Annotated in this window: 97 protein-coding genes, 2 tRNA genes and 9 pseudogenes (1 of these 108 running past the window's edge); 56 read left to right on the top strand and 52 right to left on the bottom strand. The window is 53.1% G+C overall.

The features are described 5' to 3' along the window. The 6 genes from KTT_RS25310 to KTT_RS25285 form a co-directional block, all read left to right on the top strand. Nucleotides 1–2,472, top strand: partial view of a WD40 repeat domain-containing protein gene (locus KTT_RS25310; protein WP_160146129.1) — the 3' portion only. Its footprint begins 774 nt before the window's first position; 2,472 of the gene's 3,246 nt are visible here — the last part of the coding sequence; the start codon falls outside the window, past its left edge; the stop codon is at nucleotides 2,470–2,472. Between the two features lie 76 nt (nucleotides 2,473–2,548). Further along, nucleotides 2,549–2,992: a WD40 repeat domain-containing protein gene (locus tag KTT_RS25305; protein ID WP_126600028.1), complete on the top strand. Its 444-nt coding sequence runs from the start codon at nucleotides 2,549–2,551 to the stop codon at nucleotides 2,990–2,992. After that, nucleotides 2,989–3,246 carry a WD40 repeat domain-containing protein gene (locus tag KTT_RS37780; protein WP_126600026.1) on the top strand — a complete coding sequence of 86 codons (258 nt, stop codon included), beginning with the start codon at nucleotides 2,989–2,991 and terminating at the stop codon, nucleotides 3,244–3,246. Before KTT_RS25305 ends, KTT_RS37780 begins: the two co-directional genes overlap by 4 nt. Nucleotides 3,247–5,193: 1,947 nt before the next feature. Further along, nucleotides 5,194–6,945 (top strand): haloalkane dehalogenase, encoded by a 1,752-nt coding sequence (locus KTT_RS25295; protein ID WP_218031009.1) that lies wholly within the window; start codon nucleotides 5,194–5,196, stop codon nucleotides 6,943–6,945. 75 nt (nucleotides 6,946–7,020) lie between these two features. Beyond that, complete coding sequence (locus tag KTT_RS25290; RefSeq protein ID WP_126600024.1) at nucleotides 7,021–7,521, top strand: hypothetical protein; 501 nt, start codon at nucleotides 7,021–7,023, stop codon at nucleotides 7,519–7,521. 241 nt (nucleotides 7,522–7,762) lie between these two features. Beyond that, complete coding sequence (locus tag KTT_RS25285; protein ID WP_126600022.1) at nucleotides 7,763–8,047, top strand: hypothetical protein; 285 nt, start codon at nucleotides 7,763–7,765, stop codon at nucleotides 8,045–8,047. 98 nt (nucleotides 8,048–8,145) lie between these two features. On the opposite strand, the gene KTT_RS25280 is transcribed toward KTT_RS25285, so the two are convergent. From KTT_RS25280 to KTT_RS25255, 6 genes are all read right to left on the bottom strand, one after another. After that, nucleotides 8,146–9,276: a vWA domain-containing protein gene (locus KTT_RS25280; RefSeq protein WP_126600020.1), complete on the bottom strand. Its 1,131-nt coding sequence runs from the start codon at nucleotides 9,274–9,276 to the stop codon at nucleotides 8,146–8,148. Beyond that, entirely contained in the window at nucleotides 9,269–10,285 is a 1,017-nt protein-coding gene (locus KTT_RS25275; RefSeq protein WP_126600018.1) for an ATP-binding protein, read from the bottom strand. The genes KTT_RS25280 and KTT_RS25275 overlap by 8 nt, the downstream gene beginning before the upstream one ends. Before the next feature lie 195 nt (nucleotides 10,286–10,480). Next, nucleotides 10,481–10,553, bottom strand: a tRNA-Met gene (locus KTT_RS25270). A gap of 51 nt (nucleotides 10,554–10,604) precedes the next feature. Further along, nucleotides 10,605–12,566: a hypothetical protein gene (locus KTT_RS25265; protein ID WP_126600016.1), complete on the bottom strand. Its 1,962-nt coding sequence runs from the start codon at nucleotides 12,564–12,566 to the stop codon at nucleotides 10,605–10,607. Between the two features lie 132 nt (nucleotides 12,567–12,698). Continuing rightward, nucleotides 12,699–12,772: transfer RNA gene (locus KTT_RS25260), tRNA-Glu, on the bottom strand. 72 nt (nucleotides 12,773–12,844) lie between these two features. After that, a complete protein-coding gene (locus KTT_RS25255) occupies nucleotides 12,845–14,695 on the bottom strand; it encodes an SDR family NAD(P)-dependent oxidoreductase (protein ID WP_126600014.1) in 1,851 nt (616 codons plus the stop codon). A gap of 181 nt (nucleotides 14,696–14,876) precedes the next feature. On the opposite strand from KTT_RS25255, the gene KTT_RS25250 reads away from it, so the two are divergent. The 8 genes from KTT_RS25250 (at nucleotide 14,877) to KTT_RS25215 (ending at nucleotide 25,293) form a co-directional block, all read left to right on the top strand. Next, entirely contained in the window at nucleotides 14,877–15,860 is a 984-nt protein-coding gene (locus KTT_RS25250; protein WP_126600011.1) for a 2-hydroxyacid dehydrogenase, read from the top strand. Between the two features lie 340 nt (nucleotides 15,861–16,200). Further along, nucleotides 16,201–17,337, top strand: a complete 1,137-nt coding sequence (locus tag KTT_RS25245) for a thaumatin family protein (RefSeq protein ID WP_126600009.1) — start codon at nucleotides 16,201–16,203, stop codon at nucleotides 17,335–17,337. A 499-nt stretch (nucleotides 17,338–17,836) separates the two neighbouring features. Next, on the top strand, nucleotides 17,837–18,196 hold the full coding sequence (locus tag KTT_RS25240; protein WP_235845869.1) for a cupin domain-containing protein: 360 nt from the start codon (nucleotides 17,837–17,839) through the stop codon (nucleotides 18,194–18,196). Nucleotides 18,197–18,684: 488 nt separating this feature from the next. Then, nucleotides 18,685–19,785, top strand: coding sequence for a LacI family DNA-binding transcriptional regulator (locus KTT_RS25235; RefSeq protein ID WP_126600007.1), 1,101 nt, complete (start codon nucleotides 18,685–18,687; stop codon nucleotides 19,783–19,785). A 145-nt stretch (nucleotides 19,786–19,930) separates the two neighbouring features. Next, a complete protein-coding gene (locus tag KTT_RS25230) occupies nucleotides 19,931–21,214 on the top strand; it encodes an ABC transporter substrate-binding protein (protein WP_126600005.1) in 1,284 nt (427 codons plus the stop codon). Between the two features lie 356 nt (nucleotides 21,215–21,570). After that, nucleotides 21,571–22,344 (top strand): carbohydrate ABC transporter permease, encoded by a 774-nt coding sequence (locus tag KTT_RS25225; protein WP_235845868.1) that lies wholly within the window; start codon nucleotides 21,571–21,573, stop codon nucleotides 22,342–22,344. 32 nt (nucleotides 22,345–22,376) lie between these two features. Next, nucleotides 22,377–23,261 (top strand): carbohydrate ABC transporter permease, encoded by an 885-nt coding sequence (locus KTT_RS25220; RefSeq protein ID WP_126600001.1) that lies wholly within the window; start codon nucleotides 22,377–22,379, stop codon nucleotides 23,259–23,261. Between the two features lie 118 nt (nucleotides 23,262–23,379). Beyond that, entirely contained in the window at nucleotides 23,380–25,293 is a 1,914-nt protein-coding gene (locus tag KTT_RS25215) for a glycoside hydrolase family 127 protein (RefSeq protein WP_162854202.1), read from the top strand. Nucleotides 25,294–25,505: 212 nt separating this feature from the next. On the opposite strand, the gene KTT_RS25210 is transcribed toward KTT_RS25215, so the two are convergent. The 6 genes from KTT_RS25210 to KTT_RS25185 form a co-directional block, all read right to left on the bottom strand. Further along, entirely contained in the window at nucleotides 25,506–28,853 is a 3,348-nt protein-coding gene (locus KTT_RS25210; RefSeq protein WP_126599996.1) for a DUF5107 domain-containing protein, read from the bottom strand. A 28-nt stretch (nucleotides 28,854–28,881) separates the two neighbouring features. Beyond that, nucleotides 28,882–30,192, bottom strand: coding sequence for a cellulase-like family protein (locus KTT_RS25205; RefSeq protein ID WP_126599994.1), 1,311 nt, complete (start codon nucleotides 30,190–30,192; stop codon nucleotides 28,882–28,884). 17 nt (nucleotides 30,193–30,209) lie between these two features. Continuing rightward, on the bottom strand, nucleotides 30,210–31,046 hold the full coding sequence (locus KTT_RS25200) for a carbohydrate ABC transporter permease (protein ID WP_160146128.1): 837 nt from the start codon (nucleotides 31,044–31,046) through the stop codon (nucleotides 30,210–30,212). A gap of 29 nt (nucleotides 31,047–31,075) precedes the next feature. Continuing rightward, the gene (locus KTT_RS25195) at nucleotides 31,076–32,029 is read right to left on the bottom strand and encodes a carbohydrate ABC transporter permease (protein ID WP_126599990.1); all 954 of its coding nucleotides are present in this window, start codon (nucleotides 32,027–32,029) and stop codon (nucleotides 31,076–31,078) included. A 65-nt stretch (nucleotides 32,030–32,094) separates the two neighbouring features. Beyond that, nucleotides 32,095–33,465 carry an ABC transporter substrate-binding protein gene (locus KTT_RS25190; RefSeq protein ID WP_126599988.1) on the bottom strand — a complete coding sequence of 457 codons (1,371 nt, stop codon included), beginning with the start codon at nucleotides 33,463–33,465 and terminating at the stop codon, nucleotides 32,095–32,097. 151 nt (nucleotides 33,466–33,616) lie between these two features. Further along, nucleotides 33,617–34,465 carry a FadR/GntR family transcriptional regulator gene (locus KTT_RS25185; protein WP_126599986.1) on the bottom strand — a complete coding sequence of 283 codons (849 nt, stop codon included), beginning with the start codon at nucleotides 34,463–34,465 and terminating at the stop codon, nucleotides 33,617–33,619. Between the two features lie 501 nt (nucleotides 34,466–34,966). On the opposite strand from KTT_RS25185, the gene KTT_RS25180 reads away from it, so the two are divergent. The 4 genes and pseudogenes from KTT_RS25180 (at nucleotide 34,967) to KTT_RS25165 (ending at nucleotide 42,622) form a co-directional block, all read left to right on the top strand. Further along, nucleotides 34,967–35,554 (top strand): IS607 family transposase, encoded by a 588-nt coding sequence (locus tag KTT_RS25180; protein ID WP_126599984.1) that lies wholly within the window; start codon nucleotides 34,967–34,969, stop codon nucleotides 35,552–35,554. Further along, a complete protein-coding gene (locus KTT_RS25175) occupies nucleotides 35,541–36,797 on the top strand; it encodes an RNA-guided endonuclease InsQ/TnpB family protein (protein ID WP_126599982.1) in 1,257 nt (418 codons plus the stop codon). The genes KTT_RS25180 and KTT_RS25175 overlap by 14 nt, the downstream gene beginning before the upstream one ends. Nucleotides 36,798–37,807: 1,010 nt before the next feature. After that, the gene (locus tag KTT_RS25170) at nucleotides 37,808–41,695 is read left to right on the top strand and encodes a S8 family serine peptidase (protein ID WP_235845867.1); all 3,888 of its coding nucleotides are present in this window, start codon (nucleotides 37,808–37,810) and stop codon (nucleotides 41,693–41,695) included. Between the two features lie 216 nt (nucleotides 41,696–41,911). Further along, nucleotides 41,912–42,622, top strand: a pseudogene (locus tag KTT_RS25165) (IS6 family transposase). A gap of 70 nt (nucleotides 42,623–42,692) precedes the next feature. Here the strand turns inward: KTT_RS25165 and KTT_RS25160 are convergent. The 6 genes from KTT_RS25160 to wrbA all read right to left on the bottom strand — a co-directional run bounded on the left by KTT_RS25160 (nucleotide 42,693) and on the right by wrbA (nucleotide 47,186). Continuing rightward, nucleotides 42,693–43,178, bottom strand: a complete 486-nt coding sequence (locus KTT_RS25160) for a DUF3592 domain-containing protein (RefSeq protein ID WP_126599978.1) — start codon at nucleotides 43,176–43,178, stop codon at nucleotides 42,693–42,695. A 323-nt stretch (nucleotides 43,179–43,501) separates the two neighbouring features. Next, the gene (locus KTT_RS25155; protein ID WP_218031008.1) at nucleotides 43,502–44,218 is read right to left on the bottom strand and encodes an alpha/beta fold hydrolase; all 717 of its coding nucleotides are present in this window, start codon (nucleotides 44,216–44,218) and stop codon (nucleotides 43,502–43,504) included. 241 nt (nucleotides 44,219–44,459) lie between these two features. Beyond that, complete coding sequence (locus KTT_RS25150; RefSeq protein WP_126599974.1) at nucleotides 44,460–44,681, bottom strand: hypothetical protein; 222 nt, start codon at nucleotides 44,679–44,681, stop codon at nucleotides 44,460–44,462. Between the two features lie 162 nt (nucleotides 44,682–44,843). Then, on the bottom strand, nucleotides 44,844–45,788 hold the full coding sequence (locus KTT_RS25145) for a ring-cleaving dioxygenase (protein WP_126599972.1): 945 nt from the start codon (nucleotides 45,786–45,788) through the stop codon (nucleotides 44,844–44,846). Then, entirely contained in the window at nucleotides 45,739–46,368 is a 630-nt protein-coding gene (locus KTT_RS25140) for an RNA polymerase sigma factor (protein ID WP_126599970.1), read from the bottom strand. Before KTT_RS25140 ends, KTT_RS25145 begins: the two co-directional genes overlap by 50 nt. Before the next feature lie 191 nt (nucleotides 46,369–46,559). Next, nucleotides 46,560–47,186: an NAD(P)H:quinone oxidoreductase gene (gene wrbA / locus KTT_RS25135; protein WP_126599968.1), complete on the bottom strand. Its 627-nt coding sequence runs from the start codon at nucleotides 47,184–47,186 to the stop codon at nucleotides 46,560–46,562. A 755-nt stretch (nucleotides 47,187–47,941) separates the two neighbouring features. Here wrbA and KTT_RS25130 point away from each other — a divergent pair. Further along, nucleotides 47,942–48,166, top strand: coding sequence for a hypothetical protein (locus KTT_RS25130; RefSeq protein ID WP_126599966.1), 225 nt, complete (start codon nucleotides 47,942–47,944; stop codon nucleotides 48,164–48,166). A gap of 392 nt (nucleotides 48,167–48,558) precedes the next feature. Further along, complete coding sequence (locus tag KTT_RS25125) at nucleotides 48,559–49,302, top strand: SDR family oxidoreductase (protein WP_126599964.1); 744 nt, start codon at nucleotides 48,559–48,561, stop codon at nucleotides 49,300–49,302. Nucleotides 49,303–50,165: 863 nt separating this feature from the next. Here the strand turns inward: KTT_RS25125 and KTT_RS25120 are convergent. From KTT_RS25120 to KTT_RS25100, 5 genes are all read right to left on the bottom strand, one after another. Continuing rightward, nucleotides 50,166–50,312: a twin-arginine translocation signal domain-containing protein gene (locus KTT_RS25120; protein WP_126599962.1), complete on the bottom strand. Its 147-nt coding sequence runs from the start codon at nucleotides 50,310–50,312 to the stop codon at nucleotides 50,166–50,168. Nucleotides 50,313–50,513: 201 nt separating this feature from the next. Then, the gene (locus tag KTT_RS25115) at nucleotides 50,514–51,170 is read right to left on the bottom strand and encodes an RNA polymerase sigma factor (protein ID WP_126599960.1); all 657 of its coding nucleotides are present in this window, start codon (nucleotides 51,168–51,170) and stop codon (nucleotides 50,514–50,516) included. A gap of 47 nt (nucleotides 51,171–51,217) precedes the next feature. After that, nucleotides 51,218–51,883 carry an HD-GYP domain-containing protein gene (locus tag KTT_RS25110; protein WP_126599958.1) on the bottom strand — a complete coding sequence of 222 codons (666 nt, stop codon included), beginning with the start codon at nucleotides 51,881–51,883 and terminating at the stop codon, nucleotides 51,218–51,220. 196 nt (nucleotides 51,884–52,079) lie between these two features. Then, nucleotides 52,080–54,752, bottom strand: a complete 2,673-nt coding sequence (locus tag KTT_RS25105) for a tetratricopeptide repeat protein (protein ID WP_126599955.1) — start codon at nucleotides 54,750–54,752, stop codon at nucleotides 52,080–52,082. 500 nt (nucleotides 54,753–55,252) lie between these two features. Next, the gene (locus KTT_RS25100) at nucleotides 55,253–56,683 is read right to left on the bottom strand and encodes a helix-turn-helix domain-containing protein (protein WP_126599953.1); all 1,431 of its coding nucleotides are present in this window, start codon (nucleotides 56,681–56,683) and stop codon (nucleotides 55,253–55,255) included. 630 nt (nucleotides 56,684–57,313) lie between these two features. On the opposite strand from KTT_RS25100, the gene KTT_RS37235 reads away from it, so the two are divergent. Further along, nucleotides 57,314–57,652 carry a TetR/AcrR family transcriptional regulator gene (locus KTT_RS37235; RefSeq protein WP_235845866.1) on the top strand — a complete coding sequence of 113 codons (339 nt, stop codon included), beginning with the start codon at nucleotides 57,314–57,316 and terminating at the stop codon, nucleotides 57,650–57,652. A gap of 201 nt (nucleotides 57,653–57,853) precedes the next feature. Here KTT_RS37235 and KTT_RS25090 read toward each other — a convergent pair whose 3' ends face one another. Further along, nucleotides 57,854–58,762, bottom strand: coding sequence for an SDR family oxidoreductase (locus KTT_RS25090; protein ID WP_126599951.1), 909 nt, complete (start codon nucleotides 58,760–58,762; stop codon nucleotides 57,854–57,856). A 117-nt stretch (nucleotides 58,763–58,879) separates the two neighbouring features. After that, on the bottom strand, nucleotides 58,880–59,623 hold the full coding sequence (locus tag KTT_RS25085; protein ID WP_126599949.1) for an SDR family oxidoreductase: 744 nt from the start codon (nucleotides 59,621–59,623) through the stop codon (nucleotides 58,880–58,882). Between the two features lie 284 nt (nucleotides 59,624–59,907). On the opposite strand from KTT_RS25085, the gene KTT_RS25080 reads away from it, so the two are divergent. Next, nucleotides 59,908–60,117 (top strand): transposase, encoded by a 210-nt coding sequence (locus tag KTT_RS25080; RefSeq protein WP_160146127.1) that lies wholly within the window; start codon nucleotides 59,908–59,910, stop codon nucleotides 60,115–60,117. Here the strand turns inward: KTT_RS25080 and KTT_RS25075 are convergent. After that, nucleotides 60,114–60,986, bottom strand: a complete 873-nt coding sequence (locus tag KTT_RS25075) for an AraC family transcriptional regulator (protein ID WP_126599945.1) — start codon at nucleotides 60,984–60,986, stop codon at nucleotides 60,114–60,116. The genes KTT_RS25080 and KTT_RS25075 overlap by 4 nt on opposite strands. Nucleotides 60,987–61,471: 485 nt before the next feature. On the opposite strand from KTT_RS25075, the gene KTT_RS25070 reads away from it, so the two are divergent. Further along, nucleotides 61,472–61,771 (top strand): IclR family transcriptional regulator domain-containing protein, encoded by a 300-nt coding sequence (locus KTT_RS25070; protein WP_218031007.1) that lies wholly within the window; start codon nucleotides 61,472–61,474, stop codon nucleotides 61,769–61,771. A gap of 262 nt (nucleotides 61,772–62,033) precedes the next feature. On the opposite strand, the pseudogene KTT_RS25065 reads toward KTT_RS25070, so the two are convergent. The 4 genes and pseudogenes from KTT_RS25065 to KTT_RS25050 all read right to left on the bottom strand — a co-directional run. Beyond that, a pseudogene (locus KTT_RS25065) lies at nucleotides 62,034–62,732 on the bottom strand (HNH endonuclease); the annotation flags it as partial. 29 nt (nucleotides 62,733–62,761) lie between these two features. Next, nucleotides 62,762–64,651, bottom strand: a complete 1,890-nt coding sequence (locus tag KTT_RS25060) for a reverse transcriptase/maturase family protein (RefSeq protein WP_160146126.1) — start codon at nucleotides 64,649–64,651, stop codon at nucleotides 62,762–62,764. Nucleotides 64,652–65,229: 578 nt separating this feature from the next. Beyond that, nucleotides 65,230–65,832, bottom strand: a pseudogene (gene iscB / locus KTT_RS25055) (RNA-guided endonuclease IscB); the annotation flags it as partial. Nucleotides 65,833–66,140: 308 nt separating this feature from the next. After that, nucleotides 66,141–66,464 carry a nuclear transport factor 2 family protein gene (locus KTT_RS25050; protein WP_126599935.1) on the bottom strand — a complete coding sequence of 108 codons (324 nt, stop codon included), beginning with the start codon at nucleotides 66,462–66,464 and terminating at the stop codon, nucleotides 66,141–66,143. Nucleotides 66,465–66,981: 517 nt separating this feature from the next. Between KTT_RS25050 and KTT_RS25045 the strand changes: the two genes are divergently transcribed. From KTT_RS25045 to KTT_RS25015, 7 genes and pseudogenes are all read left to right on the top strand, one after another. Next, nucleotides 66,982–67,515, top strand: a complete 534-nt coding sequence (locus KTT_RS25045; RefSeq protein ID WP_126603123.1) for a (2Fe-2S)-binding protein — start codon at nucleotides 66,982–66,984, stop codon at nucleotides 67,513–67,515. Next, entirely contained in the window at nucleotides 67,502–68,497 is a 996-nt protein-coding gene (locus KTT_RS25040; protein ID WP_126599933.1) for an FAD binding domain-containing protein, read from the top strand. The genes KTT_RS25045 and KTT_RS25040 overlap by 14 nt, the downstream gene beginning before the upstream one ends. After that, complete coding sequence (locus tag KTT_RS25035; protein ID WP_126599931.1) at nucleotides 68,494–70,728, top strand: xanthine dehydrogenase family protein molybdopterin-binding subunit; 2,235 nt, start codon at nucleotides 68,494–68,496, stop codon at nucleotides 70,726–70,728. Before KTT_RS25040 ends, KTT_RS25035 begins: the two co-directional genes overlap by 4 nt. An 80-nt stretch (nucleotides 70,729–70,808) precedes the next feature. Continuing rightward, complete coding sequence (locus KTT_RS25030; protein ID WP_126599929.1) at nucleotides 70,809–71,378, top strand: putative antibiotic biosynthesis monooxygenase; 570 nt, start codon at nucleotides 70,809–70,811, stop codon at nucleotides 71,376–71,378. Between the two features lie 105 nt (nucleotides 71,379–71,483). After that, a pseudogene (locus KTT_RS37935) lies at nucleotides 71,484–71,570 on the top strand (IS6 family transposase); the annotation flags it as partial. A 107-nt stretch (nucleotides 71,571–71,677) separates the two neighbouring features. Next, nucleotides 71,678–72,058: a transposase gene (locus KTT_RS25020; RefSeq protein WP_235845865.1), complete on the top strand. Its 381-nt coding sequence runs from the start codon at nucleotides 71,678–71,680 to the stop codon at nucleotides 72,056–72,058. Nucleotides 72,059–72,239: 181 nt separating this feature from the next. Beyond that, the gene (locus tag KTT_RS25015; protein ID WP_160146125.1) at nucleotides 72,240–72,647 is read left to right on the top strand and encodes a nuclear transport factor 2 family protein; all 408 of its coding nucleotides are present in this window, start codon (nucleotides 72,240–72,242) and stop codon (nucleotides 72,645–72,647) included. 89 nt (nucleotides 72,648–72,736) lie between these two features. Here the strand turns inward: KTT_RS25015 and KTT_RS25010 are convergent, their stop codons facing one another. The 3 genes from KTT_RS25010 to KTT_RS25000 form a co-directional block, all read right to left on the bottom strand. Then, on the bottom strand, nucleotides 72,737–73,018 hold the full coding sequence (locus KTT_RS25010; RefSeq protein ID WP_126599925.1) for a helix-turn-helix domain-containing protein: 282 nt from the start codon (nucleotides 73,016–73,018) through the stop codon (nucleotides 72,737–72,739). A gap of 703 nt (nucleotides 73,019–73,721) precedes the next feature. Continuing rightward, a complete protein-coding gene (locus KTT_RS25005; RefSeq protein WP_126599923.1) occupies nucleotides 73,722–73,991 on the bottom strand; it encodes a hypothetical protein in 270 nt (89 codons plus the stop codon). 256 nt (nucleotides 73,992–74,247) lie between these two features. Continuing rightward, nucleotides 74,248–74,490 (bottom strand): hypothetical protein, encoded by a 243-nt coding sequence (locus tag KTT_RS25000; protein ID WP_126599921.1) that lies wholly within the window; start codon nucleotides 74,488–74,490, stop codon nucleotides 74,248–74,250. Between the two features lie 300 nt (nucleotides 74,491–74,790). Here KTT_RS25000 and KTT_RS37570 point away from each other — a divergent pair. Beyond that, nucleotides 74,791–75,078 (top strand): annotated as a pseudogene (locus tag KTT_RS37570) (helix-turn-helix domain-containing protein); the annotation flags it as partial. A 142-nt stretch (nucleotides 75,079–75,220) separates the two neighbouring features. Continuing rightward, on the top strand, nucleotides 75,221–75,553 hold the full coding sequence (locus tag KTT_RS37225; RefSeq protein ID WP_235845864.1) for a transposase: 333 nt from the start codon (nucleotides 75,221–75,223) through the stop codon (nucleotides 75,551–75,553). A gap of 360 nt (nucleotides 75,554–75,913) precedes the next feature. On the opposite strand, the gene KTT_RS24990 is transcribed toward KTT_RS37225, so the two are convergent. Then, nucleotides 75,914–76,387: a MarR family winged helix-turn-helix transcriptional regulator gene (locus tag KTT_RS24990; RefSeq protein WP_126599917.1), complete on the bottom strand. Its 474-nt coding sequence runs from the start codon at nucleotides 76,385–76,387 to the stop codon at nucleotides 75,914–75,916. A gap of 316 nt (nucleotides 76,388–76,703) precedes the next feature. Here KTT_RS24990 and KTT_RS24985 point away from each other — a divergent pair, with 316 nt between their 5' ends. Then, nucleotides 76,704–77,594, top strand: coding sequence for an alpha/beta fold hydrolase (locus tag KTT_RS24985; RefSeq protein WP_126599915.1), 891 nt, complete (start codon nucleotides 76,704–76,706; stop codon nucleotides 77,592–77,594). A 162-nt stretch (nucleotides 77,595–77,756) separates the two neighbouring features. On the opposite strand, the gene folE is transcribed toward KTT_RS24985, so the two are convergent. From folE to KTT_RS24970, 3 genes are all read right to left on the bottom strand, one after another. Beyond that, on the bottom strand, nucleotides 77,757–78,578 hold the full coding sequence (folE, locus tag KTT_RS37995) for a GTP cyclohydrolase I (protein ID WP_126599913.1): 822 nt from the start codon (nucleotides 78,576–78,578) through the stop codon (nucleotides 77,757–77,759). A 132-nt stretch (nucleotides 78,579–78,710) separates the two neighbouring features. After that, a complete protein-coding gene (locus KTT_RS24975; protein WP_126599911.1) occupies nucleotides 78,711–79,472 on the bottom strand; it encodes a kanamycin nucleotidyltransferase C-terminal domain-containing protein in 762 nt (253 codons plus the stop codon). Nucleotides 79,473–79,810: 338 nt separating this feature from the next. Beyond that, entirely contained in the window at nucleotides 79,811–80,725 is a 915-nt protein-coding gene (locus KTT_RS24970) for a LysR family transcriptional regulator (protein WP_126599909.1), read from the bottom strand. Between the two features lie 124 nt (nucleotides 80,726–80,849). Between KTT_RS24970 and KTT_RS24965 the strand changes: the two are divergent. From KTT_RS24965 to KTT_RS24955, 3 genes and pseudogenes are all read left to right on the top strand, one after another. After that, nucleotides 80,850–81,638 (top strand): annotated as a pseudogene (locus KTT_RS24965) (SDR family NAD(P)-dependent oxidoreductase). A gap of 70 nt (nucleotides 81,639–81,708) precedes the next feature. Continuing rightward, nucleotides 81,709–82,119 carry a hypothetical protein gene (locus KTT_RS24960; RefSeq protein ID WP_126599907.1) on the top strand — a complete coding sequence of 137 codons (411 nt, stop codon included), beginning with the start codon at nucleotides 81,709–81,711 and terminating at the stop codon, nucleotides 82,117–82,119. A gap of 12 nt (nucleotides 82,120–82,131) precedes the next feature. Further along, on the top strand, nucleotides 82,132–82,353 hold the full coding sequence (locus KTT_RS24955; RefSeq protein WP_126599905.1) for a hypothetical protein: 222 nt from the start codon (nucleotides 82,132–82,134) through the stop codon (nucleotides 82,351–82,353). A 161-nt stretch (nucleotides 82,354–82,514) separates the two neighbouring features. Here the strand turns inward: KTT_RS24955 and KTT_RS37770 are convergent, their stop codons facing one another. Next, a complete protein-coding gene (locus tag KTT_RS37770) occupies nucleotides 82,515–82,799 on the bottom strand; it encodes a DUF5372 family protein (protein ID WP_160146124.1) in 285 nt (94 codons plus the stop codon). A 26-nt stretch (nucleotides 82,800–82,825) separates the two neighbouring features. On the opposite strand from KTT_RS37770, the pseudogene KTT_RS37765 reads away from it, so the two are divergent. Both KTT_RS37765 and KTT_RS24940 read left to right on the top strand, forming a co-directional pair. After that, nucleotides 82,826–82,948 (top strand): annotated as a pseudogene (locus KTT_RS37765) (transposase); the annotation flags it as partial. Between the two features lie 418 nt (nucleotides 82,949–83,366). Continuing rightward, on the top strand, nucleotides 83,367–84,236 hold the full coding sequence (locus KTT_RS24940) for an ISNCY family transposase (RefSeq protein ID WP_160146122.1): 870 nt from the start codon (nucleotides 83,367–83,369) through the stop codon (nucleotides 84,234–84,236). Nucleotides 84,237–84,497: 261 nt separating this feature from the next. Here the strand turns inward: KTT_RS24940 and KTT_RS24935 are convergent, their stop codons facing one another. Beyond that, nucleotides 84,498–85,154 carry a CGNR zinc finger domain-containing protein gene (locus tag KTT_RS24935; RefSeq protein ID WP_126599897.1) on the bottom strand — a complete coding sequence of 219 codons (657 nt, stop codon included), beginning with the start codon at nucleotides 85,152–85,154 and terminating at the stop codon, nucleotides 84,498–84,500. Nucleotides 85,155–85,283: 129 nt separating this feature from the next. Between KTT_RS24935 and KTT_RS24930 the strand changes: the two genes are divergently transcribed. Next, a complete protein-coding gene (locus KTT_RS24930) occupies nucleotides 85,284–86,480 on the top strand; it encodes an epoxide hydrolase family protein (RefSeq protein WP_371864939.1) in 1,197 nt (398 codons plus the stop codon). A 417-nt stretch (nucleotides 86,481–86,897) separates the two neighbouring features. On the opposite strand, the gene KTT_RS24925 is transcribed toward KTT_RS24930, so the two are convergent. The 3 genes from KTT_RS24925 to KTT_RS24910 all read right to left on the bottom strand — a co-directional run bounded on the left by KTT_RS24925 (nucleotide 86,898) and on the right by KTT_RS24910 (nucleotide 90,350). After that, nucleotides 86,898–87,689 carry an IS6 family transposase gene (locus KTT_RS24925; RefSeq protein WP_126599892.1) on the bottom strand — a complete coding sequence of 264 codons (792 nt, stop codon included), beginning with the start codon at nucleotides 87,687–87,689 and terminating at the stop codon, nucleotides 86,898–86,900. A 324-nt stretch (nucleotides 87,690–88,013) separates the two neighbouring features. Further along, on the bottom strand, nucleotides 88,014–88,487 hold the full coding sequence (locus KTT_RS24915; RefSeq protein WP_126599890.1) for a DinB family protein: 474 nt from the start codon (nucleotides 88,485–88,487) through the stop codon (nucleotides 88,014–88,016). A gap of 357 nt (nucleotides 88,488–88,844) precedes the next feature. Further along, nucleotides 88,845–90,350, bottom strand: a complete 1,506-nt coding sequence (locus KTT_RS24910) for a hypothetical protein (protein WP_235845862.1) — start codon at nucleotides 90,348–90,350, stop codon at nucleotides 88,845–88,847. A 28-nt stretch (nucleotides 90,351–90,378) separates the two neighbouring features. Between KTT_RS24910 and KTT_RS37215 the strand changes: the two genes are divergently transcribed. Next, nucleotides 90,379–90,660 (top strand): hypothetical protein, encoded by a 282-nt coding sequence (locus tag KTT_RS37215; protein WP_235845861.1) that lies wholly within the window; start codon nucleotides 90,379–90,381, stop codon nucleotides 90,658–90,660. A gap of 42 nt (nucleotides 90,661–90,702) precedes the next feature. Here the strand turns inward: KTT_RS37215 and KTT_RS24905 are convergent, their stop codons facing one another. The 4 genes from KTT_RS24905 to KTT_RS24890 all read right to left on the bottom strand — a co-directional run bounded on the left by KTT_RS24905 (nucleotide 90,703) and on the right by KTT_RS24890 (nucleotide 93,652). After that, nucleotides 90,703–90,948, bottom strand: coding sequence for a hypothetical protein (locus KTT_RS24905; protein ID WP_126599888.1), 246 nt, complete (start codon nucleotides 90,946–90,948; stop codon nucleotides 90,703–90,705). Between the two features lie 17 nt (nucleotides 90,949–90,965). Further along, the gene (locus KTT_RS24900) at nucleotides 90,966–92,021 is read right to left on the bottom strand and encodes a D-cysteine desulfhydrase family protein (RefSeq protein WP_126599886.1); all 1,056 of its coding nucleotides are present in this window, start codon (nucleotides 92,019–92,021) and stop codon (nucleotides 90,966–90,968) included. 77 nt (nucleotides 92,022–92,098) lie between these two features. After that, nucleotides 92,099–93,187, bottom strand: a complete 1,089-nt coding sequence (locus KTT_RS24895) for an enolase C-terminal domain-like protein (RefSeq protein WP_126599883.1) — start codon at nucleotides 93,185–93,187, stop codon at nucleotides 92,099–92,101. A gap of 117 nt (nucleotides 93,188–93,304) precedes the next feature. Next, nucleotides 93,305–93,652, bottom strand: coding sequence for a winged helix-turn-helix transcriptional regulator (locus KTT_RS24890; RefSeq protein WP_126599881.1), 348 nt, complete (start codon nucleotides 93,650–93,652; stop codon nucleotides 93,305–93,307). A gap of 143 nt (nucleotides 93,653–93,795) precedes the next feature. On the opposite strand from KTT_RS24890, the gene KTT_RS24885 reads away from it, so the two are divergent. Continuing rightward, nucleotides 93,796–93,978 carry a hypothetical protein gene (locus KTT_RS24885; RefSeq protein ID WP_126599879.1) on the top strand — a complete coding sequence of 61 codons (183 nt, stop codon included), beginning with the start codon at nucleotides 93,796–93,798 and terminating at the stop codon, nucleotides 93,976–93,978. Here the strand turns inward: KTT_RS24885 and KTT_RS37210 are convergent, their stop codons facing one another. Both KTT_RS37210 and KTT_RS37205 read right to left on the bottom strand, forming a co-directional pair. Then, nucleotides 93,979–94,584 (bottom strand): IS630 family transposase, encoded by a 606-nt coding sequence (locus KTT_RS37210; RefSeq protein ID WP_235845860.1) that lies wholly within the window; start codon nucleotides 94,582–94,584, stop codon nucleotides 93,979–93,981. Next, nucleotides 94,581–94,898 carry a hypothetical protein gene (locus KTT_RS37205; RefSeq protein ID WP_235845859.1) on the bottom strand — a complete coding sequence of 106 codons (318 nt, stop codon included), beginning with the start codon at nucleotides 94,896–94,898 and terminating at the stop codon, nucleotides 94,581–94,583. The genes KTT_RS37210 and KTT_RS37205 overlap by 4 nt, the downstream gene beginning before the upstream one ends. 361 nt (nucleotides 94,899–95,259) lie before the next feature. On the opposite strand from KTT_RS37205, the gene KTT_RS24875 reads away from it, so the two are divergent. The 6 genes from KTT_RS24875 to KTT_RS24850 all read left to right on the top strand — a co-directional run bounded on the left by KTT_RS24875 (nucleotide 95,260) and on the right by KTT_RS24850 (nucleotide 100,529). Further along, the gene (locus tag KTT_RS24875; protein ID WP_126599877.1) at nucleotides 95,260–96,504 is read left to right on the top strand and encodes a DUF7482 domain-containing protein; all 1,245 of its coding nucleotides are present in this window, start codon (nucleotides 95,260–95,262) and stop codon (nucleotides 96,502–96,504) included. Nucleotides 96,505–96,909: 405 nt separating this feature from the next. Next, the gene (locus KTT_RS24870; protein ID WP_218031004.1) at nucleotides 96,910–97,539 is read left to right on the top strand and encodes an RNA polymerase sigma factor; all 630 of its coding nucleotides are present in this window, start codon (nucleotides 96,910–96,912) and stop codon (nucleotides 97,537–97,539) included. A 1-nt stretch (nucleotide 97,540) separates the two neighbouring features. Further along, a complete protein-coding gene (locus KTT_RS24865) occupies nucleotides 97,541–97,855 on the top strand; it encodes an anti-sigma factor family protein (protein ID WP_218031003.1) in 315 nt (104 codons plus the stop codon). A 248-nt stretch (nucleotides 97,856–98,103) separates the two neighbouring features. Then, a complete protein-coding gene (locus KTT_RS24860; RefSeq protein WP_126599873.1) occupies nucleotides 98,104–98,775 on the top strand; it encodes a peroxiredoxin-like family protein in 672 nt (223 codons plus the stop codon). A gap of 329 nt (nucleotides 98,776–99,104) precedes the next feature. Further along, nucleotides 99,105–99,575, top strand: a complete 471-nt coding sequence (locus KTT_RS24855) for a peroxiredoxin family protein (protein ID WP_235845858.1) — start codon at nucleotides 99,105–99,107, stop codon at nucleotides 99,573–99,575. A gap of 174 nt (nucleotides 99,576–99,749) precedes the next feature. Beyond that, nucleotides 99,750–100,529, top strand: coding sequence for an SDR family NAD(P)-dependent oxidoreductase (locus KTT_RS24850; protein ID WP_126599871.1), 780 nt, complete (start codon nucleotides 99,750–99,752; stop codon nucleotides 100,527–100,529). Nucleotides 100,530–100,860: 331 nt separating this feature from the next. On the opposite strand, the gene KTT_RS24845 is transcribed toward KTT_RS24850, so the two are convergent. After that, nucleotides 100,861–102,072, bottom strand: coding sequence for an IS256 family transposase (locus KTT_RS24845; protein ID WP_126599298.1), 1,212 nt, complete (start codon nucleotides 102,070–102,072; stop codon nucleotides 100,861–100,863). Nucleotides 102,073–102,248: 176 nt separating this feature from the next. Between KTT_RS24845 and KTT_RS24840 the strand changes: the two genes are divergently transcribed. Continuing rightward, complete coding sequence (locus tag KTT_RS24840; protein ID WP_126594041.1) at nucleotides 102,249–103,844, top strand: ISL3 family transposase; 1,596 nt, start codon at nucleotides 102,249–102,251, stop codon at nucleotides 103,842–103,844. Nucleotides 103,845–103,959: 115 nt separating this feature from the next. After that, entirely contained in the window at nucleotides 103,960–104,421 is a 462-nt protein-coding gene (locus KTT_RS24835) for a hypothetical protein (RefSeq protein ID WP_126594040.1), read from the top strand. An 82-nt stretch (nucleotides 104,422–104,503) separates the two neighbouring features. Here KTT_RS24835 and KTT_RS24830 read toward each other — a convergent pair whose 3' ends face one another. Then, nucleotides 104,504–105,787, bottom strand: a complete 1,284-nt coding sequence (locus KTT_RS24830) for a hypothetical protein (protein WP_126594039.1) — start codon at nucleotides 105,785–105,787, stop codon at nucleotides 104,504–104,506. 140 nt (nucleotides 105,788–105,927) lie between these two features. On the opposite strand from KTT_RS24830, the gene KTT_RS24825 reads away from it, so the two are divergent. Then, nucleotides 105,928–106,755: an AAA family ATPase gene (locus KTT_RS24825; RefSeq protein ID WP_160145540.1), complete on the top strand. Its 828-nt coding sequence runs from the start codon at nucleotides 105,928–105,930 to the stop codon at nucleotides 106,753–106,755. A gap of 33 nt (nucleotides 106,756–106,788) precedes the next feature. Further along, nucleotides 106,789–107,625 (top strand): annotated as a pseudogene (locus KTT_RS37760) (protelomerase family protein); the annotation flags it as partial. A gap of 577 nt (nucleotides 107,626–108,202) precedes the next feature. Here the strand turns inward: KTT_RS37760 and KTT_RS37755 are convergent. Further along, nucleotides 108,203–108,517 (bottom strand): integrase core domain-containing protein, encoded by a 315-nt coding sequence (locus KTT_RS37755; RefSeq protein WP_371864888.1) that lies wholly within the window; start codon nucleotides 108,515–108,517, stop codon nucleotides 108,203–108,205. 95 nt (nucleotides 108,518–108,612) lie between these two features. Between KTT_RS37755 and KTT_RS37200 the strand changes: the two genes are divergently transcribed. After that, a complete protein-coding gene (locus KTT_RS37200) occupies nucleotides 108,613–108,780 on the top strand; it encodes a hypothetical protein (RefSeq protein ID WP_235845536.1) in 168 nt (55 codons plus the stop codon). Between the two features lie 95 nt (nucleotides 108,781–108,875). On the opposite strand, the pseudogene KTT_RS37750 reads toward KTT_RS37200, so the two are convergent. After that, nucleotides 108,876–108,989, bottom strand: a pseudogene (locus KTT_RS37750) (IS3 family transposase); the annotation flags it as partial. Between the two features lie 848 nt (nucleotides 108,990–109,837). On the opposite strand from KTT_RS37750, the gene KTT_RS24805 reads away from it, so the two are divergent. The 4 genes from KTT_RS24805 to KTT_RS24790 all read left to right on the top strand — a co-directional run bounded on the left by KTT_RS24805 (nucleotide 109,838) and on the right by KTT_RS24790 (nucleotide 114,085). Next, nucleotides 109,838–110,074 carry a hypothetical protein gene (locus KTT_RS24805; RefSeq protein WP_126594035.1) on the top strand — a complete coding sequence of 79 codons (237 nt, stop codon included), beginning with the start codon at nucleotides 109,838–109,840 and terminating at the stop codon, nucleotides 110,072–110,074. A 226-nt stretch (nucleotides 110,075–110,300) separates the two neighbouring features. After that, the gene (locus tag KTT_RS24800; protein WP_126594034.1) at nucleotides 110,301–112,388 is read left to right on the top strand and encodes a hypothetical protein; all 2,088 of its coding nucleotides are present in this window, start codon (nucleotides 110,301–110,303) and stop codon (nucleotides 112,386–112,388) included. 16 nt (nucleotides 112,389–112,404) lie between these two features. Beyond that, nucleotides 112,405–113,034: a hypothetical protein gene (locus KTT_RS24795; RefSeq protein WP_126594033.1), complete on the top strand. Its 630-nt coding sequence runs from the start codon at nucleotides 112,405–112,407 to the stop codon at nucleotides 113,032–113,034. Nucleotides 113,035–113,116: 82 nt separating this feature from the next. Continuing rightward, nucleotides 113,117–114,085: an SUMF1/EgtB/PvdO family nonheme iron enzyme gene (locus KTT_RS24790; protein WP_126594032.1), complete on the top strand. Its 969-nt coding sequence runs from the start codon at nucleotides 113,117–113,119 to the stop codon at nucleotides 114,083–114,085. Nucleotides 114,086–115,343: the final 1,258 nt, after the last annotated feature.

Raw genomic sequence — 115,343 nt, 5'->3', positions numbered from 1 at the left:
GCACGTTTATCACCATTAGAACAACAGGTCTTCTATTGGCTGGCTATCGAGCGTGAAGCCATATCATTACAAGATCTACGTGGAGATGTCGTTCAATCTGTCTCCAAAGTAGAAATGTTAACCACGATTGAAGCATTGCAACGTCGTTCATTGATTGAGCAGAGCGGGTCTGGAAATTTTACGCTGCAGCCAGCTATCATGGAAGCCATCACCGACCGTTTCAATGAGCGCATTGTCCAGGAAATTATCACAGATGAACCAGCATTTTTTGCTAGCCATGCCCTGATGAAAGCACAAACAAAAGATTATATCCGTCAGAGCCAATTTCAACTGATCCTGAATGTCATTGCGCAAAAGCTCTTCGCTATGCTTGGTCGAAGAAAACTGGAAGAGAAGTTTCAGCAAAGACTCGTTGCGCTGCGCAATTTACCAGAGCAGCAGAACAACTACGAAGTTGGAAATATCCTCAATCTGCTCGTTCAAACTGGCTCTGATCTGTATGGCTTTGATTTCTCGCATCTGGTGGTGCGGCAAGCATACCTGCAAGAGGTGGAGATGCCTGAGGTCAATTTTGCCTATGCCAATTTAGCTACATCAGTGTTTACCGATACGTTCGGAAGTATTCTTTCTGTGGCGTTTAGTCCAGACGGAGACTTGTTGGCGGCAGGAACGGCGTCTGGTGAGATCCGGATCTGGCATGCTGCAAGTGGTCTCCCATTGCAGACTATTCGAGGACATATTAACTGGGTTTCTTCTGTAGCTTTTAGTTCTGATGGTAGGGCGCTTGCCAGTGGGAGCGATGATCAGACGGTGCGCCTGTGGGAGGTAAACAGCGGCCAATGTCTTACCATCCTGCACGGCCACACCAGCGAGGTCAAATCGGTAGCCTTCAGTCCTGATGGTAGGGCGCTTGCCAGTGGGAGCGATGACCAAACAGTGCACCTGTGGGAGGTGAGCAGCGGCAAGTGTTTAGCCGTCCTGCATGGTCACACCAGCACGGTCAGATCGGCGGCCTTCAGTCCTGATGGCAGGACGCTTGCCAGTGGGAGCGGTGATCAGACGGTGCGCTTGTGGGAGATGAGCAGCGGTCAATGTCTCACCATTTTGCATGGTCACACCAGCGAGGTTTGGTCGGTGGCTTTCAGTCCTGATGGCAGGATGCTTGCCAGTGGCAGTTATGATCAGACGGTGCGCCTGTGGGAGGTGAGCAGCGGCCAATGCCTCACTACCCTGCAAGGTCACAGCCATTGGGTGAGATTGGTAGCCTTCAGTCCTGATGGCAGGACGCTTGCTAGTGGCAGTTATGATCAGACGGTGCGCCTGTGGGAGGTGAGCAGCAGCAAGTGTCTCGCCATTTTGCATGGTCACACCAGCGAGGTTTGGTCAGTGGCTTTCAGTCCTGATGGCAGGACGCTTGTCAGTGGCAGTTATGATCAGACGGTGCGCCTGTGGGAGGTGAACAGCGGCAAGTGTCTCGCTATCCTGCAAGGTCATAGCCACAGGGTCTCTTCGGTGGATTTTAGCTCTGATGGCAAAGCCCTTGCCAGTGGGAGCGATGACCAGACGGTGCGCCTGTGGGAGGTAAGCAGCGGCAAGTGCCTCACTACCCTGCAAGGTCACAGCCATTGGGTGAGATCGGTGGCCTTCAGTCCTGATGGCAGGACGCTTGCCAGTGGCAGTTATGATCAGACGGTGCGCTTGTGGGAGGTGAGTAACGGTCAATGTCTCACCATTTTGCATGGTCACACTGGCGAGGTCAGATCGGTGGCTTTCAGTCCTGATGGCAGGACGCTTGTCAGTGGCAGTTATGATCAGACGGTGCGCTTGTGGGAGGTGAGCAGCGGCAAGTGCCTCACTACCCTGCAAGGTCACAGCCATTGGGTGAGATCGGTGGCCTTCAGTCCTGATGGCAGGACGCTTGCCAGTGGGAGCGATGACCAAACAGTGCGCCTGTGGGAGGTGAGCAGCGGCAAGTGTTTAGCCGTCCTGCAAGGTCACACTAGTGTGGTCTGGTCGGTAGCCTTCGGTTCTGATGGCAGGACGCTTGCTAGTGGCAGCGGTGATCAGACGGTGCGCTGGTGGGAGGTGAGCAGCGGCAAGTGTCTCGCTATCCTGCACGGTCACACCAGCGTAGTCAGATCAGTGGTTTTTAGCCCTGATGGCAAAGCCCTTGCCAGTGGGAGCGATGACCAGACGGTGCGCTTGTGGGAGGTGAGTAGCGGTCAGTGTCTCGCTATCCTACACGGTCATAACTACGACAGGGTCTCTTCGGTGATTTTCAGTCCTGATAGTAGGACGCTTGCTAGCTGCAGTTTTGATGGAGTAATTAGTCTCTGGGATATGCTGACTGGTACATGTCTGCGTACATTGAGGATCGATAGACCATATGAACGTATGAATATTACGCAAGTGCAAGGATTAACAGAGGTGCAAAAGGCTACGCTCAAGTTGCTAGGAGCAATTGAAGAATAATCGTCCCAAAATGTATATTTATTAGGTGTGTGATAGGTTGAATGTGCATACACGTTCACAGAAGGCATTTCTCACAGTGGAAAACGAAAAATTCATCAAAAACAACGGAGAACAAACTATCCGGGCTGGTGAAGATGCAAAATTAGCGATTTCACGGCGTGAATTTTCCCTTGGGCTGTCCGGCATTATGTTTGCCAGGACCGTTCTAGAGATGTCGGGCCATCATGAAGCTAACACTCCGACCACTAAAACCACCAGTCCACAAAAATTGGAACCACAGGCTCTCGATCAAGCTCAATATGTGCTATCTGGCACGGCTGGTAGCCTCTGGTCGCCAGATAGTCGGCATATCGCAGCGTTCCAGGAAAATACAGTCACGCTCTATAATGCCAGCGCGGGCACACCTGAATTAATCTATAACCAGCATACAGATGAGATATTGACCGTCAAATGGTCTGCAGACAGTAAGTATCTGGCTCAAGCGGGTTTGATCATGTCGTCCATGTATGGAATGCAATGACGGGGCAGACAATGACGATGTATGAGGGGCATAGCGATATTGTGAGAGATGTAGCCTGGGCTCCCAATCAGCACTATCTTGGGTCTGCTGGATATGGTAAGACAGTTCATGTGTGGGAGGCATTTACTAGTAAGAGAGTGATAACCTGTTATGGACACACCGCCGAAATACAAACGCTGACCTGGTCGCCGGATAGCAAACGCATTGCATCAACGGATCTCCAGAATAAAACGATGATTTGGCGTTTATGGTAGGTCTTTGTTCCCATTTGTCTTTCACCTCTAGTAATCATACATATTGTTTAATATCTACTACCCAATTGCCGCCTGCTTGTACGGTTAATAAGTATGTGCCGAGATGCTTAAATTCCTAAAGCATATGCTCCATCGAAATTGCCAATTTTAGGAACCAGGGACGGAACATTTGCCCCTTTGCTATCTAAAAGCGTAACAATGAAAATGCGTTTCCTATTATGTTTCATACGGAAAATAGGTTGGGCTATTTCGCCAATTTTCAGAAGAGTTAGCTTTTGCTTTTCGTCGCATCTAAAAAGGAAGCATAGTTTTGCAGGGAAAAAGGAAGCATAGTTTTGCAAATTCTGCAAAACCTATGGGTTAAGGTACACAATCAAACGCGTATGCTCCAGGCGCGGCAACTGGCAAAGGACCGTTCGGAGATTCTTTGAACCACACAATTTGTTTAAGAGGTTGGTCATCTCTGTGTAAATGGGTTGCACGCAAGAGGTCTTCACACCACTCGCGTGGCAGTTCTGCTTCACTATACCCAATTCGCACCAATACCTCGACGGTTTCTGTCTTGGGGAGTAAACGTCCCTGCTGCCAGCGATAAACCATATCACTGCTTCGCCGTGTTTGCTGTCCGATATAGCTTATTGTGGCCTCATATTAGGGTGCTATTGTATTATATGGGTAGCGATCATAAATACCTACCTTAACTGGTAAGAATCGCAGGGGAATGTTGATCAAGAATAATGAGAGATAATATGCCTCATTGTTGAGTTCTGCGTCATCATTCGTGCAACATACTCATCAACCAGATGTCTTGGAAACCTTTATCCGCCTCGAAAGAGGATAGCGAAAAGGAGAAAGGCCTTGACGAACTCATTCTGCACAGAAGATGACGCAGATCCACATTGACTGATGGGAGACAATTCCATACGCAATCATCTATTGAAAGAAGCTGTATCATTAATAGCTACCATTTCTTGTCTACATAAGGTGGTGTGAAGTTATTATGAATGCAGATGCGTTGATATTCTTGCTCGTCAATGATTGATCAGACCCACTAATGAGGCATTACGGGCTTATTCATTCTCTCTTTCCACATTTTGATACTATATAGCAGAACGGGGGTTGGAGGGGCAACTGCGTCGAGGAAGAAAACACTTAAAGGATTATTTGTAAGGAGAAACATGATCCCTGGCAGCGCCATCGCGGCGATAAACCAAAGAACAGCAAGGATCAAGCAAATCCGTTGCCTATGCTGGAGAAATTCCAGTATAGGCAACGGATGTATGATTGTGACGAACCTCTCTCCCAGAGCGATAAGTATGTAACTACCAAGCGCTGCTGTTATATAACTGCCGAGGACAATGATCTGTGCATTCATCTTTGCATCTCTCTTCTTTCATAAGCTATTGCTTTGTCAACCTTGAATTTGCGGATAAAGATGCTTGAGCTTGATAATCATGCCAGTGTTCTCCATGCTCAATACTTCATTTTTGATAGATCGCAAAGATCCGGTCACGTGTCTTCTGCCGCCTCTCTCCAGTGCCACGCTGTGTCTGGTTCCCTGCTGTTTCTCGCGTAGCCATTTCTTTCTTTCCTCACCAATCTCGATAACAATTCGCCCACATAACCTTGATATTTTAGGGCTATTACCCTAAAATTAAATATAAATATTAGGGTAATAAACCTAAATTTGTAGCGCATTGTGGAACAGTGTATGTACCACCTATCAAATCTAGAAAAGAACACGCGTATACATGTTTCTCTTCTAGCGAGTCAACCAAAGGATTACGATTGTGGGACAACATGCACAGACACAGATACCAGGATCAGGATTGCTTGAGAAGGCCGGGCTGCCTATGAGTGGTTAGCGCGGACAAGAAAAAGCAGAAAGGTAAAGCATCTCTGGATACCCATGTTTGTACGAATGTACATAAAAGAAAGGAATTCCCTATGAGCACCATGAATCTGAGTACTCCTGCTGGTGATCCAAACTGGAAACTGACCGATTCGCCCACACGACCCGATTGTGTCCCAGATGACAGTTCAGTTCCAGTCTACGAAACAGAGGCTGGCATCCGTTTTGTACGCACTCCTGAGGAGCGCTTCGCCAATCTCGCCGGGTACCCCTTCGCGCCTCACTATGCGATGGTCGAGGGGCTACGCATGCACTATGTCGACGAGGGTCCGGCAAACGGAGAGGTCGTCTTGCTCTTGCATGGTCAGCCCAGCTGGTCCTACCTCTATCGGAAAATGATTCCAACCATTGCAGCCGCCGGCTATCGCGTGATTGCGGTCGATCACATCGGCATGGGCCGCTCGGATAAGCCAGTTGATCTCAGCTTCCACACCTTTGAGAAGCACGTCCAGCGCCTCAAAGACTTTATCAACACGCTTGGCCTGAATAATATCACTCTATTCTGCCAGGACTGGGGCAGCCTGATGGGTCTGCGTGTGGCGGGCGATCTGCCCGAACGCTTCGCCCGCATCGTCGTGGCAAATGGAACCCTCCCCATGATCCTCAAAGGCATGAATCCCTTCCGCGTCCCCAATCCCGTGCAGATCGATTGCTCGATAGGTGACTTTTCCATACCGGAGGTTTTTGGCGCTGAAAGCTGGGCCGCCTCCTTCCAACGCTGGATTCTCTTCGCACTGACCTCGCCCAATTTCACGCCCAGCCAGGTCCTCGCGGCAATGGCTACGCATCCACTAGCGCCAGAAGAGAAGGCGGCCTACGACGCCCCCTATCCGAGCCTGATCTACAAGGCAGCCGTGCGCACCTTCCCCTCGATGGTCGCCGCGATAGAAGAGCAGAATGTCCCCGCCTGGAACGCGCTTGGTGAGTATCAGAAACCATTTCTGTTTCTTGCGGGTGAGCATGACCACAACATGGGGTCTACGGAAAACCAGCAGCGTATCACCAGTCATGTTCCTGGCGCACAAGGGCAACCGCACGAACGCTATGCGGATGCTGGCCACTTCATTCAGGAGGATATTGGCGAGATCCTGGCGGCGAAGGTGGTCAGTTTTATACAGGCGAACCCATTGCCACAGACAACCGCGGCGAAAGACGAGCTGCATCTACAAATGCACGGGCAGATGCACAATGCACGCTACGGCGAGGTCTTGCTTGTCACCGGCCATCTGAGCCATATCGAGGCAAGTGTCTACAATACGCTGGGTCTCAACGATTGTCCCGATGACCTGTGGAGGACACTGGACGCTGAAGAGATTAAGAAAGCCTATAAGGCGCGCGCGGTCATACTCAATGGACCACGCTACTTTCTGATGGATCAGATAGGAAGCGCGAATGCCGAACGGGAAGTGTTCTCCTTGGGCGCGTTGCAAATGCGGCGCATGGCAACATTGCGGATACCACTGACCAGTATGCTTGGCGGTCTCAAACATAAGCCCTATACAGAGAACGTCATCCAGCGTACGACAACGTATGTCTATAACAGTGGTCGCGATGTTTATGAACTGGTTGCTTCTGATGGCACGACCTATATCATGCAGAGCTACTCGCTCATCATGGACCCCACACTGAACGAAGAGAAGCTGAAAACGCTGGGGACACGTCTGCATCTGCCATCTGGCTGGCAGTACCGCGTTCGTCGGCTTACAGAGGACTGCATCCTTAACGTGAGAGGAGAGGCCCATCTCATTCAGGATGATTTTGAAAACTCCTACCAGCGCGTCGACTAGATCATCTGAGGGCGTACCTCTCCCAGCAACTCACCGGCTGTGGAGGGGTACGCCCCTCTTTTCAGGAGGTCGTTCATGCCATCACTCACCAACCTGGCGTTTCCGCTCATATTACTATTGCTCCTTGCCATCCTTATGTGGCTACAATCGAAAGAAAAGCGCACAAGCATACGCGCATTATGGGTGAGGATGTTGATCATTACTGCCCTGTGTATGCTCAGTTTTTCGCATACGGCCATCAGTAACGTGACGCATATTGCCCTGCTCATTGCCTGCGGGTTCGTTGGTCTGATCATCGGTATCATGAGTGGGCGCATGGCAAAATTTCAGGCCGACATAGCAAACCATGCCATCATCGTCCAGGGAACAACCTGGAGCCTCGGCATCTGGGCCGCAATCTTTCTTATCAATCAGGGATCGCACTTGCTGAGCACGAACGGGACACAGGGCGTGCTGGTCGACCTCATCGGAGCGAACGTCCTTTTCCTCACCACCTGCTTTGTCCTGGGCATGCACATCTGCTGGTACTGGCGCTATTCGCTGCAACGACGCCGCACATCTATCAGTACACCATAGACAATATCTCATGCACTCCCCGCTGAACCACTAACACAGGAGAGGGGCAGGGGAGACACGAGATACAGACAGAGGTGAACCAACGGTGTCATCAGATTTATCCCTGTGGGGCAGAAGGTCCATCGAAACGCAGCAGCACTGGTGATAAGCACCGGGAGTTTTTTCACACTGGGTCCTTGACTTTCTTGTTCACCGTCCCGATCTCGGATTACCGGGTGATAGCGAGAAAGTCGGTTCTGGTTTGTACAATTATCCTGTACTGGCGTTCAGTCTGGAAGCCATTGTGCTGTTGGGTGGACTCTGGCTGTATCTGCGTGTAACGCGTGCAACAACATTCTGGGGCAAATACGGCATGACCTTTTTTGCCGCCTTTCTCTTGCTCATGAACGCCTTTACCTACGGGGGGCCCAATCCTCCCAATGTGCATGCTGATCCTTCCGCATTGCTAGCAATAGGCTTTCACTTTCTCTATCCCTCGTGCCGGGAAGGGATACCAATCACGGTCAGTGCGCTGGCTGAGCCGTAGCTACGCCGGTGATCCGTGTCTTTGCCTCGCTAGCGATTGGCGAGGCAGCCTCCAATGTACACAGCCCCCGAGACCGGTCAAAGAAAAACTAAGGAGCATTAAGCTTCGGGCAGTAGACGAACCGCTTCGCCAAATGGTACGTGTTCTGTGCCGATGCCTCCAGGTGAGAGCACCCAGAGCGTCTGCAGAGCAGGCGGTTGAGCGGGAAAGCTTCCATAGCCATCGGTCAGGTAGATGCACACGCCGTTATGGGGATCATCGAGCACACCCTCAAGCGTATGAAAGAAGGGGCGGAAATCAGTACCACCTCCGCCTTGAGGCCGGGGCAGCGGAATCTCGGCACTGAGCTCATAGGGACCATAGCAGGCGGCATCGGTATAGTAGAGCGTGGCCTCCAGGTGAGGATACGCCCCCAGGATGGCCTGCACCTCGCTTAAAAAAAGCGCCATCACCTTTATATTGATCGAACCACTGGTATCGAGGGCGATAAAGACGCGCAGCTTTTCTCCAGCCAGCGTATCCAGGTAGAGCTCCTGACCAACGAACCGGCGATCAAAGCCTTGGAAATCGGTAGGCGTCTGCACCAGGAAGCGCCAGAGATATGTGCGCCAGTCTAGCTGGGAGGGACTGAGATGGGCCATCTCGCGCAGCAATCCCGCCGGAAGCGTCCCCTGCCCCTGCGCCTCAAGCAACGCCCGGGCTTGTTGTAAAGCCTGCAGCCAATACTGCTCCAGTTCCGCGTAGACATTCGCCTCAAACTCCCCATCTGGTTCCAGCAGGTCGGCAAACAGCAGGCGTAGCAACTTTTGCAGATTTGGCTGTGCATGAAGTTTGTAGTACACCTCTTCGACGCTCAGATGCTCAAGCTGCTGGCTGCGCAGATGTCCTTTGGGCAGAACAAAGCCAGGCTCGGCGAGGATCGTGCCATTGACCACGATATCAGCAGCCACATTCCAGAGCAGCGGGTCGCGCTGACCTCGGCGCGGCACATGGAGTAAGGCGGCATGCAATACCTCATGAGCCAGCAGTCCCAGACGCTCCGCAGAGGTCAGGGCGCGCCAGAAGTTTGGATTGATATAGATGTTACGTCCATCGGTTGCCGCCGTGTGAAACTTCCGCGAAGGAATGACCCTGGAGAAGAGCGCCAGCGTCGAGAAAAAAGGCGAGCGCAGGCGCAACTGGAGAATCGCGGCAGATATCTGGCGTTGAAAGACTTCATCCTTATCCATCCTGTTCCTCCAGCATAGCCATATACTCCGTGAACATCTGCTGCAAACGCTGATTGCGCTGCACCAGAGTTGCCAGGCGCCCCAGGTCGTTGCGTGCCTGCGCCAGGCGGAACAGGTCGGTGGCAAAGAGTTGTATCCATTCCTGTCCGGCGTTGCTGCTCATCCATTCAAACGCCTGGTAGCCCTCCTGCAAAGAGGTCGCACGCATCGTCAGAGCCATGGTAAGCGCATAACGCTGAGACGGCTCCTGAGGGAACTTGATCCGCTTGCCATTGCCTTGCAGAATCTCTTCAACGTTGGGTAACTGATGATAGAGCTTGAGGAAGGCGGCAAATTCCGCGGCGGTTCCAGCGCCGACAACATGTGAGATATCCAGGCCAACCTTATACAGGCGGTTCGCAATCATCCACGAACGCGGTGATGGCCAGGCTGGCTGCTGTGGATCAAGTTTATGCAACAGAGCCGGGCGAAAAGAGAGAAAAGCCAGAAGGTGCTCATGGATCTGATGCCCCAGCGCATACGTTTTAAAGCTCTCAAAGTCCGGTTCGACCGTCAGATGAATAAAACGGTTGGCGAGCGGAGCGGGCATGTCAAACACTGCCGCGCGATCCTCCTTGCGATTGCCCGCAGCCCAGACAAACCACTGCTCGGGAACAGTGTACGAGCCAACACGTCGGTCTAAGATCAGCTGTTGCGCCATCCCTTGCATGGCTGGCGGCGCAAGATTGAGTTCATCAAGAAAAAGAATACCGCGTCCTTTGCGCGGCAAAAACTCCGGTGGATACCAGCGCGACACCATGGACTCTCGGTCAGCCACAGGCAGGCCGCGTAGATCGGTCGGGGCCAGTTGCGAGAGCCGCAGGTCGATCATCTCCATGTTGTGCGCCTGCGCCGTCTGGGCCACGATACTCGATTTCCCAATGCCTGGTGCTCCCCAGATCATTGTGCTGAACATCAGGCGGTGTTGAACGAGTTTGTGTAAAAAGGCCGCGAGTGCATCTGGCGTCATCGTCGATGGCTCCGTTTCTCTGCTCGAGATGTCTCTCTGAACATGTTTATGCCCTCTCATTGATTTTCGAGAAAGAGGGAAGAGTGTGCAGCGTACCCCTACCTGAGCAAAGGTGGAGGTGGCCAGGAGTTCAACCTGGCGTTTTGTATCTGTGGTGATACTGTGCTGACGCTGCACCACGCCCCCACCAACGACGCAGGGTGACTGGATTCGAACCAGTGTCACGAGGCTTATGTGTCCCCAGCTCTTACCACTGAGCTACACCCAGGTCGATCGGAAAGATCCGATAGAGCCACTATAGTTGAGATAGGCAGCACTGTCAATGGGAAGACGTGCGTGAGTGCTGTCGCCGGCCTGTGAGCGCATCCCGCGCGGCTGCGCGTACATAGCAGATACCATCGTGGGCAAGCTTGTGGAGGAGCACTTCTGAGGTGTGGGAATGGCGCGCGACCAGATAGCGCTCTTCCCAGTAGGGTGAACTGGCTAATGGCTCTAGAAGGATCGCAGGCAGTGCTGTGTAATATTGGAATACCACGCGCCGTAGCCAGTCCGGCAGATTATTCGTAACAATGAGTTGCTGGAGCTTTCCGGCCAGCAGTGTGAAAAACGGGCGGCGCTGGTTGCGCACCATGGTTGGATGGGTGAAGAGGCGCAACCGGAGTTCTAGATCGGATGTGAAGAGGGCATGTTCCAGCACATCGAGCGGCGTGTGCGGATTGGCCGCCAATGCGTACCAGATGTTACGCCGGTCAGCAAGCGCCAGCTCGCGTAACACTTCTGGCGGCGTTCGTTTGTGCGCGGCCACCGCGGTGCGTACACGCAGATCACCCTGTGCCGCCAGTTGCGTCAGCTGATCAGGAGAGAGTCGGGGATTCCGCGCCAGGCCAAGCCAGACGGCCATCTCACCTGATTGCCAGAGCTGATCAAGCAGCGGTATGGGTGTACGTGGATTGGCTGCGAGCGATGCGCGCACAGCTAGCGAGGTGTCCCGTGCCAGTTGGACCGCGTCTTGCTCAGACAGGCAGGCATTGCTACCCAAACGAGCGCGCACGGCTTCCTCGGGATCGTTGAGCAGTATGGTATGCTGTTTTACAGGCAGGCAAGGATTGCCAGCAGCAGCAGCGCGCACCGCTGGCCTGTCATCGCCGGCCAGGGTTGCCAGGATCTCCTGGGGCGCGTGGAGATTGCGCGCTACGGCAGCGCGCACCGTGGCGGCTGGATCATCGGCTAGCTGTGTCAGGAGTGTGTTATCCAGTTGGTGGAGAGCAGCGAGCGCGGCCCGCACGGTGCTCTCCTCGTCTCGCGCCATCATTTTATGGTCCTCGGCTGTCACGGTTGCGTGCGAGACAGCCGCGCGCCGCACCACACTTTGCGAGTCGGCAAGCAGTGTGGAAATTATCTCGGCCGGTGTGTGCGGATTGCTGGCCACCGCACTCCGGACCTCTGGATGATGAGAGGTCACCAGCTGGCCCAGGATTTTCGCAGAAGCATGGGGGTGGCGCGCTACCTGGCAACGTACAAAGAGACTCTCCTCTTGCGCCAACCGCGCGAGCATTTTTCCACCAACCGCCATGGTGGAAGCGAGCATTCTTCCTGTCTGGCGCCCCGCGGTACGCGCGGCCCACACCCATTGTTCTTTCAACATCGGTACTGCGTACGGAACAAGCAATCCAAAGAGCAGAAGCGTTTCTACCTCATCTTCTGGAGCCAGGGTTGCGGGCCCGGTTGCCGCATGAAGATCGAGCTTTAGCTCATCCTGAATCACGGCTTTCCACGGTCGAGGGGCTTTGCTGGTTGCGGGAAGCACCAACAGTTCGTGCGCCTCGCCGGCCTGACTGACGTGCAACTGTATCAACTTCCAGATTGCGGCTTGATTACGCTGATATCTGCTAGCGGTTTTGATCTGCTGGAACCAGGAGGATGGAAGATGTTCAAATCTGAGCAGGCCGGCCCAGGCCAGGAAAGGCAGCTCTTTGATAAAGCCCGGCTTGACCATGTTCAGCATGGGCAACACAGGATTGCGCAAAAACTCTTCCGGAAACTCTCCCGCGAGCTGGCTCAGAACCTGCAAAGGCGCGTTTGGATTCATGGCCACTGCACGCCGGACCTCCATCTTGCTCACCTTAGCGAGTTGTGCTAAGACAGCGGCGGGCGTGGCCGGATTGGCGGCGATCAGAAGCTGGAGAGCAGGAAAACGCGCCAGTTCCTCCAGGCGCTTCGCGAGCGTATTTATATCTGCTGCCTCGGTGAAAGCAGAGGGTGGCAGGAGTTCATCATCCATGATTGCAAGCTTTCCAAGTACAAGTTTTGAGATAGGCAACAGAAAAATATGTGGAGACGGCCAGGAGTTCAACCTAGCGTTTTGTATCTGTGGTGATACTGTGCTGACGCTGCACCACGTCCCCACCAACGACGCAGGGCGAATGGATTTGAACCAACAGCCTTTGCCCTGAGAAGGCAATGCTCTACCAGTTGAGCTACACCCACGTCGATCGGATTGTCCCGATAGCAGTACTATAGAAGAGATAGAATACGCTGTCAATATGTGGCGCTGCTGTATTACCAGGCAACAGGGTGATAATCCTTGTACAGGTGACCAGAGGGTGTATCATCCGTGGTGATGCCGAGGAAGATAGGGTCACAGACGCGGGCCGCGGCATCAACGAGGTCAAGTGGCAAGAGTTGTTGTATTTTCTCCTGGTTCTGGACGTTAGTAAACGGCGATTGCTGCGAGATCCAGCCAGGATCGACGCTATTGAGAAAAATCTGATCGCGCGCGAGCTGGGTAGCAATGGTGTGCGTCAGCATATTGAGTGAAGCCTTGGCCATGTTTGTATGAACATGGCTGCCAAGTTTGGTAGTCGCGAATTGCCCCTCGCTTGCAGAAACATTGACGATAAAGCGCCGCGCGAAAAGACTACGCTTCAAAAGTGGATGCAGGCGACTGATCAACAGGAACGGTGCGGTCACATTGATGATCTGGACCTCCAGAAATTCAGTCAGGTCGATCTCATTGAAAGGCATGACCCAGCTATTGCGCGTCGGCAGCTCAATCTGCTGCTGGTGTTCATCATACTGGCCAGCAGGAAAGGCATTTGTTCTCTCTGGCGTGGTGAGGAAACGTGCGGACGGATCAGGCTCACGCAGCAGTTCAACCGAGGGAAGCGGCATGCGAGAAGGATCCGCCAGTGCCGGGAGCGAGGCTTCACCGGAGGCCGCAAAGGCTGGAAGTGGTAGGGATGCATGTGAGCGTGCCACCAGAGCCTGCTGAGCAGGCGGGAGCATCATCAGCGGAGTCTGCTCAAGCGGCAGCAGATGAGCATAGTCCTCGAACGGGCGGCGCACGGTCTGGGCGGCATTGTTGATTACGATGTCCAGCGCGGGATAGGTCGCGTTCAAGTGTTCCACAAAATGTTCCAGGATGGGGAGAGCGCGAAAATCGAGTCCATAGATATGAAGGCGCTCCTGCCAGTCAGTAAAGTCTGGTTCACTGCTATAGCGCACAGCGGCATCGTGCGGGAAGCGTGTCGTCACGATGACCTGGGCTCCGGCGCGCAGCAAACGAAGAGCCACCGCATAGCCAATTTTCACACGCGCGCCTGTGACCAGGGCGACGCGCCCGGTGAGCTCACCAGGAATGCGGCGTTTCTGGTAATTGAGATCGCCGCAGGGTAAACAGAGGGAGCGATAAAAAAAGTGCGCCTGGCTAAATGACTGTTTGCACACATAACAGGTGCGCGGTTTCGGCAGCCTTGGCTCGCGGGCAATATTTGTGGTGCTCGATATAAACGCGTTGCCGGTGAGCAAGGGATTCTGATAGATCAGCTCTTGCGTGAGCAGATAATCTGGTCGCAGATGCATCTGCTGCTCTTTGAGCAGCGCGTCCAGGAATAGCGCCAACGCCTCTGGCTGATCGCTCGGCATGTTATGCAAACGTTTGCAGACAACAACCCCTAGCGGCAGCAACTTTTTGAGCGCGGGTTTGCGCGTCCCCTGCCTGGATGCTTGATCGGCTATGACACGTGTATGTGTTCCCGGCGCCTGTTGCTGATGCGGTTGGGGGAGCAACAGTTTCGCGCTGGCGACCGCGCCCAAAAGATCCCTGAGTGTATGCGAATCGGGTTCCTGGGCACAGACGATTATCGCCAACGCCTGGCGCACATTGTATGTGCCCGATGTGCTCGCTACGGGAAGAGGCTGACCAGCATTGATCGTCTTATCGGAAAGGATCACATCAAACGGCCTCGATAGCTGTCCCTGCGCGTTCACAAGCTGCCCAGATCCAACGTGATAGCTGGCAGGCAAAAGCTCGCGCAGAGCTGCTCGCAGTGCATCTGGAGCATCCCCTCTGGCCAGATGCTGGCGCAAGGCCGTCAGAATTGTTGGAAGATGTTGGCGAATATCAGTCATGATGAGCCGAATAATAACAAAAACTGCACAGCTTCGTCAAGGTTTCTAGTGGTGATCCCTTCGTCTCGTGGCAGTGAAGGGAGCATGAGAACGAGTCAGCTTGCACCTCCAGCGACTCGTTTGTTAGAATGAAGGACGGCTTCTGCTTTTTCCCATTCATATTTTTCCTGGAGGTCTTTGCATGTCTAAGCGACCGAAGATTCTTGTGACGCAGAGAATTCCCGCCGATGCCTATTCCCTCCTGCACTCCATTGGCGAGGTTGAGGCCAATATGGATGAGGGCATTATCTGGTCCCCGGAAGAATTACTGCGCCGCGCCCCCGGCCATGACTATCTGCTCTGTCTGCTTACCGATACCATTGACGCACGCGTACTGGAGACCTGCGCCAGCGCCTCACCGCGCCTCAAACTGGTGGCGAACATGGCGGTCGGCTATAACAATATCGATGTCAAGGCCGCGACCCGCCAGCAGATCACGGTCAGCAATACTCCGGGCGTTCTCTCGGATACGACCGCCGACCTGGCCTTCGCCCTGCTCCTGGCAACCGCCCGGCGCGTACCCGAGGCTGAGCGTTTCCTGCGTGCAGGCAAGTTCACCGGCTGGGGCCCTCTTCTCTTCTGCGGGGCCGAGGTCCACGGCTCGACGCTGGGGATTATCGGAGCTGGCCGTATCGGCCGGCTTATGGCAAAGCGTGCCGGAGGCTTTGATATGCACGTGTGTTACTACAATACGCGTCGCCTTCCGGCAGATATTGAGGCTTCCTACCGGCTTACCTATGTTGAACTGGAGGAACTCTTGCGCCAGTCTGACTTTGTGAGTCTGCACGTTCCCTACGCGCCCACGACCCATCATCTCATCGGTGAGCGCGAGTTGGCGTTGATGAAATCGTCGGCGATCCTCATCAATACCGCGCGCGGACCTGTGGTGGACGAGAAGGCTCTTGTACACGCCCTGCAATCAGGGCGGATCGCCGGGGCTGGCCTCGATGTCTTCGAACACGAACCCGCCGTTGAACCTGAGCTTCTGAGTATGGAGAATGTGGTTCTCGTACCTCATATTGCCAGCGCCTCGTTCAAAACGCGCACGCGCATGGCAATGATGGCTGCTGAGAACATCGTGGCCCACGCCCAGGGCCAGCGCCCACCCAATCAGGTCAATGGATAATCTGTTCTGGTCCCGTACCGGTTGGGGGTAGTGTGCAAGATTGCACCGGCACGTGGGAACAACGCTACCTATACATAATTACGGCTATGATTATACAAAAGGGGGGACAGAGGTTGCTCGATACGCCTGTTTGCAGTAACCCCACCATTATACATGCTATAATTCTTTCTCCTACTGCATCTAACGATCGTAGAACTTGACAGAAACCGGTTTCCGAGTTATATGTTTACTGTCATATGGTTTATATGAGTAATTACTGTATAAACGGTTTCGTTGTAGTATTTATTTCTTCCGTTCATTGCAAGGAAGTAGAAGCATATGAAGAGATGCAGGGAGATTCATGATGAAACGTTTGTCTCTCTTGTGTTTGATGCTGGTGATGGGGATAACCATTGCCACCATAATGATCGTAGCCCCTGCACAGAAGGCGGGAGCCGCATCGACACGTACATTCACATTTACCAATAACACACAGCAGATGATCTGGGTTGGAGCGTTGGGAAATTCGATTCCTGCCAATGGTGGATGGGCGATGGCTCCCGGATCGACATCGTCGGTAACTGTGGCGGACAACTGGCAGGGGAGGTTCTGGGGACGTACCTATTGCAACTTCGATAGTGCAGGGGTAGGAAACTGCGAGACCGGTGACTGTGGTGGTGTTTTGCAATGCAACGGTGCAGGAGGTGTTCCGCCAGCGAGTCTGGCCGAGTTCAATCTCGGCGGAGCGGGTGGAACGGACTATTATGACGTAAGCTTTGTCGATGGCTTTAATGTGCCAATCACGATTACGCCGGTTGGGGGCGCACAACCTACTCCCGGTAATCACTACTGGTGTGGTGTTGCGGGATGTGGGGTCGACTTGAATACAAACTGTCCGAGTGCCTTACAACAAAATGATGGTAGCGGACGTATTGTTGCCTGTAAGAGCGCCTGCGAAGCATTTAATACCGATCAATATTGTTGTCGAGGGGCTTATGCCACACCTGCAACCTGTGATCCTACAACCTGGCCGGTCAATTATGCGTCCTACTTCAAGAGCAACTGTCCAGATGCGTATAGTTATGCGTACGATGACCCAACCAGCACATTTACCGATTCAAACGCGAACTACTCGATAACCTTCGGACCTCCCGGCGGCTCTTCGGGTCCTACTCCTACGCCCACCCCAGGCGGTGGTGTTACGCCCACTCCTACCCCGATTGGCAATGGTATTACAGAAGGTGTAGCCAGTACGAGTTCAACGCAAGCGCAGTTCTGGTTTCAAACTTCCGGTTGGACAGCTGGCTATGTCATTCTGCACTATACCATCACCGGTCAGGTGCAACAGAATGTGTCTATGTCCTACGACAGCGGCTCGTCGCGCTGGCTCTACACTGCCGGAGGCTTCAGTTCAGGTAGTGTTGTTACGTACTCCTTTACGTATCAGCAGAATGGATTACAGTACGATACCAGTTCTTATACCTGGACACATCCCTGAGTTATCAATAAACATACTTCCCCTTTGGGGCGAGCCAGCGCCAGAGGGGAAGAAATCTTTGCAGCGAACGTCATAGAGGCAAATATGTAATCCTCTAGCTCCAGATACGCCTGGGAAAGAGACAAAGCAGTGCCGGACCGGGGGATCAAGGCGTAAGCGCCGCTGGGCTGTGCTTGCCCCCGGAAAAAGAACAGCAAAGAGAGCAGCAGCACTGCTATGTGGAGGATGAGTATCAACCGCAGGAGTGTGATGAAGGGGCGTTTGATGGCTTTCTGTCTGATGGAGGCCGTGCAGCAAAGGCGGCAGGGGTCCCACCGGCGTCACCAGCGCAGTGGCAATCAATAAAAACATAGACAAGCGCAAGAAGCGCTGTTTCATGTCATCCTTTCGTCAGAGAGGCCTCATTTTTAATGGTGCCATCATCCTATAAAAAAATGGCTCTTTTAGCCAGTCCATTCCCACGCTATACTTTTTTGAGAAAAGGCAAGACATTTGTTCCATGAAAGAAAAGGGCAATTCCATGCACTACATCATTCCAAAAGAAGAGTTGCGGTTCAGCGAAACGACATTTAGATTTCAGGGAGGGGAGTATGGCGGTGTCGCGGGGTCATTTATCTGGGTATGTATGCCTCCTGGTCAGGGTTCCAAACTGCATAGGCATCCATATCAAGAGGTTTTTGTTTTGCAGGAGGGTCAGGTGACTTTCACAATTGGAGATACCAGGCGAGAAATTTCTGCTGGTAATGTTGTGGTCGCGCCAGCTAATACACCCCATAAGTTTACAAATACGGGGACAGAGCCACTTCAGATGATCTCGTTTCATCCGAGTTCGCATTTTATTCAGGAGTATTTGGAATAAAAAGAAGCATAGTAGATATTATTAGATAGAACTGGTGATTATCCGCAATTTATGCCTCGGCGGGAGCGCTGTCTAAAAGATGTGGGGAATCTCGTTGGCATTGAAGCGAACCCCCGCCCTTTCCATTGAAGAAAGGGCGGCTTGCTTTCTGCTGTTCGGGGAACGATCCTTGCGGCGGTGTTGTCATCCGCCCTCGTATTTTTGCTCCCCGTTCTTTCCAGGCGGCTATGTGGGCGAGGAGATCTTTCGCTGACCACTGCAGTATTAAAAATTGCGGCGGTTTTGTCAATATGGATGTTGACAGTGAAGTTTTTTTTATAGGGGTTGACAGCGGAAAAATCAGCGTGTAGGATTGTAATAAGCATTCAAGGAAAAGCTTTTCCTTCGTTAGAACGTTTGTAACCAGTGTTTTTATTTCAGCTCAGTCCATAGTGTAAATGCTGGAAGTATTTGTTTGTCGTTCGTAAAGTCATACGGAGAATTTTGACATGGGCAGTCAGCCTGATGAGCCAATAATAGCAACGAAACGGCAGCAGGTTGTCACTATCCATGATGTTGCCCGAGCGGCCGGGGTAACGATTGGGACGGTTTCAAAAGCGCTTAACGGCCAGGGAAATCTGCGCGAGGAGACACGAGAGCGGATCAGAGCCACAGCTGACCGTCTTGGATTTCGTCCAAATGATCTGGCGCAAAGTCTCCTACGTGGGCGCAGCTTTACAGTTGGGTTACTCACAACCGACAGTTATGGTCGTTTTAGCATACCCTTGATGACTGGTATTGAGGATACGTTAAGCGACGCGCAAATTTTGGTTTTCTTTTGCGATGCCCATGATGATGTCGCTCGTGAGCGCCGCTACATCGATTCTTTACTGGCAAAGCATGTCGACGGTATCATTGTAACTGCCCGGCGTACTGATGCACGTCCGGCGGTAAACGTTGGCAATACGAATATACCTGTGTTGTATGCCTATACACAAGTTGTAGAGCCAGATGCGCTGAGCATTTTACCTGACGATGCGCAGGGAGCCCGTTTGGCGACCGAGCACTTACTTAGTCACGGAAGGCGACACATTGCCCAGGTGAGTGGTCCCCAGTATTTTGAGTCAGTGCAATTACGCATGGAAGGAATGCGCCACGCATTGAACGAACACGGCCTGGATTTACCAGAGCATCGTATCCTCTTAGGACCATGGCGTGAAGCCTGGGGGTATCAGGCGGCTAGTATATTGCTCGACACAGATTCTCAGCTAGATGCCATCTTTTGTGGAAGCGATCAGATAGCACGAGGGGTTATAGACGCCCTACGTGAACGCGGCGTGCGCATTCCTGATGACATAGCCGTAGTGGGGTTTGACAACTGGGGAGTGATTGCCCAGGCGACACGGCCAGCACTGACCACTGTCGATATGAATCTGCATGAACTGGGACAATATGCCGGTTCGCGGCTCCTTGCGATGATTGCTGGGAAAAAAGAGCCAGGCATTGTCAGATTGCCATGCAGCCTGGTCATTCGTGATTCTTGTGGCGTGCATAGTGTACGCAATACGGAAGAAACTGAAAGGAGGGGTGAAAACAAAGACGAAGAGTAAGAGATCGTGGCCCTAAAATATATATTTTTGCAAGCATACCCGTCAACAGGTTGAACGATAACAGGTCATCAGGTTGACTTGTTATAATATTGGCTTCTGCATTTTCATGATGAAAAATGGAAATGGGAGAAAGGACGACTGATCCATGAAGGTACATGTCTCTTGGAGAGCAATGTTGCTCCTTATTTTAGGATGTCTGCTGTCAACAAATCTCATTGCATGTGGTGGTTCCGGTGCTGGAAGTGACAATGGTCCAACAACCATCTCATTCTGGGTTCGCAATAGTGATGCTGATCTGGTTGCGCCGGTGGTCAAGGCATATAATAAGAGCCATAAGAATCAGATCAAATTGACGCTTATCCCCGCGGCCCAATTCGTCACTAAATTTGGTACTGCTATAGCCGCAGGGACAGCCCCTGACGTAGTAGCTATCGATCTCATTTACATGCCGGCCTTTGACGCAGCCAGTCAAATGACCGATATTACCGATTTTGCCCACAAGCTTCCCTATTTTGATAAGCTCAGCCCCTCGCACATACGCCTGGCAACCTATCAAAACAAGGTGTATGGTGTGCCCTTCAGCGCTGAGGGATCTGTACTGTTGTACAACAAAGACCTGTTTAAGAAGGCGGGGCTTGATCCTGCAAAGCCACCTACAACGTGGGCTGAAATTGAGGCCGATTCTAAGAAAATAACCGCTCTGGGGAACGGTGTGAAAGGGTATTACTTTGCCGGAAGTTGTGCGGGCTGTAATGCGTTCACCTTTTTGCCCTATATCTGGGCCAGCGGTGGAGATGTGGTCAGCGCAGATGGTACGAAAGCCACCATGGACTCGCCAGTTGTAAAAGATGCAATGTCTTTTTATCGCCGGCTCTGGACCGAAAATCAGGTACCTGCCGGAGGGAAAGTTGATGATGGGACGAACTCGCTTAACGTCTTTACTACTGGCAAAATTGGCATGGTTGGCAGTGGGGCATTCTCCATCTCGATTTTGAAGAATCAGCATCCTGATATTGATTTTGGCGTCACGTATCTACCAGGTCAGAATGGTGGCCACTCATCCTTTGCGGGTGGAGATACGATTGGTATTCCTAACGGCTCCAAGCATGTATCGCAGGCACAAGATTTTATCTCCTGGTTGCTGTCGGATGATACACAATTGAATGTGTTTGCAAAGAACAATTCGTTGCCCGTTCGTACCGATCTTACCGACAATAAGTACTTCCAGCAGGACCCGCGCTATCAAATCGTCGCCAATGCGATGGCTCAGGGAAGGACGCCTTACAGTATCAAGTACAATCAGTTATTTAACGATCAAAATGGTCCCTGGATTGGAGCATTCCAGAAATGTATCTTTGATGGCCAGATTGATCAGGGGCTTAATACTGCCCAACAACAATTTACGCAAATTCTCAACAGCCAGAGTTAATGGAAGAGTTAGTAAACGCGGTCAGCGATCACTAAGCTCGTCTGGCTACAAGGTGGCCTGGCAAGGGAAGATGTTTGTTCCCTTGCCCAGGCCACTCCCTGATATTCCAGTAGACGTAAGAACGTGATTTGAGGCGAGAGTGCTGAGGTGTTGCTACCGCCTGATAGCTGGAAAGTGAGAATACAGTGGTGTACGTGCAAGAAAAGGAACTTTCTCACGTAGGTGAGCAAGGAAGAAAGAGGAATGCTCTTGGTGCGTTGGGCCAGCGGCGGCGCAGGGCTGGCATACTTTTGATCCTTCCCAGTGTTCTATTTATAACGCTCTTCTTTTTTGTGCCCCTGATTATGACGGCAGGGATGTCACTAACCAATTGGCCTTTGTTGGGGAGCCCAAGTTTCATTGGACTTCAAAACTATCAGTCAATGCTGAGCGATACGCAGTTCTGGCAGAGTTTGCTCTTTACCACCAAATATACGCTAGTGGTAACTCCGCTCATCATGGTAGTAGCTTTTTGTCTGGCCTTGCTCGTGAAGCAACGTGTGCCAGGTGTTGGCATCTTTCGTACAGCATTCTTTATACCCGTCGTAGTTGGCTTGAGTATATCGAGTATCCTGTGGACCCAAATGTTCAACGACCAGGTCGGAATCTTTGACGCCATCCTCCAGGCGCTACACATCATCCATGATCCGATTATCTGGCTAGCCAATCCCACCAGTGCAATTCTTTCAGTTGGAGTTATGGTCGTTTGGAAGACAGTAGGAGCTTCGATGCTCTTCTTCCTGGTCGGTTTAAATGCCATTTCCAACGACTATTATGACGCCGCGCATACTGATGGAGCGGGCTGGTGGGCCCGCCTGTTCTATATTACCTTTCCGCTGTTACGGCGTACATTTGCCCTGGCCCTGATCCTTTCAGTGATCGGGTCCTACCTGGCGTTTGACCAGTTTTATATCATGACCCATGGCGGTCCGCAAAATCAAACGATCACAACGGTGTACTGGATTTACAACACCTCGTTTACCTACTTTAAAATGGGCTATGGGGCATCGCTCTCGATGGTATTGCTTGCCATCCTGGTCATCCTGAGTGTCCTACAACTCTATCTCCTAAGAGATGACACAAAGTATTAGTATATTTCTGTACATCTTGAAAGGCTATGACAATGAATGTCTCAATAACGAAAGGCGCCACGTCGCATGGTGGAAGAAATAGACGGTACCGCAAGAACCCATTGCCGCGTATCCTCTACTACCTGGTCTGTAGTATCCTGACGATTCTCTTTCTCTTTCCACTGGCCTGGACCCTGCTTATGACCTTCAAGACACCGACTGAAGCATCGGCATCACCGCCAACCTTCTTTCCCAGGCAGTTCACCCTGCAAAGCTACGTACGCATCTTTAGTGCAGGTATTGCAAGCTACCTTGGAAACAGCACACTAGTCGTATTGATAACAGTGGTAGTGGCGGTGGTACTGAGTATGCTGGCAGGCTATGGTTTCTCACGTTTTAGCTTCCCAGGAAAAAACGTTATCTTCGTACTCATTCTGACCACATTGATGATCCCATTTCAATCTATATTAACGCCGCTTTTCCTTCTGCTGCACTTCATAGGCTTGAATAACTCGCTTGTAGGATTGGCCCTGGTATATATCACCTTTCAGCTGCCTTTTTCTATCTTCATGATGCGCAACTCATTCGAGAGCGTACCGCGTGAGCTAGAAGAAGCAGGTCTGATCGACGGTTGCTCAACCTGGAGTTTGCTCACACGGGTGATGATGCCCGTCGTATTTCCAGGCATTATCACCGTTGCTCTCTTCGCCTTCTTCGCTACCTGGAATGAATTTCTGGCGGCGCTGATTTTCATCAATGACACCGATAAGTATACGCTCCCAATCTACCTGCTCAATTTGCAATCAGGACTCTATGGAACGATCGATTTTGGCGCATTGAATGCGGGTCTGATTATAACCATCCTACCAAGCGTTATCATCTTCCTGTTACTGCAACGCTATTACATCAATGGCTTAGTGGCAGGTGCGGTGAAGTAGTGGAGGAAGGAGTATGCCTGTTCCAACACAGATTGGTAGGCATACCTGATGATCGTAGGCATGAGTAGTGAATAGTAAAGAAAGTTTTACAACGGGAAGGAATGGAATGTCAACACCCATGCAAAAACATGAAGTAAAGGCTCAACGAGCAGCTGTCGTCGATACTTCGCATAGTCCCTTTGCCGGACTACGCCCACTGAGCGTGGCGGCTGTACGCATCAATGATGCGTTTTGGAAGCCGCGCCTGGAGACAAATCGCACAGTCACTATCCCATTTCAGTACCAGCAATGCGAAGCCACCGGACGTCTTGACAATTTTCGACGTGCTTCTGGTCACTACGACGGCCCATTTCAAGGTCGCTTCTACAATGATTCAGACGTCTATAAATGGCTGGAAGCTGCTTCCTGGTCGCTGGCAAGCCAGCCCGATCCACACCTCGAGTCACAGGTTGAAGATGTCATTACGATTATCGGGGCAGCGCAGGAAGAAAACGGCTACCTGGATACCTACTTCACATTCGAGCGTGTCCCTGAACGCTGGACGAACTTGCGTGTATTACACGAACTCTATTGTGCAGGCCACTTAATCCAGGCCGCAGTTGCCCATCATCGCGCCACCGGTTCGACCTCTTTTCTGAAGATTGCTGTCCGTCTTGCTGATCATATCGTTGATACTTTCGGTCCTGATGGGATCGCAGGTGCCTGTGGGCATCCTGAGGTCGAGATGGCCCTGGTAGAACTGGCTCGTGATACTGGCGATCAACGCTATGTGCAGGAAGCCCAATTTTTCATCGACCAGCGTGGTCAGCACCTACCACTGATGAGTGGGAGCACATATGACCAGGACCATGCGCCAATACGAGAGCAACGCGAGGTTGTCGGCCATGCAGTGCGTGCACTCTATTTGTACTCGGGTGTAACCGATATCTATGCTGAAACGGGCGAGCAGGCACTGGAAGAAGCTGTGGAGGCATTGTGGCAAAATTTCATGACGCGCAAGGTGTACATCACTGGTGGAGCGGGTGCGCGCTACGAGGGCGAGGCCTTTGGTGAGAACTATGAACTTCCCAACGAACGCGCTTACACTGAGACCTGCGCAGCCATTGCCTCGGTAATGTGGAACTGGCGTCTCCTCCTACTCAAAAAAGAAGCACGCTTCGCCGACGCATTGGAAACCACCCTCTACAATGGTGTCCTGTCTGGTGTATCTCTCAATGGGCAGGAATACTTCTACCAGAATCCGCTCGCCGATAGTGGTCACCATCGACGCCAGCCCTGGTTCAGTACCGCTTGCTGCCCGCCGAATGTTGCCCGTCTGTTCGCCTCATTGCCTGGTTACCTCTATTCCACATCCAACGAGGGGCTATGGGTGCACCTCTATATCGCCAACACAGCGGAAGTCCCCCTCGTAAACGGCCAGACAATCACCGTGCAGCAGCGTACGAACTATCCCTGGGAAGGCGAAGTCGAACTGGAAGTGCAAACTGACAGACCAGCCTTTTTCAGCCTCTTTCTGCGTATTCCCGCCTGGGCCCAGGGCGCGAGCATCACAATAAATGGTCAGGTTTACAGTGGATCGATCGAGCCAGGCAGCTATGTAGAGATACAGCGTGAGTGGAAAGCGGGCGATAGCGTACATTTATCTCTACCATTGGAGGTGCGCATGCTCGAAAGTAACCAGCACGTAAGAAACAACTATCGCCGTGTCGCCATATTGCGTGGACCCCTCGTCTATTGTGTTGAGCAGGTTGACAACCCCGGCGTAGATCTTGATGCTATCGTGTTGCCTGCTCAATCGGAATGGGAGGTAGTCGCCCGACCCGAACTGTTAGGCGGCATACAGACCATCCAGGCGCGCGCCCTGCTTCATGCTAGCAAGAATGCGGTGGACGAAAGCCCTCTCTACCGTCCCTACAAAGTGGAGAAACCTACGTATACATCTGTATTACTGACCGCTATTCCCTACTACATCTGGGCCAATCGTGAAGCCGGGGCAATGCAAGTCTGGTTACCAGTTGATCCATATGTGTAACAGGAACATTGTATTGACATTACATGGGATTATCGGACCATATCTTAAACACAGGTTGAAATGAATTGAAGAAGCGAGTAGAAAGCTCTACCATAGGGAGGGACCTTTCTACTCGCTTCTGGTGTTGTTTTCTATGATTGGCACATTGCCTTTGACCCATGTTCGTGGTTCTCTGTCATCTGCATCCATCGACAATGGCACCCGCAACTCGTCTACGAAGGGAGGGGATCAGGGCACATCGCGAGATGGATCCTGGCCCCCTGATGATTGCCATCGAACGCCAATATCTGCGTGAACTGTGCCCGAGCCTGCTCGAACTCGTTGAGGCCGAGATGGCCCAGACCCAGCATATAACGACAGTGAATGGTATTGAGTTGCTGCAGATCGCTGTTAAAGACCAGGAAGTCCGGCAGTGAGACGGCAAAATAATCGATGCTGACCCGGTCAAAGAGATGCTGTTCGCCGTAATCCTTCAACTTGTTGAAGCGGCTCCTGGCAACGCTTTCGTCGCCAAGTTTGTTCCATGCCAGCCCCTGGTAGAACAGCATGTCCGGCGGCTGATCATTGTAAAACACGGCGCTTGTTGGCTCTTCCAATCCCTGTGATGCCAGATGGAAATGGGTGGTGGCCTGTTCAGTCTGCCCGAGGCCTTCATATGCGAGTCCCAGATAATAGTGCACATGGTTTTCCTGGGCATTTGCTAGCTTCCCTTCACCCAGGTTCTCTGGATAGAATAAGGCCCGCTGCAGCAGCTTCGTCCCGGTTTCATAGTGGTGAGAGGCGAGCTGTGCCTTTGCCTGTTCAACCAGAGCGAGGACGTACTGGCCGGTTACTTTTCCTTCTCCCCCTTCCCATGGATGAAAGATACGTTGTTCCAGGAGCGCCAGGGCCCTGGTGTGCTGCTGAGCTGTGTTGAGCAGGGTGATATATTCTAGATACAGATCGTCACGCGCCTCAACAAGCTGCCAATGCGCATCCAGCGCCGCCAATCTTCTCTCGGCCGTGTATCCTCTCCTCTTATAGAGCTGATCCAGTTCATAGAGGACGCGCGCATCCTCCGGGTTGCACGAAAACGCTTTTTCCAGTGCGGGGACGGCCCGTTCTGGATCGTTCAGGATATTGTAGTAGGCGAGAGCCAGGTTCCGATGGGGAATTGAGAAGGTGTCATCGGCGTCCCGGGCCGCTTCCCAGTGCCGGATCGCGTCGAGATAGCGTTTTTTGTCATAGCAGAGATTGCCGAGGTAATAGTGAGCTCGACCGTCATTCGGGTTGGCCGCAATGGCGCTCTCCAGGACCACCAAATCGTCCAGGCTATTGGGGAAGCAATACGCCGGATTGGCTTTGCTCCCGATGTGCCGTTGCTGATCAGCCTGTTCTCTATCTGCGAGCTGTTCATAGCAGTAACCCAGGTAGTAGTGGACCATGGGATAGGCGGCTGTCTCATTGTCCGTGATCAATTGCCGCAGGACCGCGATGCTTTCTTCATAAAAGCCGCTCTGACAGTAGTCGGTCGCCAGTGAGATGATGTTCTGTGCATCCGCCCTCATAAGCCTGCCCAGTTCGCTCCGTGCCTGCTCGGCATGCTGCTGCTCTCCTTGCTCCTGATACAGCAGAAACATTTCATGGCGTGCCCCGAAGTCGGCGCTATCACGCCTAATGGCCTCTCTGACGACGAGCCGCGCCTCTTCCTGTCGCCCCAGTTTTCGCAGCAGGGCGGCTTTCAGGTGGTAGCCCTTCGCATTGTACGCATTCCAGTGCAGTGCTTTCTCTACCAGCTGCAGTGCTTCCTCATAGGCGTGCTTTTCACTGGTGATCTGAGCCAGCGTGAAGGCGCCCGTCCCCTGCCAGGTGGCCGACCATATGGATTTGTAGAGGGCGGCAACGGCTTCATCGAGACGCCCCTGGCGCTTCAAGGTCATGCCGAGCTGGTAGGAGGCCTCCGTATCGTAGGAATTGGGGTTGTACTGTGTCGCGGTCGCGATGGCGGTGCGGAAATGCTGCTCCGCCTCTCGCCAGAGCCCTCGGCGCAACAGGAGCGTACCGTAGGCCGTGTTGATGCGGATATCGCCGGGGTCGCGTTTGAGCCCTTCCAGGTAGTAAGCTTCGGGCGCGAATGTGGCATGGCGGTACTGCTCCAGATGCAGCCCCGCCAGGTAGAGTACCTCGGTATTCTTCATATCCTCCGGCGCGGGAAGGGCTCTGGCCGCCTCGGGCATCTGGACCAGCGCTGGCTTTTCCGGTCGGTAGCTCACCAGGAGCGCGCCCTGCGCGTTCCTGACGGTTACCAGCAGATCGTGTTCTTCCTCCCCACGTGCCAATGCGACCTCCCGCAGGAACGTCTGCGTGGGAGCGATGGTGGCCTCTTCCTCGATGTAGGGCTGTTGCTGGCCTCTGAGTTCAATCTTTGCCTGTTGAAATACCGCGGTTGCATAGACCTGGAGCGTGGCCGTGTGTGTGGTGGCATCGATCTCCAGGTTCACGGCGGCGTTGATCGAGGCGTTTTTGACAATGCCGATATCCTTGTACGGCATGAAATATTGCGTAAACGTTTTGGTCTCGTATGGCTGCAACCAGGAGAAGTCGGGCTGGTTGTCTGTATAGACGCCCGTCATCAGTTCAACATAGGGCCCGTCCTCATCGGTCAGGTTGCGGTCCCAGGCTTTCCCGAACGCCCCATGTCCCCAGGTCCATTGCTTTTTGCCCGGGGAAATATGGTGGTTGGCGACGTGCAAGATGCCGGCCCGACGAGCGTGGTCATAGCCTCCGACGAAGTCGTACTCGGAGTGGTCCGCCATATACGAGGTGGGGACAGGGATGTTTTTATACCACGAAATGTCGACGCCTCTGGAATAATCGACCTTATAATAGGTGCCGGTCGCGATCGGGAATCGGGAGACATCGCGCTTTCCGTGATCGAAGACGGCATGGACATCGGGGGGGAAGACCGATTGGGTGTGTTCGTTGACCGGGACCGCCGGATTGGCCCACCACAAAAACGTTTGTGGCAGAGCGGTCCGATTGTAGAGCTGCGCCTGGATTTCGAGATAGGCTTTTCCGGGATACAGGGTGAACCCCATTGTCATCTTGGTCCCGTACATACGATCGATCTCACTGACCCAGACCGTTTTTCCGCCCTCGCGATCCTGGCCGATGATATACTCGACTGGCCCGAAGGTATTGGGGCGATGGTGCTGGGGCCAGTTGAACTCGATGCCACCGGAGATCCAGGGGCCCGTCAGCCCGACCAGGGCTGGCTTGATCACGCGGTTATAATAGACGAAATCATACTGGTTGGTCGTATCCAACGCCCGGTAGATGCGACCGCCGAGCTCCGGCATGATCTCGATGTGCAGGTATTCATTCTCAAGCATGATCAGGTGATACGGCTGCGCCTTCTTCTCATGCTCGATCTTGTCGATGACCGGGTAGGGATAGACCCTTCCGGAACTGCCCTGATAGACCCGCTTCTCGAGAAACATGGGATTTTGATCGGGTATGCCAACACCATAGGTCGGGATTTCGACCACCTCTTCCCACACGCGGACGTGCGATGCTGCCATGGGCTCCCCCTCCATTTCTTCTTTGCTGTTATCTCTCATCTACTGCTGGCTCGTTGCGCGCCGCGGCGCCCAGTATCTGCGCGTTGACCCGCTGCTGCCAGGCGACATCGTGCCAGAACGGGTGATGGGGGGCGGCGTTCGAACACAGGATGTAGCCCCAGAAGTTGAGGCGCTGGCAGGCCGCCACCGCGTATTCGGCGATATCCTTGCCGACCGGCCCCTCCTCGAAGTTTGTGAGCAGCGGCGTATAGCCGACATACCCCTCGCCAATCACGGCTGGAATGTTCCGCTGCTCAGCCCAGGCGGCCAGCGCTTGCAGGCGCAGATCGATCACCTGGCGCATGGCCACGCGGTAATCTCCATAGTGGTCGTAGAGCCAGAGGTCCCATTTGTCGGGATCGGCCCAGTCATGGATATAGAAGAGCCGACGGCTGACCCCTGTCGCCTCCGTCTTCCACGCCTCTTCCGACGGGGGCGCCCAGGTCTCAAATGGTGGCGCGTCCTTGCGCAAGATTTCCCGTGCCAACTCGGTTGGAAAGGGTCCCTCGTTGCCTCTCAGGCCTGCTTCTTGAAAGAGCTGTTCCAGCACACCATAGATATAGAGGTGGAAGTGCGCCACCTGCATGTTTTGAGGCAGATCGTGCATATGGGTGAGCGGTACCCCGCCGTAACACACAGTCATAAGAATATCCGGATGCTCATCCCGCAGGAGCGAGACCGCCTGCTCCAGGTAGGGTTTCTCTGCGGCAAAGGTGTCCTCACCTGGTTGGGCTACCTCTCGGAGTTTGGTCAATTCAACCTCATTGTGCAATTCGGCATAGGCAATGCGATCATCCAACTGATGTTCTTTCAGAAAGGTGATCATGCGTCCCATAGCGCGCGCCAGTGCCTTGAAGCGTTCTTGCGGCGCGATTGCCATCAGATCCTGGTACCAATCGGAGGTGGAGAGAAAACTCGGGCTCTGTTGATATTCCCAGGAAGAGAGAATGACAAAGACATTATGCCGTTTGGCTGCTTCAAAGAAACGCAGGAAATGCTCGCGTCCGTTCAGGGTGGCGCCCCCTCTGGTGTTGTACCAGCGCGTTCGCTGTCCGAATGTACCGCCGAGATTGCTGAAGGTGAGTGCGCTTGTATCGCGTCCATGGTCTCCGAAGAGCAGATAGGGCATCGCGCAGATACGGACGGTATTATAGCCACGCTCAACAGCCTCGGCGAATGCCCGGTCCAGGTCGGCGAATGGTTCGCCGGGCATGGTCATGGTATACCAGGAGAAGTCCCAGAGCGAGATGGTGAGCCGTTGGGGTAAGTGTTCTGGTATCTGGTAATGAGAGGTATGCATGTACAGCTCCTTCTTGTTTATTTGACAGCTCCACTGGTCAGACCGGCCAGGAAGTAGCGCGTTCCCAGCAGGAAGGCGACAATAATGGGGAGCACGCTGATGGTGGTGCCCAGCATGACGGCAGGGGTATCGTTCGCGTACAGCCCATACAGGCTGGTCAATGCCAGGGGCATGGTAAACAGGTTTTTATCGTTGAGAATGATGAGCGGGATCAGGAAGTTATTCCACACGGCTAAGAACGTCAGTATGCCGAGGGCGGCAAGGCCGGGGACGATCAATGGCAGCACCACGCGCACATAGGTTCCCCAACTTGAGCAGCCATCCACGCGTGTCGCATCATAGAGCTCATCCGGGATCGTCTGTCCGATATACTGCCGCATCCAGAAGATGCCGAAGGCGCTGGCCATCGATGGGACGATGAGCGGCCAGTAGGTATTGAGCCAGTGAAAGGTTTTGATCTCCACAAACCAGGGGATCAGCCCTACGGTCGGGGGAATCATGATTGTTGCCAGCATCCCGTTGAAGAGCCAGTTGTAGCCGGGCGCCTGGCGAAAGCGCGCAAAGGCGTAGCCGGCCAGGGAGCAGAAGAACAGCGTGAGTAGGGTTGAGGCTCCGGCCACAAAAAAGCTGTTAGCCAGCGCCCGGCCAAGGCTGAACGCGTTGATCAGGCGGGTAAAGTTATCGATCAAGGCCGTCCCGGGCAATGCCGGTGGTGGAAATTGATAGGCCTCTGCCTGGGTGTGCGTGGCGAGTACGATCATCCAATAGAATGGGAAAATGAACACGAGCGCCAGCAGTGCAATGCAGATGGTGATGAACAGGCGTAGTGTGCGATTTGATGAGAGCGTCGGCATCGGCGATGTCCTTTCTTCACAAATGGGCGTTACTCGTTCCGTCCCAGGCGGAAGTTCAAGATGGCGAAGAGCACCACCAGGGCAAAGATGACCCATGCCACAGCGGAAGCCAGGCCAAAATTAAAGTCCTGGAACGCCGTCTGGTACTGGTAGAGTCCCAGGGTGGTTCCCTGCTGCAGCGTTCCGCCGGTCCCACCAGTCAGGACATAGGGCTCATCGAAAATCTGCAAACCGCCGATCGTCGCCGTGACCGTGCTGACCAGGATCACTGGTATCATCAAGGGGAAGGTAACGGAACGCAGCAGGTGGCGTCCGGACGCGCCATCCACGCGGCCCGCTTCGTAAATCTCAAAGGGGATGCTTTGGAGCCCTGCCAGGAACAGCGTGAAATGCCAGCCTGTCCAACGCCAGACCACCATTAAAATGATCAGTGGCTTGAGCCAGAAGCCGGTGGTGAACCAATCGTATTCCACTTTGTGGCCAGCAAAAAAGCCGAGTACCGTATTGATCAGGCCCGCATTCGTCGAAAACAGCACATTCACAATGATGGCTGTCATTGCCGGCGCGACCAGCAGTGGGAACAGGAATACCACGCGAAAAAAAGTGCGAAATTGAGAGACATAGTAATTGACCAGAAAGGCCAGGACGAACGCGATCACCAGTGTTGCCAGTGTTGATCCGATCCAGACAATCAGCGAGTTGCCCACGACCTTCAGGAAGGTAGGGTCGTGAAACAGATTGATATAATTCGTCAACCCTACAAAGACTGGCTGGGAGAGGCCATCCCAGCGCGTCAGGCTATAGTAGAGCGAGGCAAGCAGCGGATAGGCTCCGAAAATGCCAAAGAGGATATAAAACGGAGCAATATAGACATAAAACGTCCAGTGGTCGCGCACTCGTTTGAGGAGTGCGCGATCGCTGCGTGGTTCTTTGTGTGTGACAGGGGTTGAGACAGTGGGTTCATACCCGGTATCGATGTGCATGATTCAGTCCTTCTCTCGCAATCCTGGATTGGGGATAGTAGCCGCGCTTGTTCAGAGCGGGCCGGCTACTGGCCCGTCTTCGCCTGAATCTGTTGCTTGGCCTTGGATATAGCGGCATCGATAGCCATGTTGCCACGTGTGATATCGGTGAGCATCGAGGTCACAACGGTCCCTACAATGGCATCGTTGGGATTGGCGATCGGTGGCGCCATCTTCTGCTGCACCTGCGAGAAGACCTGATTGACCTGCTGGCCTTTGTAAAACGCATCGCTCTCGTTGAGCCATGACTGGCTGAGCGCAGGTGTCCAGGCGGGGTAGAGGTCGTTGGCAAGATACATGGTTTTAAGGCTGTCTGGGTCCTGGGTGACGAACTTGACAAAGTTCCAGGCTGCTTGTTTATTCTGGCTGCTTTCGAGAATGCCGATAAAATCACCGCCGCTATCATAGGCGGTCTTTCCTTGAAAGGCTGGAGCGGTGGTGACGCCCCACTTGCCACTCGTCCCTGGTGCGTAGACGCTCTTCAACAGACCGCCAAACCAGTTCCCGCTGAGGTAGACCGCAACGGTGCCATTCTGCGTGGTCGCGTTCGCCTCGGCGCTGCCCTCTTCAAGCGGTGAGACGATCCCGGCCTGCCAGGCATCTTTCGTGTATTGCATGGCGGTTTTAAAGGTGGGATTGTCGAGTTGGAGATTGCCTTTGGTATCGTAATAGGAGAAGCCCGCCTCAGCGATAATGGTCTGAAAGATCGCGCTTGGACCGACGATCATCCATTGTTTGCCCTTGATCGTCATCTTCTTGCCAACCGAGAGAAAGGCATCCCAGTCCTTCAACAATGTGGAGACCTGATCGGGCTCGCTGGGCAGACCAGCCTTCTGAAACAGGTCGCGACGATAGAACAGACCGCCGGGGCCCGTATTTTTCGGCAGGGCAAAGACCTTTCCCGTCTGCTGGTTGGCTACGTAGTCCCATGAATAGGGGGCGTAACTCCCTTTATATTGCGACGCATTGTACGGTGCCTGTGAGAGATCGACAAAGCCCGGTTTGCCCTTAAACTTGGCGACGACACCAATTTCTACCATAGCCACATCAGGTCCCGTGCCAGAGACAATAGCGGCGAGGAGTTTGGTCGCGTAATCGGTATCAGCATTCGCGAAGGCCTGAACATTCACCTTGATGGTGGGGAACTTTTTTTGAAAAATAGGAACGGTTTTGGCAAAGGTTTTGTCGTTGTCTGGCCAGGTCCAGACGGTGATCTGCCCGGAAGCATTGTTGTTGCTGGCTTTTGTGCTGCTTCCATCATCTCCACAGGCGGCTAAGAGCGAGCCGATAGCCGCGGTAGAGAGGCCGAGTGCGAGAGATCGAGTCGTGAACTCACGGCGAGAGATTTTACGTGCCTGCAGGCTGGAAACAAGATCGTGCATATGGTCGTGACGCATTCTTTTACCTCCATGTAGAAGACAATTTCCTCAAACTATGATGGACACATTACCATGCCTGTTGATTACTACACCGTTGTACACATATGTTGTCCTGTCGGCTTTATGACAAGGCGTACGGATGTCCGATAGAGCCCGCTATGGATGCCTATCAGTTTGTCGTTGAATTCTTCGTCAGTTCGGTTGCCAATACTCCTTTTGCACGCTGAGGCACTCCTGGTTCAGAGGAACCTGTCGAGCCCGCGTCGTCTTGATGTTTTCCCTGATTTTGTGTATCATACAGTTCTAACCACCACACCACATCTTCAAGGTGGGCGCGCATAAAGCTTTCAGCGCGTAAAGCATCATGGGTGAGAATTGATTCGGTAATCTGTGGATGAAAATGGAGCGCGCTATTGACGAGCTGTGGAACAAGCCAGGTAATCTGACGCCCCTCTCGTAGTTGCCCATGCACGTGTTCAAGGGTCTCGAGCAGAAACGGGTTATGCGCGGCGCGTACGATGGTCATATGGAAGAGCACATCTTCCTCCTGCGAAATGCTCTCCTCGGAGGCACTCTGCTCTTGATACACCTTGAGATTTTGCTGATGGATCAACTGTACCTCGTCGCATCGCTGCTGAATTTCCTGGCATTCCTCTTCAGTGGCTCTTATGGCGGCTAAGCGTGCCGCCATTGGTTCGATAGCCAGGCGCAATTCTAAGAGATGAAGCAATGACGTGCGTACGCCTTCAACGAGTACCCCACTGGTCGCAGGTGTTTGCTCCCAGGCTCTACGTTCATTGACAAAGATACCTCCTCCGTGCTTCACATACAGGAGTCCCATGTGACTTAGAACGCGTATCGCCTCGCGCACTGATGATTGGCCAACTCCGAAGTGCACAGCTAGCTCACGCATTGTTGCCAGGCGGTCACCCGCTTTGAGTTTGCCACTTTCAATGTCTTTTTTGAGGCTTTTCATTACTACTTCATACACCTGCTGGCGTTGAATCTTGTCTTGCATACGTCACTCTTCCTCGAGTTGCAATTGATCAGATCATCATCACAAAATAGGCATCGACTTCGAAGGGCCGCGCTACTTCAAGGATGTGATAAAACAAGGTTAACATGCTAAATTTATATCTGTCAATAGTGACAAAGCACAAATATATTCTTATTTGTATCACAAACGCGTTTTGAGGTAGTCTAGTGATGTGATCAGCTCTCTTCAGTATAGTGTATTGATCAGATCACCTGTAATCCACACTATGTGCTGATAGAACAGGAGTAGACGTGGTTGCCAGGACCCCGGGATTTGCGGATGTGGAAGCGGAAGGTGAAAGAGGCGCATGTACATGGGAGCGTGGTTCTGTCGCCGGTGGTGTTGCCCAATGGAGGATGCCAGCGAGCTTGCACATTGAGTTGTCAGCCCTAAACTGCTGGGCGGATGAACAGGTATTGAAACCGATCTTTGGAAGTATAGTGAATCCTTGATAATTCATGAGTATCATGGTATCATAGGCTTATGAAACTCAGCGAGTATGCCAAACAGCAAGGGGTCCGCTATGAGACCGCCTGGCGTTGGTTCCGGGATGGGAAGATCCAGGGGCGGCGCGTCGGGGCTCACACGATTCTCATTGATGAACCAACCACGGTCTCCGCCCCCGTATCGAAGCCTCACACCGTGGTCTACACGCGGGTGTCTTCCGCCGAAAACAAGGCCAATCTGGATCGTCAGGTCGAACGGTTGGTCGCGTACTGCACGGCTCGTGGTTATCAGGTGAGCCGGGTGGTCAAGGAACTTGGCTCTGGTGTCAATGACAACCGCCCCAAGTTTCTGGCGCTTCTGGCTGATCCGAGCGTGGGGCGCATCGTCATTGAGCATAAAGACCGCGGCACCCGCTTCGGGTTCCGTTACATTGAGACCTTGCTTCACACCTATGGACGTGAGATCGAGGTCGTCAATCAGGCTGACACGAGCACCGAGGACCTGCTCGCAGACCTCACCAGCATTGTGTACAGCTTTTGTGCTCGACTCTATGGACAACGGCGTGCCAAACGAACGACAGAGCGTCTGGTGCAGGAGTTGGAGGCCGAGCATGCAGTTGACTGAAAAGCATATCATTGATCGCAGTGATCCCCGGTATGGGGCGCTCGATGCCGCCTGCTTCGCCTCTAAAAACCTCTATAACGCGGCGCTCTACGAAATGCGTCAGGCCTTCATCTTTGAGGGGATCTCCCTCAGCTACCAGCAGATGGATCGGCGCATGCAGTTGCATGAAGCCTACAAAGCCCTGCCGGCCAAAGTGGCCCAACAGGTGCTCCTACTGCTCGAACGCAATTGGACCTCGTTCTTTGCAGCCCTCAAGGCCTACAAGGCCGATCCCTCCACGTTCCGTCGTCGTCCCCAACTGCCCACCTACAAGCACAAAACGACCGGTCGTAATGTGCTGATCTATACGATGCAGGCCGTCAGCCGCAGCAAACGGACCCTTGGTCGGCACCTCATTGTACCTTCAGGATTGGGCATTCAGGTCAAAACGCGGCAAGACCCCAGGACGATCGCGCAGGTCCGTGTGGTTCCCAAACACGGCTTTGTCGTCGTAGAGATCGTGTATGAACAGGAGCCAGCCGAATCTGCCGTCGATGCTTCCCTCATCGCGGGCATCGATGCTGGTGTCGATAATGTGATCGCGTTAACTGCAAACAAGCCAGGCTTTGTCCCGGTCGTCGTTAACGGACGCGGTCTCAAAAGTACGAACCAGTTCTATAACAAGACGATGGCCGATCTGCAACAGGCTCTCGGCCGCCCTGGCGTGACCCGACGCATGCAGCGCCTGACGATCTGGCGCCATCGACGCATCGAGCATGATCTGCATACCATCTCTCGCTTTGTGGTGGATCTGCTGGTCTCCGAGGGCATTGGCACGCTGGTGATCGGGCGCAACGCAGGCTGGAAGCAGGAGAGCAACCTGGGCGCACGCAACAACCAGCACTTTGTTCAGCTTCCCCATGCGCGCTTGATCCAGATGCTTACCTACAAAGCGGAGCATAAAGGCATCCGGGTGTTGCTCACGGAAGAGGCCTACACCAGTAAGGCCAGTTTCCTGGATCGTGATCCACTACCTCCCTATCAGTCTGGGCAGGAGAAGCCGCCTGTGTTCAGCGGAAAACGCATCGCACGGGGCCTCTATCGGGCCCAAGATGGCCGACTCATCAACGCTGATTGTAATGGATCGTACAACATTATTCGAAAAGCAGCTCCTGATGCCTTTGAGGTGGAGGGAGTAGCGGATGGGGAGTGCAAGGTTCATCTGCCAGTAGTCCATCCCGTGAGGCTGTCGTTCCCTCACTAAGCTGCTCACGTGAAAATCCTGACACCTGTCAGGATTCGCTAGTCGTGACGGAACTATGAAGGATAATAGAGAACAGTGGTGTTCGCGACAGAGCCTTTTGCCACAATAAAATGGACCTTGTCTTATTTTAATTTCTATATATGGGATTGCGAGCGGAAAGAGAGGAGGGCGGCTGTTATTCTGGTGGAGGATACTGCTTTTACTTCTATGGGAATGCACCTGTCGATAAGTGGGATTGTACCCTGTATGTGCATTTTAGACATTTTTTCGAGAATTCCATCAATCAAAATATTTACGCCATTATTTTTATTGACATGAATTTTTTTGATACTGTATAGTTGTAGTATAAAACTGAACAATGGCGCAATCAGAAAAAAAGATGTTACTGCTACTCGCAACAATTATCGAAGGAAATCTCTATGGAGATACAGTGCAACAATAAATTTAAGTATTTGCTGATATGGAGGTAATCGAAAATACCAGCTGATAATCTTCTTCGTTGTTACATCTTCGTCGATCTCGCAGTTACTTCTGATTCTAGCTATTGTATAAAATGTTTGGTTGTAGGAGAAGCTTTTTTCATGCAGTATACGCAAAGACATTTTTTCTAGCGATGTGACCGATACACTGCCCCTTACAATCATCGGCAAAACATCCTCAAGGACGTACACGATCAGCCGCACAGTACGGTGTTTCATATCCTAAGATCTTGAGCTCACTCGACACACCGTCAAGCATTTAGAAGATGCTCTTTCTTTCTGCATCTTCATCTCTCTCTCAGCTAGCTTCTGATTGAAGCTATTCACATCTTATTTTTGGATTTGGGAGAATTTCTTATTATGTATTTTACACAGGGACGTTTTCTATCTCTGAGGCAGACGCGATGGGGAACCCGCCTCATGTGCCCTCTGCTTGTTCTGGGTATGCTATGCACATTCTTTTCCTCTCCGACTGCCCTGGCTGCCCGAGCCAACAGCGTACCGCCAATGCTAAAGACGCCAGATAACACAATGAATGGCCAGCCTGCGCTGGGTGATGCGTGGCAGCCAGTTAAGCTCGATGGAGTCGCTAGCAAGGCCGGCTCTGTAGTTCCCGGACGGGTACTGTTACAGTTGGCCTCGGGGACTACAATTTTCGCGAACGACAAATCTTCCCATAAAACCTCTTCCCCCACTCTCAATAAGGCGCTGGAAGCCCTCCACACCACAGCGCTGCGCTCATTGGGCAACAATCTGGTACTTGCCGAGATTGGAAAGGCCGACCCCACAGCCGCGGCCACTCAACTTGCAACGATCTCGGGTGTTGTGCTTGCTGAACCAGATCGGTATGTTATGGGTATGAACACTCCTCCTACTACTCTACCCACCTCAATCGTCAATGTTGCAGCCAAACAAGCAACTACGCAGATGGAGCAGCAAGCAACCAGTTCGGCATTGCCATCCAATTACGGACTTACCTCTTCATTGGAGAGCTGGCTTAATGCTGGCGGAGTCAACGCCATGGGTGCCTACCAGGAACTGCAGAGCCGCTACAACCAGCTACCTGGTACAGGTGAGATCATCACAAACGTCTGTATAGGTGACCTGACCGATCAGTCGATGGCGGATGCTGGAGACTCATATGTTCGGTCCAATGGCCCAACCACGATCGTTCGCAACGGTCAACGCTATCTGGACCTGCCATCTATGCCGCTCATCCCTACCTGGACGACTGATGCCTCTGGCAAGCTCGACCCGACAGGCTCCACCGAGGGGCAGGATCCGGCGAACGGCGAAATCCTGCTTGACTTCAGCGTAATGGCCCCACTGCCACACGATCAGCAGCGTCCTGATGCTATTGGCAGTGGAGCTACCGACCTGCTGGGCATCGCACCAGGCGCGTCGTACCGTCTGGTGGTTCCTTCACAGCCAACCTTCGACGAGATCGCAACCGCGCTACTGGCCGCAGCACAACAGAATCCGCGTCCGACCGTTATTAATGCGAGCCTGGGGTTTGGTACCGATGTCAACGGCTTTGCTGGTCGTTATTTGGAAGATGATCTACTGCTCCAATCCACTATCTCTACCATCGTACATCAGTACGGCATCACCGTTACTATCGCGGCAAACGACGGGACTCGCCTCTATACGCCAGCCTCCGTGGGACCTGATGGTGGCAGCACTCCAACCAATGTAACCAGCGATCCGAACCGCGTCACTAATATTGACGATGACGCATTCTCTACTACTCCCAGCCAGGTCATGGATTCCGGTGCAATCGCGGCAGGGGGCACCACCACCGATAATACCCTGACCAATGGTAACATGAGTACCGCGACTGTCGCGGAAACCAGGGTCAGCGGCTCCGGTAACTTCTCCTCTGGCTTCGGCTCTCGCATTAATCTCTCCGCGCCAAGCGACAATATCGTCGCGTTTGAGCACTACCAAACAGGTGGCGCGACCGCACAATCGGTCTTGCCTGTGCTCACGGGTGGCACCTCGGCGGCAGCGCCAGAGATCGCGGCTGCCGCTGCCGTGGTTCACCAGGCTGGATTACTTACAGGGCATCATTTAATGCCCGCTCAGATCCGCACCTTGTTAGAGAGTACTGGTCGCACTGTGGGTACACCCGCACAAATCGATCGTCAGCTTCAGGTAGGCCCTCAACTGGACATTACCGCCGCGGTAGATGCCTTGCTTCCCCATGATCCTGGCAGCCAGGATCCTCAACTGGTTCGGCTTTCTGTCGCACACCACCAGACGCTCGGCGGCCTGGGAGGCAGATTCATAGAGATGACCGATCAGAATACCATCGATCTCGCGGGCCCATCCAATGGTTTGAACCAGCCAAGTGGTGAAGGGCTCTCTGGACCGGTCACGTTCGCTGCCGACCTTACCAACACCCGACATGGAGACAGCTATCAGTTAACCGTTGGTTCGACACGTTTCCTCTCAGCCACGCCATCTATCCGTGTCACACCGATACAGTTGCTAGAGGCAGCTGGACTCCCCGTAGTATCTACTACGGATCGTACCTTGAATGTGGCCTTTGATGTGCTCCGAGAAGGTCGTACGGTAGCCTCGGTAACCCGCACCCTGACCTTGAGTGCCAGCGATGGCACATTCACAGAGGCATTAGCACCGACCGTTAATCCTATCGTGCAGCCAGGACATGATGTCAGCGTACAGTATGATCTCAGTGGTGTGCGCAATGTCGCATCCCCCCAGCTGGTTGTTTCCACCGTTGGACACTGGAATCCTGTGCTCGCGCCACTCTTCAACGTGGCCTGGTCAACGCCGCTAACGCAGACAAGTGGCACCATCACCATCCCGGCCAGTGTCTTCTCTTCTGGCGGTGGCATCTACGGCGTGGGACTGATTCAGAATAGCGCCAGGACGGCCGCACCCATATATGGTGAGTTCGCCCCGGTGCGTTTAGACGGTTTTAGCGCAAACAACCGACCAGATGCTCCGATTGTGTCCTCACCAGGTCAGAAGCCAGGCCACCAGGTGATTATCACGCGTAACGCCCCTGATTTCACCCTGCGCTACTCGGTTGACGAGATAGACGACGCACAGGGTGCGATCCTTGAGATCTCAGCTCCTGGGCCTACGCTTTACAACTCGCTCAATACATTCACCGCACAGAATGGGACTGCTCGCGACAACGATGGCTATGATAGCGGGTCTATCGTTTATCAGCGCCTCCCTGGAACGTCGGGTGTCATATCGCTCAATGCCCCTGGGCTCGATTTGACCGACGCCCTCCAGTACAATCTGCGGATACTGCCAGTAAACAGTCAAGGTGACGTAGTCGGCCAGGCCTCTCCATCTTCGGCCCTGACCTTCAATAACGGTATTATCCCTGACGATGGGATCGCGCTCGATTTTGCCATCGCTGGCCCAGACTCAATTGTCATCAGCAGTGGCATATCCGGGTTATCGGTACTCCACTACAATTCGATCACCGGTGTATATGGCGCAACAATTACTCGCGATGTCACGCCAAATGCCCGGTACAGCGTGATTGGGGTAGACACCCAGCTGCACCGCGTGCTGCTAACACATCAAACGAGCAGTGATACGAAGCTGTTAGAGATCTGGGATATGGTGGCTAACCAGGAGGTTGGTGAGCCCATTACTCTGGCATCCAATCAGTATGTGCTGCAGAGCGGCCGGGTCGATCAGCAGAACCACCGGGCAGCACTGTTGATGTGGGTACAACCCGGCAACGCTGACGAGATCCTGCCACTCGATCTGGCAACGGGCAAACTGGGTACGGCAATCCCTCTGGACTCCGCCGAGAACGTGAGCGCTGGCTACTATAACACCATCGACCTGGATCAGGCCACTGGCCATGTGCACGTTTCTCGACAGGTCTGCCTTGGTATCGGTTCCTCACAAGTGCTGGACGTAAACCTGGATACCATGCAGGTTACGGCATCTACTGCCTTTGTAAGTAACTGTAGCCTTGCCTTCGCTGACGACCAACAGGGAGGTAACGGATGGTCGCTCTCCTACACCTCTTTCAGCGTCAACTTTCCCGGCACAACCCGCCTTCAGTCCTTCGACGAAAAGACGCTTCTTGCTGGCAACAGCTTTGTGCTACGCAGGGAAAAACCGTTGACATTGGCTGTGGATGGCATACATCATCTGGCAGTAGTCGCCTATAAAACACCCGTTGGAAAGCTATTTTTCGGAATGCCACCACAGATGACGGATAGCAATGTGATGAGCCAGCTTGACCTATTGGATCTCAACACCGGTGCCGTCGTGCGCACGCTCTCTGCATTTAACTTTATCAATGGACTCAATCCGCTGGGCCTGCACAGTCAGCGCGGCATTCAGCTTGACCCCTCAACCCGTACCGGGTGGACATTCGGGCCTGATAACGCGCAGATCCAGGCCTTCAAGTACTGATGCGCTTGTGTTTGTAGTATGGCTCATCATTAATACAAGTGGCGCGCGATTTATTCACGCGCCACTTGTATTTTATGGAAGCCCCGGTTGGAGTGCCGTGTAAACGCGAAAATGCCATGATGCTGTGTGAAAGGCCTGCGCAAGATTGGCGGTTGTGTTGCAAGAAGGAAGTTGATCTGGTAAGGTCGGGAAAAAACAGAACCAAGAGGATCTATCATGATCGAACAGAGCCCCTTCAAGTGGCGTCATTTCCAGGCCCACCTCATTCTCTTGCGCGTCAGGTGGTACTTGCGCTACGCGCTCAGCTACCGCGATCTCGAAGAGATCATGCTTGAACGAGGGTTGCAGGTGGACCATACCACGATCTATCGCTGGGTTTAGCACTATGCCCCTGAACTTGATCGGCGTTGCCGCCCTCATGCGAAACTCACGACCGATTCCTGGCGAGTTGATGAAACCTATATCAAGGTCAAAAAGCAGTGGATGTACCTTTATCGAGCAGTTGACTCATCTGGGAACACGCTCGATTTCCTGCTCAGTCCAACCAGAGATGCGCACGCGGCTTCGCGCTTCTTGCTCAAAACGCTCGCCGCCTCTCATACGAGCGCGCCACGAGTGATGAATGCGGACAAAAACGCTGCCTATCCCAAAGCTTTTTCTGAACTGAAAGCTGAAGGTCGTCTGCCCAAAAACTGCGAGTTACGACAAGTGAAGTATCTCAATAATCTGGTGGAACAAGATCATCGGTTTATCAAACGATTGACGAAGCCAGGAATGGGCTTTTTCTCCTTCAAGATGGCATGGCGAACCGTACAAGGCTTCGAGATCATGAACATGCTGCGGAAAGGGCAATTACAAGGGGCGGGAAAAGGAGATATGAGGGACCAGGTTGCTTTGGTTGCCACACTGTTTGGAGTGGCCGTCTAAGAACGATGGAGAGGCACCCTCGCGCTCAATTTCTTTTCTTCATATTTCTTGCAACACAACCCAGCGCACCTTACCGCCAACCTCCCCTGCTTTGCCCGGCCCGTTGTAGTCCTCCTCCCATGAAGATACGGAGCAGTATGGTACGTACGAACTGAAACATGCCGATGAGGACAACAAGGCCTCCCAGCCCGACAAATATCAATGGCGAGGCCCAGATATCTATAAATGAATTCCCGATTCGGCCATCCTGTGGGGTAGCCGGATGATAGCGTACCTGTACCTGCAACCCCTTGTGCCAGGCAGAGTCACTGCTGGTTGAATCAATGGTAATGGTTTGCCCCCTTTGGGTCCGAAAACGGACCGTGGGACTACAGGAGTTGGAAGCATCACCATCACCATACACACAATTGATAATTGTCCCCTGGGCTGTGATCGTCCCTGGCAAAAACGTAATGGTATCTCGAACAAGATAGATACCAACCGCCAGAAAAATGAGTCCGAAAAGCAACACAAAACAGCCTGAATCGCCCTTTTTCCTGGTCCTATAACGTATCATCGAAATGAGAATCCTTCCTTCTGTACGGGAATCTTTCACTGGTCTAGAGACCTGTATATCCGAATCGTTCCGCTTCTCGTGCAAAACTCACCTGAAGTCTGATTTTCGTGATCTTCTCGTTATTGCACTGCCTCAGAACTGTTCCATCCCTATGGATGCGCTTCTACCATAATACATTTGAGACAGACTGTCTAGGAAAATTCTGCGGTTCTGTGGGAGCTTTCTGGTGGGTTTTACAAGGATAGCTTAGACTCTTTCTAGGATCATCAGTGGGATGATCCTAGAAGTTTTTTGTTGATATATGCTAAGACCAGGAAATTCCCTCACAGCCCTGGCGAAGAGACAATCTCCTTTGTGCTTTCCTGGGCAGCAGCGAGAATGAGATCAGCCACTTCGCGTGCATGGGAAATGAGGGACGCGTGACTGGAGACGATGGTGCTGAGTGTCGAGCCAGCACGCTGAGCCATCCAGCGCTCGCAGTCGGGATTGATACAGCGATCCTGTTCTGAAAGAAGATACCATGAGGGAAGCTTTTTCCAGGCAGGTGGACCTGCTTTCTCCATAAAGCAGTTGATGTTGGTAGGTTTCTGAGCAGCTGCCAGAACCCTGGATCGCACAGGGTCAATATCCTCACTGAACGCCCAATGAAACGCATCAGGATTGATACATACGGTATTCTCTACATAGGATGAGATACCCGACTGGGAGGAAGCAGCAGGCTGAAACCTGGCATTGATTTCAATCAGCGTCTCGTTTTCATCGGGAACCGTGCCAGCAATATAGATCAGGCCAACGGCGTTGGGCGCATCGGTTCCCGCTCCAGTAATGACCATCCCACCATAGGAATGTCCGACCAGAAGCGTTGGACCAGAGAGTGAGGCAAGGGCGCTCTTTGTCCGTGCGATATCGTCTGATAAGCTGATCAGCGGTAACTGGACAGCAAGGACATGATGGCCAGCCTCTTGCAGAAAGGGCATTACATCTGACCAGATTGAACCATCACAGAAGGCTCCATGGACCAGGACAATATTGGCATGCATTCGCATTTTTCTCCTTTTCGGGAACGTAGAATAGTTCTTTATCTCTTCATACTGGCATTGACAGCTCTCTGAAGAGAGCGCAAAGCAAGAAGATCTTTTTTTCTGAAGGGATCACCCTTGTTTCTCCCTGTTTTTCCCTTGACTATACAGGCTATACCGGTGGTATGTCCAATACGTATTTCTTCTTACGGTGAGAGCTCTCGTGCATGTAGAAAGATTGCGGGTTGGTTCGATACCATGCTCACAACGTACGGTCATGCTCCCGGGGGCACATCTCCCATCCTGCCACTGACCATACATCGACCAGATGTGTACACTGCACCGGTTCCTCGCCTCCATCATACGGCTCCACCATGCCCTCACAGGCCCATGAGAGCCTGCTCACGCCCTTGTGCTCCCCTGGACCGATCAACGTCACGATACACCCTCTCTCCCACGCTGGCTTCACTGGCTTCATGGACATCCTCTCCCTCCCTCTTATCTCACCAGCGGGAACACCTCGACCAGGCAGGGACGCTTGCTCAACCGAAGGCTTCAATAGGTGTACCTTTGTGCTTACTCAACAATTTTTCTTGTAGTGCGTCAATATTGCCACTTGGGCTTACCGAGGAGAGATATGACATCATCACCGTTTATACTGAAGTGGTGGTAATACTCGCTCGATCTCTGCACGTTGGGCTTCGAGCCAGGACGGAAGTTGGAGTCGTGTTCCTAATAGCTCGACTGGCTCATTGATGGCAAAACCTGGTGGGTCGGTTGCAATCTCAAAGAGGACACCACCGGGCTCGGGAAAGTAGATCGAGTGGAAATACTGGCGATCCAACATTGGTGTGACATTGTAATCGTGATCATCAAGAAGCCCTTGCCACTTTTGTAGCGCTTCATCTGTAGCTGCACGCCATGCGACATGATGCGCGATACCGGCTGCCATCGATCCAGCCCAAAATCCATTGGCATTCCGTACATCTACACGTGTACCCGATTCCCCTGTCCCAAGTTCGTAACGGAGCGTGTTCTGCTCCTCAGAGACCAATCGAAATCCCAGCGTGTTGGTCAGGAGACGAGCTGTCTGCTCAGGCTCGTCTTCCCAAAGCGTCACACTCGCAATCCCACGAATGGTGTGCTCAGATGGGATCGTTCCATTCTCCCAGACAGAATCTGTTTGTTCCCCCAGATGCGCAACCAGTTCGATGATCAGCCCATCAGGATCGCAGAATGTGAGGACTTGTTCACTAAAACGTGTCGTTGGTCCCTCGTACTGAATACCATGTTCGAGCAACCGTTTGATCCAATAGCCAAGTGACGTCTGAGGTACTGAAAAGGCTGTGGCATGAATTTGCCCAACTCCTTGTCGTCCCCGAGGAGCACCTGGCCAGATAAAGAAGGTCATAATCGTACCGGGATGCCCTTCCCTATCACCATAGTACAGATGATAGGAACCAGGGTCATCAAAGTTGACAGTCACTTTGACCAGTCGCAATCCCAGGACGCCCGTATAGAAATCGATATTGCGCTGGGGATCACTTGCGATCGCCGTGACATGATGGATACCAAGAAGACTGTGTTGCATATGCATTTTCCTCCTTATTAGCTGGCATCTGTAACCGCTGCCCAATCTCCTGAAAGGTGAGTTCCTCGGCATAACGCAGCCATACAATCTGGCGAAATCTCGTCGGCAAGGAGCGTATTGCCGCATACAGGTGATCACGTTGGTCGTGTTGTTCGGCCAGTATTTCAGGTTGAGGGGCAGAATCGAGGAGGGCAGCAAACATAGAGCTCTCCTCCTCTTCAGGTGCAGGGAACTCTGTGAATACGACGTCAAAGGATGATTTCTTCCCTTTGCGCAATTCATCGATGCAGCAATTCCGTGCAACTCGAAAGAGCCAGGGTTTGAGAGAACAACACCTTTGGCCCGTCTCATAATTCCTCAGGAGCATGGGCAGCGAGAGATAGCATCGGAGCCACACGTATTGGAGCACATCATAGGTATCATCATCCCCAATATAACTTCTGACAAAGTTATAGAGGATTTTTTGATACCGCTGTACCAGTATTTCAAAGATGGCTTGATTTCCTGTAACTATGAGCTTGATCAACTCATGATCATCAAGTGTCTGTTGTGAATATGGCAAAAGAACGGTAGAAGACATAGCATACGTACCTCATTTCTTTTTCTTTACGATTGCATCTGACTCCCATGTTCTTCATATTGGCACTCCATGCAATTACGCACCTTCGATACTCCATTGAGTGGTATCGTATAATGCAAGAGGTGCGCTTCCCTCTGCCATGGGAATCAGATACTGTCACACAAAGCAATCAACAGATCACGCTGGTCATATCAGTGTGCAATCTGTGCTCTTCCACTTACAAAGTATGCAGCGACCTCAGCTACACGCCGACCCTGAAATCTCGCAGCCTCTAACACAATTTCATTAGGTGGAACAGAACCATTGTCCGACGTATACGAAACTCCATAGGGATTACCAACCTGAAACTGCACCGGATCAAGATAACCAGGCGGTACGATGATCGAACCCCAGTGATAGAAGACATTGTTCAAGGCGGTAATCGTCGTTTCTTGTCCTCCATGTGCTGTTCCGGAGCTACTAAAACTTGAGACGATCTTATTGGCAAGTTTACCCTGTGACCACAGTTTGCCTGTACGATCAATGAATTGTTTCAATTGTGCGGCAAGCAGACCAAACCGGGTTGGCGTACCAAATATGATGGCATCTGCCCATTCGAGATCCGTGAGCGTTGCTGTGGCGATATGCTGTGTCGCTTTCCTGTGCGCGGCCCAACCCTGGTTCGTTGCAATCTCCTCTTTAGGTGCAAGTTCCTCAACCTCTCGTAACCGCGTTTGTGCCCCTGTACCTTTAGCACCTTCTTCTACAGCCAGTGCCAACTGGTAGGTTGACCCCGTCGCACTGTAGTAAATGATCGCTACTTTGACATCTGCTGACATGAATTTTTCCTCCCTGGTATATTAAAATTGGAATGTGCCTATACCATCTACGCTCCATGATACGGAGAAAGACCTCGACAATCGCTGGATCATAGACACGATCAGCAGCATACAGACATATCTCCGCTTGCGCTACGGACGGCGTATAAGCTTACCAATACCGTCGTAAGCATACATTCTGATATCAGAGTTTCAAAGATCGTTACCCGTCGTTTAGCTATCGTCTTCCCTGGTAAAGCATCACAACCATCGGAGTCAACCTGAGGACGAATCAACAAGCGTTTGGTCATATGAGCATCACATCCAATAACAAATAGGATTTCAGGAATTCTCTGGGAAGTCAGTGGACATTACGTTTCTTGTCACACTACATTGCACGTCACGTTACTTCACATTCTGCGTTTAAGATATTCTTGATCGTTGTGGGCTTCTTGGTAAATAAGGCCAAGAGCGGTCAGATTTTGAGGTCATGAGTGATCAATCAGCACGAAGAATGATCACTTGTACATTTGTCCTTGGGAAAAGCGCTCCCCATCTGGTATACTTCCTTCGAGAACTGTCAATTGCGTTCGCGTCTCAGAAAACTGAGAGGAGATACTCCTGTTCGTACAAGAGGAGGGAAAATGGACATACGAGAGGCAGTCAAAGTAATTCGGGAACATCTTCCAGCAGAGCTTGTCGAACAGGTATGAGATGCTCTTGATGTTCCCGTTCCCCAATCAGGGGATGTAACCCATGCATCAACGTTTCATGTAGTGACCCAAATAAAAGTGCTCTTTGATGTCGATGCCTGGGGGGAAGCTGAGGCTGAAGAAATGGTCAAAATGGCAATCAAAGCCAAACCCGTTCTCTATGGTGCTTTTGGCAAAGAAGTCTATGGACGAGTAACGGAAAACATCGAAATGAAAGGCACAGTTGAAAACATGCCGGATATTGGGGATGACCCTCTCATGGACCTTTCCGACTCCTACGGGATGTAGTTGATAAATGGTGCGAATGTTCGACGGTTTTTGAGGTGAAATGTGGGATTTTGGCGTGAAACATGGGAATCGACCATTCATCGTCTGAAAAGCCACTCTACAAGCGGACTGTTGCATACAGTCGTTGTAAATTCGGAAGAGTAGCGCTGTGCACATTTCGAGCAAAAACATCACCAGATCATAAGAGAGAGTAGTCGAGATCGGTTCGACATCAGACATGTGCATTCGACCCTCCGGCTCTCTTTGGTCCGCCTAGTCGAGGGAAGAGTGGGAGTCTCACTCCTAGAATAAACACCCCTCTTGTTCTCAGTTGCTTTTCAATATACTCTTTCACTGTGTAGAACACGCCATTCCCAAAAACGGGTCAAGCTCAAACAGACAAAGGAATTTCTATGGAAACACACACTGCATCTTCTTTGACGCTCTTGGGGAAGAGAATCGTTGTACTTGGAGGAACGTCAGGCATAGGATTCGCAACAGCTGAAATGGCGGCGCGTGAGGGTGCAACCATGGTGGTTGCTTCAAGCAGACGCGAGAACGTTGACCATGCCGTTGCACGTCTTCCCAAAGGGACGGAGGGCTATACAATCGATCTCTCGAACGAGGAGCATGTTCGTGGTTTCTTCGATCAGATTGGGGCCTTTGATCACCTGGTGTTCACAGCAGGCGATATGCTGCGGATGAACGAGGTGAGCGAAACCAATATGGAACAAGCACGGCACGTCTTCGATCTGCGTTTCTGGGGTGCATTCATGGCGGTGAAATATGGGAGGAGTCAGATCAGACCGGGAGGCTCCATCGTGTTGACCTCTGGCATAGTCGGACGGCATCCGCGCAAGGGCCAGACGGTTGGGGCAGCCATTTCAGGTGCCGTCGAGGCACTGACTCGCGCACTGGCCATCGAGCTGGCCCCCATCCGCGTCAATGCGGTTTGTCCTGGACCCGTCATCACCGAGATGTGGGGACATATGTCGGAGGAAGATCGTGCAGCGATGTCTCGGCGTATCGGGCAGACACTGCCGGTTGGACGTGCGGGAGAGCCGCACGATCTGGCGCAAACCTACCTCTATTTGATGCGCGAAGCATTTAGTACCGGTCAGGTGATCATTGTGGATGGTGGGGCTATCTTCGTGTGAAGCATCTGTTTGGCAAAAAAGGAAAAGACTCCATCATGCAAGCAAAGGTAGGCTGTTTTTCGTCTACGAACAGCTTGTCCTTACTTGTAGCAGTTCTGGGTAATCCGACATCACACGAACAGCCCGAATTTACAACGACTGTATGCAACAGTCCGCTTGTGGAGCGGCTTTCTCAGGTATAGATGTTTGATTCCCATGTTTCGCACTGATTTCCCAGGTTTCACCCCAAAAAGTGTCAAACATTTATGCCATTTACCAGTAGTGATGGGGAACGATTGAGGTCAAAATGTTCCCCTCAATTGCTCCCCATTACGTGTGATTTGTGCTCGATAGGAGCGAACATCAGAGACGGAGAAAGAGGCAGCAAGCGAGCGAGCAACACAACAGATTGCATTCCCAAACGAGGAGCAAGAGTTTCCCGGATCGCGTCCCACAGAACAGGTGACAGAGGGACACCTCCAGAAGAAGGAGGGATCGCAACCCACCGCATCGGGCAAATGCCTGTTTTCTGGAGTGGTTCCCATTGCTCTTCAGTGTTTTGAGGAGAGTGGTGTCTCACGTGTGGAGTGCCCAGGCTGTGGGAGAACGTGGACCCTCTCTGCACATGGAGGAGCCTTGCACTTCAAATCTCATGACAAACGCAAAACGAACGCTCCCAATACCGGACAGCGATGGGCCAGGGGAGAAAGAGAAACGGACTGGGATGTGGTCGGAGAGTGAGGAACAATACACCCTCCATTTACACCATGCTGATGGAAGAAGCTAGATAGGAAGCGCTTTTTCAAACGACTCTGCTTGTGTTGATCATTCTTCGCGCTGGTTGATCACTCGTGGCCTCAAAATCTGACTGCTCTTGGCCTTATTTACCACTTCTGACCTGAGCCCATCTTCGTTGCGCTGGCGGCATACGCGGATAACGAGCTCTGCCCTAACAGAGTGGTCGCGGCGGCAACGGCGCCTATGCTCTTCACAAAATCGCGCCGCGTTGAACGTAATTTTTCAAACATCATTTCCTCCTGGATAATCCCACATACAAACGATTTCTGTAGTTACAGATCAGAAAAAAAGTTAGGATGTATAAACATCGCCATGTCCGTCAGTACATCCCGGCGAACATCTATAGCATACATGCTGGCACGCCCCTGGCAGAGAGCGTTGCCTATCGTCTAGCCATCGTTCTGTCTTCACGCGCATAAAGTCCACCCCGACTTCTATCGGGAAGGGTGCAAGGCATCTGAGATGTAGTCAGAAGTGCCGAGCTGCTGGCGCATCAGCCGTGTGGCGCGATAGAAGTAGGTCTTTGCTGTTGACTCTGGCATGTTGAGTGCCTCCCCAATCTCTCCAAAAGATGGCTTGGAGACATAGCGTAGCCAGACCACATCGCGAAACTTGGGGGGGAGAGTGCCGATCGCTTTGCGCATGAAGTCCTGCATTTCTCGCTTCTCCGCGATCGCATCGGGCAGCAGCGCCACGTCTATAACGTCGAGCAGAGCTTCCTGGTCGTCGTTATCCTCGCCATAAGTTTCCACTCGCGAAAAGGGCAGCGCGTTACGCTGTTGGTGCCGAATTTCATCGATACATTTGTTGCGCGCGACGTGGAAGAGCCAGGATTTGAAGGCTCGATCGTTGTCCAGGCGCGGTAGGGATGTAAAGAAACAGATAAAGACATTCTGTAACACATCCCATGCCTGATCGTAGTTGCCAATTTGCTGGTAAATAAAGTTAAAGAGTGCTCTCTGATATCGTTGAACTATCGTCGCAAAAGCCTGCTGATCGCCGTCCAGCACCTGCCGTGCCAGCACCGCATCGGGTACCTCCATGCCTGAGCTTACAAGGCAATCCTTTTCTTCAAGAAAAGCGGAACTCATTTTCTGCCTCCTCGTGTAGTCATGACGCCATGTCGACATTATGCCAGTTAAATATATATATGCTGCTCGTCTGCAGCAAATATAGAGGATAGGTGGACGGATGCACCCTGATCATGGCGCGAGCAAAGAGCTAGAAAGGCTTCAGCTACGCGAGGATCATACGCACGACCGATGCCGCGTCGGATTTCAGTCCGCGCCTCAGCAGGGGAGATTGCTGTGCGATAGGGTCTCAGCTCCGTCATGGCGGCATAGGAATCCGCCACCGCCAGGATGCGTGCGTGTAGGGGGATCTCCTCGCCCGCCAGCCGATAGGGATAGCCATCCCCATCCCAGCGTTCATGATGCGCCAGCACCGCCGGGGCCACAGATGACCATGTTCCACCCGCCTTTTCAAGCAGGCTGGCACCGATAACTGGATGAAGGCGCATCACTATCCATTCCTGCTCCGTGAGTGGACCAGGCTTGTTCAGCAGAGCCGGGGGAATGGCGATCTTGCCAAGATCATGCATCAGAGCGGCTAACCCGAGGAGATAGACCTCTTCTTCCGTTTGCTGTAGCTGGTGCGCCACCGCTTGCGCCAGCAGCTTCACCTGCCTGGCGTGCCCGCTGACGGTCCGCTGATACACATAAAACTCCTTCAGGGAGAGATAAGATAAATGTTGTTGCTGAGAGTGTACTTCATCGGGCAGTACAGGAGCCGCTAATGTAGACATGTTCTGGCCTTTCCTTCTTCGTCATACGTCATTTTGACATCTCTTACATGATAGCTGAAGAAGGGGGTGTTCCCAGAGATCGTTACCCATCGAATAGCCATCGAGTGATCATCGTCATGCGTTGGTTTAGAGTCTGGTGGGCATTTGAGCATGCTAGAAGCATGTTTAAATGCCCACCAGACCTCTTTTTCACAAGTCATGGGTGTTCCGCTGTCTGCGCAAGCTCTTGCATGCTCTGTGCGGTCGCCAGCGTCAAAGGGTTATCGGCTCCCAGCGTCTGTTGCTGTATGCGTAAGGCACGTTGATAGAACGCGGTTGCTTGCTGGATGCGGCCCTGCGCCTGCCGGAAGCGCGCCAGGTGATAGAGCGCCTCCGCCAATCTCTCATCATCCAATCTCAGTACGTTTTCACGCAGATACAAGAGTTGCTGAAAATGACGCTCGGCCTCTTCATCCTTTCGCTGCTCGAAATGCAGAATAGCCAGTTCAAGAATAACATCACTCACCAGGAACTGATCAGGGTTCTGTAATTGCTCACGAATCCTGAGCGCACGCTGGAAACATGCTTCGGCCTGCGCGTATCTTTTTTGCTCGCGGTACAGAGTCCCCAATCGATTAAAAGAATCAGCTACCTGGGGATGGTTAGAACCCAATTGTTGTTCGCAGATCGCTAACGCTCGTCGATAGCAGTGTTCAGCATCTTCATAGCGGCCCTGTTTCTGATAGAGTTTGGCCAATTCATGCCAGACAAAGGCCACACGAAAATGCTCGCTGCCCAGATGCTTTTCACGAATTCTTAGTACCTGCTGAAGGATTTCCTCGGCCTCTACATAGCGTTCCTGCTCCGCATATGGCGCCGCTAATATTATCAACGGATTAGCTATGGCAAGATTGTCAGGATCCAGGTGCTTCTTGAGCAGGTGGACTGACCGTAAACAGAGCGCTTCTACCCGGGCATATTTACGTTGCTTCACATACACGTATGCTAATCCGTTCAACAGGGGAGGTAAATCAAGACACTGAGGGCCAAAGCGTTGTTCATAAAAGTCGATTGCGCGCAGGTAAAGGGCTTCCGCCTGAGCATCCTTTCCCTGATTATTATACAGGGTGGCCAGGCCATACATCGCCATTCCTACCCTGATATTGTCCCGGATCTCCGGTCGTTCATAGAGAGACAACGCTTGCTGATAAAACTGCTCCGACTGTCCATACTTTCCCCAATCATGATAGAGGGCTGCCAGTTGCACCAGTTGCCTGGCGACGGGCAAAGGATTGGTATCCTGAGAGCACTCCCATATGGCCAGTGCTCGTTGATGCAATGCCTCAGCCTGGGGATACACCGCGTGTTCTTTTAGGTACCAGCCTGCCCTACTCAACAGGCCTGCTGCCTCGGACGACAGAATCCGGTAGTCCTGGATCAGGGTGTCACAGGCCTGCACCTGATCAAGATAACGCTGGCAGAGCGACCAGCCCTCAGTTTGAGCAGTGTTCTCAGGAAAAATAGCATTCATGGCCAGCACCAGACGTTGCACCCACTGGCACCGCTCCTCTGGCTGCATGCCTTCCAGGTGCACTACCTGGACCAGACGATGGATGCTCAGAAGGTTATCCTCTGTGAGACGCTTGATCAAGGAAAATGAGAGCAGGATCTCTAGCATCTGATTCAATGTAAAACGGGAACCAACCGCCTGTCGCAGGAGGGGTGGCCAGTAGGGCGCTCCTTGTTCGAGCAATTCTTCTGGAATAGCATCCGGGGCCAGGAAGGCACACAGTTCGAGCAGCATGGCCGCCGCCGGGTTGGTTTGTTTCACCTGCTGCAACGAGAGGGACCAGGTAGTAGCGACTGGTTCGTGATAGCTCGTGGCTTGCCGACCACGACGCGCGAGCAACATATAACGATGCTGCTGATAGAGCAGGCGATAGTCATGAAAGCTACAGCCAGTCTCTTCGATGTACGCGGCCGCCTGGTCGAGCGCGAGTGGAAACTGCCCCAGTTCTATCGCGATGTTGGTTGCCTCATCGGTCTCTTCGGGGGAAACGCTCTCAAGGCGTCGGGCTCGCTGAAGCAAGAAGTGTGTACTTTCGGCCAGACCCATCGTGTCGATGGCAAAAGAGAGAGGAATCGTGCCCACTGCATTCGCGCGCGTTGTCAGCAAAATGTCACCGTTGCCCCATATCGGCAGAAAAGGCTGGATAAGCGCCAGGTCATCCACGTTGTCCACGATCAATAACCAGGGATGCTGGCACTCCTCCAGCCAACGTTTGACGGCGGCGTTCAGCTTGTGCTGATCCGTTTCATCAGTGAGCGGATCGCCGGGGAGCAGGCGGGCCAGCGCTATAAAGCTGGCCTGGATCGACTCTGCGGTGGCGGCCGAGATCCAGAGCGTATGGGTATAGCGTTTCTGCGCCAGTGCGCGATAGGCGTATTCAATGGCGATTTGTGTTTTGCCGATACCTCCCAACCCTTTGATCGCCTGCGCCTGTGTCAAGGCGACCCGGCGGATCGCGGCTGGCTGCGCTGTCTCTGTGGAGGAGAACTGCTGCGCGATCTGATCGAGCAGGTTGTCGCGTCCAGTAAAATGGGGATTACGCGCGTAGGGAATAGTCCAGAGCGATAGCTCTGCAGATGACGGTGCTGTGGTACGCGTGTCATTCTCCGTATGCGCGGGCGTCTCATCCCCCAGGCCCAATTCACTAGCGCTGAGCTCAAATATTTCACAGAGTTTGATACGGTAGTAGGTGTTAGGCTGCTGAGTACCGCGTTCCCAGCGCTGAACCGTAATCATTGTGGTGCCCAACTGGTTGGCCAGGTCCTGTTGGCGCCAGTTACGTAGAATGCGCTGCTGACGCAAAAGCGTATTCTTTGGCATGCACCTTCCTCCTTTTCTTAGCCATATCGCCGCTATCAAGATAATGCCAGATAGGGTCTACAAAGTCTGTTCTTACTGGCACAATTGTACTCAATAAATCTTCTCGTATTACTCGCCTAAAGCGTTATCTCAATTGAATATGCACCACACGGGCAAGTTGTAGTCTTAACGATAGTTAAACGATAGGTGAGGGCACGGTCAAGGGCAGAACGGCCTGGGTAACGATTTGGCAGAGTTTGAGGGCATCACTGCTCAAACAGTGATGCCCTCAAACTCTGCCGTTTTCGCATTGACCTTCGTAAATAATAACGAGAAAACCAGACGTTATTGCGCCGACGCGGCCGGAAGAGTCCTTCTTCCCAGGATGATATATACCGTCTGTACCAACACCGTTCATGACAGGTTCGTCGAAACATCAAAGGCATAAAGCCTTCCGAAATTGTGTATGATGCAGAAAAAGATAGGAGAAAAAATGGTGCATGCTGGTCTCTGCATGTCATCTACATAACCAGACACAACGTATTTGAAGCAGCGTTAGCATACCCGGCATCCAGAAGTCGCTCATCCCATTGGCGCTGTTCCTCTAGCGTAAGACGTTCCATCTGTACCAATTGCACCAGACGATGCACACTCAGCATACGTTTCTCAGGCAAGCGCTTCACGAGAGAAAAGGCCAGCAAGGTTTTACACATCTGATCAAAGCGCAAGCGATCTGACACAGCCGTGCGGAGCGCGTGAGGCCAGTGTGGTGCCCCGTTTATCAGCAGTTCTTCGGAAATACGGTCTGGCTTCAGGAACGCGCACAATCGTAGAAATTCCGCTGCAGCCTGATTCGCGCATTCCACCTGCTCAAACGCGAACGACAAGGTTGTCACCACCGAATCAGGATGACCGACATATTGTCGTCCACGACGAGCAAGCAGCGCATGGTGGTGCTGTTGATAGAGATGGTGGTATTCACGAATACTACAACCAGTCTCCTCAATATAAGCACCCGCTTGATCCAGCGCCAGGGGAAATTGTCCCAACGCGACGGTAAGGTTCGTTGCCTCATCGATCTCATTATCAGATGCATGCGTCCGTTGTGCGCGACGTAGCAATAGTTGTGTCCCTTCTGACACATCCATACTGTCTACCTCTAACACGTTTGCCATGATACAGACTGCGCTGGCGCACGTGGTCAGCAACACATGGCCAGAACCACGTGCTGGGAGGTAACGCTGGATCAGGTCCAGGTTATCGGCGTTGTCCGCAATCAGAAGCCATGGCTGCTCACACTCCTCTAGCCAACGGAGCACCGCCCGTGCTCGTTGATTCTGGTTCATCACCTGGCAGCGATACTGTTCAGGCAGTACATCCACAAGCACACTGTAGCTGTTGAGCATGCTCTCTTCATTGGTCGCATTGATCCATATCGTGTGGGTGTAGCATCCCTGTTCATGGGCGCGGTAGGCATATTCCAGCGCAACCTGCGTTTTGCCAATGCCTCCAAGACCCTTCAGCGCACATATCTGAGGAACTCCTGGCTGGCACATGGACAACATATGCTCCCGCTGATCGAACGAGAACCGAGCAGTCAATCGTTCAAGCAGCTGCTCTCTCCCAGTGAAAATAGCATTGCGGGTATACGGTACTGTCCAGAGCCCCTTCTCCACATAAGAGATGCTGTGCCGGAACTCTGGCCCTGAAAGCTCAGATCTCGCTTGAATCTCGCTCACAGATTGAGCGTTGCCATCTCCCACCAGGCCCAGTTCCTGTACAGTACGTCCAAAGAGGGCACACAGCTTCGCACGATAATAGATACTCGGTTGTTGAGTACCTCGTTCCCAACGTTGGATGGTAAGAACAGTAATCCCTAACTGATCAGCCAGGTCTTGCTGGCGCCAGTTGTGAAGAATACGTTGTCGACGCAAATTTTCATTTCTGGGCATATGCCCTCCTTTCCATAGCGATCACTTCCAATGTATAGGGACAGTGAGCAAATCTCAGACACATGGAGTGTCCATCATGCCATCTACTACAAAGAAGAAATGGCAGCGGCAGGCAGAACTCCTGGCATCATTCACAGTTGCTTGCCACCTGAAAGGACTCCTGGTGTATTAATCTAATACCTTAACAATATCAAAGGCGCTTGAGGATGTCAGTACCCATCAGATCTCACTTTGCTTCCCGTTACATAACATGAAGTTGACCCAAAAAAGGGCATCCGCAGAAATTCGTGGGAACAACACGGCCAGGCCAGAAGCGTTTTTCCCTTCAAGCGTTTTGCTGATACATAGGTATGAACTTCTGGTGAGACCGACGATAAGTACCAACCTGCGTTCTAAGAGGTATGCCTCAACGGCGATCCCTAAGAAAAAATCCTCTTTCTCTTTAAAATGGCATCTGCCATTTTTCGTGGTGGATTACTGTGGACTTCCCCGTTTTTATGTCGTCAAGGAAGCATAGGGTCATATCCCTTCACGAAGGTCCATAAAAACGGGGGCATCCACCTTGAGCTGATGCTCTCAAGGCGGGAACATACGCTTCTGTCGTCACGCGTGTTGAATGGATTGGCATGCGTGTGGCTATATGTTTTTTCGATTGAGAGCATCGCGCACCGGTACGCCATACGTAGATGCATTGAACCAGTTGGGATAGATGGCCCCTGGCTCCGTCAGCCTGTCCAGCGCCGCGAGCTCATCGGTGCTGAGCGTCAGCGCATGCGCGACCATCGGGTTCGGCGCTCAAAGGAGCGGGTCCTGCGGGCGACTGCTGAGCTCTTGACCGAAAACGGGTTGGGTGGCGTCAGCGTGGAGGAAGTGTTTCGCCGATCCGGGGTGGCGAAGACCACTATCTATCGTCACTGGGCAATACGAGCAGATCTGATGATCGATGCCTGCCTCCTTTTATCGGTTTGAGTATGGACGACTTTAGAACTTTATGCTGAGCAGACCTGCTCAGATATGGGTTGCGCATATCATGAGCAATGCTTGCAACAAAAACCAATATGGTAAGCCTATTCGGCAACCCTGTGAGTAGGATTTTCTTGCAAGAGATCCTGTACGTATGTGCCACCTATGTCCTGAGTCGGGTTGATGCTGAGGTCAATAGCTACTGTTTCATCGAATCACTGGATGAAGCAGATTGGCAAATCCCATCCGATCCAGAAAGTCTGCCTGGAGTTTCCAGAGGAGGGCATTGCCTTCTTCTACATGAGCGTTCGAAAAGTCTACTACGGAGCGGAATGGACGTGACCCGGTGGGCAGACCCACAATTCGCACAATCTCGTCGGCGACCGCCTGTGGATTGGCATCCACACCAGGTGTGAAAAGATTACTCGTGGCTTCCTCATTGCGTGCCACCATCCCATCCAGGCGTGCATAGGCTCCCATCGTCGCGGTATCGGCGGGACGCGTGGCATCCGGGAAGTGCTCGGTGCCTTGCGTAAAGGGCCCTGGCATCACAATGCAGGTTTCGATGCCGAACTGGCTGACTTCGTAGGCGGTCGTTTGAGCCAGACCATCCATCGCCATCTTGGAGGCGACATAGGGACCCAGGAAGGGGGGAACGACTACTGATGTGGTGCTGCCCGTGTAGAGGAGGAGGCCGGTGCCCCGCTCGCGCAAGTGCGGCAGAACGGCGCGGTTGACCCGCACCACCCCCAGGGCGTTGGTGTCGAACAGATGCGTGATCTCCTCCGCTGTAAACGCTTCGACATACCCGACCATGAGATGTCCTGCATTGTGTAGAACAGCATCTATGTGGCCCTGCTCCTCCAACACAGTCTGCACCGCCTGGTTAGCCGACTCTTGAGAGGTGACATCCAGCTCGACGACGTGCAGGTCCACCCTGTGGGATTGAGCGTAGTCACGTTCTGCTTGTGCACGTGTCGCGTTGCGAGTAGTGATATTACGCATGCTTGCGTAGACGGTATGTCCCGCCCGGGCCAGGCTATGAGCGGTTAGTTGCCCAATGCCGGTAGCGGCACCAGTAACAAGAATAACAAGTGGGCTGTTTGCTTGAGCCATGGTAGTATCTCCTGATGTTTGTTGATGGTGTTCTCAAATGAATTGGTAGAGGTATAGTATTCTCCGAGTAGGATGAGGGCCTGACAGGTACGGTTGACCTGTACCTGCCAACACGCTCTAAATGAAACCGCCGTTCGCACGCAAGACCTGTCCAGTGATCCATTCAGCTTCCTCGCTTGCCAGAAACAGCACCGCTCTGGCAATATCTTCCGGTTCACCAAGACGACCAAAGGCCATCATCCGCTTGAACGTCTCAATTTGTGCTTCTGATTTATCAGCGGAAAACAGGTCCGTGTTCACCGGTCCAGGGGCGATCGCATTGATCGTAATGTTTTTGGAGCCCAACTCCTTAGCAAGCTGCCGAGTGATTTGTTCAACGGCGCCTTTGGTGCCCGCATAGAGACTGTAGGTAGGAATCATTTGCCCAAGGACAGAGGAGGAGAAGTTAATAATACGGCCACCTGCCTGGAGGTACCTGGCTGCCAATTGGCAGGCAAAATAGGTTCCTTTCACATTGATAGCAAACTCCCGATCGAAATCCTGTTCTGTGATCTGTTCAAGAGGCTTGGTCGTCATAATCCCGGCATTGTTGACGACAATATCAAGGCGTCCAAATTGTTCAATGGTGGCCTGGAACAAAGCTTGCAGGTCTGCAATGTGACTGACATCTGCCTGCACAGCCAGAGCCTGACCGCCGTTTTGCCGAATACGATGCACGATCTCATCAGCAAAACCTTTGTTGTGAGCATAATTGATGACAACGTTCACTCCGTTGGCAGCCAACGCTTCTGCGATGGCCCGACCGATTCCGCGTGATGCTCCAGTGACAAGAGCGACTTTGTTGACCTGAGGTGTACCCATTCTGGTATCTCCTAGAAGAATCTTATCAAGAGGTAATTTCCTTATCGCGAAGCAGGGACCGTATGTCATCGGTTTTCTCTGCTTCCTCAATTACCCCATCCATTACATGTGTAGAGTATAGAGGAGATCGGTGGAGCAAAGCTTGGACATTCTTGTTGTCAGTTTGGATATTTTGACGATCTTTGTGGCAATGTAACCCACACCATAGCGGTCCAGAGTGCTCTGAATACGCACACGACCGCTTCGCTGTACGAAGCCTTCGCTCCTGCCTTGACGCGCCGCTTGTGCGAAAAATTGAAAATCCATTACACCCTAAACAAGGTAAAATTCTCACGTCCATCCCAGGGATTGGCACCATTCAGGCCGCGGCGATCATTGCAGCGATAGGCAATGTGCTCAACTTTGAGCATGCCTCAGGTCTCAAAGCCTACTTTGGCTGGCCGCCGCAAGAGGAACATTCAGGCTTGTCGTTGGATCGCGTGCATTTGATTTAGGATAGGTGTTCTCGGATGTAGGATGGAGTGACTCCTAAAACGTGTCGCATATGACGGGTTAAATGGCTTTGATCGTAAAATCCTACTGTCGTGGCTATCTTAGCGATAGAAAGTCGTGTTGACTTGAGCAGGTGTTGGGCACGTTCTAGACGGCGTTGCACGATATAGGTGTGTGGAGAAAGACCGGTTGTTTGGCGAAATAGGCTTGAGAAGTGGGATGTACTCAGGCCTACTTCAGCTGAAAGTTCGGCGAGTCCCAGATCATCGGAGAGCCGATCCTCAATGATAGACGTAATTTTTCGTAACAAGTGTGGTGGCAAGCCTTTTGTGATCTCTGGTGGATTGGGAGGGGTGCTCGTGTATTTATGAATCAGGTGAGCCGCTAACGCTGTAGTGAGGCTCTCGACGTAGAAACGTCCCGATGGTCCCCCTTCAAGGAGTTCTGCCAGCAAGGCTGAACTGATGTGTTGAATGCGTGTATCCTGCACACTAAAATGGTCCAGTAGCTCAATATGCTGCTGATTGTAATCCTCTGAGACCATTTGAAGCAAAGCGGGGGTGAGTAAAATATGCATATGTTCAGCGCCATCTGTATGGCGCCATATGCTTTCAGTCCCGGCAGGCACGATTTGTAAATTCCCACGAGCTATGATGTGATGAAATATCCGCCCGTTTCGTACTTGCTCAATCTGGATGGGCGACCCCTGGTGCAGGCAAATCCTGTGAGATGATGAACTTGGATAGACATATTCTCCGCCAGCATGATAGCGTTGTTCAATTACAATATTTTTCCATGCCAGAGACTCGCTGGAGTGAAGTAATCCCTGCTGAGAATTGGCTTGAGTAGAACCGGTGATCTTTCTTTCCATCGTCTCTATACTCCTTTCTAAGAATACCTATCATTCTGTAAGTTGTATCACTGCAAGCTTGCCGTAATATACCACCTTACCAACTGCAGTGCAAAGTCACAAGTTACGGCTAGTGCCAGTCCAGATCGAGTATGACAGATGTGGTGCACTTAAGGAAAACCCCTGAAAGAGTTCTATGCTGCATCCCATTCCTGTGACCTTGTCCGAAACTGATCGTGATTCTCTCCAGACGTTCATCCACGCTGGCAAAACCAACGCGTCTTTGCGCGGGCCTATGCACTGCTCAAAGCCGCCGAGAGCTGGACCGATGCGCAGATTTGCGACGCATTCGACGTGAGCCGCAACACGTCCATCAAGGTGTGGCGGAAATATCTGAAGGGGGACTCGATGCCGTGTTACAGGATGGGAGCCGCTTGTACCACAGCAGCACGAACCGGCAATGAGCGTGTCAGCAAGGTATTTTTCCCCCAGTGGTGGTATCAATAGTGGACAGCAAAGTATCAATTGCGCTCGCCGCCCCAACGTTGCAACAAGAGGTCTATCCTTTTCTGGTTGCGCTTGTGCAGAGCACGCAAGAGACGGCGCACTTTGCGGTCATTGATGGCCATTCCGTTGGGTATGTAGCACAGGTGGATTCGCCCCATCCCATTCACATGTATGCTCATATTGGCTGGCGTGGACCACTGCACGCGACTGCAGCAGGAAAAGTGCTGTTGGAATTCTCCGATGAGGCGTTCATTCGTAGTTTCCTGACACTGCCCCTTGTTCCCTATACCGCCTGGTGAGATATGTTCTCGTATGAAGGGAACATATCTTTGTCTTACACAATCGTTGGGGAATTTTCTGGTTTTAGCATATATCAATAAAAAATTTCTAAGATCATCAGTGGGATGATCTTAGAAAGAGTCTAAGCTATCCTTTTAAAACTATGGGATGAGCAACGAGATGCACCTTTAACTGAGGTGGCTTCATTGGCACCGTTAGCGCCGGTGTATACTGAGCCGGTAAAATGGTTTCATGATTTGTTGCGGTAGGATACCCACGACTTCAGGCGTGGGAGGAATACCGCACTCCTTTCTCATACCTATATCCATCACCATGATGAATGATTCGGCAATACTGAACACTGATCCCTTGAATGGTTCCCTGAGCGGTCGTGATATTAAAAAAACCACGTGCCCGCACGGCGACACGCCCGAGATAGGTTCCCCTCTTTTTGCCTTTGGAGACATGCGCTTTGACGATATCTCCTGTTTGAAAGCCTTTGACCTTCTTTGCCCCTTTGGCAGAGGTACGCGGAAATCCATACTTGTCTGGTAAACACATCTGCCGATTGCCATGTCCCGTCGCTGTGATCAGAAGAGGCACGATCCCCTCGGTGATCAGATGCTCTGGCGTGCTTTTCCCAACGCATGCCGCATCGAGCCAATGCGTTTTCGGAAGATTCCTGGTGGTTCGATTGAACTTCGTCAACCCGCCACTTCCTACTTCAACAGGCAACCCCGTTGCCTTCAGACGTTCAAACAGGATCCAACGTGTTGCATTCACGGCTGCTGCGTCCTTCAGGGATCTCTTTGCCTGAGCGAGAATACCGTGCAAACGATCTGGTTTCTTCTTGAGAAACACGGCGATATCCAGGGCTCCTTTGGCACGATTACATTGCTCGCACGCCAACGTTAAATTGCTGACGCGATTGGTGCCCCCATTGGCACGAGCGTGAATATGCTCTACCTGCAAAGGCCGATCACTGGCTCGTAGGGTAGTAACCGTGTGCCTTAACATATTGCTATGTCAGGTTTCACTGAAACCCCCTCCGAACCGGACTTACACGTTTCCGCGTATCCGGCTCTCCGAATTTTCCTGAGTTTTTTCTTTTTCTCACTGAGCGTTCCTGTGTGCAGTTCGTCATGGCATTCAACACAAAGCACCATTGTTTTGCGTCGTCGCTCGATCATTTGCCGTTCCCAAGGGGTTTTCCCTTCCAGGTTTCCCAGTTTACGAACATGATGGACTTCTACCTGGGTGCCTCTGATGCCGCACCACTCGCACTCAGATGCGAGCAGGCGTTTCGATAACTCGTTTCGGCTCTGATACACCCATGTCTTGGGAATGAGGTCCACTGACCCGTATGTCACCTTTCTCTTTTTCAGTTGGCTGGTAGAGGTGATGAGTTCGTACTCTTTGGTCCCTTTGCCTTCCTTTTCGAGGCAGATGACATATCGATTGGGTCCCTTTTTCAGACTTTTAGTTACTTTCTTGATCGAGCACTGCCGCTTTCCTGCCAATGTGCAGAAGAAGCTTGTCATGGTAATCCAGAGGACTCCTCCTGCCGCATCTGCTAGATTGTCTGCCAGTGAGTAATACCCTAAAAATCCTCTCACTTCCGCATTGTAGGTCATGAGAATTTCCAATTCACTAAGGTTGAGCAATTTGTTTCGATGTTTTCCTTGCCAGCTATTCGTGTCTCCGTATTCCTGGGCAAATTTAATGGTTTTGTCCACCGGCATCAGAAGGGTAAGTTGGTAAGCCCCGGTACGTTGCGTTTTAACCCCTTGCTGTGTTTGGAAGCGGAGGATACGTTTTCCTGACCAGCGTTTGATGTCGTATCCAAGGAACCGAACTCGATTTTTGGCGTTGGTTACTACTGTTTTCTCTGCTGAGAGTTCGAGTTGGAGTTCTTCTCTCAGATACTCTCCTAACCAGTTTTTTAGTGCTTCAGCTTCGGCCTTGTTCCCGTTAATTCCTACGAGGAAATCGTCGGCGTACCTTATGTAGTGGAGCCGCCTGTATCCTGGGTCCATCGGGTCCGTTGCATCGGTTTGGAGCATCTGTTGTTGGAGTTGTTTGTATTTTTTCCATGCTCCCGTTGCTCTGGCTTTTTTCTTTGCTCGCCATTTGGCTTTTCTCAGCCGTTTGTACTCATACGTCATCTTCCTTTTTTTACCTTGATCGAACTCAATTATTTTCGTTGCCATTGTTCGATCAAGTTCATCTAGGTAGATATTCGAGAGGACAGGGCTAAGGGTTCCTCCCTGTGGAACTCCTGAATACGTCTGATGATACCTCCAATCTTCGACGTATCCAGCTTTTAGGAATTGTTCGATCAGGTGGAGAAACCGTTTGTCGGTAATTTTTTTGCTCAGTATCCTCAGGAGTGTATCGTGGTTGACATTATCGAAATACCCTTTAATATCTCCTTCTACCCACCACCGTATTCCCCTCATGTCTCGTTTGACCGCTTCAAGGGCCGTATGGCAGCTTCTTTCTGGTCTGAAGCCGTGTGAGTATTCCGAGAACGTTGGTTCATAGATGGCTTCCAGGATAAGCTTGAGCACCGTACCCAGGAGTTTATCCCGAAAACTGGGTATACCAAGCGGGCGCTGTTGACCGTTGGGCTTTGGGATATAGACACGTCGGACGGAGAGAGGTTTGTATCGTGACGCTTTCAAGTCTGCAATTGCGTCTTGAATGAGTCTTAATCCTACCCCGTCAATGGTTTTCCCATCTACCCCAGGTGTCATATTGCCCGGTTTTGGCGCGATACACTGATATGCCAGTAGCCAGAGTTCGACGTTATAGAGCTTTTGGTACAACTTATCGAACGTGACTTCTGGTTTTAGGGTCATTTTGCTCAGTATTGTAAGCACTGCGTTTGGGTGTTGCACTATGTGCTCCTCTTTCATTCTTACAACTGAAAATTCTGCATCCCTTGGCCCTGTATGCGGCTTTCCCGCACTCCATGGGCAGGTCGTTGCTCTCCTGCCGACTACTACGGACGCTCCGTCATCTGGTCTGATTTTCAGGCACGTCTGCCATAGCGTTTTGTCTCCATTGACTCTCCGCGTTCAGACTCGGATGATCCCCGTTTAGGCATCATTCAGATACTCTCGATGTAGGTTTCCCGTTCAAACCTTCTTCCCCTTATTGGGGTCGCGTCTCCTGCATGGGTATAGCTCTCTACTGCGGAAAGAGTGCTATTCAGGAGATAGTGGGTGTCACCAGCTTCCCACCAGGCGTGCCTTCTCCCGCTCGGTTCTAGGATTAAAGCAGTCTAGCCTTCACCATGTCGAGATTGCTCTGAGAGGCTCTCCGGCTTGCTGGAGCCATTGCCCTCCCTGTCTAGGCGTTATACTATGGTCCCTGCTACCCTTTCGGGGGCAGGTAAAACGCTGAGCATACTTTCGTTCCCATAGAAAGTAGGGGATTGCTCCCCGCTGAGATGATGCCCTAGTACGGGCGTAACGCAGTACGCACATTGGCGCCCCCATTTCTCCAGCAAATACTCGCGCACTTCATAGCCTGCCAATGCACTTTGCTGATACTGGGTCCCCGCAATTTCAGGGTTCTCCATCAACTGCGGATCAAATTTCACAAGCTCCTGGCTTATGGTCTGAATGGGAGCGTAGCGAGCAAGACGGCGAACCCAGGTCAATATGTTCGCCATCCTGCTTTCGAGCGATGGTTGGAGCCACCCTGCCTGCCGTTTTCGATTAGCCCAGCGAGCTTTTCGATACCGCGTCTTTCGCTGTCTTCGACTGCGACGAGCAGACCGGCGATCATCCAGGGCTGCTTTCACGCTCTGCCCACGATGAGCAAGCTCCGCCGCAAACACGACGTCTCCACTGTGGTCATTCACCACAACGATCCCCGTAGTTTTTGATCCGGGGTCAAGTTTGACCCGGAGTGGATGAATCGTTGGACACTCGATCGCTCTTTTCAGGATCACCGTAAACGGACACTGCCTCAACACAGCCGCTTTCCCTGTCGTTAAAAGCTTCCTGGCACGGGCCGGATGGACAGGATGTACGGGATGCCTGTTGGCATCGACAACAAAAACGAAACGCACGGAGAGACTCCTTTGCTTTTTCAAGCTCACTGGTTTCCCAGGTAATGTTCGCCTCGACAATGTTATAGAGCGGTTTGATGCCAACGACACTGATTTTTCCCCGACAATCTGTTTAATCGTTGACCGTAGAACTGAGAGCTGGCAACGCACCCACAGGTACCTATCTATTCGCTCCTAACGTAGCTATTGCTAGCTGAGTCTGGTCAATACAGGCTTTTTCAAGCCTCCTCCTTCAGGAGGGGGTTATTGACGACGTCTATCGTCTTGTTTCTCGATCCTCTCCAGGTCAACCTTTTCGCTCGTTGCTATCAGGAGATGTCTAGCGACTGGATAGCGCCTTCACGCAGAGTGAAGACGAAGGTAGCCGGTCCATTGTAGCCCCCAACAGATTGTACATGACCTGCTATAATGGTTCCTTCCGCATTCTTTTCACTCTGTGGCTGGAAGCGCACATGAACACCGAATGTCTCTCGCTGTGCCCAGTCCCGGATCTGATGAAATCCTGTGTACGTCGAAACATCAACCAGTGTGGCATCTGGAGCAAATAGCGCCATAAAATCGTCGAGCTTGTCCTGGTTTATCGCCTCAATCGCCTGGCGGACGAGTGAGGAGCGAAGTGATGCTGTTTCCAATTACTTTTCCTCCGTTCTCATGTATGGTATGCTTTTCGAAATTTTATAGTCATTATACTACTATAACATCCCTTTTTCCTATCGCATGCCGATGCTACAGGAATTTTTTACTCTATTGCTCTCTTCTTACTAAACAAGAGCCGCCTCGTACCTGTAATCGGGCACGTTCCTTTCATGGTTTAACCATAATCTATCGCAACGTAAATAAACGGGTCTTGTACGTTTGGCTGATGATTTGTACATGTTGACGATGTTTGTCACGATTTCAAGATAGGTGTACAGAATTTCAGTCAAACGTACAAGATTTATCGCCTGCGCTTTGAGTAGACTATGAGACAGATCACATTCAACTAGTGATCATTCAGGACCGATGAACACAGAATGGTTTACCGCTCAGGAGGTCATCTTTGTTTCTTTTGTATGCATGTGGAGGTATGGGAGAAGCGCGTACCTGAAAAAGATAGCTCTCACCAATGGGGTGAGAAGAATGAGTAAGAAGGACATAGAGAAGAAAGTGATGAAGACGAACATGCAGATCAAAACTCTGCCCATGCTCGGACCCGAGCCAATGGAGATGGCACTTCATATCAATGGGCACGTATCCACTCTCCTGCTCGATCCCCGTACAAGCTTGCTTGACGCCCTGCGTGAACACCTGAACCTATCAGGCACCAAGAAGGGCTGCGACCAGGGAACTTGCGGAGCCTGCACGGTCTGGGTAGATAAGCGACGGGTCCTGGCGTGTCTGACTCTGGCCATCACTTGCCAGGGCCATGAGGTAACGACCATTGAGGGGCTGGCCGGGGAAACAGAGTTGCATCCCATGCAGAGGGCGTTCCTGTCTCACGATGCATTTCAGTGTGGCTATTGCACTCCCGGTCAAATTATGTCTGCGGTCGCCCTGCTCGAAGAAGGGCATGCCACAAACGACGCGGAAATTGCCGAGTGGATGAGCGGCAACATCTGCCGTTGTGCTGCCTACCCCAATATTCGTGCCGCCATCCGCGAAGTCCGCGATGCAAAAGGAGGAAGCAGCCATGAAGCCGATTAATTATGCACGTGCTACCGATGTCACCAGCGCAATTGCCACTGTCAGCGCTGATCCTACAAGAGCCTTTCTTGCAGGAGGTACCACGGAGATCGATCTGTTGCGTCAGGGTGTGGTAGCACCGAGCGGACTCGTTGATATTAACGATTTGCCACTCAAGCAGATTGAGAATCTCGCGGATGGCGGTCTGCGTATTGGAGCGCTTGCACGCATGAGCGAGGTCGCCGAAGCGCCCAGTGTAGTCGAGCAATTCCCGATGATCTCTCAGGCATTGGTACTGGGTGCCTCGGCACAGTTGCGACACATGGCCTCAATGGGTGGCAACATGCTTCAACGAGTTCGCTGTAGTTATTTTCGCAACCTGTCTTCCCCTTGCAATAAGCGCGAGCCGGGCAGTGGCTGCGCCGCGATGGATGGTTTCAATCGTGGTCATGCGATCTTAGGGACCAGCGAGCAGTGCATCGCTACCCATCCCTCGGATGTTGCCGTCGCCCTTATAGCCCTCGACGCTATCATACATGTCGATGGGCCGAACGGTGAGCGTGCGATCGCTATCGACGATTTCTTCCTCTTGCCCGGTGTTACCCCTCACCATGAGCATCCACTCGAGCACGGCGAACTGATCGTTGCAATAGAAGTACCGGCATTGCCAATGGCACGCCAGTCTCTGTATATCAAGATTCGTGATCGCTCTTCGTACGAGTTCGCCCTGGTTTCCGTGGCCGTAGCGATAGAACTCGATGGAAATATAATTCGTGATGTACGTCTGGCGGTTGGAGGTATCGCTACCAAACCCTGGCGAGCGCGTCGAGCTGAACAGATATTGCTTGGGGCGTCGGCAGAGCAAACAAACTTTGCCCGGGCTGCACACGAGGAACTCAGCGCAGCGGTACCGCGCCAATTTAACGCATTCAAGGTTGAACTGGCAGAACGGAGCATCGTCCGCGCCCTGGAGACGATCAGTACGATGGGAGGTAAAGCATGAATACTGCAATTGGGCAGTCCGTTAACCGTGTGGATGGCCGTGCTAAGGTGACTGGCCCCGGTCGCTACTCCACTGAAATCACGCTGGGCAACATAGCATACGCCGTCTTCATTGGCGCAGACGTGCCAAGTGGACGAATCAGCCTCATCAGTACAAGCGAGGCCGAGCAGGCTAAGGGCGTTCTTGCTATCCTCACTCACCATAACCTGGGAAGAATCGCGGCACAACCTCCACTGATCCCCTCGCTGCTTGGCATGGCTGCTCCCGGCGAGACCTTCTTCCCGATGCAAGACGAGGTCGTGCATTACGCCGGTCAGCCTATCGCAATTGTGATCGCTGAGACGCTCGAATGTGCTCAATATGCCGCGACACTGGTACATGTCAGCTACGAGGAGACGCCATCGATAACGACCCTGGAACAGGGGGAAGATAACAGCTATGAACCCGAGCGCATCTTCGGAGGCTTGATACCCGGCCGCCAGGGACGCGGAGATATCGAGGCGGATCTCGCTCGGGCAACTGTGCGCCTCGACGAGACGTATCATTTTGCCGCCAACCACCACAACCCAATCGAGCCATTGGCTACCACCGCTGTCTGGGACGGCGATCTACTGACTTTGTATGACTCTACAATGGGCATCACCGCCACGCAATTGACGGTCGCCGCGCTACTGGGTATCTCTCCATCAAAAGTTCGCGTGATTACACATTTTGTCGGTGGTGGTTTCGGCTCCAAAGCTATGGTCTGGCCCCATGTAACACTGACTGCGCTCGCCGCTCGCCACGTTGGACGCCCAGTGAAGCTCTTGGTGAACCGTGAGCAAATGTTCACATCCTGTGGTCATCGTGAGGAACAGCAGCAGCGGATCATGCTCGGCGCGAATGACGATGGCAAGCTTACTGCGCTCCGTCACCACAAGCTTTCACTGACCTCACCCTTCGACAATTGGGCCGAGCCTTCATTGAACATGTCTGAGCGGTTGTATGCCTGTCAGAGCTATGAGGGGATCTATCGGCTCGTCCAGGGCAATACGATGACGCCAACCTTTACCCGTGGTCCTGGCGAGTCAACAGGAATATTTGCGTTGGAGTGCACCCTGGATGAACTAGCCTATAAGCTTGGCATTGATCCACTTGAACTGCGGATACGCAACCATGCCGATGTTGACCCCGCTACCGGTAATCCCTGGTCGAGCAAGGGTTTGAAGGAATGTTACCAGCGCGGATCTGAACTTTTCGGCTGGCAGGGACGCAACCCGGCTCCCCGTTCGCAGCGCGACGGGAACTGGTTGATCGGTACAGGTATGGCAACAGCCGTCTATCCAGTGGCCTTGTTTATGCCAACCCAGAGCGCGCGCGCTCGCATGTACGCTGACGGTAGCGCAGTTATTCAGGCGGGCACTCAGGATTTTGGTACGGGCATGGCGACAGTAATGACGCAGGTTGCGGCAGAGGGGTTGGGAATACCGCTCGAGCGTGTCCGCTTCGAGTATGGCGACACCGATCTGCCCAACACATCTTCCGCCGTCGGCTCGTCGGGCGCGGGCATGGTGAGCGCCGTAGTCCACAATGCTGTTATCGCGTTACGTGACCAGATTATCGCCCGGGCTATCGCCGATGAGAAGTCACCGTTGTATAACGCCGATCCGAACTCGGTGGTAGTAAGCGGTGGGCGCATGATGCTTCGTGACCGACCGGACAGCGGGGAGACTTACGGTGAACTCCTTCTCCGCCATCGCCTGCAAAACACCGAGGCTCTGGGAAGTTGGACTCCACCACCGTTAAACACTCCCTATGGCCTCGCGACGTTCGGTGCCCAGTTTGCGGAGGTCGCCGTCGACGCCGATCTTGGACTGGTGCGCGTCCGGCGTCTGGTCGGCGTCTTCGCCCCCGGTCGCGTCCTTAATCCCAAGACTGCTCGCAGTCAGCTCATGGGTGGAATGTTGTGGGGACTGGGCCAGGCTCTGTTGGAAGGTACCTATATGGATAACCAACGTGGTCGCTGGGCGAACGCCAGCCTGGGCGAATATCTGGTGACGGTGAACGCTGACGTACCCGACGTCGAAGTGGATCTCATTGAGGTGCATGACGAGATCGTTAATCCGCTTGGCGTCAAAGGCTGTGGAGAGATTGGGCAGGTCGGTTCTGCAGCCGCCATCGCTAATGCCGTGTTTCACGCCACTGGCCGCCGTGTTCACGAATTGCCGATCAGAATCGAGCACCTTTTATAAACAAGCGCAGTACTGGCATCCTGGCTATGCCAGTGCTGTATGGTAATGCCAGTTGGGCATGTCTCAACAAGGAGGTGAAAGTGACACAATCTATACATGAAGCGGCTACAACTAAAGAGCCTGTGACTCTTGTTGAAAGAAGAATCCTCAAACCCGGACATGAAAATGACTTCTATGCCTGGGTTCAACGCGCTATTGCCGCAAGCGAGCGCTTTCCTGGTGATCAGGGAGTCTCTATTCTTACGTTCGGAAAGGAACAGTCAAATGTACGCTATGTAGTCCATCGTTTCGCTGATAATGCCACTGCGCGCGCCTGGATGCAGTCAGGAGACCGGGCCAAATTGATGCAAGAGGCCGCAGCTTTCTCGAGTCCCTACACACAAACGTCGAGCGGGATGGCAGTATGGTTCACCCTTCCTGGTCTGCCGGAGGCTACACCGCTAAAGTGGAAGATGTCTCTTGCGATTATCCCATCGGCCTATATAGCAAGTTTAATCATTCTTCTTATTCTCAATGCTTTCGTTCATGGCTGGCCACTTCCTATCACGAATGCCGTTGTGACGGTGTTTCTTGCCTTCCTACTTACGTATATAGGTCTGCCAGTTACGACGCGCCTCTTACATTCGTGGCTCTATCCACAGGAGAAGTAGAGGTTGTGTTGCAAAAACGATGAGGAAGACGAGAATGACGTGGGCTGTGTTGCAATAATACAACTCATCAGATATGATAGATCAAAAGATGAGAAGAGAAGTCAGATGACCACGCAAGCCCTATTCAAATGGCATCATTTTGAAGTTGAGATTATGTTGCTCTGTGTCCGTTGGTATCTTCGATCTAAACTCAAGAATATGCCAGGGCAACTCCCGTTTCTTGTATTCCTCTCGGCGTTTTTGCAACACAACCGAAAGCCTTGCTCGAAGAGTGGGTTCACGAGCATCCTGTCGTCTCGATGGATCAAGCCCGTCCGCCTCTGGCTCGCTGGGAAACATGGTTGGGACATCCGCCGCAAGGTGTCTATCCCCCCATCCACATGATTCTGGTCTGGGATAATCTGGCGGGGCACTGCTCCTATGAAATCACGAAGTGGCTCTTTGCCCACGGGATCATGCCGCTTTATACACCGATTGGTGGGTCTTGGCTCAATATGGCCGAGTCGCTGCAACGTATCATTGTTGGGAGAACACTTTCTGGGCAGCATCCCCAGACGCCCGAGCAGATTATTGAGTGGTTAGAGCAGACCGTGAGAGGCTGGAATGCTGATCCTACCCCCTTTGTCTGGAATGGCACAAGCGCCGCAGACGATGGGAACGGGCTCGTCTGCAGCGCTTAGGGGGATCTGGGGCAGCGACCTTTTCCGCAACTTAATTGCCGGATGGCCCACTAGTAGGTGCCACTTGGTCTGGTTACCGCAGGCGTCATGGCTGGCGGGTAGGAGACACTGCTATCATTCTTGGTCTCACCGATTGTGTCAGCTGGATAGATCCCTGTCAACAAAAAAAGAGAGGATTCTGATGTCAGAGCAACAGAGACAAAATACATATATCCATTCGAAACCGAAAGAAATCTTCGAATCCATGATAGAGGCTGCGAATCGTCACGATCTGGAAGCGATGGTGACCTATTTTGCACCCGATTATCGGAGTGAACTGCCGTTTTCCCCGGAAAGAAACTTCACCGGTCAGGCAGGTGTACGAAAGAACTGGAGCTTCTTTTTCTCAACCATGCCAGATTTCCGGGTAGAGATCCTCAGCGAAGCGATAGAAGGAGATAGTGTATGGGCAGAATTGTTCTTCCATGGAACACGGGCGGACGGAGTGAAGCAAATGATGCAAGGGGTGAACATCATGAAAATTCAAGGCGGGCAGATTGTTTGGGGAAAGCTGTATCAGAGTAACGTTCAGCAATCACCTACATATTGATGCAACAGAACCATACGTCAATACGAGAGTTCATGAGGAAGGAAGAACAAAGGCTGCTGATCAGGTGATCGGCAGCCTTTGTTTTGTATTTAGCATGCGTTCAATGCGCGTTCACGTTCTCTGATGCGTCGGAGAGGAGAGTGGAGAGCGGCCTGGTCGACGTGGAAGCGGTGTGCGATGGGGGCCAGTTCCTGATCGGTGGCTGGGAGACGGCAGTGGCGCAGATGCGCCAGGCTGTCGAGCGAGCAATGCAGGAGCGCGGCGAGCTGTTCATCGGAGAGGCCATGACGTTGTTGAGCGCGTGCGAGTGTGGCGGCGAGGAAAAAGGGAACGTGGCTGGCGCGGTGTCCAGCGCGATCGAGATGTGACATGTGTGTGTCCTTTGTGGCCTTGTTCGTGCTCCGGAGGAACGCCCGGGGAATCCCGCGTTCAGAAAACAGAGACGATATCGAACATGTTTTTACCGTGTCGGGTGAGGGAGGCAGCCAGGATCTGCCGCTGGTGTCTCTCGGTTTCGTGTCCTGGCTCAGGACGCCGGTTCACTCCCTGCGGGGGGTAGGAGTGGCATTTCGTGTGGATGAAGCGGGTGGTGTTCACGGGTGGGAGTGGGTGAACGAGCCTGAGAGGGGATGTGAACGCATTCACGAGGGTGGTGAACGGGGCAAAAAAGCGAGAGCGTAGGGTGGCGTTGCAGACTGGCCAGCAGAACCCTGCCCGTGATGTGATGGTGGCGATACCAAAAAGGGGCCACGTGGGGAGTGTTGCGCAAGAGAGGGGAACCAACGCGAGGGAGGGTATGGTGTGAACGACAGCGGGCAGGCGCAGCGCTCCCCGGCGTTGCCTCTCCACCGGGGGAGGGTGGTGTGTGGAAACATAGCACCTGTGGAGAACTGGGGCGGCATTTCTGAGGAAATTTATACGATATCGAACAGTTTTTGTCTATGTAGATGTGTGGGAGGTAGGGGAGTGGGAAGAGGGAGAGAGGTGGGCCAGGAACAGCGTGGTACCAACCAGCCACGCTGTTCCTGGCCCACCTCTGTGAGAACACAGCTCTCCTTCAGCCAGCCCCCCGCATTATTTTCTGCGGAAGTAGTAGGAGAAGACGAGCAGGAGTGGGGAACTGGGGAGGAGGACGGTCAGGTTATGGGTAATGGCAGCCAAGGGAAGGCTGAGGAGCAAGATGAGGGTGGTACAGCGTACCAGGATGAGGCGTGCGGTGTCCTCTGGGGTGACGGGTGTGCTGGTCGTGGGAGAAGCAGGCGTGTTCTGCGTCCGATGGGCGCATGTGGTGCTGGATAGTGCGGTGTGAGATGATCGATTGTGTGGTTGTGGCGTTTTTGTCATGGTCTAACATTCTCTTTTTTCTGTGTGATTGCAATGAGACAAACGTTCGTAAAACGAGCCATCGTGGTTGTGTTTTAAGCACAGCATACGACACTCTTCCCAGACTCCTGCATGGACGGCGCTGTGAGGGTGCTCACTCCTACGAAACTCCTGTGGGGGACGCGATGTGCTCCTATCAGTCTCCTACGGAGCTGTGAAAGAGGGAGCGGTTGTTTATCATCCCTCAGGTATGTGTTATTGACCTCAGCATGAGGTTCTAAAGTCGTCCATGCTTAAACCGATAAAAGGACAGGCGGAATCTTCGTAGCAGATCAGCGGTAGTAATCCTGGAAAAGAGAGCCGCCAGGCTCATCAAGCATCCTTGGAGCTTGAGGCTTGGTGAAGGTGTTGAAACGCCGCTCATGCCGGGAGCGCGGAACAAGCGATGCTGCCAGGCCCAACCCTTGACCGGGTGGGTAGACTCGCAGAGCGAGAGTGACCGGGGTTCGGTAACGCTCATCAATGCAGAAACCCTGCTCACTCTCGGCGCAGAGCGCTCGACTTACCCAGGTCAAGGGCAGCATCGCCCGCGTGACTGGCTCAACGAAATGCCAGGAAGGCGTCTACTTGCTCTGCTTGCATTCTCCAACAGAGCGAATTAGGATATGTGAGGATAGGCATCTTGAGACCGGCTATCTCAGGACAGCAGCCGCAGACTCCTTGATAAAAGGTGGGGATAGACCCTTGATAACCTCAGCGGGGGAGGCATTTGGGACCCTTGATACGTCTATGGGGACTGTATGGGACTCCTGGCCTGTCGATGGGAGCGGTGCCTCCACGGTCGTTGGCCTATCCACCCACAATACCTTTGGGTGCCTTCATCACCCCTGTGTATCCAGCAGGGATGCCTTTTCTTAAGGACATGCCCATGAAAAGCACAGCGAAGAAGCTTTCCGATCTGCTGGCCAAAGGGGCCGAGCACTATGGGTTCCGCGGCCAGGTATGGACCACGGCCCGTGTGGCAGTACTCATCAAGCAGCACTTTGGGGTCAGTTATCATCCTGCCCATTGCAGTCGCCTCCTGAGGAGCCTCAAGCACAGTGTCCAAAAACCAGAGGAACACGCCAGCCAACGCAATGAAGAGGCGATCAACGCCTGGACAGACGAACGGTGGCCCGCACTAAAAAAAAGCCGAGCAGGAACAGCGGCAGATCGTCTTTGTAGACGAGTCGGGCTTCTACCTGCTGCCGATGGCGGTGCGCACCTATGCTCCGGTGGGCCAGACACCAGTGTTGCGAGTGACGCTGACGCGCGATCATATCTCGGCTATTGGAGCGATTACCCCGCAGGGACGTCTCTTTATGCAGACGCAATCCCGTTCCTACAAAGGAGAGGATGTGGTCGGTTTTCTGAAGCACCTGCTGCGCCAGATTCCCGGGAAGTTGCTGGTGATCTGGGATGGATCGAGCATCCATCGCTGCCAAGCGGTCAAAGACTTCTTGGCGCAGGGAGCCGCAGCTCGCCTTCACCTGGAACGCTTGCCTGCCTATGCGCCCGAGTTTAAACCGCAGGAAGGGGTGTAGAATTTGCTCACACGTCGTGAACGCAAGAATGTGTGTTGCAAGGATTCCACCGAGCTGAGTTCTGCCTTGCTGCTGGCTCTTGCTCGCCTTCGGCATCGCAAGCAGACCTTGCGTCACTGTTTCGTTCATGCTGGCTACTCACTTTAGCTTTTTATGCTGAGATCAATAGGACTGATTAGTTTAAACGTCAATTTTATAATGTGCAAGCGTGCGAATGAAAGTGTAGGTTTGGTGTCTGCGACCCCTGGGCACCACGCGCCTGTGGCGCTCAATGAGAAAGTATCAAATACCTGGTAGAGCGCCTCTGGTTTTTGCGCGGGCAGGCGCTTCCAGTTCCACCAAAGACATGATATGCTAAATCTACTCGCCGAGGTCTTGTGCGAGCCATCCTGAGGTATCGAGGCGAAGAGGATCAGTGCCAACCAGCTTTGCCAGGTGTTTCTCTATTTCCTCGATCTGAGCGATACCGATCTGCCGAGCCCATGTATTGCGTAACTCATCAAAGATCTCTTCAGCTTCTCGCAGCATGTTGAATCCGTGTGCGGTGACACAAAGGCGTTTGCGGCGAGCGTCTACCGGATCTACTTCACGCACAATGTATCCGCGCTTTTCAAGTATCCCAATGGTTTTCGCCGCCGCTTGTTTTGAGACCGCTAGACGCCGACCTAACTCTGAAGCGTTGTCAGCACCTGAGGCAATGGCTCGAATTGCGAAGTCGTGAACGGGACGAACATCCTCGTAGCCGCGGGCGGCAAGCTCAACTTGCGCAGCGTCCACCAGTGAACGATAACCACCAATTAAAAGCAGAGTGAGAGTAGCACCTGATCGAGACATAGTTTAACGATAGTAGCATAGCGAACGGAGATCGTCAAGGCCGCCATATTCCAAATTACTCTTCTCAAATCCTATCGCTATCTGTTGCGCACGAGGCTCGTTGCTTTATGGACTTCCTGACATATCGTTGCAGCATAGTGTTGTCTATCAGCTCCCTCATCACGTGAGAATGTATCGTTGGCATTCTCCTCCTTCACCAGAAGTTTTGAAGCTGACTGTTCAGTATCTCGTAGCAATACTGTTTGACAACGACAACCCGGTTGTCTATAATGTATGTAGACAACCGGGTTGTCGAATTAAACTATAGGGGAGATTTATGAGTGACAATAAAATAGGTGCTGTGCTGACTGGTATCTCGCATCATCAAGCAAAAGTGAATGGAACGCAGCTTCACTACGTATCAGCGGGGACTACTGGCTCTCCAGTCTTACTCGTACATGGCTTTCCTGAAACATGGTGGACTTTTCACAAACTTCTTCCACTGCTAGCAGAGAAGCACCGTGTCTTCGCTATCGATCTGCGTGGTTTCGGTGACTCTGATAACGGACCTGGTACGTATGATAGCAAAACCTCTGCCGAAGACCTGCACCTTCTCATCGAAGAGCTCGGCGTTGGTCCAGTACATCTCACAGGCCAGGACATCAGTGGGGCGACCGTCTTCCGCCTCGCGGCCACCCACCCGGAAGACGTGCTCAGCTTTACCGCAATCGAGATGGGCCTGCCCGGGTTTGGCTTAGAGATGCTGGCCGATGTCACACATGGGGGCACCTGGTACATCGGCGTTCTTGCTGCTCCACATATTCCCGAGATGCTGCTCAGGGGCCGTGAGCGCGAGTTCTTTGGACAATTCATATTCCCAGCCATGAGCGTGACACCAGGAGCGATCACCGAAGCTGACATCGACGAGTTCGTACGCACCTACTCTCGTCCCGCAGGCTGGCGTGGAGCGGCTGGACTCTACCAGTCGATGCTCCAGGAGGGCACAGACATTGCAGCGCTCGTCGCCACTCACAAACTGAGCATGCCTGTGCTGGCAATCGGAGCCGGAGGCGGTGAGTTCACCTTCGCAACGATGAGCCAGGTAGCATCGGGCAAGGTCCGGTCGATCTCCCTCGATGGCGTCGGCCACTATGCAGCTCTGGAGGCACCCGAGAAGGTTGCAGATGCTCTTCTCGAATTCTTCGACAGTATCGATACAGCTGGGTAAATCGAAGTGTAGTTGGCTCCTTTCAAATCCTTAATACGACAGTTGTAAAAGCAAGCGGTCCCTCCTCTGGTATAGAGGAGGGGTCGCCTTCATTTCCCGCAACCTATTTATCGTGATGGCAATCGGCGAGCCGGGTGGCTGTCTTATTGCCAGGGAAGCTCTTTACGGTTGGATCATCTGCATGAATTCGGCGCGCAGATCACGGTCGGTACGGAAGGACCCGCGCATGACGGATGATGCCATCACGCCGGGGGTACGAATCCCTCTGGCCGACATACACAGGTGTTCGCCTTTGATTATCACTGCGACATGATTGGTGCCGGTGATACGACTGACCTCATCAGCGATCTGCTGACCCAGCCGCTCTTGAATCTGCAGATGGTGCGTGAACTGATGGGTAATACGCGCGAATTTTGAGAACCCCAGCACTTTATCGCTGGGAATATAGCCAATGGCGACATCACACCACATTGGCAACAGGTGATGCTCACAGAGAGAGAAGACACGCATGCCTGAGACGCAAACGATCTGATCGGTTGAGGCAGCGCTAAAGGTGGTCTCGGTCGTTCTGTAACGTACCATGGTATCGGGACTCATCTGTATTCCCATATACGAGAAGAGTCGAGATCCAAGCTCGCCTCCAACCAGAAGTGCAAACACATCAACCAACGTCGTAAGTCGCATGGTGTGTCGCGAAGCAAAAGCAACAACGTTGGATAATCGTTCTGCAAATGTGGTCTTTGGGCACAAGGTATTGAGGCAACGAAAGCGTCGGACGCGTAACCTTAGTTGGACTGCGTTCCCGCTCATGGGAAGATCGTAGGGACAACGTTGATACCAACTATAAACACGAGAAGAAGTGTGTTGGCAGAAGGGACAGATCGCCGTCGCCTGCTGTGATGTGGCTGTAACACGTATATGATTATTGGTGGGAGTAATATCCGTGATCAGAAGACCAGCAAGTGAAAAAGGAAGAGCAACCATTGGAAAACATCCTTGTCTGTAAAAATATGTCTCTCTTTCTACGAACGACGGTTGCAGTTCCTGTTATTGCTGAGCACGATTTGTGCGGGAGAACCGGTGTTCTGTGCTCCAGTGGCTACAAATATCGTTGAATCAAGTAAGAAAAACTCCTTGTTCTTCGAACTCGATATTTCTGCTCTTCAAGTAATCAATAACTTCGTTGAGCATATTTTGAACAATAATTCTTAATTCGCCAACTTCTTGTTGTGTTGTAGTAGTGATGCTTTTTCCAAGTACCTGAAAAGAAGAGAAATTTATTGGAAGGCTCATGGCTTTTTCTGGCAAAGAGATTGCACTGGTATAAAATGTTTTATTTATGAGGCCAAGAAAGGAAACCATTTTCGTAAATAGGTGATACGCATTGTAATTGACTTGCTCTGTTGTGCCATAGTATGTAGTGTTGATAAATTTATTGCATTCTTCATAAATCTGCTCTACAAAAAGCTGTTTAACATAGGGGTCAAAATTTCTTGTAACTACCTCATCAAAAATAGCTTTGAAGGAGAAAAATAAATGGCCATCATCATAAATAGGCAAAGCAGACACAAATTTACCAACGAGAAGAGGCCACCGTATATTAATGCTTGTTATTTTGCTTAATACAATATCCTGACTGAATATATCAATAGTATATTTTAGTCCATTCACAATAGCATTGTAGTCATAAGCTATCTTTTCACCTTGAACGATTGCAACCATGTCTACATCAGAGAAATCTCTATCTTCACCTCTGCTGATCGAACCAGAAATTGCAACTGCAAGCAATTCTTCACTATATCTACTTTGTAATTTTACTAATATTTCCTGAGCTAGTTCTAATCGCTCTTCGCGCGTTTTCTTTCTTGGATAATTCATCTTTTATCTCCTAACGGTAATTCCGTAGGGATAGGGTTTGCCCTGTCCGCGTTTATTACCGTAGAATCATGAAATAATCGAATGCCTTTATGCCAGTGTGCTGCTAACTCCATCCTGTTTCCTGTTCAAATAGTGAAACAGACGTTCCCATGCTTACTTTCATCTATCGCGTGCCTCTCATCAGGCATGAGCGCTCAGTCATTCTGTGCCTGATTCCTGCTCAACACTCCTCTGACAAAGCCTACGTGAGACGGTGGATGTGATAACGCAAGCAATTCTTGAGCAGATCTTCCCGCCTCTTCCTCAAAAGCAGGCGCCCACTATTCTGGCCTATCTATTCAAACAGACAGCTTGTTTGGTATTGCTGAAGAGGACAGAGACGCCTGTTCTTGTGCCCAGGCCGATGCTGTTTGCATAAACCATTTTGCGCCTGGGGATGCCAAATCCTGCGATTTAATGGCAAAGCCAAGCTGCATATAACGAGGGGGAGCGAGTGGAATCAGAGCTATTCCCTCCATCTTTTCTGGAAGCATCATACGAGGCAGCAGCGAGATACCCAGCCCTTCACGAACCATAGCAAGAATGGTGGTCGTATCACTGGCATGGTAGCGAATAGTGGGTCCAGTCCTCCCCCACTCAAGACCTGCCAATTGCAGAAATGCGCATCCCACTCTGGGCATGATAAATGGCTCTTCCCGCAACTCTCTGAGCGTCACTGCTCCCTGCGTATACAGGCGATGGCCAGGTGGGACGATCACATAGAGTTCGCTCGTGCTAATTTGCACACTTTTGATCTCTTTGGCGGGATGCAAAACAAGCCCAACATCAACAGTACCGCTGACAATCCATTCGTACACCTCGTCCAACTTTCCTTCAAAGAGCACCACTTCGATATCTGGATACTCGGCTCGAAAACGCGTGAGTACGCCAGCGAGCAAACGTGGGCAGACAGAGGGGATACTGCCCAGGCACAGTTTCCCGGCGGCCTCACCATGCGCTTCTTTTGCTTCTTGCTTGATAGCCTCTGTTTGTGAGAGGATCACACGAACGTGTGAAAGCATCTTCTCGCCGATCTGAGTCAGTGCAACACCGCCTCTGCGGCTGCGTTCAAAGAGGATGACGCCTAACTCACCTTCGAGTGTTGAGAGGGCATGGCTCACGGCTGATTGCGTCAGGTTGACACTATAGGCCGCTTCCGTGAAACTTCCTGTTTCAGCGAGAGCGACAAAACATTGGAGTTGTGAGAAGTTCATATGAATATCTTTCATAACTTATGACAACTGTGATTTGTGTTCATTGTAACAGATCAGTTATACTTCTGACAAGTAAGGAGTGAGTCTCTACTCTTTCACGCTCATACAATTGTACAGGGCATAGATGAACCATACAATCATCATTGAATGCCTCTCAAATAAGGATATTTCGATGCGTTTACAAGGGAAAGCAGCTCTCGTTACCGGAGCTACCTCAGGAATTGGACAGGCTATTGCTGAAGCCTTCGCCTGCGAAGGGGCACAAGTGGTCATTGGGGGACGGAATGAGCGACGTGGAAAGAAGGTAGTCGAGACGATCCGAAGTGCCGGTGGATCTGCCGCATTTTTTGCCGCCGATCTGACATCAAAAACTGCTATCGACCGTCTGGTGAAAGAGATATACGAGACGTTTGGTCTCGTCGATATTCTGGTAAGTAATGCAGGAATATATCCTTTTGCTGCAACAGAAGAGGTGGATGAGGCAACCCCTGGTGCGGTCATCATGACGAATTTCAAAGGTCCTTTTTTTCTGTCGGCAGCCTTGCTTCCTCAAATGGTAGAGCGAGGATCAGGAAAGGTTGTGAATATTACGACTGCAGGTGCTCATATCGGAGTAGCCGGTGCGGCTCTTTATGGCTCATCGAAGGCCGCTCTCACGCTGCTGACGAAAGCCTGGGCAGCGGAGTTTGGTCCGAGTGGTGTGAATATTAATGCTATTGCACCAGCGGCAACCATTACGCCCGGCACAGCAGGCATGGAAGCGATGGTGGAGTCAATGGCGTAAGCACTTCCGGCGAAGAGAGCAGCACAGCCTGGCGATATAGTTGGAGCAGCCATCTACCTTGCCAGTGATGAATCGAACTATGTTCATGGCGTAACAATCCCTGTTGATGGAGGAACTATAGCCATCTGATCTTTTCGTAAAGGTCACACTTCAGTAGAGGCTTACCTCACTGTTGTGACGTCTTCAGTATAAACGGTGGATGATGTCATACCGCTCCTCGGTAAGCCCGAGTGGCAATATCGACGCACGGCAAGCCAAGCTCAGCGAGGTGCTGCGCGATCCCTCTACGCAGTGGGAAGAGCAGGTGATCCCCTGGTATGGGCAAGGAAGGCGTCGTATGCAGTGGTGCAGTGGGACGTCCTGGTGGCATCGAGCCAAACAGCCTCCCTTGCCCATTCGCTGGGTTCTCATTCGAGATCCAGAGGGCAAGCAGGAACCCAAAGCGTTGGTGTCTACCGATCAGCACGTCAGCCCACTCACGATCATCCTTACCTTTATGCTCCGCTGGAGCATTGAAACCACCTTTGAGCAAACGCGTGCCCATTTAGGCTTTCAAACCCAACGACAGTGGTCCGACACCGCGATTGAGCGCAGCACGCCGCTGCTCTGAGGCACCTACAGTTTGCTCACCTTAATGGGAACGCATCTGCAGAAGCGTGAGCCGATCACGCCAGAGCAGACGGCCTGGTACCACAAATCAGAAGCGACCTTCCATGATGTGTTGGCCTCCATTCGTGTGCAGATCTGGAAGCAGCAGATCAATCTGACAGCTGCCCATGACCCTGCTGTCAGACTGCTCGGGTCATCCGTGCTTGATCGGCTGCTCTTTGCCGCCTGTTTTTAGTTGGAAATGTACAAAGTCGAGCTAATGCTAAAGCTCGTTCACGCAGCGCATATTGGCGAGCAGTGCTTTCCGTATTCTCAAACACCTGCTGGAGGGTGCTTTGACGAACATACAAACACGCGAGACGCTTAAGATGATGGGCTGCCACCTGATGAACCATATCAGCGATCCTCCTGACTGTGATCTGGCTGCTGTCTAAGGAGCTGCACGAGCCGTTGCAGATCTTTCAAACGTAGCACAGCATTGCCATTGGCAACAAGCAGAAAAGGATCGGGCAGGGCGAGACTGGTCCAAGCCAGGGGAAGAGAACGCATCTCTTGTGTTTGTGGATGAGAAAAGAAGACACGTTCCTCTCCCCAGGCAACTCGGTGTGTGAGCAGAGGAAAGGATTGTCCACAGAGAGGATGAAATGGATGAGTAATGGTAAAGCGATGCTCACTATTCAAGTTATCAGGTGTAGTTGACAGTTTGTTCTAATGGTCCCACAGAGGGCTTGGTGAATCGGCTGAAACTCATCAAGCGCTCAATGTATGGACGCGGCAGTTTTGAGTTTTTACGCCAACGGGTGCTCAGGTACACCACGTGTTATGGCTGAGCACCATTTCTGCGGGAGAGCCCTTTTACTGGGTACTTTACAGGTCTTTTTCCCCACTCATCGCAAGCGGCCTCGTGTCGCACGTTTGAATTCTGCGGTGTACACGCGCTGCTTTTTGGCCATTGGACCCTCCTGAGTCGAAGTCTACCACACTTTTCTTCCTCGACTCCACAAAAACGGGGGAAGTCCAATGTGTTCATCATTTTTCTAGCATTTTCCTCACCCGACATTTCCGTTCGGGTTCCCTCCAAAAACGGGTCAATTCCAGCGTGACCTTCTTGAAGAACGCGAAGGGGTGATGCTTTCGCGCAGTAGTCTTCGACGCATCTTAACCCAGGCTGGAGTGCACACACCCACAGCGGCCGTCAAACCCAAGCACCGCTTGCGGCGGCCGCGATATCGGCAAGAAGGATAACTGGTGCAGATTGATGCGAGTCCGCATGCCTGGTTAGAAGATCGGGGGCCTCGGTTGAGCCTGGTGGGTGGCATCGATGATGCCACCGGCAAAGTAGTAGGAGCAATCTTTCGTGAGCAAGAAGATCAGTACGGCTATTTTCAGATCATTGAACAGATCGTAGAGCGCTATGGGTGCCCATTGGCGTTCTATCATGATCGTCATACCATGTTTCCTTCTCTCAGCCAGCAGGCTCGTCAGGACGAGAGCGTCGAGGAACAATTACGGGGAACGAAAACGCCAACGCAGTTGGGACGATTGTTTACGCAATTACGCAGTACATCCATCGCTGCTCGTTCTCCCCAGGCCAAGGGGCGCATCGAACGGCTTTGGGGGACGTTCCAAGATCGGTTGGTGAGCGAATTGCCTCTGGAGAACGCCTGCACGATTGAGCACGCCAATGCGGTGCTGCAGGCGTTTGTTCCTCGCTTTAACGCTCGCTTTGCCATCGCGGCGGCCGAACCGGAGGTGGCGTGGCAAGCGTTTCCGGACGCTCTGCGTCCCCAGGACTGTTTTTGTTGGCAAGAAGAGCGCACCGTAACCAATGACAATACTATTTCCTACAAAGGGCAACGGGTCCAGTTCTTGCCCACTGATCAGCGTCTGAGTTGGGTGCGCTGTCGAGTGCAGGTGCATGAACACTTCAATGGAGATCTGCGAATCGTTTTCCAAGGACAAACCGTGCCTTCTCGTCTTGCTCCCCCTGATCGTGTTGCTTCTGCGCCTTCCAGGACAGTGAAGACGGAAGCGAGAGCCACACCATCACCACAAAGACCGTCACCAAAAGCGGATCATCCCTGGAGAAAGCGTTTCAGCGCTTCCTCTCGCTCATGACATTTTCAATGAACTGAAAGGATGACATTTTCAATGGACGTTGACAGAGCTTTTCTCTTTTTCTCGCCGTCTTGTGGCAGGTGTTGAGAGGGGAGGGAGCGTGCTGTGGTGTCGTGAGCGATGCACAGGAGCCTGGCTCACGGTATCGCCGCCCGAAGGGTGCATCCCGCGGCAGTGAGGGATGCAGGAGTACTAGGACGGGAAGCGGTCGAAGACGAGGGGTGGTGGTCCTGGTTGTCGGGCCTGCCCGATAGCGTCTCACTATCCCTTCCCATCTCGTTCTCCAGCGCGCACAGGCTGCTGTCGCTGTTGCTGGCGATACCTGCGGACTTTCGCGACATTCCCACAACCTGTCATTGTACACCAGCGACGACGATGATTTTTTGTACGGTCAACAAAGAGCCAACTGCACGTGGTGCTCGCGCATTCGCGCACCAAACTTCGTTCCGGAGAGGTAAGGAGTTCGGCAGTTGATCGCATGATGGGCCCAAACATCTGGTCGAGCGCACGCGAGTCGCCTGGCCACTCCCACCTGAAACCATCCGCGACTGAAATGATGCGCCCACCGGCCATAGCTTTGCCAATTTCGGCATTCAGGATAGTCAGGTCAGCCTCTGTTGGCTGCATATCCGTTGCAACGGCGGCAAAAATACGATAGATAACTTCTCTAAGCATGCGAGCGTTTTCGAGCACTACAACGGCTTTGTCAGGATGCAACTCAGCTTCATGGAGAAGATTGATTGCATGTTCTTCAGTTATGGAATGGACCTGTTGACTCCAGGCCACAAAATCATCATAGCTACATAAGTATTCTCGTGTCACTCCGCCGCGTAGCCCGCCAAGCGTGTTGGCAAAATCCAGGCACATGTGCCCACTAATGAATGAAAAGGTCCCCATGGTTGTTTCTCTGGCGTTCATCACATCACTCTCTTTTGCTTATTCGTTGCTGTAACCCTCTAAAGTGCACTTGACAAGTTATCAATGATTTCTTACAATGTAACTATCTACACCTATTTTAGAGAGTTACTCATATTTGTCAAGAGGGAAATCATTGTGGAAAAGCACCCGTTCACCGTACATGTACCCCAAGCCATTCTTGATGACTTGAAGGATCGCCTGGCGTACACCCGCTGGCCTGATGAGGTGGAAAACGCCGGATGGGACTATGGCACCAACCGACACTATTTGAAGAGCCTCGTAGACTATTGGCAACATGAATTTGACTGGCGTGCTCAGGAGAAGAAGCTCAACCAGTTTGCCCACTTTCGTGAGCACATTGACGGTTTAGGCATCCACTTCATTCATGAGCGGGGCCGGGGAGAGAATCCGCTGCCCATTCTTCTTACTCATGGTTGGCCTGGGTCGTTTTTCGAGATGTTCAAACTAATTCCGCTCCTGACTGATCCAGAAAAGCATGGTGGAGATCCAACTGACGCGTTCGATGTGATTGTGCCATCACTGCCGGGATTTGGCTTCTCCGACCGGCCTACCGTTCGCGGAATGGCAACAATGCAAACCGCTGAACTCTGGGCCCGTTTGATGCGAGATGTGCTTGGCTACTCTCATTTTGCTGCAGCTGGTGGCGACATTGGTTCAGGTGTTACCCAGCGCCTGGCTCTGGCTCATCCTGAACTCCTCGTAGGTATTCACCTTACCTACCTTAGCGTGCACGCCTCACTCCCTGAGCAACCCAACCTGTCGGAAGAGGAGCAGCACTATTTGCAGGTGGTCCAGCAGTGGTCTCAGGAAGAAGGAGCCTATTCAGCGTTGCACTCAACGAAACCACAAACGCTGGCGTATGGCTTGAATGACTCACCAGTTGGCCTGGCGGCGTGGATTATAGAAAAATTTCGCGCGTGGAGCGACTGCAATGGCGAGGTGGAACAGCGTTTCAGCAAGGATGAGTTACTCACAAACATTATGCTCTATTGGAGTACGGAAACCATTTCTTCCTCGGTGCGCATGTATTACGAGAATGCTCATACTTTGCCGAAGCTTCGACCAGAGCAACATATTTCTGTTCCCGCAGGCATTGCCCTTTTCCCAAAAGAGATCAGCTTGCCTCCGCGCGAATGGGCGGAGCGCCTCCTACTTGTGCAACGCTGGACAATGATGCCACGAGGGGGGCATTTCGCAGCAATGGAAGAGCCTGAATTGTTAGCAGAGGAACTCCGGGCTTTCTTTCGTCCGTTTCGCTCGGAAAAAACAAATGTGACCATCTCTCCGATGCCACGAAACAGTTAAGGACTCGATGGTCGAGGCAAACGTACCCTCAATGACCCTCCGGGAGGGAGGACGAAGACGCTGACGAAACGGTGCAGGCATGAATGTAAATCCGTCCCATAAAGAGCGTCGCTTGTAGAATCGCTTGGCTTTATCAAGACACCTGATTGGCTACCAACAGTATCATCCAGGTCATTATCAACGCAAGGAAGAAGAAAGGATCAGGGAAAAATACATGTCGCATGAAGAGAACGAATGCCAACCAGTCATCGCCTCTTACCAATCTTCGGAAGAGGCTGCTCGCTATGCAAAGTCGGTTCCAACATCGCAGAATGCCTTTTACAACGCAACACACCTCATGCTAGAGGTCGCAGAAGGGCTGTGTTGCAAAAAATGAGAAGAAACAAGATAAGCGTGGTAGGCCTCTCCATGTTCAGCTTAGGCAACAATGCCAAAGAGTCTAGCGACCAGTGTAGCCTGTCCTTGTACATCTCCTTTGTTCACTCCTTGTACCTGCCCCTTTCTCAGCATGTTCATTACCTCAAATCCTTGGATGGTTCGCCAGGCTGTTTCGAAGGAGAAAAAGCCCATCCCTGGCTTGGTCAAGCGTTTGAGGAAGCGATGATCTTGTTCGATGAGATTGTTGAGATATTTGACCTGCCTCAATCCCATATGCTGAGCCAGCATTCTAGTGGCTTTGAGCTCAGCAATGGCTTTGGGACAGGCCGCGTTCTTGTCGACATTGATCACGCGAGGAATTGACGTGATGATTGTGGTATCAGTCGGAGTCGTAGGTGGAGCCATCTGCTCTGAAATCGGACATGCTTGAGAAGCTGATCGAGCAGTCGATGCGAGCGCTTTGACGAAAAAGCACTTGGCGGACTCGGCATCCCGCGTTGGACGCAAGAGAAACTCGAGGGTATTGCCGTCTGAATCCACGGCACGGTAGAGATACATCCAAACGTTCCTAACCTTGATATACGTCTCATCGACTTTCCAGGAGTTGTTGCAGGCTTTGAGATGCGGTCGGGTGCGTTTCTCCAGTTCGGGTGCGTAGCGTTGGATCCAGCGATAAATCGTGGTGTGATCGACGTGCAGACCCCGTTCCATCATCATCTCTTCAAGGTCACGATAGCTGAGCGAATAGCGCAGATACCACCTGACGCACAAAAGAATGATGTCGGCCTGGAAATGACGCCATTTGAACACGTTTTGCATGGTGAGAACCATCTTCTTTTCAGTTTTTGGCTCTATCCTATCAGATGAGGTTCTTTTTTTGCAACAGAACCCAATTGAAGCGGCAGCACGCTTCTGTTGTGCCTTCGAAGAATTGCGCAATTATCTCCGTCCTCACCTTATAGGCGAAGCGGTCTCTCTCCTGGAACTGCGACAGGCTTTTCTCCAGCGTCTTACTGCTCTCCAGATAGCGATACAAGCAGCTTCATAGTTAAACCCACGACATGCGCAATGAGATTGGGGATGTCTTCATCCATTCTCTGCGACACGGGCGAGAACACACTCCAAATGGGAACGACGAACGAGCCACAAGGGGCTTTACTGAGGAGTTGCAGCTAGGGCAAGATCACGTGTCAATTCTGCTTGTCCCAAATGCTCAGCGGCATGTCTTGCCACCACAATCAAGATATCCAGCCCGGTGATCGAGCCACGCCGGGGATGAAGATGTTCCCGCGCTAAGTCCTGTGAGGAAAGGCTCAGAAGCGCCTGCTGCAATTGTTCACGTAAGCCATTCCATCGGAGAATCAAGGTATCTGTGGAGGAGCCTTCCATCAGAAATTCCTGCTCGCGATTACGCTGACTCGGCTGGTCAAACAGCGTCCAGAGGAGATTTTCTTCCGCATTGCCAAGTGTATGAGCAACTAAGGCGTACAGGCTGTTGGCATGCGGAACAGGGGGATGCCAATTGAGCTGAGTTTCGTCCAGCCCATCAAGGCAGTGCACCAGGCGATCGAGCGAACTCAAAATATAACGGCAAAAGAGGATGGCCTCACGGGATGGGGATTGTGACATGAGTGGTTCACCTTTCTCTCGTTCTCTCCCTATTGTAACACATCCTTTCCTTTCATCGCGATGGGCATGCGCTTGTTGCCCGCTGCCTCTCCGGCTCGTGGTGGTTTGCCAGGCTGAAGACGCGTTTCCATGCAGGAGGCATGCCTCGAGCCCTGCCAACAGGTCACTCACAAAGAGCGAGAGAAGAAGCCTGTTGAGAACCGTTTTTGCTGGTGTTCGCCCTATGCTACGGTAAGACCCAGCCAGGTGGCAAAGCCCACCGGGATACCGAACAGCTTGAGTGTGAGCTGACCAGCCGTGTTGGGACGAGTGTTGCGAGCTAGGCGCTCATCCCATGAGAGGCGGTAATGGGCACGCTCAGCCCGAGAGAGGATCGGAGGGGGAGCGGTCGGAGGGGGCGGAAGAACTGGCCCTATCTGGAATGTCCAGGCGTTGGCGGTGCAGACGCAAACAGGCCCGCCGTTGATGGCGTCGGGGCCAGTCCCGCCAGAGCAGCGGAGCCGATCCCACCGACAAGGGATGAAGCAGGATGCTCACTTGGCGCGGTTTGGCTGTTGCGCATCCACTCCATTGGCACTGCTCGCGCAAGGAACACGGACGGCAGTCGCGGATACTGGCAGAATAGACCACCCGCAGACTGCCATCACGCTCTCGCCGTTGTTCATGAGGGACCAGGGCGCTCCCTGCTGGACAGTGCAGGGTCCCATCTGGTTGGAGAGGGAAGTCGGCTCCTGTGAAGCGACCAGCTTTCCAGGACGTCGCGGTGGCAGGTGGGGCGTACCCCGAAGCGAGTGTGGAGGCAGCAAGTGAGGCGGGGGCATTCTGCTCCGGGAGAGCAGGCGCAAACTCGGTGGTGCGCACTGATTCAGGATGCAGCTTGTGCCCCAGTTCGAGTCTGAGGTTCCAGGTCCACTGCGAGATCACTTGCCAGGCTTCCTGTCCCCAGGCCGAGTGACTACACCAGCGGTCCGGATCTTGCTCGATGTCTTCATCTTCCAACGCCGTTTCAAAGGCGCCGCGGTGCAGGTAGAGAGACACCACATCAGAGGCGGTAAAGCCACTCTGGGGCAGATTGGTCAGGAACAGTTCATAGACGACTCCATTGCGGATAAGCCCGACCTGGCGCTTCTTTTTCGCGCGTGTCGGGGCTGGGTGTGTGGCCACGATGACGCGAACGAGTGGGCCGTCCTCGCCCAGGCACTGGTCTGGACAGTCGTAAAGCGCGCGGCAGACCCCACTTTCTGCGCTGTTCAGGTGCTGATCAGCAGGCAGGTGCAAACGCGCCTGGACGTCGGCGCGATCGAGGAGGCTGTAATCTTTCCCGCGCGTAACATACGAGCAATCAGCCAGATCGGCGACGACCGCTCGCGTCCCATATTGGCCATCGAGGCGCACCAGCGTTCGCTCGGAGGGAAAGTTGTGGGCCTTCACGTACATCTGGACAGCAGTCTTCGCTCGGCGCAGTTCCTCACGATACTGTCCATTCCCAGGGTTGCCGAAACTCGCCACCCACTGATGAGTATGCATCTGCAAGACCGTCGTACGGGTACGAACAGCCTCTCCCCGTTTGCGTCCGGTGTAGCCAGGTGCGCAGAGGGGGCGCAAGCGCCTCTGGGGAGCAGGTCGATCCGGCGTCTGGGGGAGCGCCCGCTGCCGCGCCGCTTCTCGCGTTCCATCTACATCAAAGACGAGCCAGCGATTTCCCTGCCGATCCCACAGTCCGACGTCCTGCTCTTCTGTGGAAAGGCAGCGGGCCAGCAAATCTTCCAGAAAGAGTGTCCGTAGGGCTTCGACCGGTTCGGCGGGGAGCGCCGCTAAAAAGCGACTGAGCGTCGAGGCCGCCAGGCAAGCTGGCGCGTCCAAACAGGGCCATGAAGGGGATCGCAAAGGGATGCACGGCTTCGTAGAATGCCTCCAGGGTCCGCTCACCGCTGATCGCATAGCCGAAGAGCACGGCGAGAAAATCAAGGACGTCGTAGCGTCCGAACCGTCGTCGCGCAAAACGTACGCGCTCATTAATCTTGTTGAAGATTTCTTGCTTCTGCAGGTGGGAAGCGACCAGAGCCACTTCACCCAACCACGATGGGGTTGCAGCCTGCGCTTCCGCAGAGGTCTGGATACAGACCGATCCATCGGCGATACTACTCATGTCGGCCTCCTTGAAGAGATGTGATTGGTTTTCCTTTTCAAGGAGGCACATTTCTCTGCCTATCCGCTACAAAGGTGCGAACTCATTGAGCATGTCGTGGGTTAAACGAGCGAGTGGTGAGCAATTCATTTGTTCGATAAGATTTTCTGCGACCTCAGTTCTGACAGAGCCGCTCCATAACCCTTGCCGATAGAGGGGAAGTGGGAGGGTTGCGTTGACGAAAAGGCCAGCCGCAACCACACCGACAATACTTCCGGCGATCATCATGAAGCCCATGATCTCGGATGCCAAACCTCGTTGCTGCTCTGGCATGGGCGTCTGACACTATCTTAGATGTCACGGTGGGAAGAAGAACGAGCGGAAGAGAGAGCCGCAAGATGTTGAGCAAACGCAGAGCGATACGCATAGAGCGCGGGGGTTCCACCTGTGTGGAGAAAGAGAAGCGTGTCCTCTTTTGAGAAACGGCCCTGACGCACTAAACCAATTAACCCCGCAGCTCCCTTGCCCGCATAGACCGGATCAAGCAGAATGCCCTCAAGCCGAGCAAACAGCGAAACCGCTTCGACCATCTCTGGGGTTGGGACTCCATACCCTGGCCCGGCATACCCTGCGATGATCTCAATGCGCTGATCAAGCTCCTCTGGCTTCTGACGGAGAAAGGCTGCAAGCTCATGTGAAAGATGTACTACATCTCGGCGCACCCGCTCGGGATCTGCGTCGATGTCAACCCCAAGGATGCGTACTGTCGGCAGTAATATGGCGGTGCCAACGACTAAACCGGCTTGCGTGCCACTGCTTCCGCTGGCGTGGACGATCGCGTTGAAAGAGAGTGCGTGCGACTGCATCTGCGTGGCCAATTCCAGCACACAGTTGACATATCCAAGCGCTCCCAGAACATTGGAGACCCCATAGGGAATGATGAAGGGTTTCTTACCTTGTTGTCGGAGCTTGTCTGCAATGCCTTGCATGACGACAACGCGATCCTCTTGGATCGAGCAGGGATAGGCTTTCATTCCGAAAAGCGCATCCAGGAGCATATTGCCGCTGTCCGGGTAGTCCGGATCGACGTTGGGAACACGATCGGTGATGATAGCTGCATGAAAGTCGAGCCCCCATTTCGCCGTAGCCGCAGCAATCTGGCGCACTGCGTTCGATTGCACCACACCAGCCGAAACAATCGTGTCTGCCCCTTGCGAGAGCGCTTCGGCCAGAACAAACTCCAGTTTGCGTACTTTGTTGCCTCCCAGCCCCAGGCCGGTTAAGTCATCACGTTTCACGTAAATGCGCGGTCCTTGAAGATACGCTGTGAGGCGCGGACAATACTGTACTGGCGTCGGTAGTTCCGCAAGGCGGATACGAGGTGTTGCCAGGAGGATATCCAGCATAGATTCTGCCTTTCAGAAGAAGCGGTTCAGAGGTGAAAAACTGAACGGACAATGGATAAAAAGCGATGGATCGAGGGTCATGCCAGCCAGCGCTGAAGTGCGTCCTCGTTCCACTCCAGACCGCAGCCGGGACGATCAGGAATCATTGCATACCCATCCTTGATGTGTATTGGTTCCCTCAGAATGGGACCGGCGTGGTCCAGATATTCGAGCCACTGGCAGGTTGGCGTGACGCCGAGCAGATGAGCGCTGAACTCAGGGAAGGTATGACTGGAAGCAAGCAGACCCACGCTCTCGGCCAGGGCTGCTGCACGAAGCCAGCCCGTCACCCCTCCCAGTTTCATCACGTCAAGCATGACATAATCGGAGGCGTGCGCCGCGATGCTTTTTGCCATATCGTGTGGTCCCCACCAATTTTCACCGAGTTGGATCGCGGTACGGGCTGCTGCTGCGATCGAGGCGTGCCCCTTGAAGTTATCGGCTCGGGTGGGCTCCTCAATCCAGAAAAGCTGTTCTTCGTCGAGCACGCGTATCCACTCAACTGCCTCCGCCACTGAGAGGCTCTGATTGTAATCAACCATCAGCTTGATCCCGGTGCCGACGGTTCGCCGTACCGCGCGGATCGTAGCAAGATCCTCCGCGAGATCGCCCCATCCAATCTTGATTTTGAGCGCGGTGAAACCGAGGGCAAGCAATTTCTCAGCTTCTGCCGTAGCCCCCTGCGGACTCATCGTTCGCAGGCTGGCATAGGCCGGAATCGGCCTGGGCTCACCGCCCAGCAACGTCACGAGCGGTACTCCACATGCCCTGGCACGCGCATCCCAGAGCGCCATGTCGATGCCCCCCATAGCCATAGCTGTCAAGCCCTGTGGACCCAGGAGACGAAAGTGCCGCTGGAGTTTCTGTTCGACAGGAATCGGTGCGGCAGCCTCGTCTCTGAGCAGCTCCTCAAGATTGGCGATGAGCTGGACCAGCGGTTGGAGGGCTCCTGGTGTGTAGCAGCGTATATAGCTGTGGCCGGTGATGCCTTCCTGGGTCGAGAGATCAACCAGGACTAGCGGCGTGGTGTTCATGACTCCACTCGCTGTCTGGATAGAACGGTCAAGCGTCAGATTGAGTCCGCGAGCGCGGATCGCTCGGATGGTCAAGCGGGCAGTGCTGTCCATGAGAAGCAGCTCCTTTCGAGGCGTGTGAGCCCAACGGCTCAAGCGTTTCCGCAAACTGGAGAATGGTGGTCCATTTCTTGTTCCAAATGCAGAGAAAGCGAGCACCGAGAGACGCCTTCACTGCTCATCCTGAGGCACGCGTTCGCGTTCCGCCCAGCGCAGAGCCCAGTCGTTGAGAGGAGCAAGGGAGTGCAAAAGGATGGCTCCTTCCTGAGTCAACGTGTAATCTGCCTGTTCATTCTGCTGAACAATGCCTGCTTCCTGCAATTCGCTAAGCCGTTGGGAGAGCACACTGGGAGACATCGCATCACAGCGGTCTTGCAGGGCTCGAAAGCCAGCGCTTCCATCCTGCAGTTCCCACAGAATACGCAGGGCCCATCGGCGTCCAAGCAGGTCAAGTAGCGCCATGATTGGACGCCCCGTCCACGATCCCCAGACGGGCTTTCCCGGTTTCGGCAGCGTCATTTGAATACCTCTTGTGCTTCGATTTCCGAAGTGGTAGACTATCACTGCTACGGAATTCGTAGCAGTGATAGTCTACCACCTTTTTGAGCAGGAGACAAGGCTGGCAGTCACCCCAAAAAGCGTGAAGGAAAAAGAGTTGACCCATGTCTCTCGACCACCCTCCTCGTATTGCCCCACTTGCGCCACCCTATGGCCCGGATGTCGCCGCCGCCTTGGCCAAATGGATGCTAGCAGGCTCGCTGATGGAACCACTCAAGCTGTTTCGCACCTTGTATCAGAATCCTCACCTCAGCAGTCGTATTCGTCCTCTAGAGCGCTGTACATAACTATTGAGCCACCTCATCAAAAGAAGGAAGTGGATAGCCACAATGAGTAAACCAACCGAGAGCATCAGCCTCAGTGACCAAGTCCAACGCCTGGGCGATTGCCTCTTGCAGAGCTTCACGCGTGCGAGCTCCTTGTCGGCGCAAAAAGGTTTTCACTTTGGAGAACGCTTCTTCAATCGGCGAAAAATCAGGAGAGTAGGCAGGCAAAAACAAGAGTTGGCATCCTCTCGCTTCGATCGTCATCCTCACCTTCTGCCCCGGGTGAATGGAAAGGTTATCCAGAATGACGATTTGTCCAGCTTTGAGACTGGGGGCAAGGACCTGTTCAATGTAGATCTCAAAGGCGCTGCTATCGGCGGCCCCATCCAGGATCATGGCTTCTCCTATGCCAGAGAGAGACAAGGAAGCAATCAGAGTCATCGTCGCGCCGTAATTGCGGGGCACCTTGCCGATGGCTCGCTGCCCTCTGGGGGCATATGCATACAGCGGGGTCATGGCGATATGGGAACCCGTTTCATCCACAAAGACCAGATCGCGGCTGCTCAGGCTCCTGGCACGTGTGCGCCAAGCGGCACGTTCTGCTTCTTTTTGTTCGCTGGCCCTCAACGACTTTTTTTTCGAGTCCAGCCAAGGGCCTGTCTGGCACGCGTGATTGAGGCTGTGCTGACCTCGATCCCGTGCGTCTCTTTGAAAAGCCTGCAATGTTCTTCCCGGCTCACATCGGGATGGGCTTGTAACTGGATGAGCAAATGAGCCTGCAACACGGCTCCTTTGACCGCAGGCCGACCTGGAATGTTCTTGGGTTCGACATGACCGGTCTCTCGTCGTTGCTTGAGGTAGCGTTTGATGGTTGCCACGGAGATAGCGAAGGTTTCTGCCACTTCGCTTTGACTCGCTCCGGCATCGATCGCTCGCAGCACTCATTGTCGTAAATCTTGTGAGTAGGCTTTCATACATGCAGTCTATCATAGCTCAAACCTTATGTACATTGCTCTAGTCTTAACTTGACGCCTATGCTCTTTTTGCCTGATCCTACCAGATGAGGTTTCTTTTTGCAATACAGCCACTTGCATCCCTCCCCTGTAACGAAACGTGGTCTTGTCGAGACTAAAGAGTGTACCTGAACAGATGCTTCCCATCAGCATACTCGTTCTCCCTATTCGCATGTTAAGAGGCTGAGGGAAGAATCTTTTGGGCGTTCGGGCTACACAATAACCTGACATACTGTTGAGAGTATGAGTATGGACAACCTTTACCAAATTGAAAAGTGAGGAAATTCACATGTCCCGTTTTATCCCTGTCCGGCGCGTCTGGCAGATCGCCCTGGGGCTGTTTGCGCTGGCGCTTGTCGTGACCGCCCTGACTATGCCTTTGCTTCATGCCAGAGCGTCCACACGCACCACCAGGTTGCAGTTGAGTGATACGCTGCTCGATCCGAGCAAATTCGTTGTGAAGAGCACACTTCAGATTGACCTGACGCGCGGCACCGCAACCCTTCCTTTGCATCGGGGCCAGTACCAGGGCCAAACCGTCTGGTATATCATTACAGATGCCTCAGACTTTGGTCTCGCGCATGACCTGGGGGCGAACTATGCACCGAAACTGGCCAATGTCCCGGTCGGTTGCCCCGAATGTGTGCAGAATGTCACTCTCACCACGCCGGCCAATAACAAATTCGGCGATGCTATTGTCAACTTTGCCGGGATTCCTGATTTCCGTCCAACCCGCCAACTACAAGCGGCCCCTGCCCCTAACGCCTTTCCGCCCGTCGTCGCACAGCCGGGTGCCGTCGCAGGCCCTGGCTATTCCCCGTTTATCCGCATTCTCGGTTCTCCTGTGATCTATAATGCACCGATCGTGGCCGTGGGGAACGGGCCATTTGATCTTTCCCATCACACGAACACACATGATCGAGTGGTGGGCATTGATACCCAGAAAGGAACCGTTGAATTGCTGTTGGTCAATGGGTTTGATGCCCACCAGCCCATCCTGTATCTGAGCACCGATGCTTCGACGCCGCTGGCAGCCACGCTTGAACGGGCCATTTATGTTCCAGTCCTCAACAAGCTGTCGTTCCTGGGCGGAGATGATTTCCTGGGCTCAGCGCGGGAACGCATCTTTGGGCTCATCAATGGCCAGACTGGCGCCACGAATCCACAGGCCCAGGGCTTTAATCATCTCCTGTTGGATACGGGGGCAGCCCTCGACGCAACTCCGGAGAATATTGGGACAGGGAAAGCGATCGACCATGCCGACCCGCTCAACGTGCAGGGGGACTTTCCAACCTTAGCCGATCCCATGCATGCCAATGCGTATAGCCCTGCCTGGGATTTGCAACTGGGCCAGTGGACAAACGCTGCGGTGTCTCAGGGTCTCAACACCCGCCAGACCGACGAGAACGACATCCTCAATCTGGTCAATCAGGGATTGATCACCGGGCCAGGAGGAGCACCGTTTGGCTCAGTGGGGATTGTCATCAACTGCCCGCCGATTGCCTTTCTGAATGAGGCCCCAACCAACCCCTAGACAACCTGTGTTCCCATGGCATTTTTCCCTCCACGAGAGGATTCGAATCTGATCCTCCTGACACACGTGGCGGGGCTCCTCGATCGTCGAGGAGCCCCGCCACGTGTGTCAGCTTGAGGCATGCCCATGTTTCTCTCGCTTGCTCTGTGCTACCACAGTTGCGCTCTTCCGACTGAAAATTGGCGACGAGAGAACCGTGGTACTGAAGAGCGGGGCCGATGGCCATCCACCAATGCCAACGATCTTCTGGCGAGACGATGGATGGTGATAGTACTGCTCGCTTGTGCACCAAGCCGATAGGAAGTCTCGCTGCTAGCGTTGTACATATCCACTATTCCGCCAGTTAGAAAGCAAAGAGGGATGCTACACGAGAAAAAACTGCTCCTGAGTTCAAACGAGTGGCAATTGATAGACCTGCTTCAGAAAGGGAATGAGGACGCGTTCGTGGCGTTGATCGATCGTTACCAAACGACCATGCTTCGTTTGGCCATGCTGTATGTTCCCGAGCGTGCCATCGCGGAAGATGTCGTTCAAGATGCCTGGATAGGAGTCCTGCGGGGACTCAAGCACTTTGAGAGGCGCTCATCGCTCAAAGTTTGGATCTCTCGCATTCTCATCAATTGTGCCAAAACCCGCGCCTTACGTGAGAAACGCTCAGTTCCCTTCTCTTCGCTCCTGGGTCCAGACGTCATATTAAATGAACCGACAGTAGATCCCGGCAGATTCTCGCCGCTCGATTCTCCGTCACCAGGAGCCTGGACAAGTCTTCCAGCAAACTGGAACGAACTGCCTGAGGAACGGTTCCTTTCACAAGAAACCCATCGACAGCTAGTCGCAGCCATCCAAGCGTTACCCGCGAGCCAACGGACCGTTCTCACCTTGCGCGACCTTGAGGGGTGGACTTCAGAAGAAGTCTGTAACGTTCTCGATATTTCTGAGTCTAATCAGAGAGTACTGCTTCATCGGGCGCGCGCGAAAGTCCGCCAAGCCCTTGAGCGATCCTTCACTGAGCACGAGACCCTAAAGGAGAAATGACATGGATCGCTGGTTTCGCAAAGTGTTCGCATACCTGGTAGCGAAAAAAAGGATGGCCAACGGAACCCTAACCCGGAGGCTCACCTGTCAGGAAGTCGTGGAACTGGTGACGGAGTATCTGGAAGGGGTCCTGGCCCCAGCGAAGCGCCTCCAATTTGAGCAGCATCTTGCAGGCTGTCCTGGCTGCGCGAATTATCTAGAACAGATGCGTTTGACCATACGCATGATCCGCCAGATCACGCCAGAGCCGGTTGATCCGGAAAGAAAAGCAGATGTGCTGCGAATCTTTCGGCAGTGGAAACAAGATGAACAGTAGAGAGCGTCGCTGATGGGTCATGTGGCGAAGAAGGGGGGCTGTTATCTATCGTGGTGAATGCTGAGCATATGCATGCTGCCGAAATGGCTCATTGCTGCTGTGATTGCCACGATGGGACAGGAACCCCGCATTGAGTCGGAAAAAGCGAGCCATATGAAGACGACCAACAGGCGACGTGTTTGTTGGTTTTAAGCGGGGAGTGTCCCGATTAGGATGCTCTCCTATGTGAAGAGGAGAAGGAGAAAACGATGACCAGAGAACACGTGCCCTTTGAGCAGGAACTGCAACGCAGCATCCAGAAACTGCAAGAAACGTCGCAGACGCCCGTTGCAATACGTGCGATCTTCCAGCAAAACACCGCGGCGCTTGTCCAATCAGGGATTGCTGAGCATGCGAAACAACGAGGGGAGGCAGCGCCAAATTTTGCATTGCCCAATGCGAGGGGAACGATCCTCAAGCTTTCTGATCTGCTGTCCCGAGGACCAGTAGTCCTGACATTCTATCGAGGAGCATGGTGCCCCTACTGTAATCTGACACTGCGCGCCTATCAAAAACATCTGCCCGAGATACAGCAGCGCGGAGCGACCCTGGTGGCCATCTCTCCCCAAACGCCCGATCATTCCTTGGCGACTGCGGAAAAATGGCAGCTTGAGTTTGAAGTGTTAAGCGACGAAAGCAATCAGGTGGCGCGCGCGTATGGCCTGGTGTTTCGCATGTCTGAGGAGCTACGCACGCTCTATCAGCGTTTTGACAACGACCTGGAAGCGTACAATGGGGATTCCTCCTGGGAACTCCCAATGCCGGGAACATTTGTAATTGCGCAAGATGGCACGATCCAGCTCGCTTTTGTTGATGCAGATTATACCCATCGCCTGGAGCCTGCAGAGATTCTTGATGCGCTCCACTTGATTCATAAGTAGCATAGGCCTACCAGTGTTTTTCGTCGGAAACAGATGATGTGCCATATAACTGAGGTTGATCTTGCCCATTTTCTTCTTCTCTGCGCTTGAAAATTGGATTTCTCTCTTCAGTAGAACGTGATCAATCGCGGCTTGGCCAAAGATTGAGCAGTTGATCTCATTTCGTCACTTCAAGGCACATACCTGTTGACCAATAGCTCGCGTTCACCTGACCTGCTGGAACAAAAACTCCAACGATTGGAAACAGGGGTTCGCACTTTGTAGCATATGGCACAAACCACTTTTTATCATCATAAAAAGGTAATTGACTAACTAGAATGCAGGAGAACATGATGCGATTAACAAACGATCAGCACTTCCCGACGATTACGGCTTTGCGTGTTGGTGGTGGTGAAATGATGCTTCCCCAGAGTACAACCGGCAAATGGGCGGTATTGCTGTTCTATCGCGGTCACTGGTGTCCGTATTGCCGACAGCAATTGATGGATTTTGAGCGTGCTTTAGAGCAATTTCATGACATAGGAGCCGAGGTCATCGCTCTGTCTGTGGACCCGCTTGAAAAGGCACAGGAGACGGTAACAAAGCATCATCTCACCTTTCCGGTCTTGTATGGCCTGGATGCTCACGACATCGCGCAGAAGATAGGAGCCTCTCTCAACGAAGACCCGCTCTACTTGCAGGCCACTGGATTCGTCTTGCGACCCGATGGCACCATTGCGGTTTCTGTCTATTCCAGTGGTGCGATTGGTCGTCTTGCTGCTGCAGACACCATCAATTTCATCAAATATATGCAGCACTAGACACACGGACAACAGGGTGTGAGTGCACTCTCATCTGTGTCCTCACACCCATTGGTATAAAAAGCGTCTAAACATCTCTCTGTACTATGGACATCGTATCTTCCAGGTCATATCCAGATGACGCTGGAAGAACTGACGACGTTCGCTTTCAAGCGATAACGAAGGGATTGCATCATGAACGAGTTGCAGGAAAAAGTTGCCTTGGTAACAGGTGGCGGACGTGGTATTGGGCGTGCTATCGCGCTTGCATTGGCGCAAACGGGCTGTAATGTTGCAGTGCTAGCGCGTACTCAGGGAGAGATCGAGCAGGTCACCGCTGAAATACAAGCAACAGGACGGCGGAGCTTTGCCATCAGGAGTGACCTCTCGGATGGCAAAGCGATCACTCATGCGTTCGCAGCTATCACGGAAGAGCTTGGTCCGATTGCTATTCTGGTCAACAATGCAGGGGTCGTCGAGCCAATTGGCTCTATTCAAACGATTGATCCTGATGCATGGGCGCAAGCTATCGACATCAATCTCATCGCAGCGTTTCGTTGGATGCATGCCTGTCTCCCGATGATGCTTGAACGCGGTTGGGGACGGATCATCAATATTTCAACAGGGGCAGCAACTGGAACTGGGATGGAGAACAGCAGTGCGTACTCGACAAGCAAAGCAGGGCTTGAGATGCTCACTCGCAATAGTGCGGCTGAACTACGAGAAACAGGCGTGACGGTGAATGCCGTTCACCCGGGTGCCGTTGATACGGCGATGCAGGCACATATTCGTGGCCTACCGATAGAACAAGTCGGGCAGCAAATCTATGATCGTTTCAAAGGCTTGTATGAGCAAGGCACATTGCTTGAGCCATCTCAACCGGCGCGTCTTGTCGTCAATCTGCTCCGGGGAGAGAGTACCGGTAAGATTGTCAGTATCTACGACCAACAAGGGCAAGAATTGCTCAAGCAGTAAGTACGAAAGGGCGTTTGTTCTCTGCAAGATGCTTTCTCAGGGTTTGGTTTATCTCACTATAAAAGCCTGAGAAAGCATCGTTTTTCTCCATGCTTTACCCACGGTTGTCAAACAGAATAGTTTGTTTTGGATAAACCCTTTGATATGAGCGTTTACACAGCGAGAAGATTGCTCAAATGAGCACGTAGTGTGAATGAGCAGATAAAATGGCGGGATCGCGCCAGATAAAATGGCGTAAAACTCATGTGCGTGAGCTTCATATCAAGAGAGAGATAAAAGAGGTTGTGCCACATAAATGAGTCTGTCAAGACTTTTGTGTATGTATTTTGCTCTATTGGGGAAAACGCTCCCCAAAGAGCAAAGCAAAGCAATTGAGCGCTGGCACCCAATGGTAAATGGGCATGGTCCACTTTTTGGCAATATTGAACATGGCCAGGTACACGACTTTGTAGACGGCTTCCTCGGAGGGGAACATGCGGTGGTTCCGTGTCACCTTGCGCAATGACATGTTGACTGACTCAATTGCGTTGGTGGTATAGATGACTTTGCGAATATCTTCTGGATAGGTAAACAACGGGATAACATGGCTCCAGTGGCTTCTCCATAACTTACTGATGCTCGCATATTTTGGGTCCCATTTCTCTGCAAACAGTTCTAACTGAAATTCCGCTTCCATTTCCGTGGCGGCGGCATAGATCTGCTTCAAGTCGGCGGCCACCTCCTTGCGGTGCTTGTAGGACACATATTTGAGCGAGTTGCGCACCATGTGCACCATACACAGTTGGACCTGGGTCTGCGGATAGAGCGTTTCGATGGCTTCGGGCAAGCCAGTGAGCCCATCCACACAAGCGACAAACATATCTTTGAGTCCCCGATTGTGCAACTCGGTGAACACGGAAAGCCAGAATTTGGCGCCTTCGTTGTGGCCTAACCACATTCCAAGCAATTCTTTTTGGCCCTGCATGTTGACCCCTAAAGCCAGATAGAGGGCGCGATTGATGATGCGCTGGTTCTCCCGTACTTTGATCACCAGGCAGTCCACGTAGACAATCGGGTAAAGCACCTCCAGCGGGCGATTCTGCCACTGACGCACCTCATCAAGCACGGCTTCGGTGACATTGGAGACAAACGTGGCTGAAATGTCAACACCATAGAGCTCCTGGATCTGCGCTTGAATATCACGGGTCGTCATGCCACGGGCGTAGAGCGCCAGGATCTTCTCGTCAAAGCCCTCCAGCCGTGTTTCATGCTTGGGGATCAAGACAGGCTCAAAACTGGCATCACGATCCCGTGGCATGTCAATGCTCACCACTCCTTGTGATCCTTTGAGGGTTTTGCGGCTGCGTCCATTGCGGACGTTGGTGCATTCTTCAGTGCGCTTGCCATGCTTAGGATAGCCGAGATGTTCTTCCATCTCTGCTTCCAAACAGCGTTCGATCAACGCGCCAGTGAGTTGTTTGAGAAATCCGCCTTCAGCGAGCAGCTGTTTCGGATCGCTGCATTCTTTGAGCAGTTCATCAATGAGTTCGCGTCGAATGGTCATACGTTTTTTCTCTTCTTCCATCTTCCTCATCCTATTATACGTTACGTCTTACGTATCACGTATTACGTATTATTTACACAAAATATTGGCTCTTCCGCACTTTCCGTGCTGGGCTTGCAACCCCTATTCGTAGAAAAAGATGGAGGGAAATTGTTTTGCCTCCAATAAAATCATGAATGAGGTGCTCCTTCTTGCCAATGCTTCCGTTCTCGTTATCCGGTTTTGCCATTCAACACATCACACATATCAGGGAGATCCTAACTATTACGGCCTGTGCCACTAGTCCCACAGCGGCTTGCCCATCTTGCCAACACGTTTCGTCTCATATCCATAGTTATTACACACGCTCACCACAAGACTTGCCGGTCAGCGGTCACATTGTCCAGCTTGTTTTACGAGTGCGGCGTTTCCGCTGCTTGAATCACACTTGCCAGCGACAAACCTTTGCCGAACGCTTGCCTAGTCTTCCCGTTTCAGCCCGGCAAACGACTCGGTTAGCAACATTGCTGGATGGCATCGCTGTTGTTCTCAGTGGACAAGCAGGCTCACGACTCACCGAGCAATTAGCCATGCCAGTGAGCGCCGATACACTTCTCCGACGAGCCAAAAAGAAGGCCCCACCGTCACCAACGCCCCGAATCCTGGGTGTGGACGATTTTGCTTTTCGACGCGGGCGCACCTATGGGACGATCCTCATCAATTTAGAAAGTCACCAACCAGTTGATGTGCTGGAAGATAGGAGCGCAGAAACCTTTGCCGACTGGCTCAGGAAGCATCCAGGCGTCGAAATTATCAGCCGAGATCGTTCCAAGGACTACCTACGTGGGGCAACTGAAGGCGCACCACAAGCCCAACAAGTCATAGATCGCTGGCATCTGTTAAAAAATCTTCGGGAAGCTGTCGAGCGATTTCTCAGTCATACCCAAATGCCAGAGGAGGTAAGAGCGGAAATCAGCTTGACGATTGCGCCGCGTCAGAAGAGAACCAGTGGCGAGCGAGCTCGCTCCGAGGGCTCACGAAACCGACGCCTGGCACTCTACAATCAGGTGGTGGAGTTATCCAAGCAAGGAGGGACTATTCAGGGGATCGCCAGACAACTCCAGATCAGCCGGCAAACGGTTCGCAAGTTTGTTCAGGCCTCCACTTTTCCTGAATTTCAGCGAGTTCCTCGCACCAAGAGCGCGATTGACCCATATCGCCCATATCTGCAAGAGCGTTGGGAAGCAGGATGCCGCACCATCGACCAGTTATGGAAGGATGTGCAAGAGCGTGGATTTACTGGTAGTTGGATGATGGTCTACCGCTGGGTTCAACTTCAACAGGACGAGAGAGCTGAGGCAGCCGACCAAACGCAACAAAACACGCAGACGAGAACAAACAAACTGGCTCCGCGCCATCTTGCCTGGCTGTTTCTTCACAATCCTGAACATCTGGAGAAGCAAGAACGAGAGGCCCTTGCTCTGCTGCGAAAAGTACCAAGCATCGAAACAGCCTATGGATTAGTCCAACAATTTGTCGTGATGCTCACAGTGCACAACGCCAAACCACTGGATACCTGGCTCTGGGACTGCCAACTGAGCGGGATTAGCGACCTGGTGACCTTTGCTCAGGGCTTGGAAAAAGAAGGTTCTGCTCTCCACGCAGCGTTCACTCTTCCGTACAGCAATGGACCTGTCGAAGGAAAAATAAATAAATTGAAATATATAAAGCGATCCATGTATGGGCGAGGTGGTTTCCCGCTCTTACGCCAAAAGGTTTTGAAAGCTGGATGATGGAGCACGGAAAGTGCGGAAGAGCCAAAATATTTTACACACTCGAACGAGGACCAGGGAGATCAGGGGCAGGTGCAGAGCCCCCTGGCGTTGCTCTTCACCGGGGGAGGGTGGTGTGTGTGAGCACTGTGATGGTGGAGGAGCCTGCTACCAGGAACGGGAGCGTTTCCCTCGGATGGTGGCGCGGCCCCATGGTATCTGCTGGGAGAACCTGCAGGCAGGGGAGGAGGATGAACGGGCAGCGGCGCGCTACGCTCCCCGGCATGACGTTGCGCCACCCTGCGCCGAGGCGGCATTTCTGAAGAAACCTATACGATATCGAACAGTTTTTGTCTGCGCGGGTGTGCGGGAGACAGGGGAGCGGGAGGATAGAATCTGCCCCTGGGCGAATGGTTTCGAGCCTGCCGTGCTGGATCCAGCGGTGAACCGTCGTCGCATCACCGCGGAGGATGTTGGCGACGTCGAGCGTGGTGAGAGCGTCAGACATCCTCTGTGTGCGGATGGAGCAGGAGCAGACGTGATTGCCAGGATCCCTGGATCTGCGGATGTGGACGCGGGAGGGAGCGGGGGAGGATGAACGGGGAGAGGAAAACGAGAACTGCCGAGAGAGGGTTGCAGGGGAGCCAGGGGGCTTACAGGTATAGGTTTTTTGGGGAACGTTAAGCGCTGGCCCGTTCACGAGCTCGGGCTCGGCGCTTACGCTCCTGTTTCTTCTCCCGCTTGTGTCGCTCTGAGGCGCTTGGTAGCTTTCTGGGTGGTTGCATGTCTTGCGGCCATGGCTCATCGAGCATCTGCCCCTGCAACAACGGCTCGTCATTGAGCACGGTTGCTAGCACCTGTAACCGCCCGCGTACCACACAACTCAATCGACGCACTCGCGGCTGATGGTTGGGCCTGCAGCGTTTCTTGCGCGCAATATGGCTTGCAGGCAACTCCTGCTCACTGTTTGCCGCTCGCTGCTGTTCTTCAGCGACACACCCCATGCTCACACTCATCAGTTGGGCAACTGCCATCGCCAACCACAAACGCTCCACACGCCCTGCTTGCGTCATTTTACTGTGATGCCATCCCCAGAGTCCCCGCTTGAAATCTTTGTACCCCGTTTCGACCCAGGTGCGCATGCGATACCAACACACCTCAGCCTCCTGCGGAAGCAGATCCGTCAGCACGACCCAGGGACCCTCGTAGCCTTCTTCCCAATGCACCAACACCGTCGCGTTGACCCGCGCCTGCTTGCTCGCGAAGCACTCCACACGCCCTTTCCACGATAGACCAGGTGTGGGCACCCACTGCGCGATCATCTCAAAGTCGTCTGAGCCAACTCGTCGAGCTTTACAGTTGCCGTTGATCCGTAAGAAGGGATGCCAGCCGCAGGTGCGAATCCCTTCATAGAGCCACTGGGCATAGAGTCCGCGATCAGCCATCACGATCACGAACCACTCTCCAGGCACACACCCGTGCAGATGCGCGAGTAAGCCTTCCCAATGCGGTCGCCAGGACCCTTTCTCATGCGCCCCCAACACTTTCCAGGCCACTGGAATACTACAGGAGCGAAGAACCACACAGATCGAGAGCACTGTCCAGCGTTCTCCCAGGGTGGTGGCATCAAGGGCCAGTGCCATACGGCGCGTGTGAGGTCCACAGCAGCGCACCACCCATCGCAACAGGGAAGCAAAACAGGTGGAGACCTCGATCTCCCGTCGCTTGTCACCGCATTTGTCATGTGCATCCAGATACCACTCCCGTAAACGTTGAGCTACTGCGTCCTCGGATTGACCCAGGACACACGCGAGCAGAGCACTGATCTGCGACCATCCACAAGCGCCCAGCAGCGTCATGCCAACGCTCCAGAGGACGAGCCCGTTGAGTTGCGATGAGCGAAGATGAGGAAAGGCCGTTGACACCTGGTCCGACCATTGCGATAATAAATGATGGCGATTCATGTTTTCTCCTACAAATGATGTGGAAATCGTTTTGTATTATAGCAGAAAACCATGACTCGCCAGGTTTTTTCCTCCTTCTCCAAAAACCTATACTTGAAAGGAGCCAGGGGGGACCGCCAGCCGGGCAGTCAGTGCTGCGTGTGGGAGAAGAGCACGGCTTGGAGATCCCCTTCTCCACGTTTGAGCAGACGCGGGAATATCGTCGTTTTGTGCAGGTATGTGAAGCTGCCCGTCGGTATCGGTATCTGGTGGTGTGTGTGGGAGATCGTGGGGTGGGAAAGACGTGGGCGGCGCGAGAGTATGCTCAGTGGGCAGCTTTTGAGCGGTTGTTGATGGCCCAGGGGGTGGCCTTTCCAGCGGAGTGTCCGATGCCACGAACGGCCTACTATCGCCCGAAGGCGACGTCCACGCCCAAGAGTATTGAGCAAGATCTGGCCTTGCTGCTGTGGGGCCTGCAGATGATTGCTGATCATGCGAGTGCGGTGGCGCAAGAGAGCGGGCCGATGTCAGGCATGATTCGTCCTGATGGAGTGGGTGTGGTGATGGTGGATGAAGTCGATGGCCTCTCACAGGCGGGCCTGGAGGTGCTGCGGGATGTCTTTGATCGGAGTCGCGTAGGAATGGTCTTGCTGGGCCGTTCTGGAAGTGCCGAGCGGTTGCAGAAGATGGCAGCTCTGTCATCGCGTGTGGGGGTGCTGCATGCGTTTGGGGCCCTTGGAAAACCAGAGACATGCGTTTTGCTGGAACAGCAGATTCAGCAAATGGGGTTGTCGCTCTCGGAAGGAGCAGCCGAAGCCTTTGTGCAGAAGACGGAGGGCAATTTTCAGGAGATGTACCTGGTACTCTGCCATCTGGATTATTTGCTTCTGCGTCATGGGACCTATGTGGTGACGGCTGAGGTGATAGAAGAGGCAGGAGATCGCCTGTTGACGCAAAAGAATGTGCAGCGTTTGCGCAAGAAGCGCTAGTGCGTTGTTGGCGTGGACGCGTCGTACGCAAGGATGGTGAGGAGCATGGCAAGCACGTGGTTAGAAGAGCGTTGGGAGGTGTTGCTGCCGAGGCTGGCAGCCATTGGGGTGGAGCAGGAAGAGGAGATGAAACGGATCTGTCAAGAGGAACTGGAGGTGTGGCGTCGGCGGCCAAGTTTGAAGCGAGCGATCTCGTTGCAGAAGCCGTTAAGCGAAACGCGGAACCGTATTCGGGAGGTGCTGCCACTCACGGAGGAAAATGGATGGTACAATCCCAAATCGAGTCAGAAGGAGCACCTGGCCCTCAAATACCTCAACTTTTCGACCGAGGAATGGATCCAGATGCAGATGCCCCGCGAGGAGAAGGTAGAGACGCGTCGTGAGCGTCCGCTGCCTCTTGCGCGCCCCTGGGATGTGCTGAAAAAAGTGGAGCAGTTGTTGCAAAGCCAGGCATGGCCCGAGTTGGTGGTTGGAATTGGCCTGTCTACTGGTCGAGGGATCGTTGAGATTCTGCACACGGGACATTTCACGAGGAAAAGTGCCTATAGCCTGCTTTTTGCGGCTCCAATGACCGTGTATGAAGTGCTGTGTGTGCCCTTTGAGGTGCCGACCCTGGTGCGTGTGGAGGTGGTGCTTGCGGCAGTTGATCGTGTGCGCCAGTACTTTGGGAAGCATTTTCAGGGTCTGCGACGGCGAGAAATCAGCCAGCAGTGTCGGCCCCAGATCCAGGAGGCGGCCTATAAACAGGCCTGGAGCCTGGTGCCTCTACGCCCTGAAGAGCGCAATGCCTACAAGCGCTTGGCCCATGAGGTGTATCCGCAACTGGCGGCCTGGTTATACTGCCCGACCAACGTCGACCCATTGGTCTATATGGCCACCATTGAGTATCATCGAAAGATCTTGGAAGCGACGTCTGAAGAGGAACGTCTCACTTTGGCCCTTGCTGCTGGATATCGGGAGTATGTGGTGATGGATACAAACGGTGTGGAAGACCAGCGACACGGCATTCGGCTGGGAGAGCCAGGCGTCGAAGTGCTTTCTGTATTTCAAGCAAACAAGCCAGACGAGGAGTTCCCCCCTGGCCATGTCTGGACACTGGAGGAGGTAAAGGCTGCCCTCGCGGCCGATCCGAACATGGATGATGATTGGGATGCGGAGGACCTGGAAGTCTTGCGCCTCTCGCTGTCAACGGTGATTCTCGGGAAGGATGGCACCATTGATCGGCGTCGGGGCATCAAACTGGGAGAGCCAGGTGTGAGAGTGTTAGAGGAGTTTCAACCAAGAGATGAGGAAGAAGGAGAGCGACCAGTGAAGGATGATCTGGAGACGCTTTCGCTCCCACCTCTAATGGACGAAAAGACGGCTGTGACTCGAGAGGAGGTGCAAGAGAGGAAGGAAGATGCTTCTCTCCCCCATCTTTTGGCCTGCTTTATCTATGAGGTTCAGGTCAATGTGATCGAGAATGATCCCCCAGCGGAGATTCTCGATACCCTGGCAACATTGATTGAGCATGCACCTGTGTTCGTGATGGAGCTTGTGGAAGGCCTGCGGCGCATGTCGCCGGAGGATCAGGAAGAGGACTACCCTTCTCGCCTTCCCACTTGTGTGGACGGTGACGCTGGAGAGAGGCATAAAATTCGGTCAAATTCTGCTCCGCCTCCTCAAAAGAACAGTATTCCTTAAGATACACTTCTTCCTGTTTGAGTGTTTTAAAAAAGCTTTTCGCTTTCGCATTGTCATAGGGATTGCCGACCGCCGACATGCTGATCTGCGCGCCAATGCCTTCAAGCTGCTCCACGTACGCTCGGCTGGCGTATTGCACACCTCGATCGGAATGATGGATGAGACCAGGAGCGGGTGCTGTTCGGCAAGGGCGTGCTGAAGGACACGGCGAGTGAGCTGAGTTGTCATATCCCGGGACAGGTGCCAGCCAACGCAGCGGCGGGAGTAAGCATCCAGAATACACGCCAGATCCACAAACGCATTTTGCAAACGGATGGAGGTAAAGGCGCCACCCAGGCTTGATCCGGGGCTGAAAGGAGAACATCTGCGAGCCGGTTGGGATAGACGGGAAACCCATGACACGAATCCGTGGTGATGATTACAAAACGTTTCTTCAGATGACACGACAAGGATTCTTCGCGCATCATCTGAAGCACATGCTTGTGGTTCACACCCCATCCTTGCCGATGCAATTTCCGGGTTACGCGCCGGTATCCATAGCCTGGTGTCAGCGCCGGTGTAATTACGAGCCGATTTAGAGGCGTTTTCTTTCAATGGCAGGGTGAGTTTAGCAGGCTTCTCACGTGGTATCAAGGCCGCTGCGCTTCCCCTTGACACCACGTGAGAAGCCTGCTCAGAGAATTTTTGTGCCATTGAAGCGAAAAAAATGGTTATTTCTTTCTTGTCTAAGAAAGGATTTATTTCAGCCCTAAACCGGCTCGTAATTACGTCGGCGCTAATACCTGGAAACTGCAGGATGATGTGCTCAATCCTATCTCGCAGCGCAATGGCTTCCGGATCCGTATCTAGCTGGCCCAAACGCTCGTAGTACCAACTGCGATTCACTTCGAGCAGATCACACAGCCGTTCAATTGCAGGTAGATCAAGAAGCGCTGGCGACGATGATCGGGATAAGGGAGGGAAATTTTCAACGGCAAAAGCATGTATTGATGCAAATTGAGAGGATCGTGCAGATGAACCCGCAGGCGGAGGTGGTGAGGAAGGAGGTAGTGGAGGCAGCGTGGGAGCACCTGGTCTATGGGCGAGGGTGAGAAGAGAGGGAAAAGGCAAGCAGAGGAGCCAGAAGACAGGAGAGGTATCGAGCAGGTACCTCTCCTTTTGTGTGTATGAAAGAGGAGCGCGGGAGAAGGAAAGGGGTTTGACAGGCAGGAATCTCTCCGCTATAATGCATCATATAATGCTATAGTAAATCATAGAATGTATTTAATTGCGAAGGCACGAAGGAAAGGAGTGGACGGGTATGATGAACCGACGGATCGAGCTGCGTCCAGCGGGGATGTATGTGATCCATGAGGTGGGAGTGCATCCGCTGGAGTTTGAGGGAGGCCATGGGTGGTAGGTGCAGTATCGCGATGAGCAGGGACAGCTGCGGTATGGGTATGTGGTGAAGGTGGATAGGGATGGGCGGCACCTGGAGGTGATGGATGCGATGGCGTATCCGCCTGCTCCGACGCCGTTTGGAGCCTGGAAGGAGACGATCGCGTTTGAGGCGGTTGAGATTGCCGGGAATGGGTTTGATTGTCTGGGGAAATGCCCGGTGCTGGAAGGGCTGACCAAGGAAGAATGTGGAAGATGAGTGATCTTCCGAGGGAAAGCAATGGCGCATCTCAAAGAGAGGTTTCTGGCTGATCCTGAGTGTGTGGGCGTGTACCGAAGAAAAGCACAAGAGATCGTGGATGAAAGAGTACAGATAGGCCAGCAAGTCGGAGGAGAGAAGTCCTGTCCATGTGGATGGATGAGAGGAGCATACGTCTGATGAATAGTGCATCGTATGATGAACAGAGGGAGAATCGAAAACGGAGATGGAGCGAAAGAAATTTGGGGAGCCCGTGCAGACGGCGACGGTGGTAGGAGCAGCCTATGGGATTCACCGGACGACGCTCACACAGGCGGCGAAGGCGGGCGTACTGGGCCGGAGCGCGTATCGGTCGGGAGACGCCTGGCTGATCAAGACGGATCATCCGGATTTCTGGGAGTGGCTGCGGGGGCATGAATATCATCCCCGCGTGAAAGGGTATCGCAAACAGCAGGCAGCCAAAGCGGCCCAGCAGCGTCTGCTGGAGGAAGAGGGAATGGACGTGCCACCACAGGAGGCCCATGAGATGGCTGGTAGCCCGACAGTGCATCAGGAAGCGCGGCGGGAGCCAGAGCAGAAGCAGCAAGAGGCTGTGACGAAGGAACCACCAGCGGAGGGAGATCGACGAGCTGCACCAAGCTCAGGTGGGGATGCACCGATGGATCGTGCACGTCATGGTGATCCAGTGCGTGAGCCAGATCTGGTTGTGTCGGTGGTGGAGGATGCAGTGGATGAGGCGGCAGGAGCCACAGAGGCAGGTGTGTCAGCACGTCGCCAACGGCGATTGATCGCGTATATGGATGTGCGCCGCGGGGAGGGAATGACGGACGCCGGTGAGCGTTTCACCTTCGGGGCGCAGGCCTCGTTATCGGAGGTGTTAGCGGCGGTACCGCAGTTGGGTGATACGAACCAGGTGCGTCTGTGGCTCTGTGGGGAATTGCCGACGGATACCAGTGGCTCGTATGAGGGCTGGGTGCTGGCGAGGGAACTGCGGCAGCGGTACACGACCGGTGCGCGCGGGCACTATCTCTCCGATGAGCGTCCAGAGGAAACCGTCGCTCGCTACCGACGGCGAGGCAGCGAACAGGAGCTGGAGATTCGCCACGTGTTCTCGTGGTTCGGGACCGAGTGTACGGCGACCGAAGCCTACGAAGCGATCCGCTTGCTGAGCAGGTACCTGCAGGCCACCTTTGGAGAAGAAGCGAGCGCGTACGCCACGCCAGCGCTGACATTCCAGGCGCTGTGGACACGTTTGAATCGCCTCCAGAAGCGCAGCTTTGCGCCACTGCCGGCCCCGATCCGGGAGACGATCCGGTCCCACGCGGGGCAGGGCCGGATTGAGCTGTGCACCTTGCCGGAGCTGAAGCGTCTGCCTGGCCTGTACTACTACGACGGCATCTTCATGTACAGTGCGCTGGCGTGGGGATTACCGACGGAGTTGGCGATCCATGACAGCCGCAACGAATACGCCGGGAAGGTGGCAGCACGCTACCGTATCCGCTACACGATCCCGACCGACTGGCAGCATCTGGGCCTGTTCATGACACCCCGCGATGCTATCACCGGGAACCAGAGGGATCGACACACCTGGAGTTTCCCCGGAGCAGAGTCTGCTGGCCAGACCTATGAGACGTGGGTGGACGGCTCCGAACTGGACGTGCTCTCGAGCGCCTACGCAAGTATCGAAGAGGGCTTTGCGGTCTGGCGTATCACGATCCTGGAGCGGATTGTCTTCAAGGCGGAGAAAGCCTCGACACAGAAAAAGCCATTGGACGGCCTGGTCGAAAAGCTGGCGAACCTGCGCGAGAAGGTGGAACGCGATGCTTTGGAAACCCCCGATGACGCCCGACTCTATCAGCTGGTGCGCGGTGGGATCCGTAATATTGTCCTGCATGGCATTGGCACGTTCAACCGGTCAAGCCGCAACGTGACATACATCCTTGGGATAGACGAGCCGGCCCCTGATGGATACAGCAGTCGCCGGGAGATTGACGATACGACGGTGTGGTACAGTGTGCCGGCGGCAACGGAAGGCTACAGCCAGCAGTTTGATCACCCGGAATGGGCGGCGCAGGTGTGGGCGCGTTGTCGTGCCAGAATGATCAAGGCCGCGCTGACGCTGCCACGGGAATCGATCATTGCCATCCGCACGGACGCGATCGCGCTGACCGAGGAACACCCGGACTGGAACACGAACACGAAGCGAGGCACGTTGCGGCTGAAGTGGGCGATCCGGCAGTCGGTGAACGCCCCGCATACCTACGAAGCGCTGGATCTGCTGCAGCGGCAACAAGAGAAGGAACGGGACCGGTAATGAGGGAGAAGAAACCATGGCAGAGATGACACCGGCGGCCGAGGCGATCGCGGGATTACTGGCCGGGGGCTGGACATATGCTGAAATTGGGCGCTCGTTGGGGATCAACGGTTCGAGCATCCGGCAGGCGATTCATCCCAGTCCGGGCCAGCGCCAAAAACCCCTTGCCAAATACGTCCCGGTCCTCCAGCAACTGCAAGGGACGGCGCCAGGCACCAGGCCCGCGACACTGCCAGAGCGACGCAAAACCAAGAGCGGAAACGTGGCCAGCGTGCGTAAAGGCATTCGTGAATTCAAGACAAAGCAGGGGGAGACGCAGTACGCCGCCCGCGTGAAAAAGGGGAGTGCCACGCTGCAGAAACTGCTGGATCTGGCCGCCCAGACCGGAAAAAACGTGCGCTGGGACGTGCTGTTTCAAACGATCCGTACCATCAGCGACGCCACGAAATCGGGGTGGGTAACGGGCAAACTGCCTGATGGCTGGACGGCCGCCACGCTGCTCTCACGCATCGCGCAGCCCCAACAGGGCGACAGTTGGAAACCCGGTGATGTCAGTGGTGCGCTGATAGCGTTAGCCAAGGAACAAAACGAAGGCGTTGTGTCAGCCACGGGTGGCCGGGAATTTAGCATCTTTACGATTCCGTAGCCTCGCTGGTGCGTAGACACGGTGATCTGTTGATACCCAAAAAGGAACCAGTTGGCCTTCGTTCGAGAAAGGAAGGACAGAGATGGATCAGGAGATGGCGCGCGTGCTGCAGGAGGTGGCGTTGTGGGATGCGTGCTCGCTGACGGACTGTGAAGCCGTGGCCCATGCGGTCGAGCAACGGCTGCCGTCGCTATGGGAGTTGATGGGCGTGGAGACGTATGAGGTAGGCGGCCAACGACATGCGATTGCGTTGTTTGCCTGGAGGCCGCCTTCAACATCCTCAGCAGTGACGTATGCGCTGCTTCCCGGTGGGACCGTGACACTGGGCTATGATCGCAGGGCGCCTCTTGCTCCCGATAAAGAACTGGTGCGTGACTGGTGGGACACGCGAATGCTGAGCCTGCATGGGGAACGGGTGACTTTGGATGGCGCTCTGGTGAGAGAGATTATCCCCATGGGTGAGAATGCGTTGGCGGCCGAACTGGCGGAACACCTGCTCCCACTGAGAACGGTCACCCTGGCCCCGTTTTTGCTGGAAACAATCGCGCAAGAAGCTGAGCAGGTGCTTCCCGCGCCAGTGCTCACCTACGAGCGGTATCGCTGGAAGGGGAAGGACTCCTGCTATTTCACGCGCTCCATCCATCGTGCGTTGCCACATCGTCACGTAGTGGCGTTTCTGAAACAGCAGGGATGCCGTCTGCCCAGTGCGGATGAATGGGAATATGCCTGTGCGGCCGGTGCTCGGAGTCTCTTTTATTGGGGAGATGGACCGTTTGCTTCTGGAGAAGATCGCCCCGTGGATCCACCGGCTCACAATGCGTTTGGCGTGAGGATCGTGACGGATTCGTATCGTTGGGAATATTGTCAGGATCCCAGTATGATGCGAGGAGGTGATGGAGGTGCACTGGCCTGTAGCGGTGAAGGGGTACTCGCATCATCGCTGCCGCACGCTTCTGCCTATGCGTGCCGACTGACTGATAAGCAGGTGAATAATGGGGTGTTCGGTCCCTGTTTTCGTCGTGTGTTTGATCTTCCTTTTCCTCTGGCTTGAGGAATGCTACAGCCTAGCCAGCGTTCGCCTGCTGTGCTTCCCATGCTGTGGCGATTGCTCTCTGCGAGAACGCTACAGGACGCGCATCTTGCCCCGACTGCTGCCGTACAGCACACGTCCCACCTTCCTGCCTTCCTGCCGCTTCTCAGCGCATGAGACGCCCCTTCACGGGTAAGAGGAGCGCTCTCACTGGCCCCACGTAGCCCCGTGGCTCCCTCTGTTGCTATGACGGCCCTGCCGCGCGCTCTGGCGGCTGCCTGTCTTTTGCTCCTGCTTATGGCTTCCCAGAGAGCACCTCTGCCTGTTGGTGAGACACGTTGCCCCTCCCAGATACGGCTAGCTATGCGCCTGGCTGGCAGGAATGCGCCCACTGGCCTCTGTTTAGAAAGACTCCCTGAGACGGGAGGAGGGATGGTTCTGTTGTCACAGAACCATCCTCGAGAAGATATGAGCATGGAAGCGAGAGCACGGCAAACAGTGCTGGAAGAAGAGTGATGTCATGAGAGAGACAAGGGAGAGCGATACACGATACGTTGCAAGGATTCACCCTGGCGAGAGAGACGAACGAAGAGGCAGACACGATGAAGGGGGAGCCTGGGTAGTGCTGTGGACGTGTGATTGGGAGAGAGAACGAAAGGAGTGGAGGATGACATAGATGCAGAGAGAGGGCTGGAGAGTAGGGGGAGAGATATGTGGGGATCGAGAGGAGAGTACTCCTCTCGAACACACCCCAAAATGCAAGGCGTGGAGCGGTTGGAGCACCAATCTGTTTGGATGGAATCAATGCGTCTGGTTACTGGCTGTCACGAGAAAAAAAGGGCCAGTTGGCGGCTCTCACCCATGAGAAGTGCGTGTCGCTGGAGGCATGATAAAGAAGGCATGAGGATATTTCTTCCAGGTGAGAGAGGAAGCGCGACAGCGCGGCCCTCATAGTGCGTGTGATTCAATCGGCGCGCTGAGAGACTGCTGAGAGCCTTGTGGAAAAGAGAAGGGTACTGATGGACGCAGACGGAGAAAAAAGTGCTCTCAGCGATTTTTGTGGGTGATACCCCTCGGGGGAGAGAGTAACCCCCGATGATACTTCGTATAGCACCGAAAAGAGGTGAGTAGAATGATGTGCATGGAGAGTGTAAATATGAGTATGTATAAAGTGGAATGGTGGCAAGTGATACTGCAACATGGTAAGACAATGATGGACTGCAAGATGAGCGACAGCGAATCGACCGAGCGACTGCGACAGCAGGAGAGCGCTGCCCCC

The organism is Dictyobacter aurantiacus, from assembly GCF_003967515.1.
GTDB classification, from domain to species: domain Bacteria; phylum Chloroflexota; class Ktedonobacteria; order Ktedonobacterales; family Ktedonobacteraceae; genus Dictyobacter; species Dictyobacter aurantiacus.
Note: the sequence above shows the minus strand (reverse complement) of the source record. Positions and strands in the feature narration are given on the sequence as shown.

Coding starts and splice junctions, on each gene's coding strand:
- KTT_RS25230 (WP_126600005.1), top strand. CDS start 19,931: ATGAAGGTACATGTCTCTTGGAGAGCAATGTTGCTCCTTATTTTAGGA.
- KTT_RS25235 (WP_126600007.1), top strand. CDS start 18,685: ATGGGCAGTCAGCCTGATGAGCCAATAATAGCAACGAAACGGCAGCAG.
- KTT_RS25190 (WP_126599988.1), bottom strand. CDS start 33,465: ATGCGTCACGACCATATGCACGATCTTGTTTCCAGCCTGCAGGCACGT.
- KTT_RS25125 (WP_126599964.1), top strand. CDS start 48,559: ATGGAAACACACACTGCATCTTCTTTGACGCTCTTGGGGAAGAGAATC.
- KTT_RS24915 (WP_126599890.1), bottom strand. CDS start 88,487: ATGTCACAATCCCCATCCCGTGAGGCCATCCTCTTTTGCCGTTATATT.
- KTT_RS25200 (WP_160146128.1), bottom strand. CDS start 31,046: ATGCCGACGCTCTCATCAAATCGCACACTACGCCTGTTCATCACCATC.
- KTT_RS24935 (WP_126599897.1), bottom strand. CDS start 85,154: ATGAACGCCAGAGAAACAACCATGGGGACCTTTTCATTCATTAGTGGG.
- KTT_RS24795 (WP_126594033.1), top strand. CDS start 112,405: ATGGCAGAGATGACACCGGCGGCCGAGGCGATCGCGGGATTACTGGCC.
- KTT_RS25290 (WP_126600024.1), top strand. CDS start 7,021: ATGCCATCACTCACCAACCTGGCGTTTCCGCTCATATTACTATTGCTC.
- KTT_RS25280 (WP_126600020.1), bottom strand. CDS start 9,276: ATGGATAAGGATGAAGTCTTTCAACGCCAGATATCTGCCGCGATTCTC.
- KTT_RS25210 (WP_126599996.1), bottom strand. CDS start 28,853: ATGGCAGCATCGCACGTCCGCGTGTGGGAAGAGGTGGTCGAAATCCCG.
- KTT_RS25020 (WP_235845865.1), top strand. CDS start 71,678: ATGGATCAAGCCCGTCCGCCTCTGGCTCGCTGGGAAACATGGTTGGGA.
- KTT_RS24925 (WP_126599892.1), bottom strand. CDS start 87,689: ATGGTTCTCACCATGCAAAACGTGTTCAAATGGCGTCATTTCCAGGCC.
- KTT_RS25255 (WP_126600014.1), bottom strand. CDS start 14,695: ATGACTGATATTCGCCAACATCTTCCAACAATTCTGACGGCCTTGCGC.
- KTT_RS25000 (WP_126599921.1), bottom strand. CDS start 74,490: ATGAGCGTTACCGAACCCCGGTCACTCTCGCTCTGCGAGTCTACCCAC.
- KTT_RS25170 (WP_235845867.1), top strand. CDS start 37,808: ATGAATGGCCAGCCTGCGCTGGGTGATGCGTGGCAGCCAGTTAAGCTC.
- KTT_RS25090 (WP_126599951.1), bottom strand. CDS start 58,762: ATGGCTCAAGCAAACAGCCCACTTGTTATTCTTGTTACTGGTGCCGCT.
- KTT_RS25240 (WP_235845869.1), top strand. CDS start 17,837: ATGAAAGAAAAGGGCAATTCCATGCACTACATCATTCCAAAAGAAGAG.
- KTT_RS25180 (WP_126599984.1), top strand. CDS start 34,967: ATGAAACTCAGCGAGTATGCCAAACAGCAAGGGGTCCGCTATGAGACC.
- folE (WP_126599913.1), bottom strand. CDS start 78,578: ATGGTTGCTCTTCCTTTTTCACTTGCTGGTCTTCTGATCACGGATATT.
- KTT_RS24790 (WP_126594032.1), top strand. CDS start 113,117: ATGGATCAGGAGATGGCGCGCGTGCTGCAGGAGGTGGCGTTGTGGGAT.
- KTT_RS25120 (WP_126599962.1), bottom strand. CDS start 50,312: ATGATGTTTGAAAAATTACGTTCAACGCGGCGCGATTTTGTGAAGAGC.
- KTT_RS24875 (WP_126599877.1), top strand. CDS start 95,260: ATGTCCCGTTTTATCCCTGTCCGGCGCGTCTGGCAGATCGCCCTGGGG.
- KTT_RS24845 (WP_126599298.1), bottom strand. CDS start 102,072: ATGACCATTCGACGCGAACTCATTGATGAACTGCTCAAAGAATGCAGC.
- KTT_RS25085 (WP_126599949.1), bottom strand. CDS start 59,623: ATGGGTACACCTCAGGTCAACAAAGTCGCTCTTGTCACTGGAGCATCA.
- KTT_RS37215 (WP_235845861.1), top strand. CDS start 90,379: ATGCACGGCTTCGTAGAATGCCTCCAGGGTCCGCTCACCGCTGATCGC.
- KTT_RS24895 (WP_126599883.1), bottom strand. CDS start 93,187: ATGGACAGCACTGCCCGCTTGACCATCCGAGCGATCCGCGCTCGCGGA.
- KTT_RS24960 (WP_126599907.1), top strand. CDS start 81,709: ATGATGTCATACCGCTCCTCGGTAAGCCCGAGTGGCAATATCGACGCA.
- KTT_RS24990 (WP_126599917.1), bottom strand. CDS start 76,387: ATGTCTCGATCAGGTGCTACTCTCACTCTGCTTTTAATTGGTGGTTAT.
- KTT_RS24865 (WP_218031003.1), top strand. CDS start 97,541: ATGGATCGCTGGTTTCGCAAAGTGTTCGCATACCTGGTAGCGAAAAAA.
- KTT_RS25005 (WP_126599923.1), bottom strand. CDS start 73,991: ATGACAAAAACGCCACAACCACACAATCGATCATCTCACACCGCACTA.
- KTT_RS25250 (WP_126600011.1), top strand. CDS start 14,877: ATGTCTAAGCGACCGAAGATTCTTGTGACGCAGAGAATTCCCGCCGAT.
- KTT_RS37755 (WP_371864888.1), bottom strand. CDS start 108,517: ATGTCGGCGGTCGGCAATCCCTATGACAATGCGAAAGCGAAAAGCTTT.
- KTT_RS25155 (WP_218031008.1), bottom strand. CDS start 44,218: ATGCATGCCAATATTGTCCTGGTCCATGGAGCCTTCTGTGATGGTTCA.
- KTT_RS25205 (WP_126599994.1), bottom strand. CDS start 30,192: ATGCATACCTCTCATTACCAGATACCAGAACACTTACCCCAACGGCTC.
- KTT_RS24860 (WP_126599873.1), top strand. CDS start 98,104: ATGACCAGAGAACACGTGCCCTTTGAGCAGGAACTGCAACGCAGCATC.
- KTT_RS24840 (WP_126594041.1), top strand. CDS start 102,249: ATGAGGTGCTCCTTCTTGCCAATGCTTCCGTTCTCGTTATCCGGTTTT.
- KTT_RS25160 (WP_126599978.1), bottom strand. CDS start 43,178: ATGATACGTTATAGGACCAGGAAAAAGGGCGATTCAGGCTGTTTTGTG.
- KTT_RS24890 (WP_126599881.1), bottom strand. CDS start 93,652: ATGACGCTGCCGAAACCGGGAAAGCCCGTCTGGGGATCGTGGACGGGG.
- KTT_RS25140 (WP_126599970.1), bottom strand. CDS start 46,368: ATGTCTTCTACCGTTCTTTTGCCATATTCACAACAGACACTTGATGAT.
- KTT_RS25040 (WP_126599933.1), top strand. CDS start 67,502: ATGAAGCCGATTAATTATGCACGTGCTACCGATGTCACCAGCGCAATT.
- KTT_RS25245 (WP_126600009.1), top strand. CDS start 16,201: ATGATGAAACGTTTGTCTCTCTTGTGTTTGATGCTGGTGATGGGGATA.
- KTT_RS24855 (WP_235845858.1), top strand. CDS start 99,105: ATGATGCGATTAACAAACGATCAGCACTTCCCGACGATTACGGCTTTG.
- KTT_RS25045 (WP_126603123.1), top strand. CDS start 66,982: ATGAAGACGAACATGCAGATCAAAACTCTGCCCATGCTCGGACCCGAG.
- KTT_RS25175 (WP_126599982.1), top strand. CDS start 35,541: ATGCAGTTGACTGAAAAGCATATCATTGATCGCAGTGATCCCCGGTAT.
- KTT_RS25075 (WP_126599945.1), bottom strand. CDS start 60,986: ATGGAAAGAAAGATCACCGGTTCTACTCAAGCCAATTCTCAGCAGGGA.
- KTT_RS25145 (WP_126599972.1), bottom strand. CDS start 45,788: ATGCAACACAGTCTTCTTGGTATCCATCATGTCACGGCGATCGCAAGT.
- KTT_RS37225 (WP_235845864.1), top strand. CDS start 75,221: ATGGCGGTGCGCACCTATGCTCCGGTGGGCCAGACACCAGTGTTGCGA.
- KTT_RS24985 (WP_126599915.1), top strand. CDS start 76,704: ATGAGTGACAATAAAATAGGTGCTGTGCTGACTGGTATCTCGCATCAT.
- KTT_RS24850 (WP_126599871.1), top strand. CDS start 99,750: ATGAACGAGTTGCAGGAAAAAGTTGCCTTGGTAACAGGTGGCGGACGT.
- KTT_RS25265 (WP_126600016.1), bottom strand. CDS start 12,566: ATGGATGATGAACTCCTGCCACCCTCTGCTTTCACCGAGGCAGCAGAT.
- KTT_RS25035 (WP_126599931.1), top strand. CDS start 68,494: ATGAATACTGCAATTGGGCAGTCCGTTAACCGTGTGGATGGCCGTGCT.
- KTT_RS25215 (WP_162854202.1), top strand. CDS start 23,380: ATGCAAAAACATGAAGTAAAGGCTCAACGAGCAGCTGTCGTCGATACT.
- KTT_RS25220 (WP_126600001.1), top strand. CDS start 22,377: ATGAATGTCTCAATAACGAAAGGCGCCACGTCGCATGGTGGAAGAAAT.
- KTT_RS25015 (WP_160146125.1), top strand. CDS start 72,240: ATGTCAGAGCAACAGAGACAAAATACATATATCCATTCGAAACCGAAA.
- KTT_RS25195 (WP_126599990.1), bottom strand. CDS start 32,029: ATGCACATCGATACCGGGTATGAACCCACTGTCTCAACCCCTGTCACA.
- KTT_RS25110 (WP_126599958.1), bottom strand. CDS start 51,883: ATGTCTACATTAGCGGCTCCTGTACTGCCCGATGAAGTACACTCTCAG.
- KTT_RS25185 (WP_126599986.1), bottom strand. CDS start 34,465: ATGCAAGACAAGATTCAACGCCAGCAGGTGTATGAAGTAGTAATGAAA.
- KTT_RS24905 (WP_126599888.1), bottom strand. CDS start 90,948: ATGCCAGAGCAGCAACGAGGTTTGGCATCCGAGATCATGGGCTTCATG.
- KTT_RS25225 (WP_235845868.1), top strand. CDS start 21,571: ATGTCACTAACCAATTGGCCTTTGTTGGGGAGCCCAAGTTTCATTGGA.
- KTT_RS25295 (WP_218031009.1), top strand. CDS start 5,194: ATGAGCACCATGAATCTGAGTACTCCTGCTGGTGATCCAAACTGGAAA.
- KTT_RS25115 (WP_126599960.1), bottom strand. CDS start 51,170: ATGAGTTCCGCTTTTCTTGAAGAAAAGGATTGCCTTGTAAGCTCAGGC.
- KTT_RS24900 (WP_126599886.1), bottom strand. CDS start 92,021: ATGCTGGATATCCTCCTGGCAACACCTCGTATCCGCCTTGCGGAACTA.
- KTT_RS24885 (WP_126599879.1), top strand. CDS start 93,796: ATGTCTCTCGACCACCCTCCTCGTATTGCCCCACTTGCGCCACCCTAT.
- KTT_RS25150 (WP_126599974.1), bottom strand. CDS start 44,681: ATGTCCATGAAGCCAGTGAAGCCAGCGTGGGAGAGAGGGTGTATCGTG.
- KTT_RS24830 (WP_126594039.1), bottom strand. CDS start 105,787: ATGAATCGCCATCATTTATTATCGCAATGGTCGGACCAGGTGTCAACG.
- KTT_RS24975 (WP_126599911.1), bottom strand. CDS start 79,472: ATGAATTATCCAAGAAAGAAAACGCGCGAAGAGCGATTAGAACTAGCT.
- KTT_RS25275 (WP_126600018.1), bottom strand. CDS start 10,285: ATGACGCCAGATGCACTCGCGGCCTTTTTACACAAACTCGTTCAACAC.
- KTT_RS25010 (WP_126599925.1), bottom strand. CDS start 73,018: ATGTCACATCTCGATCGCGCTGGACACCGCGCCAGCCACGTTCCCTTT.
- KTT_RS37780 (WP_126600026.1), top strand. CDS start 2,989: ATGACGGGGCAGACAATGACGATGTATGAGGGGCATAGCGATATTGTG.
- KTT_RS25100 (WP_126599953.1), bottom strand. CDS start 56,683: ATGCCCAGAAATGAAAATTTGCGTCGACAACGTATTCTTCACAACTGG.
- KTT_RS25105 (WP_126599955.1), bottom strand. CDS start 54,752: ATGCCAAAGAATACGCTTTTGCGTCAGCAGCGCATTCTACGTAACTGG.
- KTT_RS24970 (WP_126599909.1), bottom strand. CDS start 80,725: ATGAACTTCTCACAACTCCAATGTTTTGTCGCTCTCGCTGAAACAGGA.
- wrbA (WP_126599968.1), bottom strand. CDS start 47,186: ATGTCAGCAGATGTCAAAGTAGCGATCATTTACTACAGTGCGACGGGG.
- KTT_RS24800 (WP_126594034.1), top strand. CDS start 110,301: ATGGAGCGAAAGAAATTTGGGGAGCCCGTGCAGACGGCGACGGTGGTA.